Genomic DNA, 115,343 nt, shown 5'->3' with positions numbered 1-115,343 from the left:
GCTTCCTGCTTGATGTTGAGCATTTCTCTAAAACGTTTTACGTTTCTTCCCTGATGTATTTTCTGTTCCATAACGAATATCAATTTTTCTAAAGGCTCAAAGATAAAGCCATTTGGATAAAAATCCTGAATTTCAAAGATAAAAAAATATCCTGTTAAACATTCTTTTTTGTCAGATATTATATCTGCTTTTCGAATAGTTTATCCTTTTGCAAGAACAGAACTTCGCTTGACGATTTTAAATCTCCGCAGTATGAAAAAGAATAAAATATCTTTCGAAACCAGTTTTTGGGTAGGATGTGTAACAGGAAATCCATTTAAGGTAATTAATGCCTTTTTTGATTTTGCAGATCTGGACTATTATAAACAAAATTTAAGTGAAGCAGTAATGTACAGCTATAAAAAAGAGGTTTACGAAGCCAAGAATCCCTCTAATGCTTTTATTTTTTATACTGCTATAAATTCTTTTCTCAAAGTGTGTTACTGCCTGAAAGCGAAAAGCAAAAAATGGAGAGTGAAAGTGTCTTTGTGTTCTGAAACAATATTTCATTTTTCTTCTCTAACGAGAGATGAATTTGAGAATCCTTTTATTGTATTTCGAAAAGCATTTAATGAAAAAACGCTGGAAGAGTTTGAATCATTTCTATGTCTGATCCTGGAGCTTTCATTGTCTCCTCATGACGGAGATCCTTACTCTGACCTGACAACGCCTTATATTCATTTAATTAAAATGCTCGATGCAGCAGCGCTAATACGGGAAAGAGGCGTTGAGAAAGTGAGGAAAACAGATTCGTAGTTGTATGTGTATTGATGAAAAAGCAATTTGTTTAATCGTTTTTTTAACAATAAAGATTGTACATTTGAAATGTTAAATTTCATTCCAAAAACAAACAACAATATTAAGCCTATGAAAAAAATTCTACATTTATTACTACTTACTTTTACAATATCTGGTTTTGCCCAGGATGGATCTGTAGATCCTACTTTTAACTATCCAACAGGAGCCATCAATGGAGCTGTTAAGACAACATCAATACAATCAGACGGAAAAATAATCGTTGGTGGAGATTTTACAAATTTAAATAATGTGCCTTCTAATAAATTAGCACGGTTAAATATAAACGGAACCACTGATACAACATTTAATTTAGGTTCTGGGTTTAATAATACCGTTAATGGAATCACTACCCAATCTGACGGGAAAATATTGGTTGTTGGTAATTTTACTTCTTATAATGGAACTTTAAAAAATAGAATTGTCAGATTAAATATTGACGGAACTATTGATGCTACATTTAATATGGGTTCTGGATTTAATAATGCCGTTAATGGAATAAATATTCAATCTGACGGAAAAATATTAGTCTTTGGTAGTTTTACAACGTATAATGGTAATTCAAAAAACAGAATAATCAGATTAAATGCAGATGGAACTATTGATTCAACATTTAATTTGACAACAGGAGCAAATAATACTGTTAATTCATGTGCTATACAATCTGATGGTAAAATTTTGATTGGAGGAAATTTCGGGGCATTTAATGGAGTTGCAAGAAACAGACTCGCAAGGTTAAATACAGATGGATCATTGGATACTGCATTTATTTCTGGTATTACAACTTACACAACTAATGAAGTAAAAACAATTTGTTTACAGTCAGACGGAAAAATAATCATTGGTGGTAATTTTACTTCTTACAACGGGACAGCGGTTAATTTTATAGCAAGATTAAATTCAGACAGCACATTAGATACAACATTTAATATTGGTGATGGTTTTGACTCTATTGTTAATTGTGTTTTTATTCAACCTGACGGGAAGTTATTGATAGGGGGAAATTTTAATATGTTTAATGGTACCTATTCTTCTCGAATAATAAGATTAAATGTTGACGGGACAATAGATTCTCTTTTTGGCTCAGGTACTAATTCAGCACTTGACGCCATGGTTAATACTATTGCAATTCAATCTAATGGAAAAATACTACTTGGAGGTTCTTTTTCAAGTTTTAATAATTTCTCAAGAAACCGAATAGTAAGTTTAAATAGTAATGGGAGTATTGATACTGGTTTTTATCCGTTCTTCGAGAATGGTCTTTCTACTAATGGGGACATCAGGACGATTGCTGTGCAACCAGACGGAAAAATACTTATTGGAGGAACGTTTTCTACCTATCGTGGTATATCCTCTAAAGGCATTGCAAGGTTAAACTCTGACGGAACACTCGATGCAACTTTTAATGTGGGTACAGGAGCAGATGGTTTGGTAAGTAAGATTGCAGTGACGGCTAATAATAAAATTATTATTGCAGGAAATTTTAAATCCTACAATGGTACAACGGTTAATTGTGTAGCTCAGTTAAATGCTGACGGAACTTTAGATACTGCTTTTAATACAGGCGGTTCCGGTGCCAACAATATGGTAAATGCCCTTTCACTGCAAGCAGATGGTAAAATCATTATTGGAGGAAGTTTTAGTACGTTTAACGGAACTCAAAGAAAGCTATTGGCCAGATTAAATGCTAATGGTACAGTAGATACTTCTTTTACTCCTTTATTAACTCAGGGAACTGTCTGGACGACTTTAATACAAGCAGACGGTAAAATAATTATAGCGGGAATTTTGCTGCAATACAATTATGCAGATAATGGAGAAATCCTTAGATTAAATACCAATGGAAGTTTAGATAATACCTTTAATCTTGGTGGTTCGGGTACAGATTATTTTGTTTATTCGAGTGCAGTACAACCTGATGGTAAAATTATTTTAGGCGGTGGGTTTAATAAATTTAATAATATTGCTTCAAAAGGAGTGGTTCGTTTAAATGCTAACGGAAGTTTAGATACTTCGTTTAAAGTTCCTGTATTATATGGAAATGTGACTCTTAACAGTATTGTAATTCAAAATGATGGAAAAATTATTGTGGGCGGATCTTTCGATTCATTTACTGCTGCTGTTGGTAATAGTATAATGAGATTAAATACGGATGGAACTTTAGATCCTACTTTTGTAACAGGAACAGGATTTGCTTACATTTCGGCATTGACTTTACAAAAGGACAACAAGATACTGGTAGGAGGAAATTTTATTTCCTATAATAACAATGATGATATAAAATATATTGCGCGTTTGTATACTTCTAATACTTTAAGTAAAGATACCTTTAATCGTGACATTGAAATTAATGTATATCCGAACCCGGTAGCTGATTATCTTAAATTGAATATTCCGGATGGTATAAATGTCTCAGGTTTTGAGATCTTTGATTTAACTGGAAAAAAGATAGATTCTAATGTTCTGTATACAAATTTTATAGATGTTAATAATTATTCTGAAGGTATTTATTTCCTCCGTCTAAAAACAGATAAAGGTGTTTTGAACAGTAAGTTTATTAAAAAATAATTAAGTTAATATACTCAAAAATAAAAAGCTCGAAAATCTATATTTTCGAGCTTTTTTGATAGTAATTACTAACAATTTTAGACAATTCCCAATGGTCTGTTTTCTCTCTCAGATAGACTTTTAATATTTTAAAACTTCTGGATTGGTTGTCATGGTTATAAAAGTAATCTGTAAAAATCTAAAATATCTTCTTTTTACAGATCTAAAAATCATAAAAAAATCCCATTTCGTTAGAAATGGGATTTTAATTTTGTGGCATTTATTGAACAATTTGCAAATTATTTTATGCAATTCTTTGACTTCTGTTACTTATTTTTATCTAACATTTACAGAAAATCAGACATTAATACTAATATCCCATAAAAATTAAAACAGCCTGAAGGCTATTTTTTTTATTTTTTAATGACTTTTATTGTCTCAAGACCATGATCTGTTTTTATTCTAATCAAATATGAGGCTGGAGCAAGAGATGACAAATTAATTTCTGCTTCAACGTTTCTTATTTCTTGCTTCATAACAGTCTGCCCTAGAAAATTAATCACTTCAACATTTAAAATTGGTTGTTCGGATCTCAAGAACAAGTTGTTTGTTGCAGGATTAGGATAGAACTTAAAATTCGTTTTTTCTACTGAGGATACATTTAAATTAGAGCAAATAGTTCCGGTATTTACAATGCTATTATCAACCCAGTTAGAGGAGTTTCCGTTTAAAGTAAAGTCATTAAGAGTTCCATTGTAATTATTTCCGCTGCTGTCCTGCAAAGTTGTTATGGAAGCATTATTTGCGTTAGCAGTGCCCTGATTAAATTTATAATACGCAATTAGTCCTGTTGCCGGACCGGGTAACTCACAGTTCATATGGCTTACTATTTCAGTGACAGACAAAGCTCTATTCCAGACTCTTACTTCATCTATAGTTCCTTTGAAAAGATTATCAGCATCGTTAAAGGCACCTAATCTGACCATGTTTCCCCCATCAACTGGATCAACATCATTATTGGTATCTACTAATACTCCATCTTTGTATAATTTCAGCGTGGTAGTCGCAGCGTCATAAGTTACCGCAACATGATGCCAGATGTTAATAGAGAATGGAACACTGTCTTCTACAGCAAACCAATCACCATTATGCCCCGCAGAAAGCTTACCGGAATTACTTACTGGTACCCAGAAAGCATGCAGCCCATCTGAATCACCACCGGAGATAATGTTGTTGAGACTGTTTAAACTTTTCACATAGATCCACGCTTCTTTGGTGTAAGATACAGGCAAAATGTTTCCACAGCTTACATAATCGTCTACACCATCAAAATCTAGCGCTGATCCTTGCTGAGAAAATCCAGGTTGGAAAATCATTAAAAAAAATGCAAACCAGATTTTTTTTAAATTTAGTTTGAAAGGCATTAAAAGTATTTTTCTTTTCATAATAATAATTTTATTAATTACATCACAAAATTGGATCATTCTTCCGGAGATTCATACAAGGGCAAACCCCTGAATTAATGATTATATAATTTTCAATGTTAAAAAAATGATACATTTGTAGAAAAATACATTATATGCCTACGATTAAGAAAATCATATTCTTATTCATTGCTTTTTTTTTATTTTCATGTAGAGAAAAAAAGGACAATTTTTATTTTGAAAAAGTAACTCCGTCAAAAGAAGAGTCTACAAAAGTTTGGTTAAGAAAAAATAAAAATTATAGTGCAGATAAAGAACGTTACCTGAAAGTTTTTTTGAACTATTATCAAAGTAAAATTGCTAAAAGTGATTACTCGAATGCTTCTAAAATTCTGGATTTAGTTACCACAAAATTTGTTTATTTTTATGATTTTGACCCTCGCCTTACCAATGCTGTAAAAGAATTTAATGAAAAATATAGAGGTGAATTACCTCCACTAAAAACAATTTATATTGACAGTTATTATGGCAATTTAGAATTCGACAGAGACAATCTAAACAAGGCTAAGGATTACTTTTTAAAAATTATAGTTTTAGAGCCTGATGATTACAAAAGTTGTTACAAAATAGCCCGTGCTTATTATGATTTATCATATACTTATTTTGTTTTAGGGGATTTAAAAAACAGCATAGAAGCGAATGAAAAATCAAGAAATTACTCCATAAGAATTAGAGATCGGGAAAGTATAGCTTCTGTAGAGTCGAATTACATCAATATTTACAAAGCAAATGGCTCCTTTCAGAAGGCAGTCGCAAGCGCAGATGAGGTGATAAAAGTATTTAAAGAAACCGGGAACACCTATGATTATTTTATGGGTAAATACAACAAATGTTCTGTTTATGGTTTTTTTAATAAGCATCAGTTGAAAAATAAATACATCCACGAAACTTACAAAGAATATATAACCAGCAAATATGATAATGATGTACTTCTTCTTTGCATTTCTGATTACGAAATAGAAGCTTTAATTGAAGAAAATAAATTAAATAATGCTAAAATAGTTTTAGACAGAATAAAGCCCGTCGCAGAAAAAAACACCTCACAAAACTGGCAAAAGGATTATCAGGCGACATTAGCTTTATATCAGATCAAGAGAGATGTAAAATCGTGTAACACAAAATATATAGAAAATTCACTACCCAATTTGCTTGAACATGAAAACTACGAAAGAGCCAACCTATTTTTCAATGTTTTATTAGAAAAAGCAATGCAAAGCAGAGACCTGGACAAGGTTGTTTTTTATAACAATGAAGTTTACCGTACAAAAGACAGCTTATCTAGCGCAAAAAGCAAGCTGATCAATTTAGAACTCGCAGCAAAATATGAAACTAAAGAAAAAGAGCAGGAAATTAAAATCCAGCAAGAAACTATTATCAATAAAAATACTGTTATTGTGGCTTTAGTACTTATTTTTATTGCACTGTTATTAGCAATTGTTATTTATTATTTAAAACAAAAGCAAAAGAAATTGTCCTTAGAAAAAGAACGATCATTGCAATTTACTAAAAACCTTCTGGATAAAACCGAGGAAGAACGCAAAAGAATTGCATCTGATCTCCATGATAGTGTGAGTCATGAACTATTGTCGCTTAAGCACTCGTTTAATAAAAGTCAGCTTCAATTAAATGAAAAAGTCGATACGATTATTGATGATATCAGAGCAATCAGCAGAAATTTACATCCCGTTCTTTTTGAAAAAATAGGACTGGAAGCTACATTAGAACAATTCATAGAGCGTATCCAAAATACACATCGTTTTATGATCTCATCCGAAATCAACTATCAAGATTATCTCTCGACTGAAAAAGAATTACAAATCTACAGAATTGTGCAGGAAACGGTTTCAAATATTATAAAATACGCAGATGCCGTCGCAGCAAAAATAATTTTAACTGAAAATAAAGACACCGTTACTTTAGAAATTATTGATAATGGGAGAGGTTTTAATGTAAAAGAAACCCTGGAAAAAAAAGATGCTTTTGGTTTACATAATATTATAGAAAGAAGTAAAGCAATTGGTGGGCAAGCTCACATCACATCAACTGATAAAGGCACAAAAATAGTGGTACAAATAAAAAAATAATAACATGAAAATTCTAGTTGCAGACGATCATCCTTTAACCCTGAATGGAACTGTTTCTTATCTTACAAATTTGGGATATAATGTAGTGAGCGCTTGCTCTAATGGAACCGCAGCACTTAACTATATTCAGATTTATTTGCCAGATATAGCTGTTTTAGATTTAAATATGCCGGGCCTGGACGGATTGGAAGTGGCAAAAAAAGTAATGGAAAATAAATGGCGTACTAAAGTTGTAATCCTTACCATGCATAATGAAATTGGAGTTCTGAACAAAGCAAAGGAATTTGGAGTAGATGGTTATATCTTAAAAGAAAAAGCTGATCCTGATTTAGAAAAATGCCTGAAAGAAATTGCTTTAGGAAAAAAAAGTTATTCTGGAGCTTTACTTCAAAATTACACGATAGAATACACAGATATCCCTAACAAACTAAACCTATTAACGCTTTCTGAAAGAAAAATAACAGAATTAATAGCTGCTCAAAAAACTAGTAAGCAGATTGCTGAACTTCTTTTTTTATCCGAGAAAACAGTAGAAGGACACCGTACGAAAATTATAGAAAAACTGGGTATTCCAAAAGAAAAAAATGCTTTACTGATATGGGCAATACAAAATTATAAAAAATGAAAAATATCTTTCGAAAACTTATATTTAATTTGACTGGATATGCAAACAAAAACTGGAGAAAAACTTAAGCTACATTTTTATAATTAGTTTATTAAATTCTTCAATTGTTTTATAGTTCAAAGCCGAATGCCTTCTTTCTTTATTGTACCAAATTTCGATGTATTGCTTCGTCTGTTTGGTAATTAAGCTAATTTTTCTTTAAAAATTTATTTAATCCAATAGCATCTTTTCTAATCTCAGATTGTCAAGTTTTTTATATTTATATTTTACGTAATGCTTAGAAATAAAAAAGAGACTTTGTAAGTCTCTTTTTTATTGAATAATATATCTTTTATAATAATTATTTATTAATTCAGTTTTTCAAGCCTCGTCATCATTTCATTTTTCTCTTTCAACATACGCTTGTTACAAAGAGTAGGCTTGTAATGTCTTTCTTGCCCATTTTCCCCAATTTTTTAAAGCTTCCAAAAGTGTTTTGTTTAGCTCTTTATTGTCAGTAGGCTTACCTTTTGCAGGAGGAGCTAGATCTTTTTCGGATACTGGAATTTCAGTAACTTTTGTGGCAAACCATGTCATGTTTTCATGTGGCAGGGCCAATCCTAAAATTGTTCCTGGTAATCCTGTAAAAGATTCTGGGCCACCTGAAAATGGAATTTGAATAGTATAATAGGCAACAACATAAACAGAATCGAGAACTATAGCATTTGCTCTGCGACATTCATAACCTGCAATATCTCTTGTTTCATCGGTAATTTTCCAGTCAATTTTACGCAAGCTGTCTTTAACTAAGTATAAATCGTCATAAACATTTTTTTGGGTAATACTGGTTTGGGTATCCAGATCTGTGGCGATAACATTTTTTAAATTAGCCATTGCATCGTCAGCAATCCAACTGTTGCTTGCTGATTGATTTGTTTCTTCCCATTTGTATAAACTCTTGTTTTTTGAAAAACTGAGAATGCTTTTTGTAGTTTTAAATTGTGAATTGTTTTTTTTATAACTTTCAAAAGCAGCCTGATAATAACTATCAGTTTCTCCTTTTATTTTTTTTGCAATCAAAGCATACATATTCGATTTTTTCTCAAATTCGATTACGCCATTTTGTACAAAGTGATCATTTTGTGCAAAAGTATTGCAGCTTGTCTGTACAATTATTAAAATTAAGATGCGATTTAGTATTGTTTTCATGGTTTTAGTTTCGTTTAATTTCTCCTCCGCCCATTTTGCTAAAATCCCAGCTTACAGAGAACATAAAATATCTTTTGATAGTTGTATAGGTACTTTGGTTAATATTTCCATTGAATGCAGAACGATTAAATCCTACATTTTGGTTCAAAAGATCTCTTCCCGTTATAGAAACTCTTAAATTATCTCCTTTTAAAAATTTCTTGGTGACAGATGCATTCCAGATAAAACGTTCAAAAGATTCCTGAATCACCTGCGTTTTTCCATTATATTGATAATTACCATCGGTACTAATTTCTAGTTTGAAAGGTAATTCTACACTGCTCCAGAAATTTCCATTAAAACCCCAGCCATCGCTATCACTATTTTCGTTGATGCTTGCATTAGCAACGTTGTAAGTAGGTCCGAAGCTAGCATTAAAATTGTATTTTTTTTCTTTATACTTTGATAAGTTTAGATTAAAGGAATAACTTGAATTTTTAGTTTGATTCAGTTTTGTATTGATGTAATTATAGTTTACATTTTTGTTAGCACTTAAACCAATTCCTGCGTTCATGTCTATAGCTTTCATTGTTTTCCCAAAATTAGTATTCAAAAAATAACCTGTTGCAGCTTTGTCTTTTAGGTTTACAAATTGAGAAATACTTTCTCCTCTGTCATTTGTAACCACATTACTTATTATTGGATTTACCGTAAAATTGTACGTTGCATTAACCGAAAAATATTGATTGCTAAGTACTTTATACGAATAATAACTTCCTCTGAAATTATTTCTAAAAGAAGGATCTAAATCCGGATTACCCAAAATCGTATTCAATTGGTTTTGATTGTTTCGTATCGGTTGTATTTGTTCTAAAGTTGGCTGATCGGTGTTTCCGTTATATGACAAACGCAGCGCTTCTCTTTGTTTAAAATTGTATTGATAGTTTATCTGAGGCATGTAGTTGACAAATTTTCGCGTAAAATTTTCATCTGTATAAACATTGTACTGTTTAAAGTTGACGCCGCTAAATTTAGAACCAAAAGAAAAAACAGTTTTGTTTTTTTTATAATTAAAAATAGCTCCAAGTTGGTTTATTGTTTGGTCTAGTTCATAATTATTACTAAAGACTGAATCGAGAACATTATAATTCCCATCCGGAGATTGATTAAAAGATTTACGATCAGATTTTCCGTTACTTATATTGAATCCGTAATTAAGAATTAAAGATAAACTTTTAGACAACGGTTCTGTATAGATTAAATTTGATTTAAAAGCTGTATTGGTAATATTATTAACTTTATTTTGATCGACTACTTTAGTACTATCCGGACTAATTACGGATGGTGTAAAAAATTCAGCTCGAGAATTTAAATAACCATCACTTTTGCTATTTGAACTTGATTGGTTTAAATTAAGAGATAATGTTCGCCCCTTTTTTTTAAATCTTTTGGTTAATAAAGTATTTATATTAAACGTTTTATCATCAACATCGTTTGTATTTGTCTGTTTCAAATTATTCAATTGGTTACCTTGTTCGTCAGTACCTTTTCGCATTTCTGATTCACTTGAATTACTCTTTTTAAACAATCCGTCTATATTTAATTTTAACGTTAAAGTAGTATCAATTTTAATTTCATAAGCCAGATCAAGTTTATTTTTAGTCATGTTTTTTTCAAAACTCTTGTCTGAAGTATTATAAATGCTGCTGGAACTTAAATTTTGCTGGTTAATATCATTGCGATTTCCTGAAAGTTTGATATCGCCAATTTTGTAATTTGCATTGATAGATTCTTTATCGTTGTTCCATTTATTGTCAAAATGTATTCCTCCAGTTTGAACTACCGGAATTCCTTCACCATTAAATTGTCCATCCCAACTGTCAAATTCATCATTTCCATTGTTTGAAATATTAATACCGCCGTCATCATTTACCTGATAGCTGCTTGGGCCGTATCTATCTTTATCTCCCCATCCTAATCCTACTTGTCCTGTGTTGCCTAAAATGCCATAAGCTGCTAATTTTTTCTTATCCCAAAACTTATTAAACATAGCCTGACCTTTGTAAAAATTATCAGTTCCTCCTCCGAGTTCTACTTTCCCGAAATGACCATTTTTTTTGTCTTCTTTAAGTTTAACATTCAGCGTTTTGGTTTTCTGACCATCATCAATCCCTGTAAAAGCAGCCTGATCACTTTTTTTGTCGTACAATTGTACTTTATCAACCATGTCCGCACGTAGATTTTTTGTAACTAAAGTAGGATCATCACCAAAAAATTCTTCACCATCAACCAAAACTTTGGTTACAGTTTCGCCTTGAGCGGTTATTTTTCCATCCTTGTCAATTTGTATTCCAGGGAATTGTTTTATCAGATCTTCCACCTTTGCATTAGGTTCTATTTTAAATGCTTTTGGATCAAATTCTAACGTATCTCCTTTGATTTTCATGGCGGCTCTATTGCCTTTTATAATTATTTCGGATAGTATTTTCCCTTTATCTTCCAAATTAATTTTGCCATAATCTTTGATCAATTTTGTGGAATCAATAGCAAATTGATCTACAAAATCTGCATATTTAGGATAAGAAACCAGTAAAATAAATTTACCGGCTTTAATATTATTCAACTCAAAAGAACCATTTTCTTTAGCTCGTGTAAATTTTACTAAAACAGAATCTTTTGCTCTTAACAAAGAGACTGATGCTTTGGTTAAAGTAGATTTGTTTATGGTATCTGTTACATATCCTTTAACTGTACCTGATTTTTGTGCCTGTAAAATATTTGATAAAAAAAGAAAGCAACATAATAATAGAATTGTTTGTCTCATTAATTGGTTGTGTTTTTTTTTGAAAAAAAGGCATTATTATTCTATTCTATTTTTTGAAAAATAGAAATAAAATGCACTGGTTTTGTAATTTGTTTTTTAAGTAAGCAAGATTGTGGATTCTAAAATAGAAATTGAAATAGTACCTTTTGATACCGATTTGCTGAAGTATAGCGAATTGATTTTATGAAATTCATGATTTTTTTGTGAGGTTTTGGTAGTTAGTAGTGTGAATTTTAATAGTTTTAATTGGTAATTATTGCTGTAATAGTTAAATGTTGATACGATTCAAAAGTAAATAAAAATACTACAATATTAAAAATACTTTACTTTTATTGTCATGATTAATTATTTATAGTAACAATTATGGGTTCATAAATTTACACTTTCATTGAATCAGAGATGAAGAAGAGAAAGGTCAAAGTGGAGGTGGAGATTGGATGAGACCTCGATTGCTCAGATATGCGCAACGATAGTGCGAAAATTCTTTCCGTGCCCGTTCCTGTATTAATAAAAATTATATTTTTTTTTAATGGTTAAGATATACTTTGCGTGCACGGATTATAAATCCGAGCGGTCGGGGTTGATAACTAATTTAAGTAAATAGCTAAGTTTGTTTTTTTAAGATTTTGTCTTTATAATAGTAGATTCACAAAATAATAATTTTCTTTGCTTTTAGTATCAGGTTCTTAAAGAAAAGTAAATTATTTTTGTTATTGCTAAACTATATTTTTTTTATGCTAAATATTAAAGTTCCTGATTTCAATACTGATTTTTCTTTTATAGTAGATGGTGAGAGTGGTCATTTAGCTGTAGTAATATTAAGCTATATTACCAGAAAAAATACATATCTTCCAATGTTTGAATTCCCATTTACTACAATTGAAAATGAAGAATATAATGAAGAGAAAGTTGATGAACATTCAATTACCAGAAGGAGGTCGTATGTGTTTAATATCAAGGTTCATAATGCAATAAAAAGAGCAGGCGGCTGTAAATATTTAATTTTAGGAAATATAAATAGTGATCAAAAGTCTTATTTAACATTTTTGGATGACTATAATGTGATCGAAATCAATAATGTTTATGAAGCTGAGATATTTTTAAGTTCAATAGTTGATAAAAACAATTTTTTGAGTTGCAGAGAAGATGATTTATTGAAAGCGCTCCCTTATGCTGTATCAAATAACTTAATTCTTAAAATTGATAATACTTCACCAAGATTTGTAGAGATCAATCCTAAAAAAGATGGGCTTGTTATTGTTGAAACTATAGAAAGAGTTTCTACAGTTATTGCTGTAAATTACGCTTTATCAGTCAATTCGCAGGTAGAATTAATCCCTCCCTTGAAAGTTAATCATATAGATATTAAGAATTTAATTAAAAATTGGAAAGATGGGGATAATAATTCATTCAATGATTTAAGTGCAGAACTGTATAATAACATTCAAGACATAGATTTTAAAAATTATCAATATGCTACTTTTTTTACACAAGGCGGACCGTATTCCCTTATATTAAATAATGTTATTCCCATTACACATGTCCATTTAAATTTTAATCCAGATTTTTTTATTTTCAATAACATTTATTTTGAAACAAACTCTAATGCAAATTCTGCTATAGTTTTTTCCCCACAAGAGTTTAAGGATGAAGAAACTGGCCATGTTATCAAAATGCTGCAAAATGGAAATTTTTATGTCAAAGAATTAATTGGTAATGATGCGAGTCTTTACAATATAGATTACCATGTAAAACAATATCCATTTGACTTGCTTCATATATGCAGTCATGGAGGAGAAATCCATGGTCACTCAATTATTGAAGAATTTGTAGATCGAAATGGTGAGAAGCATGTAATTGAATATGAAGAAGTTATTGGTTTTGCTTTTAAGAAAGGTTTAAAAACTGTAGATGTTCATTCAAAAAATATTTGGAGAAAATTTGATGGTGTTATTTGGAAAAGTAAAGAGTTTGAGAAAAAAAAGATCCCACATTATATCATATCAGATATGATAAATGAGTTGGCTGAACGCACTACTAAAAATAGAACTTATAAGGAAGTAATACACGATTCATGTGCTATAAAATGTTCGGATTCTATTTATCAGGCTATGTTTAATGTAATGTCGATATCACATTGTCCTATTATTTTTAATAATACCTGTTGGTCATGGTCTGATTTTGCTGATTCCTTTTTATCAGTTGGCGTCCGATGTTATATTGGAACACTGTGGGACATTGATAATAATGTTGCTAAACAAACAGCAGAACTATTTTATAACAATTTATTGGGTGAAAATATATCAGTGGCGTTACAAAGTGCACTGTTAACTACTCTAGGGAAAAGAGATGAAAATATTTATATTGTATGGGGATTGCCTTTTAGTACTTTACAACCTGCAAGTTCTATAAATGAAAGTAAAAAAAGCGTTACTCTAGAGATGCTCGAATCATTAGGACATTGGCAAGATAAATTGTCAGAAGTGAAAAAGAGTTCTACAAAAAAAAGTATAGAAGCTCTTATTGAATGGGGTTCAAATGAGATTTCAACGAATTTTAGAGAAGAAACTATTGCGTTTATTAAGGAAAGCGAAGTAAAGTATAGAGGTGATTTAAAATTAGGATCATCGGGTAATACCGCCCACGAAATAAGTTAGTAAGATTTTTTTATAAAAAGTATGTGATTTTGAATATTAAAGACTGCCAACATAATCTATTACATTTCCATCTTCATTATAAGAAATGCTTTTTTCTCTTTCATTATTTAAGTAAGTGATTACGGTTTTTACCTTTCCTTTGAAGTCTGAAACGGATAAATCATTACTTTGTGAATAAAAAGTGTTTACAATTAAAAAGAATAGGAAAGAAATAAAATAAGTTTGGCGCATCTGATTACTTTTATTTTACAGCTAAAATAATATAGAAAAACTCTCAACAAAAAAGAGACTATAAAGTCTCTTTTTAAATTATTATATCTTTATAAATAACTATTTATTAATCAATTTCTCAAGTCTCACCATCATCTCATCTTTCTCTTTCAACATATGCTCATATAACGCAATTTTTTCTTCGTGAAGTTGGATCAATTTTTCGATCGGATTAACATTAAATGTTGCATTATGACCAGTGTTTAAAAAAGCTCCATTATCAAAAGTATTAGAAATAATATTTATCGCTTGCTCTTCATCAAAATTCTGAAAAGCTTCAACAGGAATTTTTAATACAGCCGAAATTTGTTTCAGCAGATTTTCTTCAATTACATCTTTCTGCTCCAGCATAGAAATTTTCTTCTGGTTCCAGTCTTCGCCCAGATCATAAGCTAATGCTTCCTGCTTTATGTTAAGCATTTCTCTAAAACGTTTTACGTTTCTTCCCTGATGTATTTTCTGTTCCATAACGAATATCAATTTTCTAAAGGCTTAAAGATAAAGCCATTTTTTGAATTAAAACCTGTGTTTTAAAATAAAAAAAATCCCATTTCGTTAGGAAATGGGATTTTAATTTTGTGACCCCAAGAGGACAAATTACTATAAAATTTTTGGAGGATTTAAAGAGATTGGCTTACTACTGGTAGTGGCTGTCTTTTGATGTCTTTAGTATTTTGGTTTGGATGTCCTGTTGGGGATTGATTGAAAAAGTTATTGAATAATTTATTTGAAGTAATACAAACTGCATTAACTTTTGTAGCATATTTAAAGGCAAATTCAAACATCTTCTGCCACGTTTTTACCACAAAACTTTAGAGTAAAATGTTGAAAAAGTTTGAATTACCTGCTGCTATTTTTATAGCGTTTCATATTTACTGAATTAAAAGAATAAGATATCATTAGATAACTCCACAGCGCCAACTTATTTTCATCTTGTATCTTTGGAAGATATTTCATTGAGCCTGTTGATTTGTAAAATGAAAAGGCGTAATTTATTTCTAACTCTTTGACAGGTATATATTTTAGCGAAACATCATTTTCAAATCCAAGGAATTTTGATTTTTCATTACCTAAATTATTCAGCAAGGGGTATTGGGTATAAAAAAGATGAAAATCAGATCGCAGTGATAGTTTAGTATTTATTGGTATCGTAGTAAATAAATAAGGATTTATTAAACCTTTTCCGCCAACATCAGTAGGGAAACGTGTAAAAACATTCATGTTTCCATTAAACTTCCAGGTTACGCCGTATAAGACATCAAAATCACCCGACTCGTTTTTAGATAATGAAGAACTGCTTCCACTAATTATTTCAGCGCCCAATCGCCAGATTAATTTTCGAAGAGTTAATCGAATTTCGGGCTGAAGATAATAGGCTAGTACTTTTTGACCTTTAAGATTATTTCCAAATTGCAAATAAGAGTTAAGTGTGTAATACCAATTCTTTTTTCTAAATTCAATCCTTCCACCTGCAGTGACGCGTGTATACATTTCGTCTGAGGTTGTATTTTTTAAAAAATCAATAACATTAATTGAATTAAAAGAAAATTCTTTAAAAGAATTATAGCTAAAATTATTTGCTAACATGTATTTGTATTTATTTGATGCCACCGGAGAATAGGCAGGATCAAATTCATTAGCATACTTTCGGGTAAATAAAAAGAAGAAGTCATTAGAAAAATATTTTGATGATTTCATTATTCGAACCCCTTCGTGAGCCCTTCCCTGCTGTGCCCACGGAGCATCAGAAAACAATCTGCCATTATCTAATAAAATACTTTGTCTCCCTAAACGGACATTTATTGATTTAAATTTAGTTTCCAGAAAAAGTTGATAAAAGTTGATACTTCCCACTTTAGAAGCTTTATTGTTTTGATCCCAAAGATGAATTTCCTGCAAATCAGATTTAACAAGCCATTTTTCTCTTGCATATAGCATAGAAATTCTATTTCTCTGTGTAATGTAAAAATAAGGATCGATTGAATCGTTGGGCGGAAGAATATAATTAGAAGTGTATTCTGCTCTTGGCCTAATTTCTATATTCATTGAGAACTGCTGAGACAGACTATCTGTTTGTTGGGCATTTATTTTGATTATAAATACAAGCAAAAAAAAGAATAAGTGATTTTTTTTTACTACTGTTGTTATCATCATACTTCTTATATCCTATAGATTTAGTATGTAAAAGTAATGATAGTTAGGTGATTTGCAATAGTAAAGTTTAGTTTGTTAATATATACTTGGATCTATATTTGTTAAAAAAAAACTATTTTAAAGCTAGCTTATCAATCCATCAAAAAAATTTCATTATCTATTTTTAAAACAAGTAGGATAATATAAACTTAATTTCTGCTGTATTCTTGGTTCAAATCCTATTAAGTTATCGCACCTGTAAATTTTAAATTTGTTTTATTTTTTTATATAATTACGTATTCTCGTGCAGTTTGCTTCGTTATTTTATTTTGAACTGAAAAAAGAAAATAAAAGCAAACGAGTCAAACAAACTTATTTTATAGGATATAAAAAAAAGGCGCCAATTGTCTTCAATTGGCGCCTTTTGGCTGTAGTGATCTCTACGGGACAAATTTCAACAAAATTTATGGAAGATTTGAAGAGATTGGCTTACTACTGGTAGGGCATGACTTTGAGTGGCTTTATGAATTTGGTTTAGACGTCCTGTTGGGGATTGATGTAAATTTATTTCTAACTTTATTTTTTTTTATGAGAGTATCCCTTCCAATTTCCTAATAGATCAAAATTACCACAGTTCTTTTTGAAAGTTTGTTCAATTCCTGAATAAAATGATTTCTAAACAAAAAAGCACTGATTATCTAAAATTATAAACCACCATCGTCAAAACGACTTTGGTGGTTTTTTAATCAATGTAATTTTGAATTAAGTTTTTAACTATTTGTATTTAATGTTGATACTTATAATATCAGATGTCATATTAGTAGTCCTTGTATAATGTCCATAACGTATCTCTAAGGTATTCCAGTGTTTAAGACCAAAAATTCCATTAAGGGGAGTAAATTTCATTCCCATTCCAAAGAAACTGCTGTCGAACTTAGACAAATCATAGTTGCTGGTGTAGTATTCATCGGCTGCCGTATGTTCTCCATACGGTTTAAAATACTTCGTGCCAGTTTGTGTATAATACCTGTAAAACGGGCTCACTGAAAATGCCTGCGTTAATTTTACAGGAATTTCAAGATCAGCGGTATGTGCTTTTAAACTCCAATCATCAGTATAATATCGGTAATAGGCGCGAATAATTACATTATCTCCGAAAAAATAACTGGCTCTGATTCCCAGTGGAATTTTGAGTCTTGTATCGGGCATTTTTTCCTGATGCACTGATCCGTCTGCAAAATAAACCCTGTGAAACGGAAGGCTTAAATAACCGTTTTGACTGATAACATCACCTACAAGCATTACCTGAAGATTTTTGTTTACAACCTGAGAATAGCTTAAGGTTCCTGCAAAAGTATTTCGGTTCGCACTTCCGTAACCTTCCTGACCCGGAGGACGAAGTTCAACGGGTTCAATTAATTTCAATTGATCGAGAAAGGTTTGGAATTTGGCCGTAAATTCTCCATTTCTGTCTTTTGTTTTTTGTGAAAAACTAATGTTTCCTCCAAAAGACTGGTAATCAAATTCGGTAGATGACGAAACGCCAATTCCGAGTGTTCTTCCTTTCGCTTCATTTTCTCTCAGATACGTCAAAGAAGGGTAGAAGCGATTGTCTGAAGAAGATGCAGATGAATTGGCACTCAAATCAATCATATCTGATGAGGCAGAGGTATAGTGGTCAATACCGGCTTCAATATCAAAAGTATGTTTAATTCCGGTTTCGCCATATTTTACCAGTTTAACATCTATGGTATTGGCTATATCGGTAAGATGTTCAGAACCAATTCCTCCTGTAACAGCAGAATTGTTTCCGTCTTGTTTATAATAACTGGAAACCAGATTTACCTCTTCCAATTTTAATTTTCTGCTTTTGTAAGCTGTGGAATCGGTAGGAACATTTTGTGCTCTTACCTGAAATAATGCCAGTAAGGCAAATCCTGTTATGAATATTCTTTTCATTTTTTAATGGTATGAAAATTAGTTACAACCACAGCCGCCGCCGCTTTTTCCTGAATTTGCTCCGGAAGCTCCTTCACGGTAGGATTGAAAACTAAGTTCTGTTTTTTCTATTTTCCTATTAGAAAGTACCATTTCAGAATCGTTGATTTTTCCTTTCTGGTATTCTTTTACCGATGTGCAGGAGGTGAGTAGAATGCCCGTAAAAGCAATGCTGCATAACAGTACGAGCGCTTTTTGTTTTGGCTTTTTCATTTCAGGTTAATGTTTTTAGAAGTGTAAATTTTATTGCTGTCGTCGATGATAATACAATATAGATCTGCTATCTGATCTATTAAAAACAAGCCTGCTTTAATACCCATAACCGCTATTGGTGTTGCCATTGCATCTGCAAATTCTGCGTTTGAAGCGATAATGGTGACACTTTTAATTCCGGTTATCGGAAGTCCTGTTTTTGGGTCAATGGTATGCGAATATTTTTTGCCGTTAATAGTTACGAACTTTTCATAATTTCCAGATGTTGCCACTGCTTTATTGGAAATTTCCATATAAGAGAATGCTGCATTTGGCGAATTAGGATCGGCTACGCCAATTGTCCATTTTCTACCGTCTGGCTGTAATCCCCAGGCCGAAAGATCGCCGCTTGCATTAATAATGCCGCTCTGCACATTATGATTTAAAAGTATTTGTTTTGCCATTTCAGCGGCATATCCTTTTCCAATGCCGCCAAAACCAATCCTCATTCCTTTTTCTTTTAAAAATACGGTTGTATGTTCCGGGTCTAAAATGATATTTCTGTAATCAATAAGATGTACCATTTTGAGCGCCGTTTCAGCATCTGGTAATTGGGTCATTGCCTTATCAAAATTCCATAGACTTTTGTCGATACTTCCATAAGAAATATCAAAAGCCCCTTGTGTAATTCTTGAAATCCCGATACATCTTTCGATAAGATTAAAAACTTCCAGATCTACTTTTACAGGTTTAATTCCTGCATTTTCATTAATCAGATTGGTTTGACTGTCGTCTTTATACGTAGTCAAAAGTCTTTCGATGCGTCTGATTTCTTCAATAGCAAGATTAATATTCTCCTTTCCTGTTTTCTCATTTTCGGCCACAACAGTTATAGTAAAGTTGTTTCCCATGAGTTTTAGGGACTCGGAATACTTCTGTTTTTTCAGTATGTTACTTTTTGCTATCACAGATTGCTTTTATTTCGGCAGTCCACTGCTCAGGAGTAGTTTCTGGTTTTCCGTGCCAGGCTTTAAGTACTTTACCATCAGCATCAAGAAGCAGGGTTAGGGGGAAACTTCCTTCTTTATTGTAAATTTCGGCTAAATCCTCGTTTCGCTTTACTTGCTGGGGAGTTCCAATGTTTTTCTTCTTTCGTGGAAAATCAGCATTAACGAGTACCAGATTTGCATTTGCCATATCTGTGAAAGCCTGATTTTCCAGATAGTCTCTGCGCGTCACGATACAAGGCCCGCACCAGTCTGAACCGGAGAAGTTGAGTAGAATTAATTCGTGCTTTTCCTTTGCCACTTTTTTGGCATTAGTAAAGTCAGGTTCCCAGTTGATGGGAAGCACTGTCATTAAAAGGAATAATGTAATTAGTTTCATTTTACGGATTTGTTTTTAGGTATATACGAAATAACGAATTGTTGGGTATCTTATTTTTTTTGCTTGCTTAAGATTCGATTAAATTTTAAATCAAAAAAACTATTTTCTAAGCAGTCTGGACACCAAAAATATAGCCCACCAATGCCGAGGCTGCCATGGCAAACGTGCCCCAGATACAGATACGCAATACTGCTTTAAAAGTATGTGAACCTCCTGCTTTAGCGGCAAGTATTCCCGATAATGCCAAAAAGAGTATGGAGAAGCCATATTGATAAAAAACCATTTCTTTGATAGGAGCAAAAATAGCCACCAAAAGCGGCAATAAACCTCCAATGATAAAGGATATGGCCGATGCAAAAGCTGCAGTTAAAGGATTGGCCTGTGTGATTTCATTAATTCCGAGTTCATCCCGCGCATGGGCTTCAAGGGCATCATGAGCCGTTAATTCGACAGCAACCTGCCTGGCCAGTTCTTTATTTAAACCTCTTTGAATGTAAATATCGGTGAGTTCTTCCAGTTCTTCTTCGGGCAAGGTATCGAGTGCATTTTTTTCTCTTTTTAAATCAGCTGTTTCTATGTCAGATTGAGAACTTACCGATACATATTCGCCTGCCGCCATGGAAAGAGCACCGGCCACTAAACCGGCTACTGCCGCAAGCAAAATAGGTTCTCTGGTTACACTCGCCGCCGCAACACCAATCGCTAAACTGGTGGTCGATAAAATTCCGTCGTTTGCACCCAGGACAGCTGCCCTGAGCCATCCGCTTCTGTTAATATAATGAACTTCAGTCTCCATAATTCTAATTTATTTTAGTTTAACCCAGTCCGGACTTTTAGAGATTTTTTCAGCACCTCCAAAATTAGTTTTTAGAAACTGTCTTATTTGTAATGCTGTTTTGTTTTGTGTAGCGCTTTTCCACTCATTGATATCATAAATATGAATTTGTTCTGCATTGGTATTTGTAAGGAATGTTATTCTGGATATTAAAGTTTTATAGGCTCTGATTTCCTGTAAAGTATTACGATCAGGCAATACAACAAGTATTGTTTGCCAATCAAGAAAATTCTTAGGGATATCCTCACGGTCTTTTAATCCTAAAAAATTGAAAAAGGCTATTATTTTTTGGTCGTTAAGTTTGTTAATACCTAAATCTATTTCTTCCAGTATAGTATGAAGTTTTGCCTCATTGAGAATTACACCCATATTAAAAATATTTGTTTTTTTATTATAAAATCAAATCAACCTTACTGTAAAACAATGGGTTAAAACCCGTAGAGTGATTCGGAATTTTATAATACTATTTTAGATTCGTAAATATTTTATGAAATAATCAGTTAGAAATTATCTAATTTCAGAATGTCTGATTTCCCCGCCTGTAGTGCCCGTTTGCTGACCAAAGTATAAAACTGTCAGGCAGTACACCAGTATAGCCAATGCAATATAATTAGCATACAATTTCTTTTTCCAATTGCTCCATAAAGCGGCTATAGAACCTATGCCCAATGCATAGGATAATAAAGCAAACACCTCTGCTTTTTCTTCATGTTCATGGATTAAACTTTTAGAGGTTCCCTCAATTTGTTTTACCACATGTTCGGCGCCTTCGCCTGTTGCTATTGCTGCAAATGCCGTAATTGCTCCCAGTATAAAAATACAGTAAGCTGTTCTTTTTACAATTTCAGATTTCACTATAAATCCGCCTATGAGTACCAATAAACCTACAATGGGTATAATAATAGGCAAGTGGTTTAATACTAAATGATAATGTGCTCCGTTCATAATTTTTTGTTTTAAAGTATTAATTTTCGATTCTTCTTTGTTCTCCATTTTCATCAAGAAAACGCATTAGCTAAGCCCGATTTTGTTCCTGTTGGCATTGCTGTTCATAGACCAATCGGGGGCAATTATAAAAAGCCCTGCGATGAGTTTATTGCTTAGACAAAACTCAATTATTTTAGTAAGCATAAGTTTGTTTTGTTAATCGTCGTTATAAAAAAATAAGGAATAGCAAAAACACGCCCCATTCGACGTGAAAGTTTTAAGCCGATAAAAAACGATTAACAGTCTCTGGGTGGCTGCCAGATAGAGGAAAGGGAAATAGATGAATAGGCAAAAGAATACGTATATAAATTTTGTTTTTTATACGTAAAATTCACTTTTTGTATTGTTTTGTATTCTTGTATCAACGGATAAAATACAACAGCACTGATATTGGTGTGCGATTTAAAAGGCAGTTTCATATCCTTAGCATAATCGGCATCAAATACATCTGGTCCCTGATAATGAATGCATAAAAACTCAAGAATTGTTAAGGCAGGATTTTGTTCTTTATGTTCCACATAATGTTCTACCATTACAGGCAGCTTTATAAGTTCTACCAACTGCGTTATAGAAAGCAGGTAGACCGATAAAAATAATATGGAAAGGTATTTTTTCACAATTCAAATATAGCTAATAATCTTGTAATATTTGAGGTAACTAGTTGTTTAGAAATGTTGTAAATAGTTAAGTCTTGCCAAAATACTTTTAAGTTTTACCTGCACAAAGATAAAAGGCTGTTTAAAAACAAAGAGCGATGAAGCTATTACTGGAAGTTTATTGCTACTCACTAGAATGGTTCTAAATGTTAAATTTGATTGTTTTTTTACTTCAATTCACACTAAATTAGCCATTGCATAAAAACAACTGTTAAAAAAACGCCTTATTTTTTATTTATCAGCTGTTAATAGGACTACATGTCCAATTGTATAGCATTACCAATAAACTTATCCTGTAGTAATTTAATTAGAAATATTATCCATGTATACTATAAATACGCAGCTGGCCTATTTTAAATACAACTTAGATTCTAAAAAGCTAATTGTAAATATTAAATGGTTTAAACTTGATAAGTTTAGCAATTTAAATTTACAAGCGCTTTCTTTTAACAAATCAGACCTTGAACTTTTTAAGCGTTTTATAGCTAAGAATCAACCTAACTTTCCTGGTTCTTATTTTGTTGAGCAAACCACAAAAGAAGGTTTTGCTATGCTGATCAATAATGAATTATCTCAAAGTGCATTGCCCTATTATCTTATTTTATCCAAAAATCCAAAGTTGAATTTGGGTAATTCGATTTATCAGGCTGAAATGATAATCTTGATTGATGAAAATTATGAATTCCCTATTAATTATACTTTGGATTTTGACGTAATAGGAAAAATTGAAGTTTATAAACAGGTGAAAGAATAGAAAATATATTAAATCAAAAAAAAAAAACAATTTACGGTTTAAATTATAGAATATTTTTTAAAGCATCAGCTTACTTAGAGCACATAAGATCCTACAGGGATTAAAAAGATGGAAATCAGAACGAATCGATAATTTTGTAAATAGACAATATTATATTAATTGTTTTTTTTAGGAGCTTTTCCCGCTATACGCTTGAATCTTTGCGGCGAACCCCGCCACAAAGGATTTCCGCTTCACCCGAGCGAAGCGAACTGGCGAAGCAATCTTTTGTGCCCAGCCTCGGGTCAATTGTATATAGTATTATTTTTTAGGAGCTTTTTCCCGCTATCCGTTCGAATCTTTTATGCCGAACCCCGGCATAAAAGGATTTCACTGCTATCGGGGCTAAGGGCTGCCAAAGAGCCCTGTTTTTTGTGTTGGAGAGATGTACGTTCAAACCCAATTGATGTCTTTCTATTCAACACAGGGACTTGTCTTTCAGCTTTGCTGTACACTGAGCTTTTATACTGATATAATAAAACAAAGTATATTTCAGCTCTTTAAACTAATAAAAATTAGAAAGGTTGTATAAAAAAGGCACCAATTGTCTTCAATTGGCGCCTTTTGGCTTGTTTGTGGCAGGAACAGGACAAATTTCTATAAAATTTATGGAAGATTTGAAGAGATTGTATTACTACTACAAGTAGGTGCTGTCTTTTATTGGCTTTATGAATTTGGTTTGGATGTCCTGTTGGGGATTGAAGCAAAAATGTATTTAGTTTTATATATGATTTTGTCATAAAATGTAATCTTATAGTTTTACTTTATTTACTTAAAGTAAAAAGATACAGCCTTAACTTTTGTGCCAAAAATAGTATCAACTGCAGGTTTTATTTTACTTGTATAATTGAATTAATGAAATACAATATTTAAAAATTTACTTTTCATTTTAAATCAATTTAGGTGGTCAGAATATTTTAATGCAGACGATCTGTATGTATTATTCGACACGTCAGAGCTAGATAAATTATATGTTATGTATCACATATTAAATGGATAAATATCATTTTCCTGAACTTCCTTTTATTCTACTTTTATTCCTGTAGTAATTTCTTGTACATCAATTGCAAATGCCTTTTTTGCGATTTATAATTCCAGCGTTCTAGTTAATTTTTGGAGGGAACTGAAATTCTTCAGAGAGAGCACTTCTAAATATTTAATAAAAGGAAAAATTTAATGAATAAACAGATGAAAACAAAGTTAAGTTTGCTGATTGTCATGCTCACACTGTTATATTGCTGCCAACAAAAGGATTGGACAGGTTCTAATGAGAGTGGTGTATCTGAAACTTCAGAAATCAGTAATAGGATGGTTAGAAAGTGGTTCTTATTGAATAGGGAATCAGATAGTATAATGGCTTCGGCAAAGCTCACTATAGAGCAGCAGCGAAAGGAAGTGGAATCTCATCCGCCAGATGAGCGCGAGTACATTAATTCATGTATTGGGGAAGCTCAACAGCATCTTGATCAATTGAAAAAAAAAGTAAAATATATTAGAGGGTTTGCAATTCATATTGAAAAATATGATCCAGCTCTACAGCATACAATTGACTCATTAAAAGAAGACTATCTTCAGGAGAAAAATAAGTTAGAAGATGCATTAAAAGATTTCTGATAATATATAAATAATCATGTAATGAAGTTACAAGCAACAGTTGATGATTACTGTTACAATATGCTGTATTTATTTAATAATAAAAGCCACAACTTTAAAGGATAATATTTTGCATTCTCCTAAATCACATGGATGGATAGTGATAAGGATCATTTTAAGCAGTGACAGCAGTCATTTCTAAATGAATATTTATCCCCGAGATTTGTATGATAATTTAAAACAATTACATATGAAAAAGATAGCTATGGCCATGTTACTGATAATTACAGTGGCAAGCAACACGCTGCAGGCACAAAAAGTTGAAGTGATGACAAGTACTAAAGAAGGCTGGCACAAGATTGGGGAGACTACAGTTAATTTCAAAAAGGACACTGATGAAATTTTAGTAATAGGGGAGAACAAATTTACAGAACTTAAATTCGTGGTAAAGGAAACGCCTATTGATATCATAAGCCTGAAACTACATTTTAGTGAGGGAAATGACCAAACTGTAAATGTGAACAGCCCAATTAAAGCCAATGGTGAAAGCCACAAGATCTCTTTAACAGGAGGTGAACGCAAACTTCAAAAAATTATTTTTGTTTATAAAACGCTGCCTAATCGCCAGGATGACAAAGCCCATGTTGAAATTTGGGGATATAAAATTAAAAAATAGAACAGTTTGAGTTGTCCTGACAAAAGAGATTTCTATACGGAGGCTTTTGTATCTAATCTATTATTTGTAAAATAAACACTATGATACACTACGAAAACTATTATTGGGGAATGAATTTTATATGGTGGATTATCTGGCTACTGCTTCTGTTTTGGATATTTGCTGTTCCTTATAACATACCGGGACAAAGAAACTTAAAAGAGACGCCACTTGATATTTTGAAAAAACGTTATGCCAGCGGAAAGATCGATATAAAAGAATTTAACGAAAAGAAACAGATACTGGATCAATCTTAAAGCAATACATTAAATCCTGTTGGAAAGTTATTTTCAACAGGATTTTTTACAGCCTTTAATACCTTAAGATTATTTTACATGGAAAAAAACCTTCAATATTTAGAATTTCTAGCCCTGAATTCTAAAGAAGTTATAGAAAAACAAGTAGACTCCTATCGCCAGCAACATTCTTATGCAGGTACCATTATTGGTTTTACTGTACTGTTTATACCTTTTTTCTTAAATAGTTTAGAGGGGGCTAATCAAAGTATCCAATTAATTACGATCATACCTATCGCATGTTTTATCAGTTCTATTCTTTTAATGCTTAGTATTTTTAGAAGTAAACCATTAGATCAGGCTTTATCTGTTACAAAGTATGAAGCCTTACTAAAGAAATCATATGAAGATATATTGCTTTATGAAATCGAAGCAAACAAGGTTTCTTACAATAAAAATAATAGAGCAACATTAAAAGCAAGCAAAAGGTACATGCAAGGCGTGGGGTTGACCACTTTTGCCATTCTTGTAGCTATAGTTCTTCTTTTATTAAATTCTTTTCTCTCAATAGAAAAAGTACCCACAAAAGTTCAGGTTGTAAATACAACCCAATAAGGGTATTTCTCTTGAATTTTCCTGGGGCTTAGATTATATTTTCTAATTTAAATTGAATGATTACAATACGCTAATCTGGCTGTCGCTTTACTATATTAAATGTTTCTTATCACTTTTTTGATTGATAGAAATCATTTTTTTTAGGATCAATATGTGTCAATTTTGCTTATCGATATAGGGATTATTATACTTATAAAAATAAGTATATCAATGCTTACTGTTGAAAATAATAATGAAAAATCTAATGAAAAAAAGTAACGATGTTTTACGTAAAGAAGTTATGGAAGCTATAAAATGGGAACCTGTTTTAGAATCTAATAAAATAGAGGTTAGTGTTCAGCAAGGGATTGTTACTCTGGCAGGAACTGTCGATAATTATAATCAAAAAAAGGAAGCCGAACACATTACTAAGGATCTCTCAGGGGTCAAGGCGATTATAGACGATATAAAAGTAGACCTTTCTTTCTCAGCTATAAGAAATGATAAAGATATTGCCAGTTCAGTTATTAAAGCACTGGAAGAAAAATGGGTTATACCTAATCACAAATTAAAAGTTACAGTCCAAGACGGATGGGTAACCCTTGAGGGAATTTTACATTGGAATTTCCAAAGGAAGACTGCAGATAATGCTATTCGTTACATGAAAGGTGTAAAAGGTGTTATTGATAAAATAGTGATTGAAGCTGAAATAAAAAATCAGATGGAGAAGGAGATTGTGGAGAAAGCGCTAAAACGCAGCTGGATTATGGATATTGATAATATTAAAGTTAGAGTTGACGGCAAAACGATATTCCTTAGTGGTATTGTAAGTTCTTTGTTTCATAAGGAAGAAGCTGAAAGGATAGCCTGGAATACAGCTGGAGTTTGGCAAGTCGAGAATGAAATTTTTGTAGAGTTTGATTAATAATATTTACGATAAGAGAGGGATAAGGCAAAATAATATTTGGCTCTTGCTTCTTATTGTGGCTTCGTTTTAATTTATTGTTTAACAGTAATAAAATAATTAACGTTTATTAAAGCGTACATTTGAAGTAAATGAGAGATAACTAATGAATAATAAGGAGAATATACGTATTTTGCTCACTGATGATGATCAGGATGACAGGGATTTTTTTGCTGACGCAGTTCAGGATATTCACCTTAATTTTCCTGTTGAATTTTGTCAAAATGGATTAGAACTTTTAAAACGTCTTTATGACAGCAGTCTTTTTATTCCTGATATCATTTTTTTAGATCTTAATATGCCGGTAATGTCAGGTTTTGAAACATTGAAGCAAATTAGGGAAGATATTTTATTTAAGCATATTCCGGTAATAGCCATTTATTCTACTTCGGCATCCGAAGAGGGGGTAAAAAACACTTTTAGATTGGGTGCCAATGCCTACGTAGTCAAGCCTACTGATTTTAATGATTTGAAGAAATTGGTAAAAAAGGTCATCCAAATGGATTGGAAAGAAAGGTTGAAACATTCGAAATTCGAATCCTTTATCATTGCGCTTTAGGTTTGAAAAGAATTTTTTACTCAGATTCCTATTCCTTGATGGCAAACTCTTTACAACACAATTAAATTACAAGTCATGTATCATAAAAAAAACATTCTGCCTAAGGCTACACGCCAGGATTTTCCTATTGTCGGTATTGGAGCTTCGGCAGGAGGGCTTGAAGCTTTTACACAGTTTATTGAAGCTATTCCTGATGACTCTCAGATGGCTTATGTAATTGTACAGCATTTACATCCTCTGCATGACAGTATACTTACAGAACTGCTTTCCCGTGTGTCCAGAATACCTATTATAGAAATTACTGATGATGTTCATTTGGCGCCTAATATCATTTATGTTATTCCGGAAAACAAAATACTGACTTCTTTTGATGGAGTACTCAAACTGAGTCCACGCATTAAGGACACTAAAAATCAGGCGATCGATATATTTTTTAATTCATTGGCCGAGGTCCACCTGAATCTGGCCTGCGGTGTATTGCTCTCGGGAAACGGATCTGACGGGACAATTGGCCTGGGATCGATCAAAGCACACGGAGGCATAACTTTTGCCCAGGATATGGATGCTTCTTATAATGAAATGCCGCAGAATGCGATTAATGCCGGAGTGGTCGATTACGTATTATCACCAGTAAAGATAGTAGCCAAATTAATTGAGATTTGTAAAGCAAAAGCGATTAGTGGGGAAGATTATGAACTTAACGATGAGGCCGCATTTCATGAAATTATTAAAATTCTGCACCATCACAGCGGGGTTGATTTTGCCTATTATAAACAAACTACCATACGCCGGCGTATTGCCAGAAGAATGGCATTAAATAAAATCATCAATCTTCGGGACTACCTTAAAGTTTTGAGAGGTGATAAAGTGGCTTCTGAAGATTTATTTAACGATCTGCTGATATCAGTAACGGAGTTTTTCAGGGATGTTAAAATTTTTCAGGTTATAAAAGAAAAAGTTTTCCCTTTATTAGTAGGCAGGGTGCCGGAAGGCAATGCAATACGGATCTGGATTGCAGGATGCTCTACAGGTGAAGAAGCTTACACTCTGGCTATTGCCCTTCATGAATTTTTGGGAGAAAATCTTCAGGGAAAAGAAATCCAGATTTTTGCATCGGATATTTCAGAAGTGGCTATTGCAAAGGCAAGGGCGGGATTTTACAGAAAATCTCAGATGCATAATGTTTCTGGGGCTACGATTTCCAAATATTTTACATCCAATACCAATGGTTATACTATTAAACGGCAAATTAGGGATTTATGCGTTTTTGCCGTTCATAATTTCCTGACAGATCCTCCATTTGCCAGAATGGATTTGATTACGTGCCGCAATGTTTTCATTTATATGGATGCATTTTTACAGAAAAAATCTCTGAGTACTTTTCATTATGCCTTAAAAGAAAACGGTTTTTTGCTTTTGGGAAAATCAGAAACTGCCATTCCCGCCGGTGAACTTTTTCAGCCTTTTGATAAAGCCGGAAAAATATATACCAGAAAAGAGGTTTCAGGAAGATCAGCACATTCTCGCTGGGGAGCAGGAACCACTGATAAACTTAAAAGTTTTAAATCAGAACTTCCCAAAAAAGAAATTATCAAAGAGGATTTTATAAAAAGTGCGGAATCAATTTTGCTTTCGAATTACAGACCGGCGAGTATCATAGTAAATGAACAGGTGGATATTTTACATATCATGGGAGATATTACTGATTTTATCAAATTTTCACAGGGCAAGCCCACTTTTAGTTTGCTTAAAATGGTTCGCGAAGGATTGGCTTTTGAACTTCGTAATGCCTTGCATAAATCTAAAGAAACGGGATCCCTTGTGATAAAAGAAGGAATACAGGTTAAAAAAAAAGAAGTTATAAGTGAAGTTACCATTGAAGTACAGCCACTGCCTGATACTTCGGAGCCCTACTTTTTAATCTTGTTTTATAAAACCAACACTATCCAGCCAGAAGTATCCTCAAACAATATGACGGCGGAAGAAATCCGCAATGATGCGAATTTAAAAAGGATTGCACAACTTGAAAAAGAGTTGGAAAAGATACACAATGACGTAAATGCTATTAGTGAAGAACAGGAAGCTTCTAACGAAGAGCTGCAGAGTGCCAATGAGGAATTATTAAGCGGAAGCGAGGAATTGCAAAGCCTGAATGAAGAATTGGAAACATCTAAGGAAGAATTACAATCCAGCAATGAAGAACTATCGCAGATTAATCAGGAACTTTTAAACAAACAGCTGGAAATTAATATTGCAAAAAACTATACAGATGCAATAGTAGCCACGCTTCGTGAACCGATAGTAGTTTTGGATAACAAGCTTAGAATAAAAAACATTAACAGGGCATTTTCTAAAAAATATAATATTACCAAAGAAGAAGCGGCAGATAAGCTCATATATGAAATCCAAAATTGTCTTTTTGGTGATATTCAAATGCGCGCAATGCTTGAAAAAATACTTCAGCAAAAAACGCAGCTTGACGATTATGAAATAATAGTAAAACTTTTGCCTTATGGCGAAAGTATCCTGCTTTTAAATGCCAGACAAGTTACTTACGAGAGCAGTAAAAAACAATTAATTTTACTGGCTATTGAAGATATTACCGAGCGCAGGAATATTGAAAAGAAATTACAGGCAATGTCTGATGGTTTAGAACTTGAAGTTCAACAGCGTACAATAGATTTGCTCACTTCCAACAAAGAATTAGAAAACTCTGTCAAAAATCTGCACACTGCCAATGATCAATTACAGGAATACGCTTATGTGGCCAGCCATGACTTGCAGGAACCACTGCGTAAAATCCTGATGTTTATCAGCAGGCTTTTGCAAATGGAGGAAAAAATTTCCGATCCGGCTCTTTTACTGCTTGAAAAAATCAGCCAATCGTCTATAAGAATGAATACGCTTATTCAAGATTTACTGGCCTATTCCTACCTTGATAATCCTGACAGGCAGTTTATAGCCACCGATTTGAATACCGTTATCGACAATATTTTAATTGATTTTGAGCTGCTGATTCAGGAACGCAATTTTAAAATAAAAGTGGGGCATTTACCCGTTATCAATGCAATTCCGCTGCAAATGAATCAGCTTTTTTATAACTTAATCAGTAACGCCATTAAATTTTATAAAAAAGACAATTCAATTTCTAAAATAGACATAAGGTACAAAAAACTGACTTTAAAACAAGTTAAAACACATCCGGATCTGGATGCGGGTTTAGCTTATTGTGAGATCATAGTTAAAGACAATGGAATAGGTTTTAACCAGGAATATGAAAATAAAATTTTCACTATTTTTCAAAGGCTTCATAACAATGAAATATACATAGGCACAGGTATTGGACTATCGATTGGAAAAAAAATTGTAGAGAACCACAGGGGGATTATTTTCTCTAAAGCCGAAGAAAATATTGGTGCGGAATTTCATATCATATTGCCAATGTAGAGATTGTGGCTGATAAGAGGAAGTAAGTATAATAGACCGTTGAACCAAATAGGATGATGAAAAAAGCAGCTCAAAAAACACATCGTGGACTTCTCTTATTTTTGGGACTTACCGCTATGATTGGTGGTGGCGCATTAATTATTTCGCCATCAGGTAAACTTCTTGGAGGATTGCCGTTATCTATTTTAGAAAATTCACCATTTCCTGATTTTCTGATTCCCGGCATTATTCTATTTTTCGTTTTGGGCTTTTTACCACTTCTGATTGTAGTGGCTTTAGTGAAGAGACCTCTTGTCCCGTTTGCAGAATATTTCAACCTTTTTAAAGACATGTATTGGGCTTGGACTTATAGTATTTATTTAGCATTAGCTCTCATTATTTGGATACAGGCAGAAACCTTTTTCATACAGCGTGTTGGTTGGTTGCAAATGTTTTATATGCTGTATGCCATTCCTATGATTATTGTTGCACTATTGCCAGAAATAAGAAATAGCTATGCAAAAAACTTGTCCTTGCAACTTAACAAAAACAGCAAAAAATGATACTCTTATTAATTATTATTGGAGTATCACTACTACTTGGGATACTTCTGGGAAAAATAACGATGTCTTTAAAATTCAAAAAACAGGTTAGCCTATTATATGCAAATACATTGAATGTATCTAATAACACCTACAGCATTAGCCAATTAAATGGATTGCCCAAACCGGTACAGCGCTATTTTAAATATGTCTTGAAAGACGGGATGCCGTATATAAGTTCAGTTAGATTAAAACATAAGGGTCTATTCAAAACCAATTTAAAAAGTGGATTTATCAATATTAAAGGTGAGCAATACTTTTCTGTCCAAAAACCACAATTTACATGGAAAGGCACAACGCTGTTCTTTACAGCAAGAGACAGCTTCATTGCCGACAAGGGAAATTTAAAAGTTTCATTATTCAATATTTTTACAGTTGTTGACGCCAAAGGCAGAGAAATTAACGAAGGCGAAATGCAGCGTTGGTTGGCCGAAAGCGTTTGGTTTCCAACAAATTTGCTGCCTTCAGAGAATATAACATGGATCGCTATGGATGAAAATTCGGCAAAATTATCATTTCTATACAAAGAAATCTCATTTGATTTTATCGTTACATTTAATACTGTGGGTGAAATTGTTACCCTGGAAACCCAACGCTTCATGACCAATAAAAGGGAACCATGGCTTTGCAAAATGGAAAATTATAAAGAAATTAATGGAGTGAAAATTCCTGTTTCAGCTGAAGTAATTTGGAAATTAAAAACGGGAGATTTCAGTTATGCAAAGTTTAAAGTCATAGCAATTAAATACAATCAAAATATTTCTAAAAGGATATTATAATTCAAGAATTATAAAATACCACAAAGCAATGTTCAAACATCAGGGAACCAGGAGAAATCAAAGACATAATCTTAAAATCGCCTCTTTATTATCGTTTGTGGCGGGACTGGTCAATGTCGCTGGTTTTCTGGCAGTTCAAAAACTCACTACCAATTTAACAGGACATTTTGCCTTTTTTGTAGATGAGATTTTTAAACTCAATTTCAGACAGGGATTTATATACTTTTTATATATTTTTTTCTTTTTCCTGGGTTCTTTTTTCTCCAGTCTGCTTGTCGAGTTTCTTTTGCGAAGAAATGAAAAATACAGTTATATAATTCCAACAGCAATTGAAAGTGCTATTTTATTTGGTATTGCAGTTTTTGGGGAGAATTTAATTGTAGATAATCCTGATTTTATAGCCTATACATTACTCTTTGCAATGGGACTGCAGAATTCTTTAGTAACAAAAATTTCCAATGCAACGGTGAGAACAACACACCTAACCGGGCTTTTTACAGATCTTGGAATCGAATTATCCCAACTGTTTTTTTATCAGGAGGAACTCTTTCGAAAAAAACTGTTTGTATCGATCAAGTTACGAATGACCATTATTAGCTTTTTCTTTTTTGGTGGCGTTATTGGCGGTATTTTTTATTCAAATATTGGATTGCATGTTTTATTCATTGGAGTGGTCGCTTTGCTATTAGGACTTTTATATGACAGGATTCGCTTTAATGCTGTTTTACTGGAAAGAAAGTACAGGCATCTGATACAATTCAAAGTCAAATAACTCAGGCTTTGAATTCCTTAAAATTTCGTTTCCATAATTTTACCAATTCATACCAGATAACGGACAGAAAACCTACTCCAATTGCCATACACAGCGAAAGGAGATCAAGACGTTCGAACGCAAAGAATACTGCAAAGGGTTTGATGTAAAGCAGCATTCCGCTAATGAAAATAGTGATACTTATAATTAATGGAACCAAATTATTTTTATAACGCAAAGTGGTAAAAATGGAATAATAAAAAGAGCGGTTCATTAATGTCAAAAAGATATTAGCAGTTACCAGTACAATAAAAACCATAGTTCGGGTATGCTGCTCGTCATAACTGTTATAGATAGCGTATTGATAAGTAAATAATGTACCGATAGTGATTACCAATCCCTGAATAATACTTGTGGAGAGTTCCTTCCAGTTGAAAAATGTCGAAGTGAAAGGTCTTGGCTGTTGCGCCATTGTATTTTTTTCCATTGGTTCATTTTCATATACAATAGAGCAGGTAGGCCCCATCACCAATTCTAAAAAGATGATATGAATAGGGGAGAATATATTTGGATATCGCCAGCCCAGTGCCAGAGGAATGAAAACGGTCAATATGATCGGTATATGGATTGAAATGATAAACTGAATTGATTTTTTGATATTAGCATAGATTTTTCTTCCCATAGCGATTGCATGCACCATTTTCGAGAGATCATCATTGACCAGAATTAAAGAGGCGGCCTGTTTGGCAATTTCTGTTCCTTTATTGCCCATAGCAATTCCTATATGAGCCGCTTTTAATGCAGGACCATCATTTACCCCGTCGCCGGTCATGGCTACAATTTCCTTATTTGATTTCAGGGCATTGATAATTTTGAGTTTGGCCTCTGGAAACATTCTGGTAAATAAATTGGTTTCCCGGACGCATTTTTTGAGTTCTTTTGGTTTAAGCTGCATGAGTTCATCTCCTGAGATGCTTTTTTCGTATCCCTTAAAACCGATCTGTTTTGCGATGGATGAAGTAGTCAGCGCATTATCCCCGGTGATGATCTTTACATTTATTCCGGCTTTATAAAAATGTTCTAAAACTAATTTAATATTTTTTTTAGGCGGGTCGTAGAAGGCCAAAAGACCAATAAATTCGAATTTAAATTCCTGCTGCGTTTCAGGGTAATTCTCAGATTTGAAATGGCTTTCGCCCACTGCCAGGATGCGGTAACCTTCCAGAGATAATTTCTGAATTGCTTTTAGAATTATTTTTTTCTGGTCTGCAGTAAGTGCAGCTACTTCCATTAAGGCTTCTGCGCCTCCTTTGGCGGCTATGATCCTAGTACCTGATTTGTTTTCAAAAACATGCGTCATCATAGGCGGCTTTCCTGACAAGGGATACTCGTGTACCAATTTAAAATCAGGTCTCTGATCTTTTTCAATTACTTTTGTATAGGTTTCATGCAGGGCAATTTCCATAGGGTCAAATGCAATAGGTTCGCTTGCCCACATCGATAGGGTAATGAGCCTTTTCTCATCTTCAGATAAGGGGCGGTCAGTCGCTGTAATTTTTGCTGATTTTAAAGAAAAAATTTTGGCAAGGCTCATTTTGTTTTCAGTAATGGTACCTGTTTTATCGATACAGATTACCGTTGCACTTCCTAATGTTTCGACCGTTTTCATTTGTTTGACAATAATGCCCTCTTTCATCATGCGCCATGCGCCGATAGCCATAAAAGTGATAAAAGCGATCGGGATTTCTTCGGGCAGAATACTCATCGCCAGGGTTAGGGCTTTGAGCAGACTGTCGAATATCTTAAAAGATTGAAAAAAGTTTATTCCCCATACGATTAAAAAAACCAATGCACCGGCTATGGCCATTTTTTTTACAAAATTGCCAATTTGCATCTCTAAAGGTGTTTTTTCCTCTTTTACAGTCTCAAGGCTTTTCCCTATTTTGCCCAATTTGGTTTCGCTTCCAATAGCGCTAACCGTTGCAATGGCGAGTCCGCCAACAACTGTTGTACCTTGATAAATTAGATTGTCTTTGGCTGATTTGTCTTTGCTCACAGCCATGGATTCTCCGGTGAGAATCGATTCATTAACAGAAAAGTCATTGGAATGTAAAATGATTCCATCGGCAGCAATTAAAACACCTTCTTCTATCAGAAGGCTGTCTCCAATAACTATCTCTTCTGTTTTAATTTCTACAGAATCGCCATTTCTTATGACCTTGCATTTGGGTTTGGTAAAATCTTTTAACTGCTCCAGGGCATTACGGCTTCGTGCATTCTGATAAGACGAAATAGCCGCAATCAAAACAATAGCTGAGGCTAAAAAGAAACCATCGGCCGTTTTTCCGCTGATAAAATAAATACTTGAGGCAACAAAGAGCAGAATCATCATGGGTTCCTTGATCATTCTAATCATCGCAGCGGTATAACGGTTTGTTTTTTTATACGATGATATGTTTTGGCCGTATTTTTTCCTGGCCTCAAGTACTTGTGCATTGGTTAAGCCAGCTGTATTGAATTTGTTTGTAGTCATAATTCAATTGTATTTTTTACTTTCTAAAAACAAGTATAGGAGTATGGGTGTCAAAACCAAATTCCTTGGTTTTACTGGAAAGAAAATGGCGTTCAAACCAGTCGCGGTTTTGTTTGGTAAACATGACAACAATTGAGGGTCTTATCTGTCGGATATCTACTTCTAAATGATTGAGCAGGGAATATTCGATATTTAATTTTTTAAAATTAAAAGAGACTTTATTCGATTGGTAGTTTTGGGCGATCTGATTAAAATCTTCCTTGAAATTACCCTGATCCAATAATTCGTCGTAATGATACACTGCAACATCCGCAGCAAACAGAGTTGCAAATTTTTTAACAAAAGGCAGTTCCACACCTAGTTTAGCAAGATCTGAGGCATACAATAAAAGCTGTATTGGCTTCCTGCGATAGTTGAAGGGAATAACCAAAAGGGGAATAGGGGAAGTAGTAATTAATTTTGAAGCGGTAGTGCCTATCATTTGATTAAATATCCCTGGTCCGGAGGTATTGATACAAATAAAATCGACATGGCATTTTTGTGCATATTCTATAATGGCCTTATCCACTTGAGTATGGTTCTCGGTTACAAATTCTACCTTGCCAGCCTCTTTTTTGGTTGTTTTGTAAATGGATAATATGAATTTTTTAAGTCTATAGTCCTGCGTGGTTTTTTTATAATAATTGTCGATATTATCCTCAAATTTTTTTGTATTTACGCTGTAAAATATGAGGTCACAGGGAGTCTGGGAAGCAAATTGGATGGCAAATCTTATTCCTGCCCTTGAGATACTTGAGAAGTCTGTGGTAACGAGTAATTTTTTCATGATATTTGCGTTTTAAACTGCATTAGATATTTTATATCTTATCTACATTGATTCGGCAGTTTTAAATTATTTTATAGTTCTTTCAGTTTCATTTCATTGACCTGCAGATTTAACTTCTCCCATTTTGTTTTATCCAGATAAAGTGTGTCTACATCTATTGTCCACTCCATAAAAGGCGCCAGGTGATAGATACCTACAATTCGTTTTTTGTACCCAAATGCAAAGCGGTCCCCACGCAATTGATAATTGATTGTTTTGCCTTTATTTTGAATATTTCTGTAAAGCACGGTTTGTGTTTTCCAGTCTCCTCCCCAGGTAAAAAATGCTTTGAGCCCGCATAGGATTCCAATGATTAGAAAAACAGAAATAATAGACCAATTACTTTTTAATTTTTTTAAAAACTGTCCAATAAGAATTACCATTGAGGATACCGCAAAGAAGAGAAAGAAAAAATGCACCCTGTAATCATTAATATGAAACTGGGTATATCGGTTCAGTAGAATGATACTTGCCGAGATTACAAAAATGATCGTAATAGATGGGTTCAGTTTTTTCATCTTTAGTGTAGAATTTATTATTTATGAATATCATTTACTTTGCGCATAAAATCTGCAGTTGCAGGATCAGCTGCAGTGCCATAACCATCCACAAGAGTTCCTTTTTCATCAGTATTGGTTTGGATTGCATACATAATCGAAGAGTCCTCAGGGTTTGATTCGCCTTCAAAACGATAGAAATGGGCGATTTTTATCTGATTGGGCATAAAGTGATGATCTGTCTTGAGTGAAACAAGATTTTTTCCGTTCACTTCAAATTGGGATGTAAATCCCAGGTTTTCAATTTCAGCCAGTACAGTAACCAGACTATCCATGTTTACTTTTTCCATAATTCATATTTTTTTTGCCAGGTAATGTTAGAGGGCTATTGCGCAAGTTCCACTTGTAAGTTGTTTTTGACCTCCAGTACACCAGGGGCTTTCCAGGCCAGACGGCTTGCTTCATTTTTCTGGAACCAGGATTCGACAGTTCCTTTTAAAGTAACGGCATTATCAAGAACCTCTACTGTAATAGCTGTATTTCCAATAATTTTGTTTCGCTCTATAGCATCTTCAATGTCTTTTTTATTTATCCTGTCTTTGGATAAAGAGATAATCATAATGTTATTGATGATCCCCTTGATACCAATGAGCACGCTTACTGCTTTTTTAACCTCTTCTTTCTGGTAGTTCCATTCCAAAGATCCGGTGAGGGTTACCCAGCCATTTTCTACTTTTACCTGCACCCTGTCATTTGGAATGTCCCAATGCCACTTGAAAGTGTTTATAATTTCCGAGGCAATTTCGTTATCTGATTTTTGAGTTTTGTCATTTAGTACAACTTCAATTTTTTCTACCACTACTTTTACGCCCAATACATTTTTAGCAGCTGTTTCGGCCTCTTCTTTTTTGGCATAACTATTTACGCAGCCCGTTAGGGTTACAATTCCATCGAAAGCCGCAACTCCAATTTCTGCTGCTGATAAAAGGGGCTCCCAATTGATTGCTTCAATTACTTTTCTCTGTAATTCTTCGTTCGTTTTCATTTGTTTAAAATTTATTGAAGCAAAGTTCCGCCATATGGTAGTATTTAGAAATGATCGTCGACATTCTAAAAACTGATTCTAGTTACATATCGGGATGAAATGTATTTTTTCTTAGCTCTGCTGGATGGTTCTTTTCATGTATATTTTCTCACGATGACTGATTCTTATTTCTGACATGATCAGGTATACCGATAAACTGATGACAGAAGCAAAAAAACACCATACTGATACCAGATAACTTTCGTAAAAAACAGTTGTAATGACATAGGATATCAAAACCATAACTCCTAACCACCACATTCGTCTGATGTGCGAGAAGAAAGGCGGGAGAATTGTAGCAATGATATAAAGCAGTCCACCCATTATCCGAAAGGGTTCTGGATATGTCTGAATATAGGCTATATGATAACAATCAATCTCGGATCTGATATTAAAATTGAACAAACAGTAAGTGAGGTATGCCGAAACAAGTATACCAATAGCCACTAAAACTCTTTGAATATGTTTTCTGGTTTTTTCTTTCTCCAAAAGCAGTATAGCCACTGGAACCCAGATTGGCCAAATTACCTGCGCTATTATTAGGTAAAAATAAGTGATACTAATCTGGAGATCGGAGCATTGTTCATAGGGAATGGACAACCATAAAAATCCTTCAGAGAACTGCTGTATGGCAAATATAAAGGGAATTACGGCAAACATAGTCTGTGAGGGATGCTGTACTTTTTTTATAGAGGCAACCCCAATAGCTGAAAGAACAATCCCGGCACTAAAACTTGCTGTAGCAGAAAAACACATAAAGAAAGTAGGTTAGGGTTTATGACTTGGTTTTAGTTGGTTTGACTCTTCTCCCTACAGTATCCAAAAGAATTGTAGCTGTTATAGCGGCCAGTGCGATAAGTGCGAATATTGTTTTCATGACTATAATTTTTAGAAATATTGAATTTTTGATGATTTAGTTTTTAAAACTATCCAGCAAATTTGACCTAAAACAACCAGTAGCGAAATGATTATCAACATTGCAATAAGTGATTTGCAACACTTTTTTAGGCTATTTTTTCCTTAGCTTTGATACTGGCTTTAAAGAAAAAAAATGGCACTATTAATTTTTGTCAGGCATGGACAATCTCTTTATAATTTAGAGAATCGTTTTACAGGAATACTCGATATTGCGCTCACTGACCTGGGGAAAGAACAGGCAAAGCTGGCAGGTCAAAAACTTATCGGTTATGTTTTTGATATCGCCTATACTTCCATGCTTATAAGGGCACAGGAAAGCCTTAGGATTATCCTGGACGAAATGAAGGTAACGATTCCTATTGTGAAAAATAAAGCGTTAAATGAGCGAATGTACGGCACTTTACAAGGAATCAACAAAGATGAAACAGCGCAAAAGTACGGCTTGGCCCAGGTTGATATCTGGAGAAGAAGTTACGACATATGTCCTCCCGGAGGAGAAAGCCTGCTTGATACCTACAACCGCGTTGTTCCTTATTATAAGACCGAAATAGAACCTAAATTAAAAATGGGACAGAATGTGTTGCTTGTAGCCCATGGTAACAGTTTAAGATCGCTGATGATGTACCTTGAAAACATCAATCCTCTTGACATTGTCAAAGTAAATATCGCAACTGGAATACCAAGGGTTTACACCTTTGAGACAGATCTGCATCTTTCCAGTGTACACGATTTATAGTTTTTAATCTCATTTTAGCTATCGTTATTTTATCAGCGATAACAAAGGGTTTTAAATAAAAAAGCAGAAGATATGATCCTCTGCTTCTTCTGTATTACAACATTGCATAATCATATTCGACCACAAGATCATTGTCAATAGACCATATGCCCGGAGTTTTCCAGACGATTTTCTCGGCCTGATCTTTTTGATAGATAGAATCAACAAAACCTGTTAATTTTACATTGGTTCCATTTACAGTTACCGTGATATCTTTAGCGTTCAGTGACCAGCTTCTTGCAAGTGCTTTTTCGACATCCTTTTTCTCGATTGCATTCTTGATATCGGATTTGATTTTGATCTCATTGGTCACCCCTTTTACTCCGGGCAGGAAGCTAATTGCAGTTTTGGCATCCTGTCTCTGAAAGTTCCAGGTCAGTTCGCCTTCAAGGGTGACCCATCCATCTTCTACTTTTACCTTAACATGATCTTCTGATACGGACCAATTGTCTTTTAAGGCTTTTAACACTTCATGGGCAATATCATTGTCTGTTTTGGTAAACGTATTAGAGTATTTAATTTCTATTTCCTCAACAACGGCTTTTACCCCGGATACATTTTTGGCTGCATTTTCAGCTTCCTTTTTCTTAAAATATCCGTCTACAATACCTGTCAGGGTCACTACGCCATCTTTTACGGTTACTCCAATTTCTGCAGCATGTAAAAGCGGTTCCCATTTGATGGCATTTTGAACGTCTTTTTGTAATTCTTCGTTGGTTTTCATAATGTATGTATTTAAAAATTTATAATTCATTTGTAGTTAATCCTTAGTGGGACAATTTCATTGAGAAAATCCCAAAACCTGCTTATCATACTGGAAATACAATACCCAGATAATACTGAATGCTCTGATAAAGCGCAATGGCTTTGATGCCAATTCCATTTTCTGCGGCGTAGCAGCTTATTTTAAAAAATATTTTTTCCATCTCAACTGTTTTTAAAGTCAAACTTTTTAAAATGGTTGCGAACAAAAAACTCTTGCTCCTTAAGGGACATTTTAACGGAATTTTCTGTTTCTACTTTTATTTTTCCAAAACTGTTGTCTTTTTGCAAAAAGTGCAATAATTCAGTTTTTGCCGTAGTGGGGCCGAATAAAACGAGTTCATCATAGCCAATAGCGAGAATCGCAATTTTCTTAAAATATGCTCTTTGCTTATCCTGCTCTTTATGGTGCATCTCACTTTCGCTTCTCTGCAGGGTTTCATGTTTGTCCTGAATGTCAAAGTCAGAGGCAATAGTCAGAGGCTCTTTATCATTTCCGGTAAAATCAATCAAATCCGCTACGGCATGGTCCAAATAGATGCCTAATTTATTTATAGTTTTCATTTTCTTAAAGGTTTTAGTTTTACTGTTTTTCTTTACTTACTGCATTGTCGCAGCTTCAATTTCCTCAGCAGAAATAGCTTCTTCGTCTTTCACACCATTTTCTTTAGGGATATGGATTCCAAGTACTTTTTGGGCTTTTTCAGTTTGGATTTTACTTCCATGTACCAAGAGCATAAATTTGCCTGCTCTGATCTCAGTTTCATATTTTAAAACGTCATGATTTGAAATGCCCAGACTGACTAATGCTGCTGCGATAACACTGCTGCCTCCCAGTAAAGCAGCACCTTCGAGCGCCCCAATAATGGCGGAAACAAGAGGTCCCGCAACCAGAAGGGGGCCGAGTCCCGGAATAAAAAAGAAAGCGGATCCAAACAGTAATCCCCAGAACCCGCCCCAGAAGGCGCCGAAACTTCCCCATTTTTTCATGCGGTCTCCAACATTGTAATAGCCTGTTACAGTTTCCGAACTATGGTAGTCGGTTCCAATGATGGATAACCGGGTCATGTCGTAACCGCTTTTTTCGAGTTTTTTAATAGCCTTTTCAGCTTTAAGATGGCTGTCATAAAAGGCAGCTATTGTATTTGTGTTTTTCATATTGATAGTTTTTAGTGAGTCATTTTATAAAAAACATCGAGTGTTTTATCTATGTGTTCAGCAATGACCTTGAGATTGTTTTTTATATTTCGCACCCCGGGAGTTTTCCATGTGATTTTTTCAGCCAGCTCTTTTTGATATCGGGAATCCACTGCGCCTTCAAGGGTTACCTCATTTCCAGAAACTTCTACTCTAATGCTTGCTGTATGAATTGCTACATGGTTTTTCAAAGCCCGTTTGATAATTTCTTTATTAATTGGATGACTAAGTCTTGAATCGATAATAATATTGTTGTTCACTGTTTTTACTCCAATTAAATTTGTTACAGCCCTTGCGGCAGCCTCTTTTTGATAATGCCATTCTAACTCTCCGCTAAGGGTTACATGACCATTTTCTACCTTAACCTCTATGCTGTCGTTTAATGTGTTCCAGTTCCATCTAAATGCATTTAGGACTGCCTGAGCGATATCACAATCATTTTTTTGTTCCCGGCTATTGATTTTTACCTGAATATTTTCAAAAACTTCCAAAACACCTGGAACCTGTTTTGCGGTATCTTTGGCCTTTATTTTTTTTGCAGGTAAATCAACAATGCCTTTTAAAGTAACTATGCCATTATTTGCAGTGACTTCTATTTGGGATGTATTTAATTGGGTTTCCCATTTTATGGCATCCAGAACATCTCTTTGTAAAATTTCATTCTTTTTCATTTTTGTTCCTTTAAATTAAAATTCACCTGAAAGCTTAAATTGTATTCTTTTTTAGTGGTACAAAGTTGGGTTAGAAGCAGGGAACTGGAAATGACAGGCATCAGCAATAAAAATGATGTACGGCACTTTTACAATAAAAAATAAACCGCAATTAAACTGATACGAAAAAGGTTTCCTTATTAAATTTACCTGACTCGCACTGCCAGTTCATATTGATTATCTTTTTGAGTACTTTTTTGAGCGTTGCAGCATCGCCTGATTTTCTAATATAGATATTGGCACCCGCTATGAATGTATCTTCATCACATAGTACTGCCTTAGGATCATATACCACAATGGAAAGATTCTTATTTTGTTTATCATTTCTGATAGACATTATTCCGTTTAGGCATTTATACCCGTCATCATTTAAATTAAAAAATACCATTGGAGTGGCCAGGCTCGATCCTTCTTTTAAATGTCCCATACATAACTTACTATCTTTAAATACTGTAAGAGAATGTTTGGATTCTAAATTGATCAAAGCGGTCTGAAATGCATCTGTTGTTTTAGATTCCTCTTTAATAAGTAGCATGCATAGCGGTCTTGGGTTGTATTGCATCAAATTTGTTTTTAGGTTTTCATGGTAAAGAAGCATTATAATGACTTAAGCCGAAATGAGTTAAAGCAGTACAAAGTATGATGTATATCATTTTGCTGCTGGGGGGAATTTAAATTCCTTAATAGTATATAAAGCAGTCAAAATCTTCTTAAATATCGCTAATTACTGTTAAGTGAATGATAATGTGTTAATTATAGTGTGAAATTCAGGCAGAATGTAACTTCCCATTTTTAAATAGCCGACCTTTATAAGGATCATCATAATTTGATCGATTTGATGATGGATAATGCTGCACTCTTATACGCTCTTGTACAAAATGCTTTGGATGGAATTATTACCATAGACGACATTGGTACTATTGAAACTATCAATCCTGCCGGCTGTGTACTTTTTGGTTATCAGCAAGAGGAAGTTATAGGTAAAAATATTTCAATGCTCATGCCTTCACCTGACAGGGAAAGGCACAATAACTATTTGAGCAAGTATAAAACAACAAGAAAAGCCAGTATAATTGGTATAGGCCGTGACTTGACAGGAATGCGTAAAGGCGGTGGTCTGTTTCCAATGAAACTTGGGGTTAGTGAGGTCAAATATTCAGGCAGGACTATTTATGCCGGTTTTATTCATGATCTGTCCCAACAGAAAATAGATGAGGAAAAGTATAAGGATTATGCATCTCATCTGGAAGAACTTGTCGAGGAGAGAACAAAATCACTCAACGATACAATTTTTGCTTTAGAAAAAGCAAAAGAAAAAGTGAGTATTTCCCTGGAAAAGGAAAAAGAGCTCAGCAAATTAAAAAACCGTTTTTTATCAATGGCTTCCCATGAATTTCGCACACCGCTAAGTACGGTGCAGCTATCGGCCTCACTAATTGAAAAATACGCTATACCTTTTGAAAGTGAACCTATCGGTAAACATATTGCCAAGATTAAAAATTCGGTAAAGAGTTTAACAGCGATACTCAATGATTTTCTCTATGTTGAAAAATTGGAAATAGGCAAGATGACTCCTGAGTTCACTTGTTTTGACCTGGTTAAATTTGGTGAAGAAATAACAGAAGAAATGCAGCTTCTGGCCAAACCCAGCCAAAATATTGTCTTCAAACATATTGGCGTCCCGACGATGATATACCTCGATGCGAATTTGTTAAAGAATTGTGCCATTAATTTAATCGGTAATGCCATAAAGTATTCAGGTGACAGCTGCTGTATTGATTTCATAACAGAAATTAATGATGCGGATTATATTATTTCAGTTCACGATGATGGAATCGGTATTCCTTTGGAAGAACAAAAACATTTGTTTCAGGCTTTTTTCAGGGCACATAACACTGGCAGTATCCCAGGAACCGGGCTTGGCCTGAATATAGTGAGCCGTTACGTTTCACTTATGAAGGGAACAGCAGATTTTAAAAGTAATGAACAAGAAGGAACATTATTCACCCTAACATTTCCCATATCATGAGCAAAGTACTAATTATTGAAGACCATAATGACATTAGGGAAAACATTGCTGAAATCCTTACTTTGGCCGGTTATACTGTTTATCAGGCAAATAATGGCAAAGTGGGGATTGAATCCGCTGTTGTGAACCTGCCTGATATCATTTTGTGTGATATTATGATGCCTGAACTTGACGGTTACGGTGTATTGTATATGTTGAATAAAAACCCGAAAACAAGTACTATTCCTTTTATTTTTATAACTGCAAAATCAGAAAGAATTGATTTGCGAAAAGCCATGGAAATGGGAGCGGATGATTACCTGACCAAACCTTTTGATGATATGGAACTTTTACACGCCATTGAAAGCAGGCTCAACAAAAAGAATTCAGAAAGGGATTTTTACAGTCAGTCTTTGGGACAGTTGGGGAGTTTAGTTGGGGACAGGGAAGGTCTTTCTGAGTTGAAAAAGATTATAGACGAGCATATTTACAGGCCCTTTAAAAAAAACCAGATTATTCACTATGAAGGGGATCGCGCTATTGGTCTTTATTTGGTCATCTCAGGTAAGATCAAAACGGTCAAGATGTCTGAAGACGGGCGTGAGCTGATGACCGGTATGTACCATGCCAATGATTTTTTAGGGGTCAATACAATTCTTTCTGATGAAACCTATACCGATACTGCAACGGCGCTCGAAGATAGTCAATTGTGTTTTTTTCCAAAAGAACAGCTTGAAGAATTACTAAAATTATATCCTGATGTAGCGGAGAAATTCATTAAAATTTTGTCGAATGAGATCAGGAGCAAGGATACGCATTTGCTTCAACTGGCCTATCAGTCGGTCAGAAAGCGCATTGCAGAGTCCCTGCTGAGACTCTTTCGTCAGGAAGAAGCTGCAAAAGGAGATAGTATCAATGTAACAAGGGATGATCTGGCGGCAATGTCAGGAACTGCTTCCGAAACAGTAAGCAGGACCTTAACCGAGTTTAGAAATGAAGGACTAATAGAGAAAAAAGGCAGCCAGCTGAAAATCTTGGATTACATGAAAATAAGCAAGATGAAAAATTAATGTAGAACAAAAATTCCATTAGGCTCTCCATTGGGATTTGTTAAATTGCCAGGTCATAAAACTTAATTCTCAAAAAGTACTTTGGCCAGGGCATCGTCCCGATTATAAAGGTCATCGTAAAAGGCAACATTTCCAGTGCCGTCTGCCCAGGCGGTAAAGTAGGCAATGTAGACCGGGATTTTATCCTTAAGCACATAGGTGTTTTCTTTTCCCAAATGCATGGCTTCATCTACTTTTTTACTGCTCCAATTGGCCTCTTTTTCCATAATAGCGATTGCAAGTTCACGGGCTTTTTCAACCCTTACGCATCCATGGCTAAAAGCTCTTTTGTCTTTATTGAAAAAGGATTTTGATGGTGAATCATGAAGGTAAATGTTATGGGAATTCGGAAACATAAATTTCACATATCCCAGTGCGTTACTGCCTCCGGGTTTCTGTCTTAACTGCCCGTCATGCCATTCCATATTCTGATTTTCAAGGTAATTAGGGTTCTTTTGTATACTGGGCAGTATTTCTTTTTTAAGGATACTTGTGGGTACATTCCAATAGGGGCTAAAGGCCAGATAACTCATATGACCGCTAAACACTATGGTTTTATGGAATTCCTTTCCCACTACCACTTTGGAAACTAGAAATGGTTTTCCATCACGATAATACAGCAATTTGAAAGAAGGTATATTCACGGCGATATATTCCTGTGCAGTATTTATTTTAGGACTGATCCAACGGCATCTTTCCATATTAACCGAAATGGTTTTAATGCGGCTCTCTACAGGAACGTTAAGCATTTCAATAAGTCTTGGTGTGATCTTGCTTTGAAAATCATGATTTTGACTGGTTCCATAAGCCGCAATGCCGTCAGTTATGGTTTGATCAAAATGCAAAGATGCGTTATCCTGACTGATAAAACCCTCCACAAAAAGCCTGTTTCTGACCTCTTGTACCGTAGTGGAAGAATCGCCCTGATGGAAGAGCTTAATTTCTTTTTCAAGTTTAACTACTTTCCAGCCGCCCTTTTTTTCAATTTCAAGATATTTTTTTAAAGCCTCTTTAAGGGGATAGTATTGATTGAAATAGTCGTGTTTTAATTCTTTTCTAGATGCAATTCCCTGTGCAAGGGTGTCAAGGTATCCTGCATTGGAAGCATTTTCTCTGGGAAGGTACCAGCCTGTTCCTTCGCTTTTTCCTATGGTAAATCCGCTGAAAACTTTGGTAGTATAGAAAAAATACATGCAGCTGATCAGTAGTTCAGATTCTAAATTTGGAATTGTACTGGCATTTTGTTCAAATATTTTTTCCCATTGGGTTTGGTAGGGTACCGCTACAGGAAGCCCTTCTTCTTTCATTTGCCCTACCTGTTTGTGCAGTACATAGGCAAATTCAATAAGTCCTTTGGCGTCGTACCAGATATAATCACCATGTTTTTTGTAAAGCAGTTTGACCTGGGCCTGATACGGTCTGAATTTAGGATAGGACTCAAAAAAAGCGGTAATTTTTGCGGTGTCGATTTGCCTTGCAGAATTTTCCTGAAACTGTTTTTGGATATAGTTCATAGAATCTGCCCCAGACACTATCCAGGTACCGCACATTAAGAAAATCAATATATATTTATATTTCATTGGGGAAGTATGAGGTATTAGCCTGGAATTCTTTGATACTATAATTTGTAAGGATAAGTCTTTAGTTGAAATGAACATAACAATAAGTACTGTTATGTTCAGGTTTACTTGAATTGCAGGATATTTTAATTGGCTTTAATTTCGTCAGCCGCCATCTCTGTGAGCAATTTGTTTTTTTTTACTTCAGGCAGCATTCCATTATCGCCTTTTTTTATTTTTGAAGCTTTTTTTATTTTCTTTCCTTTAACACCTGCAGTAGTTTTCAGGATTCTCTTATTGATTTTTTTAGCTATCTTTTTGGCTGTATTGTCAATTGTTTTGAGAATCTTTTTTGTGTTTGATTTTGCTGTTAGTGCAGTGGTAATTGCAGTTGTTATTTCAGCTGCCATTTTTTTTGAATTTGCTTTCATGATTTTAATTTTTATAGATTTTATCTTTGATATCTGATTTATTGAAATAAACCAGACGCGTTATGTGGATACAAAATTGAGCAGAACTTTTGCCGCACAAAATGACACTGCTCATTTTTATTATTGATGTTGGACACTTTCTGCGAAGTATGTTTTGGGCTATTATTTAAAAAACCACCGCTGCCTCTAACATAAAGCCGTCGAATTGTCCGCCATGTCTGATATCGATAGGCTGAAAATTTTTATATTTCTGATTTACGTATTCGGCTTTCATCAGGATATTTTTTGTCAGGAACCATCCTGCAGAACCTGCCACACGATTAATGGTCTGGTCATTTTGGTTTAGCGGAGAATCAGTTAGGGTATTGTATCTTCCTGCAATCCAGAAATTTTCTTTTCCGGCTGGAAACCTATAAATCAGATCAATAGCAGACTGCACAACCTGATGGGTATCTGCCTGGGTAATTTTTCTTCCTTTGGCCACTTCATAGGTTCCAAAGAGTTCAAAACCTTTAAACTTCACAAAAGGATTGATCATAAAAGCTGTTACCTGCTGGCTGAATTCAGGATTGTAACGCCCTGAGCGGAAATTATCAACGGCTGTTGCCTGTGTATTTTCCATGACATAAAAATAATGCGAACCGGTTCGGTCACCCGCAAAAAGGGTATTATTCAAAGCTCGTTTTACGTGGTAAAAGGAACCGGTAATCCTTAATCGTAAATCTTTGTCGAATTGTTTGTCATAACCTATTTTACCATGTAATGCCGGTGTGGGTTTGTTTAATTCTCCTGTTGCCGCATCAATTTTAGTGGAAACCACCACAGTTGGGTTCAGGGCGCCATTTGTGAGTCCGAGCATGACCATCATACCTGAAGGGTCATGGAAATAGACTTCCCCTCCAATCTCAGTGGCAAATTCATCCATAATGTAATTTTCAATAAAAGGGTTGTAGATTGCATTGCCTCCGTCGGTCCTCCTAAAGTGCTGATCCCCATAGTCCACGTCGTAGGCGCCTACTTTCAGGGTTACATATTTCATTGCCTGATCTATAAAACTGCTTTTTAGAAAAGAAAGTTTATCAAACTGTATATAACCACCCTTGACCCAGGTTTCCTCATGATGTCTAGATGATAAATAAATAGTAAGGTTCATTCGGATTCCATCATCGAGTTGCGTATCGAGATTCAGGTTGGCCATAGCCAGATTGAACCCATTGGTAATATCAATAAGTTCATTGCTGTTTATGCCGTCAACAACCACAGGGTTTGCTGTATTTTGATGGTTTAGTCCTTGAAAATCCAATGTTAAGTTACCACCCATCTTTACTGTGAATCCTTCAAAAGAGGAGCTGTCCTTCTTGGTGGTTTCAAAAACATTCAGGCCTCTTTGATCGTTGTACCTAAAATACTGTATAGGTTTCTTTTGTGCCTGTGCCAATGTTATCCAAAGGCACAGTAATAGCAATATTATATTTTTCATGTGAATTAAGATTTTTCAAAAAGAAAAGAGAATTCAAGTTTAATGGCATCACCGGTTTTCATGACTCCGCCCATAAAAATAGGCGCAGTAACCTTGTAGTTGCTCATGTTTATTGGGTAATTGCCCTCACAGCTAATGCTTCCGTCTTTATTTGCAAAGCAGTACAAATCAATAACAACATCTTTGGTAGCCCCGGCAATGGTCAGTTTTCCGGCTGTTTTGATATGGAATTTGGAGTTGTTTGAGCTCATTACTTCAGCAGAAACCTGTTTGTATGTGATTTCTTTAAACTGATCTGTTTTCAGGGCTTTGTACGCATTTTTGTCTAATTTTTTTTGACCGCTTTTAAGGGTGAGTACCGGAAGGTTAAACTCAATGGCGCTGAGTTTTGTAATTTGATTTTCAGGATCGATATTAAATGCTGCTTTTCCTGAAAAAACAGCCGTTTTCATCGTCCAGTCATGGAAGGTGGAGGTTCCCGATATCTTCATTTCATTAACTGTGGATTTCCCTATTGCGAAATGGGATTGTGCCATAACCTTCTGGTTTAGCCCTGAGAAGATTATAGTCAGGATAAGTAGTGCGAATTTTATTTTAATTTTCATGATTGTTCTTAATTTGTTAAATCATTATTGTAAGTAGGAGCGAAGGAACCAGGCCATTTTCTCATGGCTTTCGGTTAGTGTGGTAACAAAATCATCTGTTTGACTATCTTTAGAAGACGTTTCAAGCAGGGATGTATTTTTTTTTAAGTATGGTAATAAGGTTTTCATGGTCGCCTAGTAATTCACTTATATAACCTGAGCGGTCATTTATTTTTTTCCTTTTTTTATTGAACCGCGTTACCTTTAAAAAAGCTTTGAGCATAGCATCAGCATAATGGCCAGTGGTATGAACACGTTTTTCAACGCGCTCAATTATACTATCAATTTCGCTGGACTGGGCAGTAAAAAAAAGATATTTATCCTGAAAATTAATCAACTGTAAGCTGTCATCTATTCTTTTAGTTTTAGTTAAAAGGATATACTCATCACAAAGAATACTCGAGAGTTTACTCGAAAGGTTTCTTATATGGGCTCTTTTTGAAGTAGTGGTTTTCATTTTCGTTTTTTTTGTAGTTGTTTATTTTCAGAGCAAAGTTGAAATTATTAGAGCCAAACCAAAATGACATAAAGCGCAGCAATAAGTGATGGTTGTTACTTATTGGGAAGGGTAATATCATAACTCTTGTTAAAGTCATAATAACCCGAATTTTTAAGCCAGTACGCCGCCATCTAAAATAATCTGGGTACCATTGCAATAACTGGAATCATCACAGGCCAGAAAAATAAATGTTTTGGCTACTTCCTCAGGTGTACATAATCTTTTGGCCGGAGTGCCATCGATCCAGGCCTGATGGACTGTTTCTGGCGCTGCGTCCAGTAAAGGTGTTTCTACATAATAGGGACATATAGCGTTGCCACGTATGTTTTGGGCGCCATATTGAACGGCAATATTTTTTGTTAATCCCAATAAGCCATGTTTGGCAACCGTATAAGGGACTAAACCATGTTCGGCTTTTAATCCGCCCAGAGAAGACATGTTGACAATAACACCACCGCCTTGTTTAAGAAATTGCTGCAGTTCGTATTTGACGCAATAGAACTGACCGGTAAGATTCACGGCGATCAGGGTATCCCATAAAACTTCAGACATATCATGAATTCCCGAATATACCCCGCCGATTCCTGCATTATTGAACGCCACATCAAGCCTGCCGTATTTCTCAACAGTGGCTGTAATGGCCTTTTTAACGCTTTGGACATCACTGACGTCAATTGGGACGAACATGCACGGAGCGCCCAGCGCTTCAATATCCAGAATAGTCTGCTGATGGTCTTTCCCGGGAAGATCGGCAACAACAACTGTTGCGCCTTCTCGCGCTGCTTCCAGAGCGGAGGCTTTTCCTATTCCTGAATTGCCTCCTGTAATAAATACTACTTTGTTTTGAAGTCTTTTCATTTTTCTTTTGGATTGATTGTTAGTTAGTACTGACTGCTTTTTGTAGTTCTATTTCTTTTTTTACCTCTTGTTTTTTCTTTTTTTTGAAATAACCCCTAAGCAGGAAATTCTGCTTGGCTGCCTGTTCGATTTCAATTAGATTTTTAGAAGCTGTTTGTAAATTTGTTAAGGTTGAATCTAAGGAATTGGACAATTTCTCATCACTGATCAGTTTTGGCAGGATGCCTTTTCCTGTATTTAGTTTTGAGGTAAAAACATTTAAATCAGTGACACTTTTCTCAAAACCGGAGAGTGTTTTTTTTACACTGTTGGCATAATAAGGATCGGTCATCAGTTTTGACAATGTGCCGTCCTTGTCGTTTATTTTTTTTGTAAAAACAGCAAATTCATTGGAACTCTCCTTTAGGTTTTTCATGGTAAGATCGATACTGTTTGCAAAATTCTCATCGGTTAGTACTTTAGAGAGTGCGCCTTTTCCGTTATTGATTTTATAGCTGAATTCAGAAAGTTGTTTGGTAATAATCTGGGCATTGTCGACACTTTTTTTGAGTCCGGCAATCAGGTCTTCCATCCCGACTGCTTCATTAGACGCAATCATATCGCCGTCTTTTACCACTTGTGCCAGACTGTTTTTAGGGGAGATCGTCAGTACTTTATCGCCCATTAACCCATCAGAGCCAATACTGGCCCAGGCATCGGTTTTAATATATTGATGCACTTCTTCTCTGATGATTATGTCGACCACTACGGTAGAATCCGAAATAAAGGAAATGTCTTTTATGGTACCAATAGTTATTCCGGACAATAGTACATTATTGCCGTTTTTTAGTCCGCTGACATTTTTGAATTTTGCTTTTAAGTGAAATGTGTCACCAAAAAGGTTTTGGCTTTTGCCAATGAAATAAACCGCAACGAGAAAAATCGTGAGCGCGGCAATGACAAACAATCCCAATTTCCAGATATAGTCTGATTTTTTCTTCATGATGGTATTATTTAAATAGACAAGCCAGTGCCTGTCGGGGGTATTAATTGGCTGCAAAAAAGAATGATCTTACCCACTTATCTGTACTGTTTTCGAGTTCCTCATAGCTGCCCTTTGCATGGATCAGACCATCTTTGATAATAATGATGCGGTTTCCGGTCATTTTTGCACAGATCATATCATGGGTAATGATAATCGATGTTGTTTTGTATTTTTTCTGTACCGATAAGATAAGTTCGCTTATTTCCTGTGCTGTAATGGTATCGAGTCCGGCAGTAGGTTCATCATAAAATATAATTTCGGGCTTGATGATTATCGTTCGTGCCAGACTGATGCGTTTGACCATACCGCCAGATAATTCAGAAGGCATTTTGTCAATAGCCTCTTTTAGTCCAACGCTATCAAGGGCTTCAAGGATTTGCTGCTGGATGTCTTCTTCTGTCAAATGGCGGGTATGGTGTTTGAGGGTAAAAGTCAGGTTTTCACGAACCGACATGGAATCGTACAAGGCTCCATCCTGAAACATAAAACCTATTTTGAGCCTGATTTCGTTAAGCTGCTTATAAGTAAGTTTTGTCATTTCTGTACCCAGGATTTCCATTTTGCCTTTATCTGGATCCAGAAGGCCTACAAGGCATTTTATCGCAACTGATTTCCCTGAGCCGGAACGTCCCAGGATCACAAGATCCTCGCCTTTGTTTACCTCAAAACTAATCCCTTTGAGGACTTTGTTTTTCCCAAAGGCTTTGTAGAGGTTTTTGATTTTTATGATGGGTTCTTCTTTCATGGTTTAAAAAAATAAATCGGTGATTTGAACTGCAAGCATATCGACAATAAAAATAGAAAGTGACGCTGTTACGACTGCTGAATTTGCCGCAAGTCCAACGCTTGCCGTACCACTTGAAGCATTAAAACCTTTGTAGCAACCGATCACTCCGATAAAAAATCCAAAGAAGAATGTTTTTATCGTAGCGGGCATAAGATCCAGATAATCCAGATGTTCAATGACTTCTGAGAAATACCTGCTCATTGTAATGCTATTGTGTATGTTATAGCCAATATAACCTCCAAAAATACCCACCAGATCAGCAAAAATAACCAGCAGCGGCACCATTAGCGTTGTGGCTAATATTCGGGTAACTACCAGATATTTATAAGGATTTACGGCAGAGACTTCCATGGCATCAATTTGTGAGGATACTTTCATTGAGCCCAGTTCAGCGCCAATGCCCGAGGCAATTTTTCCGGCGCAGATAAGTGCTGTAACTACAGGTGCTATTTCCCTGATCAGGGAAAGTGAAACCATGCTTGGCAACCAGGATTCTGCGCCAAATTTTGTCATGGTCGGCCGGGACTGAATGGTCAGTACCAGACCCATGATAAAGCCCGTTATGCTTACAAGAGGAAGTGATTTACATCCGATGGTGTAACATTGGCGCAGGAACTCATTGATTTGAAAAGGAGGGACGAAAATTTCTCTAAAAAAACGTCCGATGAACAATGAAAAATTTCCTGCCTGTGTAAGCTGCTCTTTTACGATGGCTATCATTATACTGAGATTTGATTTAGATTATAGTTTAAAAAACAATTTTATTGGGTTAGGACCTGATTTCCGTACAGGTGAATTTTCTTCTCTTGACCGCTATAAAATTGAATTTATGATGCTTTTACTGCATATCATTCTGCACTTTTCTGGCAGTACTTTTACCTGGCAGATAGATTTGAAAACCAAACGATGCATTTATATTTCCCTGATAGGGTGTACTTCCAAACCCCACCAATGAGTTGTATTTTAAAAGGAATTCAAGTCCGATGTTTGGGGTTACGAAATAGGCAAATCAAGGACCTGCACTGATGTTAAGTCCGTTGGTATTGTCACCATCACTTACATTAACTCCTCCAAGACCTACAGTGGCTTCCCCAAAAAAGCGGCTGTGTTTTATAATTTCCTTTTCTTTACCAAGGTAGTAACGACCCAATGCACCAATACCGTAGTTGGTTGTGGTAGCAGAATGTTTGGCTGTTTCAAGCCCTAAGTCAACATAACCTCCAAGGGCCAGATTATCTTTTATGAACAAGGCAACTTTTGGGGTGATTTCTGCGCTGAATATCTTTGGTCCGTTAAGCCCAAGATTTACATTTGCCAGATCCCCGCCAATTAGAATGTTTCCTTTTTGAATCTGTGCATTGGAACTTAACGCAGATGCTAATAGGGCAATGGCGAATAAAATTTTATAATTTTTCATTTGTTTTAGTTTTAAATATTTACATTATTTCTAATACAAAGGTGCAGTATCATTAGGCCTTTAGAAATGATGGATATCATTGCGCGAAGTGACCCTCATTACATTTATTGAAGTTGTTGTAAAAAAAATCCCTGAATGCCATAGCATATTCAGGGAAGATATTTTGTAATTCAGTACTTATGTTTAGATAAATAGTTTTTATTTTTTACTCTGTAAAGGCATAGTCGTAATCGACTGCCAATTCATTTTTCACAAAAGCAACTCCGGGGGTATTCCAGGTAATTCTGGCTGCTTCTTCTTTTTGGTATAACGAGGTAACATCGCCTGTAAGGGTTACTGTTGTTCCGGATACCGAGACGGTAATATCCTTGGCATTTATGGCCCAATGGCGCGCTAAGGCATTCTCCACGTGTTTTTTCTCAATGGCACTGTTGGATTCAGACTGAACGCTGATATTGTTTATAACACCTTTAACGCCCCTGAGTTCAGTGGCCGATTTTCTGGCCAGCTCTTTTTGATAATTCCATCCCAGCTGGCCCTCCAGCGTAACCCAGCCGTCCTCAACTTTAACTGTCAGGTTATTATGAGGAAGCAGTAGGTTTTCTGAAAAGGATTTTACCAGGTCTGAAGCAATATCAGTATCATTTTTTATAAAGTGGCGCGCGTCCTGTATCTCAATTTTTTCCACTACTGCCTTGACACCGCCTACTTTTTTGGCGGCATTTTCGGCTTCTGTCTTTTTATAATAATTGTCTACAATTCCCGTAAGGGTCACAATGCCGTCTTTAACAATTACGCCAATTTCCGCGGCATGCAAAAGCGGTTCCCATTTAATGGCATCCTGTACGTCTTTTTGTAATTCTTCATTCGTTTTCATAGGGTATATTTTAAAATTCGCAATTTATTTTTCTTATAAGGAGTGTTAAATTCAAAAAGGATCAGAGAGCGCGCTCACCCGGATGAGTTTCTTATTCACAAATTCATTAATTCCAAGTTCAGATAATTCCCTTCCGTAGCCTGATCTCTTGGTTCCTCCAAAAGGCAGATCTGCCTGTGTCCAGGTAGGGTGGTTGATAAATACCATTCCGGTATCAATCTGGTCTGCCACGCGTTTGCCGCGTTCTATGTCACTTGTGAAAATAGATCCTCCAAGTCCGAAAGGGCTGTCATTGGCAAGGTCAATGGCGGCCTGCTCATCTTTTACCCTGTAAAAAGAGGCCACAGGTCCAAAGAGTTCTTCATCATAAGCGGCCATTCCGGGTTTCAGGTCTGTTAGTATAGTGGGCTGCATAAAAGCTCCCTCGCGTTTCAGGCGACTGCCTCCCAGTACAACTTTGGCCCCTGCATCTACAGATCTCATCACCTGATCGGCTAGTAGTACAGCTGCTTCTTCATTGCACAATGGGCCTAAGTCTGTTGTTCTGTCCATAGGGTCTCCTACTTTCAGGCTGGCCATCCTTTGGGTGAATTTGGCAAGGAATTCATCGGCTACGGCCTCAAGGACTATAAATCTTTTTGAGGCAACACAGCATTGTCCGTTATTATTGATTCTCCCTACCATGGCCCAATCTACTGTTTTTTCAATATCGGCATCCTCCAGTACAATAAAGGCATCGTTTCCTCCAAGTTCGAGAACCGATTTTTTAAGGTTTCGGCCTGCCTCTGCAGCCAGACTTGCCCCGGCAGCCTCGCTTCCCGTTAAGGAAACTCCTTTGATCCTCTGATCAGAAACAAGCAGTGAAGCCCTTTTTCCGGAGATCAGAAGGTTGGTGTACAATCCTTTTGGAGCTCCGGCCTCACTGAATAGTTCTTCTATGGCGATGGCACACTGGGGAACAATCGAGGCATGTTTGATAAGTACGGTATTGCCCGCGATGATATTGGGGCCAGCAAAACGGGCTACCTGATAAAACGGGAAGTTCCATGGCTCAACGGCAAACACAACACCCAGTGGCATATAACGTATAAAGGCTTTGCCATATTCAGGATCAAGGTGTTTGTCAGAGAGGAATTGTTCTCCATTATCGGCATAATAATCGATGATATTGGCGCTAAGGTCTATCTCGGCTTCTGCCTGAGAGATCAATTTTCCCATTTCAAGGGTAATGATACTGGCGAGCTGCTGCTTTTTTTTACGCATGAGAGAGGCCACTTTATGCATTAAGTCAATTCGCTGGATAAAGGATGTTTTTCTCCATTGCTGGAAAGTTTCAGCTGCTTGGGCAACGGATGTTTCAAGGGCTGCATCGGTCATTTCTTCAAAACTTTTGATAAGGGTATTGGTATTGGGATCAATGGTTTGTATGGACATGATATTTGTTGTTTTTTAGATTATTGCACATTATTTTTAAAAAGGTTTTTGGTCGCTTTGTCAAGTTCATCCATATCGTAGTTGAATTCCCTTTGGAAAGATTCATTTTTGGATACAATGGAATCATTAAATTTGAGCATGCCGTTTTCGAATTCCGCGTTACGCGCGCGCAGCTTTTCCCTTATTTCTTTAAGCTTTTCGTGGATCTGGTTCAGTTCATTTTTTAACCTCAAATTTTCTTTTTGATCCGCCTTGGTTATTTTTTTTTGAAACTGCCTGATCTTCTCATTTAAGGCCTTAACATCTTTTTCGGATTTATCATTAAAATTTTTCCACTCGCTTATCGTTTTTTCCTTCGCTGCGTCCGTAGAATCTTTTGCAGCCTGCTGCAGCTCTCGATTGGCTTTATTGATATTGTCTTTTGCATCGCTCAGGTCTTTTTTTGATGCCGTATTACAGCTGCAAAACATCAGGGAGATGTTTATTACAAGGATTGTAATGGTTGTTTTCATGAGTATCGGGATTAATTTTTTTAAGAAATTTTCTTATGGCAAAGATGTGTTTAGGTAGGCACTCAGCAAATGATGCGCAGCACATTTGAAAGTGATCTGAAACACTTTATTGACCATCCACCTGCTCTGTCTTAAAAATGATATTTTTTAAGGCTAAAAATCACACCACAAAATAAGGGGTCGTATTGGTCTCTACGCAGGCCACTGCATAGATGTAGAGGGAAGCCGACCAGCTCTGCCAGTCCTGACCCATAGGCTCGCCATCCTGGGCTTTGTACCATTCATTAAAACCATAATCGAGGTCTTTGTTTCTTGATTTTTTAATTAGGTCCGTTAGCAGGAATAATTTTTCTCTTGCCAGTTCAGGTTTTCCTGCCCGAACCAGAGCCGCTATGTGAAGGGCTGAAATGAAAGGCCATATACCTCCATTGTGGTAATCCCCGGGAAGGTTGTACTGCTCATATCTGGGGATCCAGTCGGGGTCTTCCGGCAGAATATAAGGAAAGAAATTTGGGGCCAGTTTTAAGGCCAGATCATTACTCTGTATCATAATCTCACATTGGTTTTCGATCCATTTCACAATATGATCTGCCCTCTGCTCAGAAGCAAGTCCTGAGAGAACAGCCAGACTGTTGCCCAGCAGGTCAAATCGTTCGCTGTTGTATATTTTATAAGACCACAGGGCGTAATAGGGCTTTTGTTTTATCAGCATCCCTTCGTGCAGATGCGTGGGATTTGTAGGGGTGGTAATGGTAAAATGCTCCATTGCGTTTTGCAGCCCGATTGCTCTTTGGGTGTGTCCAAGTATCTTGAGGTAGCTGTAGGTTAAGGTATTAACATACAGGCCAAAGCCCAATACCCACTGCTCATCCCGCCAGTCACTGGTGGGCTGCTGTGCCACAAGGTAATCGTCGGAAGGGCTCTGGTATTCCATCCAGGTTAATGCCTTTTGGACTGCCTCTTTCAGAAAATCCTTTTCAGCTGTTAATTGCCTGAAAATACCCACTGCCATTAAAAATAATGGGGTGGTATCACTTGCTCCGCGATTATCAGGGTCATGGACCAAAGAGGGGATATGGCCTCTTAGGGACTGATTTTTGGAAAGTGTCTCCAGGGTTTTGCGCATCACACTTATTAAGGTTTCGTTTTTGGATACGGCAACCCCAAGGATACAAATCATCAGATCACGGGTGTAAGGCTCGGGATATCCCCATGCGGCAGTTCTGGGAAGCCCGTCAAAAGGGCCTTTTGCATTATGGAGCAATACTTCTAAGGCAGCACTCTTTGCTTGTTCTATTTCTATCCAGTTTCTTTGGTCCATGAGCTGAGGGATTTAATATATTTGGAGTCTTTCATTGATGATTTTTATAAATTTCGCTGCCACAATCCTGTAGTCGAAGTTTTCAACCGCGCGTTCGCGGCCTGCAGTTCCCATTTGCTCACGGAGATCCCTATTATTCATTAATTTGACAAGGGCATCTTTGATATCCGCTACATTGGCACGGTAGTCCACCGTTCTTGGCTCCTCAAATACAAAACGCCTGTTTTGCTCAAAGCCTGATTCGCAGCCCAGGGTTACTTCATTGACTACTATTTTTTGTCCTATACCCGCCAGGCAGGCAGTCTTGTTGTCTATAAGGGTATCGAGCATTCCCATTGCCTTAATACCGATTACGGGCTTACCGCAGGCGCCTGCTTCCACCTGGGGCATACCAAATCCTTCGAGCCTTGATGGGGCGGCATAGATATCACAGGCATTTAACATGTAGGGGATGAAATTTCTGGATATAATACTGGTTTGGAATATCACGTTATTGCTGATCCCGAGCTGTTCGGCGAGCTTTTGGTCCAGGTTGCTCTGAAGGGCAGTTCTGGGCTGGGGCCAGACCTTACATACATATTTCCAAGGCGGCAGTTCTTTCCCGGCAATAGCCAGGGCTTCCATGACCTCGCGCGCACCTTTGGAGGCTGCATCCCCGCCAATGGTCAGCAGGAGCTGTTCCCCGGGTGCTATTGAAAGGGCTTTGCGCGCTGCAAGTACTTTTGGATCATTTTGGGCATAAGGCCTGAAGGCATCGGTATCACAGCCCACGGGAAGAACTTCAATATTATCCCCGCTGATGCCATCCCTTACATACATTTCCTTTACCCAGTTAGAGGTGACCAGTATCAGCGGCAACCCGTTCAGGACATTTTGGTAATTGGCAATATAGCCGTCGGCCACCAGCCAGGGCACCGCAGTGATACCGAATTTCTTGGGGTGTAGCACCAGCTGAGGCGTATGCCCCCAGTAGCCGGTGCCGACCACAACATCAGGTTTGAACCAGTCGTAGTACCATTGTTTTTCAAGTGCTGATTCTACATGGACCGCATGGGCTTCCACACCATTGGCCAGAAGGCCTTTATAGAGCAGGTCCCCCTGAGTGGCAAGACCGCCGGGAGTGGGCGGATAATCGTATAATACAAGTACTTTCATAATTTTGTTTCTTTAAGCCAGTTACGGTTGTCTTTTTTGTTGGAAACTCTCCAGAATGCTTCTGTTTTTGGAGTTGTTTCGACTTCCCAGCTATCGGGGGCAAAGCCATATATACGTGTCATAATTTCATATTTCCTCTGCCAGATATCAGATGGAAGTGGTAACTGGATATCAGCCATCATCATAGCCTGGGGATAATGCTGCTTATTGTGGTCCTGGTAGGCAAATACCAAAAGCTCACCACATGAAATTTTTCCTTCATCCCACAGGCCTATTACAGAGCAGCCTGTTTCTTCATGCCTGATATGCCTTGTATATTCGCCCATCGGATTGTGGGTAAGGATGAGATCATAGTGATCTGCAGGTAATAATTGCAGTATTAGACGGTCGATTTCTGATTTATCACTTGGTAACTGGTCAGGTCCGTCGTCCAGGTTTCCCATGATACCAGTGCATTGCAGCGCTTGGAGCGCTTTATAAAATTTAGGGGCCCTGTCAGGGTCGTATTTTCTGCAAAGGCAGACAATAAAACATTCCCAATAGGGATTACTGAGCAGCATTCCTGCAGCCCATAGGGTTTCATCATCAGGATGGGCCACGATAAGAGCTACTTTTTTTTTCTGTTCTTGCATCTCCATGTATAAGGTGTTAGGTATCACATAGCAAGTTAAGGGGAAGTAAAAAAAACAAAAATGACGAAGATTACCTTCTCAGGTGATCTTCGTCATTTTTTAAAACAGGCGGCCGGTCTATTTTTATGCAGTTAAAAATCAGTTTATTTTTAACTGCAGGAGCTGCTCGAGCTGTAGACTGTCTTTTATATAAATATTTCTTTTGTCAGTTCCGATTGTTTTTTATCAATATTATAGTATTTATTTTTTGGGAGCTCTTCCCTCTATAAGATTCAATCTTTGCGGCGAAGCCCGCCACAAAGGATTTAAACTTCTCACGAGCAAAGCGAACTGGCGAAGCAATCGGGGCTAGGGCTGCTTAGGAGCCCTTTTTTTGTCTTGCAGAGATGCATATTCCAGTACAATTACTGTATCAAATGCATTTTAAAATTTATAGTAAAGGTGCACTTCTTATCATTGAATTTTTTATAAATCACTTAATTTTCTTGAAAATTAAAATGATAAACCCGCCCCATACAATTAAGCAAGGGGCGGGCTGTCCATAAACATAATCTTCCATTTTATGCCTACTTAAAACTTTTGATTGTATACTGAAATGTTTGCCAAATTGAACTTCACAATTTGCAGTAACACATTTGCGATAAGAATCTTTTGAGTTTATTTATTTGTTTGCAAAGTGCTAAAGATAAGGATCGGACTGTTTTAAAGGAAGGGTCACTGTAAATTCAGCGCCGTTATCTTTCTCACCCGCCGCTGTAATAGCACCATTATGCCTTTTGGCTATTTTTCTGCACAGCGCAAGGCCGAGCCCGTTTCCTTCGAACTGGTCTTTGGAGTTCAGCCTTTCAAAGGCATCAAATATCTTCTCGGCAAAAACAGGGTCCAGTCCAATGCCGTTGTCCTTTATTTTTATTTCCAGCACCTCAATGCCTTCTTGATTCTTTATAATAGTAGAAGTGATGATCACCCGCGGCGGCTCATCGGCCTTTGAGAACTTCAGCGCGTTATGTATCAGGTTGTAAAAAAGCTGGTGGATAAGGATAGGCGCCCCTTCAATATGGGGAAGCTCACTTATCACAAGGATTGCTCCTTTTTCATTTATGATCAGTTCCAGATCGGTTTTGATATTTTCAATGACCAGGTCAAGGTTTATTTTCTCAACAGGCTGCGACCTTTTATCCAGTGTCGAGTAGGCAAGGATGCCTTCAATGATCGTCTGCATTCTCTGAGCGGACTGGTCTATTTTGCTCAGGTACTTTTGTGCATTTTCATTAAAAAGGGTCTGCGGTTCATTTCTCAGAAGACTGTTGAAGGTTTTTATTTTTCGCACAGGCTCTTTAAGGTCATGGCTCACCACACCCGCGAAATGCATAAGGTCATCATTGGAGCGCTGGAGTTCCTGCGTGTTTTGGGCCACTTGTTTTTTAAGCTCCTGCTCAAATTCTTTCTGCTCGTGGATATCCTGTATGATCCCGATAAGGGTGCCGGGGGTTCCATTTTCGTCGGTGATAATTCTGCCGTTGATCTTCACCCATTTGAGTGATCCGTCATCGTTTATGATTCGGGCCTCGTAGCACATTTTACCTGTGCTTTGCGCCTTTTGGTGTGCTTTCTCGCGTAGGGCCTGATCCTCCGGGTGCAGTTTGGCTATGAGCTCTTCGTTGGCTATTTCCCCTTCGATAGACCAGATGGAATTGAAATTTCCAGAGGTTTTTATTTTTTTGGTGGCAAGGTCTATCTCATAGGTTCCCATCCCTGAGGATTCAATAGCCATTCTGAGCCTCTGCTCGGCGCTCTGGGTCTGCAGTTTTGAAAGGTGCAGCTCGGTCACATCCGAGCCTGTATTCATCACCGCATAGACCGCGCCTTGCTTATCAAAAAGAGGGATAAAGCTGTAATTGAAATAATAGGTTCTCATAGCGCCGTCCACCATTAAATCAACCTGTTTGTCCTTGGCGTGGAAGGGCGTTCCGGTTTTGAGCACGGCCAAGGCTTGGCCCGCAAAAGCCTGGTTTTGAATTTCGGGAAGTACTTCAAGATATTTTTTTCCAATTACATCATCTCCTTTACCCCAGGCCTGCATCATAGCGGGGTTGGCGAGTTGTATTTTTAATTCTTCCCCTGTATAAACAGCGGTGGGCAAGGGGGTATTATCCACAATGTCCTTCAAAAGCAATAGATTGTCATACATCGTTGGGTGGTTTAGATTCTAACGAAAGTAGATGTAATTAATTTTAGTGTGTTATGTAAATATAAAAGAATGTTTCATAATTCCAATAGAATTTTTTAAATGCTCTTTGGGGATAAGCACAGTTTAGCAGCAATGATTTATTTAAATAATTAGTACTGCCTGGAAAATAATACTGTTTTTTTTGGAGCTCTTTTGTGCCAAGTCTGGGTCAATTGTATTTCGTTTTATTTTTTAGGTTTAATATTGTTTTCAGGAGCTTTTTCCTGCTATATGTTGCACCCGAGCCTAGCGAACTAGCGAAGCAATCTTTTGTGGCCAGTCTGGGTCAATTGTATTTCGTGTTATTTTTTAGGTTTAATATTATTTTTCAGGAGCTTTATCCCGCTATCCGTTGCAATCTTTTGTGCCGAACACCGGCACAAAAGGATTTTCACTTCTATCGGGGCTAGGGCTGCTGCTCAGACAGCAGAAGTATCAGGGAAAATCTGTAGCTTTTTTGTTTTGGAATACCTGAATTTATATTAAATAAAATAAAAAACTCAAATCCAGTCAGTTCTGGTTTAATAAAGCTACCTTTACGCCCTTAAATACATTAAAATGCAAGAAGGTACAGTAAAATTTTTCAATGAAGAAAAAGGGTTCGGATTTATAACTCCAAGTAACGGAGGGGCCGAAGTTTTTGTTCATGCTTCAGGTCTATCAGAAAACATCGCTCAAAACGATGCAGTAAGATACGACGTAGAAGAAGGCCGTAAAGGTCCAAACGCAGTAAACGTAGTTGTAGCATAATATACTATCACAGTGAGCTTTTAAAGGCACCTCTAACGAGGTGCCTTTTTTGTTTGTACCGGGGATCAGTTTCCCGCTATAAAACTGCTTAAACTTTGTAAACAAAGGCATTAATATTCATCCCTGCACCAACAGACGCAAATAAAATGATATCTCCGGTTTTTATTTCATGTCCGGGCAGTTCCCCTTTTGAAATTAAATCATACAGCGTAGGGATTGTTGCCACGCTGCTGTTTCCCAGAAATTTAATAATCATGGGCATAACATCTTTCGGAGGTGTTTTTCCATACAGCTTATAAAACCTGCTGACGATGGCCTCATCCATCTTTTCATTGGCCTGATGTATTAATATCTTTTTGATCTGATCGATCTGAATTCCTGCCTTGTCAATGCATCTTTTCATTGCCTGGGGCACTTGGTTTAGTGCGAATTCATATATTTTTCTTCCATGCATCTTGATGTATCTTACATCCTGATCTTGGGCGGGATCAAACGAGCTGCCAAAGTAGAGATAACCTGCCTGTTCAAGGGTAAAACTCGCACTGTGATGAGAGAGTAAACCTTTATGGGTGTCTGATAATTCAACAATTGCCGCCCCGGCGCCATCTGCGTATATCATGGAATCCCTGTCGTGTTTGTCTACAACACGCGAAAGGCATTCGGCGCCGATAACCAGGCATCTTTTGGCTATCCCCGCCTGCATATAGGCGTTGGCATGAATCATGCCCTGAATCCAGCCCGGGCATCCAAAAATGATATCCAGAGCAATACATGAGGAATTTTGAATATTTAACTTGTTTTTGACCCGGGAGGCCAAGCTGGGCAGCATATCGGACTGTATGGTATTATAACGCACATCCCCAAAATTATGTGCCACTATAATGTAGTTGATACTCTCGGGGTCAATTCCGGCGCTATCAATAGCCTTTTGGGCGGCTATAAAAGCCAGGTCTGATGCAGCATAATGCCCGGGCGCATAACGGCGCTCCTCAATTCCTGTAATGGCAGTAAATTTCTCGATAATGCGTTCTCTGGAATAATTCAAAGACCTGCCATTTTCATCTAAAAAAAGGTGGTTCTCAAAATATTTATTAGAGACTTTGATTTCGGGAATACAACTGCCGGAACCTATAATTCTCATATTCATATTTCCAAAATTTAGTCTGCGAATTTATTAAATCGAACTATTTTTCAAAAATGTTTTTTCTTTTTTTTGAATTGGAATGCAGAAGGGAGCAGGCGCTTGAATAACAGATTAAGACCATCATCACTCAAGGCAATAAATAACTATTAATGTGCCAAGCCTCTTATGGAACCCCAATAACGGGCTTGTCATTATCAAAAGGCTGTCATTACTATTCCCAGCCGTTGTGGTATCTCCTGTCGAGTCAATGATCTTTCCCACAGGAATAAAAAAAATCCCCAGTCCTTTTGTTTGTTGGCAAAATTGCCGCCCATTTATTATTTGCCACTGCGCTTTATATCTAAATTTGTTACTGATTTTAAGATTATTGATTTGCAGCAGATTTTATTATAAAATATATAGTATTTTTGACAATTCTAACCGCCCTTCAAGATGATAAGTTCTGAAAATCCAGCCCTAACCACTAATGACTCAGAAGAAAAAGAGCCGGTAAAAATTCTGCTGGCCGAGGATGATAAAGAAGACCAGGAATTATTTATCGATGCCCTGGATGAAGCGCAGATTGCCTCTGAGGTAACTACCGTAGAGAACGGGCAGGAGCTCCTCGATAACCTCAGGGATGAGTCCCAGAGCGATCCGGATATTATTTTTATCGATGTCAATATGCCCGTTAAAGGGGGCAAAAAGGCGCTGGAAGAAATAAAGAACGATAAAGACCTTCGTGATATTCCCACCGTTATGCTCTCCACCTGGGATCATCCCGCAGATATTGAAGATACCTTTGATAAGGGGGCGGACCTCTATGTGCAGAAGCCCAGTTCTTTTGCCGGCTTTGTGCTGGTGCTCAAAAAAGTGTTCCTTCTGCACTGGGCAAAAGCTTTACTAAGACCGGTTATAAGTTTATTTTTTGTTTCGGAAAAGAATATATCTCACAAGGATTAAATAATCCGCTTTTCTCCCTGCATATTTTAATTCGGACTTTATCCTTGCAATAGCTATAATTGATTGTGTAATTGGAATGGGTATGCAATACTATAAATCCAGTATGGAGTAATTATAAAAAAGTATTTACAGAATTTAATACCGCTGTTTGATTTTCCGGTATCATCCGTTTATTTTTTCCTTATGATACTGTTTTAGCCATTTTTCCATTCTCTGCAATAGCTGCACTTCTTTAGGATCGCCTGTGGGATTGCAAAGCCCCGTGATGGTCCTTTCATAGTTAAACCTTTTATCCTCAAAGCAGCAGGTGAATTTCGGCACCTCGTTGTGGGATACCAGCCATTGGTTAGCTTCTGCATTTTTTATTTCAAACTTCTTCATTTCGTGTAATCTCCTTTACAGCGGCAGGTACTGATATGCTCTTGCGTTTATGCGCTGTTTTTGCTGCTGGATTGTAACGGGTAAAAGTAGGGGATTATTGCCTTTATGGTGTTATATAATTTACAGGCGGGGATTTTTTTTGATGCCTTTAGCTATTATGTAATTTCATTGGCATTATCTACTCTCGCTGGCTTATTTAATCCTATTACATTACCTTGATCTCAGTACATTAGAATTTTCGCCCAGAAGGTTTAGTATTGCGCGGTGCACCATGAGTTGATTCATCCCTGGCGCGTTCATCTTCTTTTAGCTCCTCGCGGCCAAGCTGCCCAATTTCAAATTCCCTCCTGACCGGATTATCGTTTTCGGGGTCTATGGTCTCAAAGGAATCATTTTCAGCCTCATCGCTCTTTTGAATATCCATATCCCCCTTTGAAGGGTCATTATCCATAAGGTCCTTTTCTATGTCCTTGCAGGTTATGTCTTTGGGGCCGTTTTGGGGTTTCTTATAAGGGTTCGGCGGGTCATAGGGGCTGGGTGTTTTTGGCTGCGGCTTTTAGGTCTTTGATTTGGTTTTGGGAATTACGGTCTTCATGATCGTAATTTTTGGTTGTATGGAAATTTTTTATTTTATTTTTTTATCAGGTAATCAGGTATTTAGATAGGGTATTGTGAATTGTTGGTGAATCTAATTGGGATGATTAGCATCGACGATTGTATTTAATATTTTTTTAGTTTTAATGTTATTTTTTTGGAGCTTTTTCCCGCTATCCGTTCCAATCTTTTGTGCCGAACCCCGGCACAAAAGGATTTCCACTGCTATCGGGGCTAGGGCTGTCCATACAGCCTGTTTTGTATGGATAACTGATTTGTGAAACCAGTTATCCATTTTTTTTTGATCAAATGCTAAATTTTCAACTTTTTACATGAGAGAAGATTAGCCACTAAAATTCAATGTACTAAGAAAATAAATATATCAAGCAGATCATTTTCCATAGAATTTGAATCATTTAAGTGAGTTTGATCGTTTCATTATAGAGAAATGCGTTTCATATTATAATATGAAACGCATTTTTTGCCTGTAGCCATTATAGTAATTATTATATACAATAATTTTATATAGAAAATTTCTTATAGTTTATATCATCTCAATACAAACCCAAAATCATCTATTATGGAATTTAGAAGACAATTTATCAAGGATGAAATATTTTTAAAATTTTTCTTCACAGTTTTACTTTCTTCAACAGTTTTGTCAAATTGCCTTGCGCAAGGCAGTAAATCAAAACCAAATATTTTAATTATTTTCGGAGATGACGTAGGCCAGACCAACATCAGCGCTTATTCTTTTGGTCTGGTAGGCTATAAAACGCCTAATTTGGATAAACTCGCCAGCCAGGGAATGATGTTTACCGACTATTATGCCGAGAACAGCTGTACTGCCGGTAGGTCTTCCCTTATCACAGGCCAGACCCCGAAGCGTACAGGATTGTCCAAAGTAGGTATCCCGGGTGTTGCCGTAGGTCTGCAGGACCGCGATGTAACCATAGCACAGGCCTTGAAGCCGCTGGGTTATGCAACGGGGCAATTTGGCAAGAACCATTTGGGTGACCGCGACGAATACCTGCCGACCAACCATGGTTTTGATGAATTCTTTGGAAACCTCTACCATTTAAATGCAGAGGAAGAGCCCGAAAGACCGTACTGGCCAACGGAGAAAGACCCTGGGTTTGTGAAAGCCAATAGTCCGCGCGGGGTATTGCACACTTTTGCTAATGGGAAAATAGAAGATACGGGGCCGCTTACCAGAAAAAGAATGGAAACCATTGATGATGAGACAACTTCTGCGTGTATAGAGTTTATCAAAAAACAAAAACAGGATGGAAAACCCTTTTTCACCTGGATGAATTTTACAAGAATGCATGTTTTTACCCATGTTCGCGAATCGATGAAAGGACAGAGCGGAATGGCAGGCAATGAATATGCCGATGGTATGATTGAAATGGATATGAATGTTGGCAAATTAATGCAGGCGCTGGATGATCTGGGCATAGCAGAGAATACAATCGTAATTTTTACAACAGATAACGGGCCCAATCAATTTTCTTGGCCCGATGCCGCGACAACTCCTTTCAGGAGTGAGAAAGATACCAATTGGGAAGGTGCCTTCCGTGTGCCGGCATTTATCCGCTGGCCGGGAAATATTCAGGAGAGATCCGTATCAAACGAAATATTCTCAGCTCTGGACTGGTTTCCAACCCTGCTGGCAGCAGCTGGTGACACCACTATAAAAGACCGCTTACTCAAAGGGACTGCTGTTGGAGGCAAACAATTTAAGGTTCATCTTGATGGATATAACCAATTGGATTATCTGACTGGAAAACAGCCAAAGGGGAACAGGACTGAATTTGCGTATTTTAACGATGATGCCGAGATTGTGGCCTACAGGGTAGGGAACTGGAAGGCCGTTTATCGCGAACAGAAGCAGCCCGGAGGATTTCAGGTCTGGTACGAGCCATTTACGACCTATCGCGTACCCAAGATTTTTAATCTGAGAATGGATCCCTACGAGAGGGCCGATATTTCCTCTGACCAGTACGATGATTTTAGGGTTAAAAATTCCTATATAATGGCCGATATGACAATTCATGCTGCAAAATTCCTGGAAACTTTCGTTGAGTACCCGCCAAGCCAGCCGCCTGCAAGTTTTAGCCTTGATCAGGTTGAAAGAGATGTAGCGAGGAAAATTGAGGAAAATAAGAATAAAGCGAAAAGCAAAAAATAGCGTTAGTTGACTCGTGATTTTTTATAGGTAAAGCTGACTTAAAAGAAGAAATATTACATTTATTATCTACTGCTTCTAGCTGAATCAATCAAATTTATTTGTAACTTAGGGACTGTTTCATGGAAGAGCCGATTGTACTTATTATTTTAAGTACCCGGCTCTTTTTTTTATGTTTTATATTTATTTGATCATGTTAAATGCTTAATCCGTTTTTTATGTCTGGAATTTTTTTTTTAGGTCTAATAAAACGGAAACGAAAACAAAAAAAATAATTAATGTATTGATTAATAGTTTTCTAAGTAAAATAAGGTTCCAATTGTCTTCAATTGGCACCTGCTGGCTTTTTTGTGACCTTAACGGGCAGATTTCTATAAATTTCATCGAAGATCTGAAGAGATTGGCGTTCTATTGGTAATGGCTGTCTTTCAACGGCATAAATAAATTGGTTTGGATGTCCTGTTGGGGATTGCTGTAAAATTTATCTATTTTTTTTGCTATGAGTTATAAATATTCGAACCTAAATCCTGCAGGTCTTATTTTCTGAATTTTTAGTTGTTCAAAATACTTAGTGACACGATTCTGCTACAAAACTTTGACTTGTTAAATATTTCTAAAATACCGTCTTAACTTTTAGTGGAAAAAAAAGGTATCCACTGTTAATTTAGTATTTATTTTATATAATGTAAGATTTTTTAGCTATTTTTATCGTATGTTTTTTAATGTTAAAATTTTATAAATAATTGATTGTTAAGTTTTTAATAAAATAAGTGTTTAACGTAAAATCAAATCACTATGAACAAGGGAATGCATGAAGAAAAGAATGAGAATCAAGGCTTTTTTTTTAGTAGTAATTTTGAAAAACTTTCAAAAAATGTAGTAAGGAAGCTTGAACAGACAGCTAAAAAATGCCCCGAAAAGCTGGCTTTGATTTATGAACAAGAAAGTATTACTTACAAAGAACTCCATGAACAGTCTAATCAGCTGGCTCATTATTTAAAAAGCCAGGGGGTTGAGCCAGGCGGAATTGTTGGAGTCTGCATTGGGCAGTCTACCATCAGAATTATTGCTTTTTTAGCTGTTTTAAAAACCGGCGCAGCATATTTGCCAATTGATGGCGAACTACCGCAGGCACGTATACAGATGATGATCCAAGATGCCAATATTGATTTAATGTTAACTGTCGAGCTGTATTTAGCCAAAGTGTACAACGACAGTAGCCAGAGTATTGCATTAGATTTTTTATTTAAAAATGAAGATTATAAAAAGATAAGCATACAAGGTACCGATGTCGATATTTTACCTGAAAACCCAGCCTACATTATTTATACTTCGGGCAGTACAGGATTGCCAAAAGGGGTCGCTGTTGGGCATCAGTCATTTTATAATTTTATAAAAGCACAATCAAAAGTTTTGGGTCTGTCGTCAGAAAATAAAACATTACAATTTTCTTCTCCGAGTTTTGATGCTGCGATAATCGATATCTGGACCCCTTTAATTAAAGGCGCGAGCGTCTATTTATACCCTAACAATAAAATTGTGGGTGAGCCTCTTTTAGATTATATTGTTAAAAATGAAATCGATACAATTCCGTTATTGCCTCCTATGGTTTTGTCTTCCCTTCCTTTAAATAAACCATTTGGAGATTTAAAAACCATAGCCATTGGAGGTGAAGCCTGTAGTGAAAACACAGTTAAAAAATGGTACAAAAGAATTAATCTGATCAATAGTTACGGGCCAACAGAAGCCACTGTCGCTGTAACAAATTACAAATTTAAAGCAGAAACCAATCCAAGAATTATCGGCACTGCAATGCCGCTTGCACATTTATTTGTTTTGGATGAAAATTTAAAACCTGTTGAAAACGGAATCATAGGAGAACTTTATATCGGCGGTTCTCAGCTGGCTTTGGGATATCTTAACAGGCCCGAAGATACTCAGAAGGCTTTTATAAAAGCTCCTCAGTGGCTGCTGGAAGATTTAAATGGATATGAAATTCTCTATAAAACAGGAGATTTGGTTTTAAAAAGACCCGATGGAAATCTGGAATTTTACGGCCGAAAAGACGATCAGGTAAAAATAAGAGGTTACAGAATTGAACTTGCAGAAATTGAACACAATATGGCAAAGCTGCCTCAGATTTCTAAAGCAGCAATTAAGGTTCAGAAAAAAGAAAACGGGCTTCCGGTCTTGGTGGCCTTTGTTCAATTACTATCTGCCAATGAAGAAGATGGGCAATCGCTGCAAAATATCAGGGCAAAACTGCAGCAGGTAATGCCGGCATATATGCTGCCGGATAAAATTGTTGTGGTCGATAAAATGCCGTTGACGCATGCCGGAAAAATTGATAAATTACTGCTGGAAATTCCAGAAAGTAAAAATAAGAATAATGCAGTTCCCAAATGGAAAGATGACAATCTTTCAGAGATTGTAAAACATATATGGAAAGAATTGCTATCTGTAGAAGAAATTAAAGATCAAGATGATTTTTTTGATCTTGGCGGACATTCGTTACTGCTGGCACAGCTTCACGTCCTGCTTCCTGAACCTGTGAGAAACCTAATCAGTCTTCCTGAACTTTATATTTTCACGACCATTTCATCATTGGTAAAAGAAGTCGAAAAAAGGATGCAGGACACTGAAATTTCTCAGAAAAACAAAGCACAATTGATGATCGATGAATTGGTTCGGGATTCAGAACTGCATATTGATTTTGATATAAAAGAACTTCCAGATGCGGAGGCTTTAACAAATCCGGAGCGTATTTTTTTAACCGGAGTTACGGGTTTTGTGGGTTCACATCTACTGGAAGAGCTGTTGCAGCATACAAGAGCGAGGATATACTGTCTGGTACGTGCGGTTTCACCCGAAAGGGGATTGGAGCGCATTAAGCAAACTTTTGAGAAATTTAAATTATCATGGCTGTCAGATTATGATAGTAAAGTCATAGCTCTTACCGGTGATTTATCCCTGCCGAATTTTGGAATGAATGCTGTTGATTATCAGTTTCTTACCGAGCAGATTCAGGTTATATATCATTCAGGAAGTTCTGTGAGTTATGTACAGCCATATGAGTTAATTAAAAAATCAAATATTGATGGTCTGCATAATGTGATTGATCTTGCAGTTACAAATAAAATCAAATATTTGATTTTATTATCCTCCATGGGAGTTTTTAGCTGGGGAAGGCCTTTTACAAAAAAAACATGGATGTATGAAGATGATGGCATTGATCAAAACATGGAGGCTGTGTCGCGCGATTTGGGATATATCAAAAGTAAATGGGTAATGGAAAGCATTGCTGAAAAAGCCCGGGCAAAAGGACTGCCTATTATCAATTTCAGGTTAGGATTTGCAGTTTGTCACAGCACCTCAGGAGCTACGGTTATGAACCAGTGGTGGGGAGCTTTGATACGGAGCTGTGTCCAGTTAAAATCATTTCCCCTGGTAATGGGATTAAAAGATGAGCTTACTACGGTAGATTATATGTGTAAAGCAATTACGCATATCAGTAAAAACAAAGATGCTGTAGGACTCAATTTTCATCTTTCACCGTTGGCTGAAAATGATGTTTCATTGACTGATTTTTGTTCTAAAATGAATGAGTATTATAATACTGATTTACAAGGAATGGAGTATCACCAATGGCTGAACCAATGGAAACACGACAAGAATCTGCCAATTTATCCCCTGCTGAGTTTGTTTACCCAAGATGTTCATGAAGGCAAATCATTGGTAGAGGCGTATGAAAACACCTATTATTACGACAGAAGCAACACCAGGCAGTTCCTGGCAGATGCAGATTTGACACCACCGGTTTTTGATAAAAAATTAATGACTCCGTATTTGGAATTTATGGGTGTATTTTAAATGATAAAAGTGATCGGAAAGGAACAATACATTTTTGTTGTTCCTTTTTTCTTTTTTTGTCCCACGTTCAAATGATCGATTAATTCTTTAAAATTCAATTTTGATTTATATATATTACTGCTATTTGTCTGGAGAAAATCACGAAAAGTTATTAAAAAAGGAACTGCCCAAACTGCCTTTTGCTTTTAGGGAAAGATTAAAAAAACGTGCAAAATGGCAGGATGTACAGTTATCAGTCTTAGGAATGTCTTTGCTGTTTACTGCTGTTAAAAAGCAGTATCACTTAAATTTGGATGCTCATGATATATTATACAATCAATATAATAAACCTTATTTTAAAGGAAATCCAGTCTACTTTAATATTTCCCATTCCGCTGAAATTGCTGTTTGTGCCATTACAGATAAAACGCAACTGGGAATTGATATAGAAAAGATATACCAAATTGAGTTGGGCAATTTCAAAGGTAACATGAGTGATTGCCAATGGAATGATATTGTTTTTTCAAATAATGCACAAGAGGCTTTTTTTGATTATTGGACCCAAAAAGAAGCTGTCATAAAAGCCGCTGAGAAAGGGTTAAATATTAATCTACAGTCATTCGAAATTCTGGAAAAATCTGCCAGTGTAGAAAAAGAGATATATTTTTTGGAAGAGATAAAGATTGATAAAAGCTATAAATGTTATCTAGCACATAAAATAAAAGGAAAGACCTGTCTAAAAAGTATAGAAATTAAATTAATTTAAATAATCGAACATTTGGGTATCTTTCTTTTGATGCCGCAAAAATATTGCTGTCTTCTTAGGAGGCCTTCACGCTATATGTTCCAATCTATGTGCCGAACCCCGGCACAAAAGGATTTCACTGCACACGAGCGAAGCGGACTGGCGAAGCAATCGGGGCTAATAAGGCTTGACCATCACTATTGTTTTGCTGTAATCCACAGCATAAAAGCGTATCGCTTTGATTAAATAAAAGCCAGAGTTGATTTAAAACCTTAAATCCGTAAGGATATTGTTTTTCTTAAACTAAACACTTTTGAACCCCTGCAATACCTTTTTATTTTTGTAATTTAGTAACTGTTTCATTCAAGAGCCAATTGACTTATTTTAAGTCATTGGCTCTTTTTTAAAATACCCCTTTAAAGGGTCATTCTCTATAAGGTCCTTTTCTATGTCCTTCCCCCTTATGTCTTTGGGTCCGCTTTGGGGTTCCTTTTAAGGGTGCTGCGGGTCATAGGGGCCTGCTGTTTTTGGCTGTGGTTTTTGGGGCTTTGATCGGGTTTTGAGAATTACGGTGGTGCTTGTGGTAATTTTTTGTTGTATCTGATGCTGATCACTGGGTTTTTAGGTTTGATATTATTTTTTTGGAGCTTTTTCCCGCTATACGTTCCAATCTTTTGTGCCGAACCCCGGCACAAAAGGATTTTCACTGCTATCGGGGCTAGGGCTGCAGGCCCTATTTTGCGTTGGAGAAATGTAAAATTGAATTCAATTGTTGTATTTCTAATTTACAGGCGATGCAAAAAATAAAGTATTTCCGGTTGTTATGTCTTATAAAAAAAGGAAACGAAAACAAAAAAATCACCAATCTATTGATTAAAATTTTTTTATGCAAAATAAGGCGTCAATTGTCTTCAATTGGCGCCTTTTGGCTGTGTGGTGACCTCGACTGGATTCAAACCAGTAACCTTCTGAGCCGTAATCAGATGCGCTATTCAGTTGCGCCACGAGGCCTTTTTGTTATCAATTCAGCTATTTTTTGTAGCTTTGTTGATTGCTTATTGCGGGTGCAAAGATAGGCATAAATGTGAGATATACAAGCATAAAATAACATAAAATTAAAAAAAAATGAAGATTGAAAATTATATACGTGATATTCAGGACTTTCCTAAAGAAGGAATTTTGTTTAAAGATATCACGCCGCTCTTAAATGACCCACTTGCGAGAACAGAATGCCTTAAAATTTTAGCAGAATCTTTAAAAGGACAAAAAATTGACAAAGTAGTAGGAGCAGAAAGTCGTGGTTTTTTCTTCGGAATGTTGTTGGCTCAGGAATTAAACGCAGGCTTTATTCCGGTGAGAAAGCCTAAAAAGCTGCCTTATGACATCATCTCAGCATCATACGCGCTTGAATACGGAACAGATAGACTGGAAATGCATACAGATGCGATTAAAAAAGGAGATCGCGTTTTGATTCATGATGATGTTCTGGCAACAGGCGGAACAGCAAAAGCAGTTTGCGAGCTGGTAGAAAAATTAGGTGGTGAGATTGTGCAATGCAATTTTTTGATGGAACTGACTTTTCTAAACGGAAGAGAAAAAATTAAGGAGTATCCCATTTTTGCCGCCATCACATATTAGATTTCAAATCAATATTACAGAAATAAAATTGTCCTGGCTTTTATTAAACCAGGACAATTTTATTTTTAATAGCATAAAGTACTAAACCAATACGGGTTTTTATTTCGAGTTTATCAAACAAACATTCCCGGTAACCGTCAATTGTTTTGGGGCTCAAACACATTTCTGAGGCAATTTCTTTATATGTTTTCTCTGTGCAGGCATGTTTTATAAAAACGATTTCTTTTTCCTTTAAACTTATTTTTTTAGAATCATTATTGGCTTTTTTGACCAGCATTCCGGAAACCAGTTCAGTAAAATAGAAACCTTTTTCGATAACAGATACAATAGCATCTTTAAAAATTTCGGGAGAAGTATCTTTCAGCAGATAGCCTTTTGCTCCGTTAGCCAGCATTTTTATAATAATTTCTTCATCGTCATTTACAGATAATGCAATGACTTTTAAAGAAGGTCGGTTTTCTTTAATCCATTTCATGGTACTAACACCATCTAAAACAGGCATATTCACATCTAATAAAATTAAATCTGCGTCTGTATCAATATTTTCCTGTAAATAAGAGATAAAAGTTTTACCGTTTTCAAAATGATGGATCACCTCAAAATCCTTAAAACTGTTAATAAGGAGCTCTAATGACTGAGAAAAAAGCTGGTGATCATCTACAATAATAATTCGATTTTTTTCTTTAGGTTTCATCGTATGGGGTTAAGGGGTATTCTAAAGTTACAGTTGTTCCTGATGAATCTGATTTCATAATCAATAAAGCGCCAATTAACTTGGCTCTTAACTTCATATTATTTAATCCGGATCCTGAATTTGTTTTGGAGACATCATAGCCAATTCCAAAATCTTTCATTTCTAAATAAAAAACAGCATTTGTGGTGGTAATATTTACTTCGAACAAATCGCTGTGAGAATACTTTAAACTGTTGTGTAATGCTTCCTGAAAAATGCGGTAAATAAACAAATCATGCTCTTCGCTAATGTTGGGTATTTCTCCTGTAAAGGTATAATTATATTGTATATTTTTTAGTTTTTTTATACGTTCAAGATCTTGTTTTATCGCTTCTATGAAATTGGTTTGAAGTAAGTTATCTTTGTTAATGATTCGGGATAAAATCCTGATTTCGTCCAGTGATTTGGCGAGTATTTGTTTAAGATCTGTGAGTTCGGTTTTATAAACAGGATTTCCGCTATTGATATACATATTGAGCTGCATAATACCTACAGACACAATCTGGCCAATATTATCATGAAGCTCTTTACTAATTTCGCTTAAAGTCTGATCTTTAATTTCGATTCTTGTTTTTATTAATTCCGATTGGAAATACAATTCAGATTCCATCTTTTCAACCAGATACGTGTTTTTTTTCTTTAAAAAATAAAAGAAGATCACAAGTAAGATGATCAGTAAAGTAAAAAAAACAATACCTAATGAAATGACTAATAATTGTATTTCTTTTCGCTCCATAAAAACCCAATAATAAAACAGCTATGCGTTAGAAAATTCAATAAAAACAATACCAGACTAAATACTGATTCGTCTTGTTTGATTAAAAACCATTTTATGGCAAGCATAAAAGGTAAAAACGGTACATGAAATATTAAAATACCTAAGATGTACCAAAAAAACACTGATTTTTTAAAATTTAAAATTTGGTCTGAATTAAAAATTTCTATCAAATATAAACAAGATAATACCATAACCGTCAGAACGCCAATGGCAAAACTATAAATGAACGAATGATTTACATCTTGCCTGTAATAAAAAATATTCAGGACAAATGACGAAATAAACAATACCAAACATAATACTGCTGTTGCCCTGTAATTGATTTTTACCAGTAAACTCCGCAAAAGGAGGATATAAGAACAAAAGCTAACGAACATATAAAAATTGAATATATAATAATTTAATACGCCTGTCCACTCTGTAAAATGATAGCCAACTACTTCTGTCAAAGCAGAAAACCAAATTAAAGCAACTAAAAATTTAGCTCTTTTACTCGGGAGCTTATGTAGTGAAATCAATCCTATAATTCCTGAGAACAGAGCTAAATAAACAATATAAAATCTTAAAAATTCAAACATAATTTTTTAGTATAATAATGCAGGCGGTCTTCCAATGCTGCCATAATTCATAGGTTCGATAGTCGAAATATCTGCATTATCATCTTCACGAACCAATGCAAAGGTTTGTATCCCAACTGTATTTGTGGTATTGGTTTTTATTTTTTTACCTGTTGCTGTCAAAAATAACGTCATTAAACCGGCTTTTTCAGCATATTTTCTCTCTTCAGGATATACGCCAAAGTAAAAACGGATTCCGGTAACGTCGTATCCTGTTTTATCGCCTTTGGTTTTGATATAATGGATATAGTTTTCGAGTTCTTCTACAGAAAACCAAACAGCGTTTGCATCTTCTTTTTTAATGTACTTCGCAATAATGCCGGCTCTGTATTTCATAAAGTTCAGATGCAAATCCTTAGCGAACTTTTTTGTAATCAATTGAGTCGGTCTACCTGGTTCTTTTTTCATAATCTTAAGAATTAAATCATTTTATAATTAATTAGTAATGGTTTGTTAACTAGATTTTTAATGAAATCTTCAGAGCAAAATTATTTTAAACCTACAAAGCTGACAAGGGGAAATACCCCTTTTTTTGTAGGGTAAATTTATTGAAAAAATAGGGTTAAAGTGCTGTTTTGTAATAAATTATAAAAAATCAATTTTACATCGTTCATTTTTGTGCACAAAATGGATAGGCGAAATCTGAAAAGCCTGTTAAAAGAGTAAGAGTCAATTGTAATACTAAAAATTATGAGTTTATATCATGAAGTTTTTCAAGGAGAATCATTCAGCGAAGACAATTATTTTGAAGCTGTACGATATGTTTTAGGTCCTGAATATTCAAATCTTAATGAAAATGAATTAGAGGATGTACTATTGTCAAGAGTAGACCAAATGTCTGAAAGTGAGGCCGAAGGATTTTGGTCCAGTTTAGGAAATGTTGCCAGTAGTATAGGTTCCGGAGTTTTAAGAGGAGTTTCGGCAGTTGCTCCCATTGCAGGAACAGCCATTGGTACTTATTTTGGAGCACCACAAATAGGAGGAGCCGTAGGGGGCTTAGTAAGTAATCTTGCCGGATCTGCCAGTGCAGCATTAGACAACAATCGCCAGCAGCAACAGCAAAGACCAGTACAACCGCAACGACGTCCGGTTTATAACAACAGACCAAGACAAAATCCTTCTCCAATTGGACAGGCGTGGGGTAATACAACCCGATATCTGGCAGATGCGGGTAGAGCCGCAATTCCGGCAATTCAGCAATACGTGCAAAACAATCCGGTTCAGTTACGTCCTCAGGCAGCACAGGATATTGGCAGAGTACAGGGGTTGTACAATCAATTGGGAGGTGTAATCAACAATCCGCAATTTCAGGCCGGACAAGCTCAGCAGAGTTTAGGAACAGCAAGTCCAAATGCACCAATCGAAAGCCATTCTTTTGCAGAATTAATCGAAAGTGTCAATTATCTCACAGAAAATATTCTATATGAATATTACAATGGAGGATTAATTCCAACCGAAGATTACTACATCGATCAATACGGCCAGTTTGTTGGCACCAACACCCCAAACAGAATAAATAGACTTGAAAATTCTATTGCCAGTTTATAAAACCTAAAAAGTTATACCAATGGATGCTTATATAGAATATTTGAAAGAACATAATCCTGAAATGGCCAAATACTTTGAGCTAATGCAGCCTATGATGGATAAAAAAGAACCGGAAGAGGAAAAAGAAACTCCCAAAATTGATTTAGAACTTGAAGAAAGAATCAAGAAGCTAAAGAAAATTAACCATAAGCTTTTTACGATTATCGAAGGATTAAAATTTCAATTGGAATTTGAATTAAATCAAAACGATGATCTGGCAAAAGCAATTGGTGCCTGTACTGAATGTTTTGGGGATAATATAGATTGTCCGGAATGTTTTGGAACAGGAAAACCAGGAAACAGTATTCCGGATTTCATTCTTTTTAATAAATATATACAACCTGCAATCCAGAAATATAACAAACATTATTTCAACAAAAATTAACCATTAAATTTAAAAATTATGAATTATTTCGAAAGTTATTTAGATGAAGATTTATTGAATGAAGACTACTATGGTGAAGATTTGCTAAGCGAAGATTTATTAGAAAGTTACGACGAAAGTTATGATGAAGCTGCAAAGCGCAGACGACCATCAACAAGAGGCATCAGACCCAATGTGAGTTCTGCGGTAAAACAAAGATCAAACTTTGGTAAAGCATTAAGCGGAAGAGCTAATGATTATGCCACCAAAAGCGAACTGAAAAAATCGCTTGATGCCATTTCTAATCAGGTAAATGAGCTTAAAAAGACTTCATTGGCAACCAATAAAGCTTTGGTAGCGTTAGATCAAAAACATACAGAATTTGCAAAAATTGATGCCAGAAAAGGGGATAACCAAACCAAGGTTTTAAAGAATATGCAAATGATGAGCATGATGGGATCTCTTCTGAATCAGCCAAAACTGAAACCTGAAAATCTGGAGATTGTAGCTGATACAAAAGATAAAGACGGAAATGTATTGTCTACAAAAATCGTCGAAAAAGCAAACACAAGTGCTATTTATGTAGATCAAACCATGTCATTGTTATTACCTATGATGACAACAATGGGAGATTCAGGTTCAGGAAAATCAGACAACAATATGATGTTGCCGTTAGTCTTAATTATGTCTCAACAAAATAAAGACAATACAAACAATAACAACATATTACCGCTTGCAATGGTGATGATGATGATGAACAAGTAATATTAAAACAGGGCAGTTGAACCCAATTGCCCTTTTGTTTTTATTAACCTTAAAATTATAAAAGATGAATCCATTTAATTTACTAATCAATTATTTTATAGCAAACAGCAGAGCGAGCTATTATAATATTCCGGGAAATAAGGAAGTGACCAATACGGGAATTTTAGCGGGAATGATTTCAGAAAATCCATTGTTGAGCTATTTAATTATTGATAATAAGGCAAAAATAGAAGGAGAGAACTCTCATGCTGCAACAACAGAAGCCGTAATAATTCCTGTTACGCACAGTACTCCGTCATTACCACCAACAGGAACGGGAACTTTGCCAAATCCTCCTAAAGAACAGCCTGTAAACGTGATAACCTTAGAAGCTGTAAGGAATGAAATAACAGCTAGCAATAAAAACCTGGAAGAGACTATTCTAAAAGAATTGTCCGGACTAAAGGCAAAAATAGAATCGTTTGACAAAGATAAAATCGCCATAAACGAATCTATTGCAAAAATCGAGAAAAGGCTGGACGAAGTAGCAAAAGCAAATCAGGCAGGAAATACAAAACCTGTTGAGCCTGATGTAAAAACACAATCTAAAACTAATCCCAAATGAAAACGTTAGGGATTAGAACGGAAATAAGTTTAGAGAAATTATCAGCCTTAAAATCTTTTTAAAAAACTAAATGCAAAATCATGGATCCTAGACTTAAAGTTATATTATATGGTAATCCGGATGAAGAATTATCCTTACTGATGCGTTTAGAAAAAGAAAAGGATTATCCGGATCATTGCAAAATCATTTCAGAATTTGGCAAAATTGTAAGCATACGCACCAAGAGGCGTTTTTTATTGACGATTTACAATAGTAAAAAAGTAAAAAGTCTAAAAGCACCCAGCGTAGTTCCTGCAAATCAGGCAATAGAACAAGATTTTGAAAATCAGGTTTTAGAAAAGAAAAACGACGTTACAGACAACGGAGTTTCAAATGTAGTATTTGGAATTATCGATTTTGGTTTCGACTTTACTCATCCTGATTTTATCGTTGATGGCAAAACACGTTTCGAGAATATTTGGGTACAATCAGACCGATATGATGGAAATCAATATGGTTACGGAAGAATTATTACCAAGGCACAGATTAATGAAGCTCTATTGGATGAATTTCCTTTTAAGAAACTGGGTTATCATCCCGGTAAATCAGATTTATTTGGAAGCGGAACTCATGGAACGCATGTTTTGGGAATTGCCTGCGGTAACGGAGCTGTTGCAGCAAGAAGTTTTGCGCCCAATGTTCCAATTGTTGCAGTTGATCTGGGTTTAAATAATATTAACGGATCAAATTTGTCGTTGGGAGATTCTGTAAAAACCTGTGAGGGACTTCATTTTTGTATTTCGAAGGCATATGAGCGACCACTTGTAACCAATATGAGTCTGGGAGGTCATGGTGACGCACATACAGGACAAACATTGTTAGAACAAGTAATTGATTATATTCTGACTTCCAGAAAAGGAACAGCCATTGTACAAAGCACAGGAAATTACCATCAGGCAAACGTGCATTGCTATGGCGATATTAAACCAAATCAGAAAATCAAGATTCCGTGGATGTTCAAGAAAAATGACCGCACACCCAACGAAATGGAAATCTGGTATCATGGAGACGATGTTTTAAGTGTCAATATTTATGATGATAATCAGAAGCTCCTGCTTTCGTCAACGCCTTTTAAAGACGAAATGATTGTAAAAGATGATGATGAAGTAGGTATTTGTCTGCACAGATGTAACGAACCTAATACCGGTAAAAATCAAATTAATATTTTGATCAACGGAAAGTTAAACTCAAAATTCTGGACTATTGAATTAGTGGGAAGAACTGTTAAAAACGGCCGTTATCATTGTTATATTGAGCGTGATGACGGCGGTCAGTCCATTTTTTTGCCTGCCGTTGCCAATAAAACACATACAACCAATTCTATCTGTAATTCAAAATACAGTATTGTGGTAGGAGCTTATAATCAGGATGATGAAACCAAACCTATTTTATCTTTTAGCAGTTCAGGACCTACCGTTGACGGGAGAATGAAACCCGAGCTTGTGGCACCCGGTTTTAAGATAAAATCATCCTGTTCGTCTTCAAGCAGAGAAAACAGAGCTTCAAATAAACTCACGGCTAAAAGCGGCAGTAGTATGGCAGCGCCTTATGTAGCTTCTTTAGTCATGAAAATTCTCGAAAAAGAACCTGACCTTGACATTAAAGCAATCAGAAAAAAACTCTTTGATGCCTGTGATACTGCTTTTTTTAAAGACAATAATTTTGAAGTTTTCAGAGCAGGACATGGTTATATCAACCCTAACAAAATAACATAACACCGGAATACAATGGAAAATATAGTTTCGAATACCTCGCTCATAAATCAAAATCCTTCCAGTCAGAATCTGTCAGGAATAGTAAGCAATAGTGTTGGCCTGAATGCTGTTAATAATCCTGCTGATGTTCTGCAGATTCAAAATTATTTAAAAGCATTAGGATATCCAGTACAAACAAATGGAGTTATTGTAAACAATCAAACAGATAATACAATTATTTCTGTTCTAAATTTTCAGGCTAATAACAGGATTCTGGTTACGGGAATAATTTATCCAAATGATCAGACTTATAATGCTTTAAAACAGCTAAACAGTGTTAGTGTTTCTTTGACAGAAGGAGAAGATGAGTCGGTGCACCAGCCTTTTATTACCAATTCGTTTATTTTTAGACGAAATGCCGGAAATGCCAATACACTAAATGTTATTTTCGAAGGTGATTCCTGGTTAGATTATCCGGTGCCAAGAGTTCTGGATTTGTATGATACAATTACAGATCAAAATCAAAGGCTTAATCTAAACTGTCTGCATTTGGCCAAATTTGGAGAAACTACTTCAGATATGTATACTGACAGGGCTAATTTTGTACAGTATATAAGTGGTTATCGTATTGACCGAATTTATTTTAGCGGAGGAGGAAATGATGTATTTCCTCAATTGGGCAGAATATTAAACTCAGGAGTTACATTGTTTGATGCTGCTTTTTTTACAGATTCAGCCAAATTAAATGAATTAAAAAATATGTCTGCAGGAGATGCTTTATATCAAAAATGCATTCAGTATAAAAGATATCTTAATACAACAACTTTTGATGCTGCTCTTTTTAATTCAGCAAACCTTAATAGCATTTTCAACACAATTATGCGCAATTATCTGGGTTTTGCAAGCATCATAAATTCTCATTCTACGCCCAATACCATTTTTTATATGCATACTTATGATTATCCGTTATTTAAACTTGGTGTCAGACCTTCGATAGTAGGGATTAATTTACCGCTTGGGCCCTGGATAAAACCTGTTTTCGATCGATTGGGTATTGCAGATGAAATTTTACGATGCTATATCATTATACGTTTACTGGATAAATTTTATGCCCTTTTATGGCAGATCAAAAATCATTTTGGCTACTACGGATATCGTTTTCAAAGCAGGATAATAGATTACCGAGGACTTTTAAATTCGTCCGATTACTGGCGTGACGAGATTCATCCCAATTCAGTTGGAGCAAGACGATTGTCAACGCGCGTTAATTTTTAAAACAGAAAACCCGACTTAACAAAGCCGGGTTTTGTATTTAAAAAGGAATAATTTTTATCTTAAACTTGCTCCAAGTTCAGTCTCAAAAGTTTGTTGCAGTTTCGACATGATCTTATCAATTTGAGCATCTGTAAGCGTTTTGGTATTGTCCTGAATGGTAAAACTCAAAGCATATGATTTTTTACCTTCCGGAAGTTTTTCGCCTTCGTAAACGTCAAATAAATTAACATCTTTCAAAAGTGATTTTTCTGTTTGTTTAGCCAGATTAAATATACTTTCGTAAGTAGTACTCTTATCAATTAGCAAAGCTAAATCTCTGCGTACTTCAGGATATTTAGGAATTTCACTATACTTAATTTTTCCAGTGATGATTTTCAGAACTAAATCCCAGTTAAAATCAGCAAAATAAACATCTTGTTTGATTCCGAAATGTTTCAGTATTGACTTTTTCACTACACCCATTTCAACCAGCGTATCATTGTTGTAGCAAATTGCAGTTCCTTCAGAAAACACATCAGACTGAACTGGTGCATTCGTAATTTTATCAATTCCTAAACGGGTTAAAACACCTTTAACATATCCTTTTAGTAAAAAGAAATCAGTAGCTTTTTGCGGGTTTGTCCAGCTTTCTTTGTTTCTGTTTCCTGAAATTAATAAAGTTAAATGTTTGTGCTCTTCATATCCGTTAAGATATTTGTGGTACGATTTTCCAAATTCGAATAATTTTAAATCAGCATTTTTTCTGTTGATATTATACGAAATAGCTTCTAAACCAGAAAACAATAAAGACTGACGCATAGTAGCCAAATCACTGCTTAACGGGTTTAACATCGTAACATTATGTTCTTCTTTTAAAACAGTAGATAATTTAGCATAAGCTGCTGTTGTCAGAGAATTTGCCATCATTTCATGAAAACCCTGTGAGTTTAACTGAGAAGCGATCACATTCTGCACTTTGTAATCTTCTGTTCTTGGCGAATTAGAAACGGTTGCGTTAAACTTTTTAGAGAAGTTAATGTTGTTGTATCCATAAACCCTCAAGATCTCTTCGATAACATCAATTTCGCGTTGCACATCTACGCGATAAGCCGGAATAGTTAAACCTAATCCCGAATCAGAAACGCTGTTTACTTTAATGTCTAAAGAAACCAGGATTTTTTTGATGGTATCTTTTGGAATTTCCTGTCCGATAATTTTCGAAACATGACTGAAATTCAATAAAACTGAAAAATCTTCTACTTTTTTAGGATATACTTCTACAACATCAGATGTTATTTTTCCGCCTGCAACCTCCTGAATTAAAAGGGCTGCACGTTTCAAGGCATATTCTGTAATTGTTGGATCAATTCCTCTTTCAAATCTAAAAGAAGCATCTGTATTCAATTGATGTCTTTTAGCTGTTTTACGAACGCTTACCGCATCAAAATAAGCACTTTCTAAGAATATAGTTGTAGTACCTTCAGTAACACCTGATTTTTTTCCTCCAAAAACTCCCGCAATACAAAGCGGACCTTTTTCGTCGCAAATCATTAAGTCTTCTTTGTGTAAAGTTCTTTCAACATCATCCAGCGTAACAAATTTTGTACCTTCAGGAAGTGTTTTTACAATCACTTTTCCGTTGATTTTTGCTGCATCAAATGCATGAAGAGGCTGACCTAATTCGTGTAAAACATAATTAGTAACATCGACAATATTATTTTTTGGAGTTAATCCAATAGCTTTCAAACGATCTTGTAACCATGCCGGAGATTCCTGAACAGAAATACCAGAAATAGTAACACCACAATATCTGGGTGCCAAAAGAGGCTCCTCAACATTCACGTCGATTTTTAAAGTACGCATGTCTACTCTGAAATTACTTACAGATGGTGTAATCAATTCAACATTGACACCACGTTGCAGCATTCCGGCTCTTAGATCACGTGCCGTACCTAAGTGGCTCATGGCATCAGCACGGTTTGGAGTTAATCCAATTTCGAATACTTCATCATTAGCAATCTTAAATACTTCAGATGCTTTGGTTCCCGGTACCAGTTTTTCGTCCAGAATCATGATTCCGTCGTGACTTGTTCCCAAACCTAATTCATCCTCGGCACAAATCATTCCATGACTTTCCTGTCCGCGTATCTTACCTTTTTTAATAGAAAATTCAGCACCCTCTTTATCATATAGAACGGTTCCTATGGTTGCAACAGGCACTTTTTGTCCGGCAGCCACATTAGCAGCACCACAAACAATCTGAATAGGGGCTTCTAAACCAATATTTACAGTTGTAACCTTTAATCTGTCTGCATCAGGATGCTTTTCACAAGTAAGTACGTGTCCTACAACAACACCTTCCAAACCGCCTTTAACAGACTGGTATTTTTCGACAACTTCTACTTCAAGACCCAAATCGGTTAATAATTCTGAAGTTTGTTCAGATGTCCAGTCAGTTTTAATAAATTGTTTTAACCAGTTGTAAGATATTTTCATGTTAACTTTTTTATTCTTGTATGAGGATACAAATATAAGGATTGCGCGTTGTAGTAAGAAACAATTTATTTGGTTTTTTCGGACTGATTTTTATTCTTATAAAAATCCCTGAACCTGAGTATTTTATATTTTTAAAGCCAATTTTTTAATAAATAAATATTAAAAGTTAGTTATAAAAACGAATGTGTAATTTTTGTGCTATTAGATGAATGAAAAGTGCTATTCTGAATCAATTTATGAAAGTAAATTTGAAATGAATCAAAAAAACATATTATGAGCACAACCGCACAAAGACCTGAATTTAAGGCAAAATATGACAATTACATAAACGGAAAATTTACAGCACCGATTAAAGGGGAATATTTTGATGTACTTTCTCCTATAGACGGAAAAGTATTTACAAAAGCAGCGCATTCCGGAAAAGAAGACTTAGAACTTGCTGTTGATGCAGCTTATGAAGCATTTAAAACATGGGGAAAAACATCAGCTACAGAACGAAGCATTTTATTGAATAAGATTGCACAAAAAATAGAGGATAACCTTGAATATATTGCAACTGTAGAAACTATTGATAACGGAAAACCAATTCGCGAAACCCTCGCAGCTGATATTCCGCTGGCAATTGATCACTTTAGATATTTTGCAGGAGTAATTCGTGCCGAAGAAAGTTCGATTGCAGAACTGGATTCTCAAACCGTTACAATCGCTTTAAGTGAACCGCTGGGAGTTGTGGCGCAGATTATTCCGTGGAATTTTCCAATTTTAATGGCAGTATGGAAAATTGCTCCGGCACTGGCAGCAGGAAATACAATTGTTTTAAAACCAGCTGAAAGTACCCCGATTTCTATTTTGGTTTTAATGGAATTAATTGGAGATATTCTTCCTGCCGGAGTTTTAAATATTGTAAGCGGGTTTGGTGCCGAATTAGGCCGACCACTGGTAACCAACAAAAAAGTTTCAAAAGCAGCTTTTACAGGTTCAACCACTACAGGGCGTTTGGTTATGCAATATGCTACTGAAAATATTATTCCGGTAACATTGGAACTAGGAGGGAAATCGCCTAATATTTTCTTCCCGTCTGTAGCAGATCACGATGATGACTTTTTTGACAAAGCGATAGAAGGTGCTGTTTTATTTGCGCTGAATCAGGGTGAGATTTGTACCTGTCCGTCGAGATTGTTAATTCACGAAGATATTTACGATAAGTTTATTGCAAAAGTAATCGAAAGAACAGAAGCGATTGTTAAAGGAAATCCGCTGGATAAATCTACTATGATTGGAGCGCAAACTTCATTGGTTCAGAAAGAAAAGATTATGTCTTATATTAAATTAGGAAAAGAAGAAGGTGCAGAATTACTGACAGGTGGTGATGAGAATCATTTAGGCGGAGATCTCGAAGGTGGTTATTACATTAAACCAACGTTGTTTAAAGGGCATAACAAAATGAGAATTTTTCAGGAAGAGATTTTCGGACCTGTTTTAGCTGTAACTACTTTTAAAACTACCGAAGAAGCGATTGAAATCGCCAATGATACCATGTACGGTTTAGGTGCAGGAGTCTGGACACGAGATGCACACGAAATTTATCAGGTTCCCAGAGCAATTCAGTCCGGTCGTGTCTGGATCAATCAATATCACTCTTATCCGGCCGGAGCTCCATTTGGAGGTTACAAACAATCCGGAATTGGTCGTGAGAATCACAAAATGATGTTAGGACAATACCGCCAGACAAAAAATATGCTGATATCTTACGATAAAAAGAAATTAGGTTTCTTCTAAAAGAACCTTTAATTGTTTGGGTAAACACATAGAAACATAGAATTTATAGTCTGAAAAAGACGTTTCACTTGTTTTTAAAATACATAGTTTTTGCTATGTGAGGAAAATATATTCCTCTTTAGCATTCTTTGTAATACACAAAAAATCTATGCTTCTATGTGTTGAATATTATTTCTGTAAAATCAAACCCAGCAAGTATTATCCCTATTTAATATAAACCTGAGTAATAATAAACGATTTTGTTTACTATACTCACTAAATCAATCTTTGTTATGTTACCAAAAACGATGAAAGCAGCTGTTATTAGAGAATTTGGATCTCTTTTAAAAATTGAAGAAGTTGAAGTAAAACGACCGGGAAGAAATGAAATTCTTGTAAAAGTGATTGCAAGTGGTGTTTGTCATACAGATTTGCATGCTGTTGAAGGCGATTGGCCAGTAAAGCCCAAAATGCCTTTAATTCCGGGACATGAAGCCGTAGGTTATGTTGCGGCAGTAGGTCAGGATGTAAAAAATGTAAAAGAAGGTGATGCTGTTGGAGTACCATGGCTTTATAGTGCCTGTGGCGGATGTGACCAATGTATTACAGGCTGGGAAACCTTATGCGAAAGCCAGCAAAATGGTGGTTACAGCGTTGATGGCGGATTTGCTGAATTTGTAATTGCTGATGCACGTTATGTTGGAATTTTACCTTCAAATGTCAATTTTATGGAGATGGCTCCCATACTTTGTGCCGGAGTTACAGTTTACAAAGGCTTAAAAGAAACCGAAGTAAAACCGGGAGAATGGGTTGCAATTTCTGGAATTGGAGGTTTAGGACACGTTGCTGTTCAATATGCAAAAGCAATGGGAATGCATGTTGCTGCCATTGATGTTGCAGATGATAAATTGAATTTGGCTAAAAAACTTGGGGCTGATTTAGTAGTAAATGCAAAAAATCAAAATCCTGGAGAATACTTAAAAAAAGAAGTTGGCGGAATGCATGGGGCATTAGTTACCGCAGTTTCTCCTGTTGCATTCAAGCAAGGTCTTGAAACATTGAGAAGAAAAGGTACTATGGCATTAAACGGACTTCCTCCAGGTAATTTTGATTTATCGATTTTTGATACTGTTTTGAACAGAATTACAATTCGTGGTTCTATTGTTGGAACACGTAAAGACATGAAAGAAGCAATAGAATTTGCTGCCGAAGGAAAAGTGAAAGCCACAGTGAATCCGGCAAAATTAGAAGATGTAAATGAAGTTTTTGATAAAATGAAAAAAGGGCAAATCGAAGGACGAGTCGTTCTTGATATTGCAAATTCATAATAACAATTAAAAAAAGCAGTAAATTTATATTAATAGGTTTGCTGCTTTTTTAAAATACAGAAATCATGATTAAAAGAATTGATGCCACAGAAAAAGCGATAGAATTAATTAAAATTCTAAAAGAAAAACATGGAGATTTAATGTTTTATCAGGCCGGAGGATGCTGTGAAGGAACGCAGCCACAATGTTTTGAAAAAGGCGGATATTATCAACGAATGGGAGATGTGTGTATTGGAACTGTTGAAGATACTGAGTTTTGGGTCGATAAAGATTTATTTGAATACTGGAAACATGCCCATTTTACGTTAACCGTAATTGATGCTTTTGGAGTTGGCGGTTTCTCTCTGGAAACACCTCTAAAGAAAACTTTTCAAATCGAATATCGAATTTTTACAGAAGAAGAGGAGAAGGATTTAGAACCGGTTACGAGGATAGAATAATTTTTAAGTAGCAAAGATTCAAAGTTGCAAAGTTGCAAAGGTTTTATCTTGATGTGGAAAATTATTACTGTATTTACATATTTTGATATGTTGACAAAGAAAGAGACTCCTCAAATTAAACTTTGCCTCTATGTACCTTTGTGACTTTGAACCTAATTAATATAAAGTAACTGATACTGTTTCGGTGTGATTCCTTCGTATTTTTTAAATAATCTGATAAAGTAATTAGCATCTTCAAATCCGGCGAGATAGCAAACCTCATTGATTTGTAATGTTGGGTTCTTCAATAAATTTTTGGCACATTTTATTTTTTCATTCAAAATATATTCAATCGGACTCATTCCGAGTTCGCGCTTAAAGAAACGATAGAAAGAAGCTGTGCTCATACAGGCTTTTTCGCTTAGAATTTTTAAATTCATGTTTTCCTTCAAATTTTCTTTGATATATTCCGTAACCTCTTTTATCGGATTGCTGTCTTCTATAAACTTACCTTCATCCAAAGACTTTACCGTTTGGGTTTGAATAATCCGAATCAATAATTCTTTTAAAGTTAAATCAGCCAGAATATCTTTGGTAATAGATGTGCTCATGCATTCTTTAATCAGTTTATTGATCGTCGTTGCCATTTCGACATTATTGTAAAAGAAATAATTCTGATAGTTCAATTGCCAGAACATATTGTTTCCTTCTTTGGGATATTGCTCGTTTAAGAAGTTTAAAATTTCGGCGATTTTAGTCTGGTCAATAGCCAGAGCCAGACATTGAGTAGGATTGTTTTTGGAGGCTTCCGGAAAATCAATTTTCATTTCTACATTAGAAGGCACAATCACGGTTTCACCCGGCAGATATTCAAATTCCGGATCATCGAAAAGATGCATGACTTTTTTGCCACGAAGCATACTGGTCACAACCAAATCATTAAATTTTAACGGAACCATTTTAGTCGATTCGTAGGTTTCAAACAAATTCAATTCACAATGACTAAGATTGTAAATGGTTCTGTTCTCGACAAGAGTCTTTAACGATTTTTCTTGTGATAGCTGAAGCGGATTGACTAAAAAACGTTGGTTATTCATTAAACTTAAGTTTTTGGTGAAGACTTTAAATTTAAGGAAAATAAGGATATAAAAAGCAGATTTAACGTTTTATTAAATCAGTTCTTCGATATGTTTTTTGATGTTTTCTGCTATTTTTTTGGTTGGCAAATCATTTTCATCATCACCAAACGGATCTTCGATTTCTTCGGCAATTAATTCTAAACTCGCCAGGACATAAAAGATAAAAACCACTACAGGAGCGACCAGATAGCCTAAACTAACTGAATATCCAAAAGGCAGGGTCATAATATAAAAGAAAATGAATTTTTTTATGAATGCACTGTAAGAGTAGGGAATAGGAGTGTTTTTAATTCGTTCACAGGCACCGCAGATATCTGTAAAAGCAACCAATTCGTCATTTAAAGTAATAAGCTGGTCACCAGTAATTTTTTGCGCATCATACAAATCATTGATTTTATGATACATGATTCTTTTTAACTGATTTGGTTTGTGTTTATGCTGATCAATTTCTAAATCTACATCTTCAAAAAGCTGTTTGCTGGTATCTTCATCTTTTAAATGTTTATGCAAAATATCAGCATACATTGGAATGTATTTTCTAAAAAACTTTCTGTCGTTTTCATCTTTTAAAATGGCCGAAAGTTTTATAGCCAGATTGCGACTGTTATTTACAAGTCCGCCCCAAAGTTTACGACCTTCCCACCAGCGGTCATAAGCCGTATTTGTTCTAAAAACAAGTAAAAGTGAAATTACAAAACCAAGCATTCCATGCATGATTGGAATGCTGTGGATGTAATCGTTTTTTGTTACTTTAAAATAATGAACTTCAAGATATCCTACTGTTGCCGAGTATATTCCGATGGCAATCATAATCGGAAACAGTTTACGAACCGTATCAGATTTATGAAAATGAAAGATAAAAGCAAACCAGTCTTTGGTATTGTATGAGATCATTTAAGCTTGTTTTGAAACAAATTTAGTTTAAAAATTAATATTTCCAGCTAATTCTTTTAATGCAATTTCAGATAATTTAGCCTCATATTGAGCATTGCTGTAACGCACTTTTGCATTGACATAATTAAGCTGAGCTGTTCTGAAATCCAAAGTTGTGATTGTTCCAATTCTGAATTTATCCAAAGTAATATCTAAATTCTGTTTGGCGATCGTCACGTTATCTTCTTCTAAACCAATTAATTCTAAATTGGTCAAATACGTTTGAAAAGCAGTGCTTAATTGGGTATTCAAAATCATATTTTGCTGCTCGATAGCGATTTGAGAATTCTCGATTTGCAGTTTCGCTACTTTTTCATTTCGATGCTGATTAAAACCGTCAAAGATGTTCAATGTAGCATTAAATCCGTAGTTTAAACCTCTTGACGATGCAGAACTTGTAAAACCTAAACTCGACTGACTTTCTGCAAAATTATAACCCGAAGTTAAATTTACAACAGGATAACGATCTGCTTTTACCTGCTTAAGCTGTAACTCGGCAATACGTTTGTTGATAATTTGAGACTCTAAAGCCGGGTTTTGTTTTTGTGCTAAATCCATTAAGTCAACCAAAACAAGCTTATTGTCTACTGAAACGGAATTGGTTACAGTAAAATCAATTTTTGGATCACGGGCTAAATACTGGTTTAATAAAATCTTAGCATTAGCATAAGATTCTTTTTGTCTCAATAAGGCTACCTGATCAGAGTTTAAGTCAACTTGTGCATTTAAAACCTCTAATTTTGAAGCTTTTCCAATACTGAAACGATTTTGAGCCAATGTTAATCGTTGTTTCGAAATAACAATAGTAGTGTCCAGAGCAGAAAGCTGTTGCTGTTGCTGAACCAGATCATAATAAGCAGAGTTTACCTGACCAATTTTTACCAGAATGGTTCTTTTTAATTCAGAATCGCCCAGTTTTTGTAATTCTTTCAACTGATCTAATTTGGCAAACATTTTCATACCATCAAAAACAGTCCATCCTAAACTTACACCATAATTCAAACTGTTGTTTTTGGCATTGTTTAAAGATGTAGAAGTCCCGTCCTGACGTGTTTGCGATGAGTTTGTAACGCTGTTATTGTCTGTAATCGAAGCTGTAGCAGAAGGCAGCATTCCGGCGTTTCCAACGGTTACATTGGTTTCGCTGATTTTTGAATTATTCTTGGCAATTTTAATTTCAAAATTATTTTCCAATGCAATTTTCATAGCATCTTCAATAGTCAGAAGTTCCTGCGCATTTACCTCCGTAATGCATAAGAATAATAATAAACTGCTAAATAAAATTTTAATGTTCATATTGTTTTTTTTTACCGCATGTTCACAAACTTTAAATGAATTTATGAATATGCGGCTAATAAATTATTTTACTTACTTTCTCTTTCGTATTCGTCGATATGGTCAAATTCAGGATAATGTTTTCTGGCTTTGGACCACATTACATAAATTGCCGGAATTACAAAAAGAGTTAATGCCAGAGAGAATATTGTTCCTCCAACGATTACAACTCCCATACCAATTCTACTGGTAGAAGCTGCACCTAAAGACATTGCAATTGGTAATGCTCCTAAAGCAATAGCTAAACTGGTCATTAAAATTGGGCGTAAACGTGCTTCTGAAGCTTCTAAGATTGCTTCTAGTTTTGGTTTTCCCTGTTCTCGTAACTGATTCGCGAATTCTACGATCAAAATACCATTTTTAGTTACCAAACCAATAAGCATTACAGTACCAATCTGGCTAAAGATGTTCCAGGTCTGATTGAACAACCAAAGCGAAAATAAAGCTCCTGCAACCGCCATTGGAACCGTCAGAATAATAATAAACGGATCTATAAAACTTTCGAACTGTGCCGCAAGAATTAAGAAAATTAATAATAATGCCAATCCAAAAGCGAAAGATGTATTCGAGCTACTTTCAACAAAATCTCTCGATTCACCACTTAAATCAGTTGTAAAACTTTCGTCAAGAACTTTAGCTTTAATGCGGTCCATTTCTTTGATACCGTCACTGATACTTTTACCCGGAGCTAAACCGGCAGAAACAGTTGCAGACATGTATCGGTTGTTGTGGTACAATTGTGGCGGATTACTTTGTTCTTCTACATTTACCACGTTATCCATCTGAATCAATTCGCCTTTGTTGTTTTTGACAAACATCGAAGTCAAATCCAGTGGTTTTGCTCTGTCTTTCTGATCAAACTGGCCAATAACCTGATATTGTTTTCCATTTCTGATAAAATAACCAAAACGTTGTCCGCTTAAAGAAAGTTGTAAAGTCTGGGCAATATCAATAATCGAAATCCCTAAACTTTCTGCCTTTTCACGATTAATACTTACGTTTATTTCAGGCTTATTAAATTTTAAATTTACATCTGTTGTAGAGAAAACGTCGCTTTTACCCACTTCATCCATAAATACAGGAATTTTTTCTCTTAATTTCTCAAAATTAGGAGCCTGAATTACATATTGAATTGGCAAGCCACCACGTCTGTTAACGGCAATTGTAGGCTGCTGAATTACTGATGTTTTGGCATCCGGATATCTCTTGGTCATTTTAGTCAGCTGATCGGCAATATCTTTTTGAGATCTCTTTCTTTCATCAGGTTCTTTCAATGAAAGTCTGATAAAACCGGTATTGGTTGCCGAAGCTCCAAAACCAGGTGCCGTAATTACTAAACTTACTTTTTTCTCCGGAATAGAATCGTCTACCAGTTTTGAAATTTCCTGCATAAAACGATCTGTATATTCGTATGAAGAACCTTCAGGTGTAGTCATACGCATAGTTACAGAGCTACGATCATCATAAGGAGCAGTTTCTTTAGGAAGAATGGTAAAGAATAAATAGATCAATCCAAAACAAGCAATCAGAATAGGAAAACTAATCCATTTTTTTTCCATAAAACGCGCTAAAGCCTCTGCATATCCGCTATTTAATTTTTCGAAAAACGGTTCCGTTCTAACGTAGAATTTTGATTTTTTTTGTTCGCCACCTTTCATCAAATAAGCATTTAACATTGGAGTTAAAGTCAATGATACAAAGGCTGATATTAATACTGCCGCACCAATTACGACACCAAATTCCCTAAAGAGTCGGCCTACGAAACCTTCTAAGAAAATTACAGGTAAAAATACTGCTGCAAGTGTTACGGAAATCGAAATTACCGCATAAAAAATTTCATTAGAACCTTTAATCGCAGCTTCAATTGGTGACATTCCTTCTTCTACCTTTTTAAAGATATTTTCGGTAACCACAATTCCGTCATCCACCACAAGTCCTGTTGCCAGAACGATTGCAAGTAAAGTCAATACATTGATCGAAAATCCAAAAAGCCACATGATAAAAAACGTAGCAATTAATGAAACCGGAATATCAATTAAAGGCCTGAACGCAATTGCCCAGTCTCTAAAGAACAAGTAAATAATGATAATTACCAGTATAATTGAAATTCCTAAAGTCTCAGCAACTTCATGCACTGATTTCTTTACGAAAATAGTATTGTCAAGGGCGATATTTAGTTTAATATCCTTTGGAAGATCCTTTTTTAAAGCTTCGTATTTTTTATAAAATTCAGCCGAAATATCCAGATAATTAGCCCCTGGCATTGGTACAATCGCAAGACCAATCATTGGAAGTCCGGATTGGCTCAGTTTTGTTTCGATATTTTCAGGACCCAGTTCAGCTCCTCCAATATCACTTAAACGAACAATTTTATTTCCGTCTGTACGAATGATAATATTATTAAACTCCTCCGGTTTAGAAAGGTTACCAACTGTTTTTACAGTTAATTCAGTATTGTTTCCTGTTAACTTTCCAGATGGTAATTCGACATTTTGAGCATTTAATGCGGTACGAACATCGGCAACCGTACATTTGTAAGCGGTTAATTTTACAGGATCAATCCACAAACGCATCGCGTAACGTTTTTGTCCCCAAATCTGGACACCACTTACTCCCGGAATAGTTTCTAAACGCTGTGAAATTACATTCTCAGCATAATCACTCAATTCAAGAGAACTTCTTGTATCGCTTTGTACCGTCATCGAAATGATAGCATCACTATCTGCATCTGCTTTTGATACTACAGGCGGTGCATCAATATCCTGAGGCAAACTTCTAATAGCTTGCGAAACTTTGTCACGAACATCATTGGCAGCTTCTTCCAGATCTTTATCCAGATTAAACTCAATGGTAATATTGCTGCTACCCTGATTACTTGATGATGTTATATTTCGAATTCCGTCAATAGCATTTACTGCTTTTTCAAGAGGTTCTGTAATTTGAGATTCGATAATATCCGAATTGGCTCCGGTATAATTGGTTCTGATAGAAACCTGCGCAGGGTCAATAGAAGGAAATTCCCTTACACCCAAAAAAGTATAACCAATGAAACCGAATAGAATAATTAAAAGATTCAGTACAATCGTTAAAACAGGTCTTTTTATACTTGTTGTAGATAAACTCATAATGAGATTTTAGATTTCAGATTTTTGATTTTAGAATAAAGAGGGTAGAGACAGGCATTATAAAATGCATAACTCAGAACTCAGGATTCAAAGATTATTTTTTTACTATAACTTTTATTGGAGCTTCATTTTTTAGCGACATAACACCGCTTGTAATTAAAGTGTCTCCGGCTTTTAATCCTGATAAAATCAAAATAGAAGAATCTGTTCTCGTTGTAGCATCAACCATCACTTCTTTGGCTTTACCCATATCTGAGATGTATACTTTTTTACCGTTTTGTACCGGAATAATAGCTTCTGTAGGAACAACGATAGCATCTTTTATGATGTTTAAAGGTAGTTTTACGTCTGCAAAGGTTCCAGGGAAAAGTTTTCCATCGGTATTATCAGCAATGGCGCGAACTTGTAAAGTACGTGTAGCAACTTCTACTTCAGGTTCGATGGCGTATATTTTTGCAGTGTAAACTTTGTCTGAACCGGAAACAGTAAATTCTATTACTGAACCTGATTTTACCTGCGAAGCATATTTTTCTGGAATCGAAAATGTGATTTTTAATTTTGTTGTGTTAACCAATTTAGCTACTAAAACAGTTGGAGTAATATAAGTTCCCGGAGAAATGGTACGCAAACCAATTTTTCCTGAAAAAGGAGCCTTTACAGCTGTTTTTGCTATTTGTGCTTTGATTAATTGAGTTTGAGCTTTCATCGAAGCATAATCAGCATTTGCAACATCAAATTCTTCCTGGCTGATAGCTTCTTTTTGAAGCAGTAATTTTGCTCTTCTTTCATTTTCGGCAGCTAAACCTTCTTTAGTAAGAGCTTGTCTTAACTGTGCTTTTAATTCAATATCATTTACTTTAAAAAGTACCTGACCTTTGTTTACATAAGTGCCTTCAGTAAAATAAATTCCTTCAACAATTCCCGAAACTTCACTGTGAATTTCAATTTGTTCATTTGCTTCAATGGATCCGGATAGTGATAAATTATTATCAAAAGTGGTTGTTTTAACTACAATTCCTGTAACTGTTGTTGGAGAGTTCTTGTCTCCTGATTTTTTTGAATCATCGTTTTTACTTTTGTTGGAAACGACTCTGTAGGCAATAAATCCTCCTAATCCGATGATTAGTAGGGCATAAACTAGGTTTTTTACTTTCATAAAATTGAGGTAAATGTATTTTTTTGGTATATGTTTTAGTAAGCTCACAAATTTAACTTTTTGTTGCGAAAACTAAAGAGCTTAGCTTTTATTTAACACTTGTACGTACAAATTTTAAATAAGGGCAGTGTTTAGACCAATAAAGTTTACAATGGTTTAACGTAGTCGTAAAAAGTTTTAGATTATTTTTTTAAGGCAAAAAATAACATTTATACTCATAAAAACTAGTTTATTTGTAGGTTTTGATTTATAAATACAGTAAAAATACGTGTTTTTAAAATGAGAAAAAGATGATGAAATATTATTTTAAAGTTTTTTGTCTGATTTTTTTTGCACTTTATCGATTTTATTCGTAACATTGATAAGCTTAAACAAAATGATATTTTTTTGTGAGAATAGTAATGTTTTTGGAGGTTAAGCGTAAAAATGTGTAGGTTTTTTATTTGTTTTTAAGTTAAAATTGTATTGTAATATAATAAAGTAATTAACAATTGTTTATACATTATTCGTTTTTAGTAACCCCAAAACTACTGATTTATGCTAAAAAAATTACTTGCTGCATTATGGTTTACGTTATTACTGGCTGCAATTTCAGTATTGTTCTGGCAAAATGAATATAAATACAGTTTGCCAACTCCGGTTCCTCAAAACTATCATAAAATAGCGCTGGGAAGCAAAGTAGATTTAAAATGCTGTATTGCTGACAGCAGACCTATTTTTATTCATTTTTTTAATCCGGATTGTCCTTGTTCCCGATTTAACATTCCACATGTTACCGGTTTGATTAAAAAATATGGTGACCGAATCAACTTTAAAATTGTTGTACTTAACAAAAAAAGAAACTTTACAATAGAAGAAATTCAGCAAAAATTTGACGCCAAAATTCCGGTTTATTTTGATTCCGGTATTGCAAAAAGCTGCGGTGTATTCTCAACGCCCCAGGCGGTTCTGTTAGACGATTCTCAAAATTTATATTATCGCGGAAATTACAATAAAACCAGATATTGTACCAATGCAGACAGTAACTATGCCCAAATGGCCATTGATTCATTATTAAAAGAAAACAGCTCTCCTTCATTTGATGCCTTAGCATTGAGAGCTTATGGATGTTCGCTACCAAATTGCACTAAATAAATCTATTTTCTTAACCTAATCTATTTAATTTATGAAAACAAAAGCCAGTTTGAATGAACAAGATTATCTGCACAGTTTTATGTCGACAATGACACAAAAATCAGATACTATTATTAATTATGTCCTTGCCGCTTATTTCCTCTTGGGAATTGCCTTAGCTTTTAAGTATGACACCTTTGAAATTGGCGTGGGAGTAGGGACCCTGAATTTATTATTGTACTATTCTGCAAAATTTTTCTTTAAGAATTCTAATTTCTATCAATATGTATTGTCGGTTGTACTGGCTATATTTATGGCACAATACATTTATCAGATGCATGGATTATTTGAAATGCATTTCACGGTATTTATTGCCAGTACGATTTTAATTATTTACCAAAACTGGAAGCTTCAGATTCCGTTAACTTTTCTGGTAGTTTTACATCACGCTGCTTTAGCGTATATGCAAAATTTTATTTACACTGATCCAAAAGGATTGCAATTGTATTTCTCGCAGGTGAATTTTGATTTTGAAACACTTATTATTCACGTTGTTCTGGCAGCTGTAGTTTTCTTTATGAACGGATATTGGGCTTATTACTTTAAAGAACACAGCCAAAAGCATATTTCTAAAATTTCTGATGAATATGAACTGGAAAATATCAAGTTAGCATCGGCAAAATACAGTTCGATGACCGCAACAAAAGATTATAATGATTTTATTCACAAAACTACAATTGATTTAAAGTTACCTGTAACCTCAGTACTTAAGCTTATTGATGTTTCAAAAGGACATACAGATAATGATCAGTTATTGAGTTATCTGGAAATGATGAGAGAAAGTGCTAAAAAAATTGATGATTTGGTAAACGATATTCACGTTAAATCAACCAACAACAGAGGTCAAAGTTAATTTAGATAAAAAGCTTAATTCAAACAAATACTTTAAAGACTTCGATTTATACGCAAAAAAGCAATTGTATAGTAATTTAAAATACAAAATTTATGGACATTAGAACTAACCGCCCGACTCCGTCAGATAGAGAAGTTGATTGGAATAAAACTAAAGTATTATTAAGTAAAACAGACACAAAAGGAACCATATTATATGCTAATGAAGCTTTTATAGATGTGTCAGGATATGATGAGCATGAACTAATTGGTCAGCCCCATAATGTGGTGCGACATCCTGATATGCCAAAAGTGATTTTCAAATTTTTATGGGACAGTATTAAGTCCAGTCAGAACATTCATGTCGTTATAAAGAATATGTCTAAAACCGGAAGGTATTATTGGGTAGTTACTGATTTTAAAATCATAGCCGATGAAGAAGGTGAAATAGCCGGCTTTTTTGGTACCAGAAAATCCGTTCCGGAAGATATTATCGTCAAGTTTATTGAGCCTTTATACAAAAAACTGCTTCATATTGAAGAGGTGAGTGGTCTTGGCGCTTCTGAAGATTATTTAATTGGTTTTCTGGAAGAACGTAAAAAAACGTATATGGAATATATTGATCATCTGATCGCTACAGGAAAAGATGATAAAAATAAAATAAGTAAAGGATTATTCAGTGGTTTATTCGAAAAGAAAACACCACCTAAAAAATAATAGTACAGAGTAAAATATATGCTTCATTGTATAAGCTTAAACTTCAAACTTAAAGATTGTCCCCCAACAAATCTAAATCACCTGTAAAACAGTAATTGAATGTTTGGTTTATTGCAGTGAAGTATATTTTTTTTAAGTTTCTGAGGTTCTAAGGGGCTAAGGTTCTAAGTTTTTTTATTCATAAGCCTTCGACTTCGCTCAGGATGACAATAGTGTTTCAGGTTTCGTTTTTATAAGCCTTCGACTTCGCTCAGGATGACAATAGTGTTTCGAGTTTCGTTTTTATAAGCTTTCGACTTCGCTCAGGATGACAATAGTGTTTCGAGTTTCGTTTTTATAAGCTTTCGACTTCGCTCAGGATGACAATAGTGTTTCAGGTTTAGTTTTTATAAGTCTTCGACTTCGCTCAGAATGACAATAATGTATTAAGTTAAACCTTTGCCACTCTGCAACTCTGCCACTTTGAACCTCTAAAAAAAATCTTAGTCCCATAGCATCTTGAAATCAACTAATATAATTCCAGATATTCTTCTTTTTTGTCAATTCGATAAAAACCGCTTTCAGGACAGCATGTTCCGGTTTTTGTAAAGGTCCGTCTTCTTTTAAGATTTTCATGGCATAGTTTCGGGCTAAACCTAGAATATCACGGTCACGGACAATATCGGCAATTTGAAGATTTAAAACACCACTTTGCTGTGTTCCCATTAAGTCTCCGGGACCTCGAAGTTTCAGATCGACTTCGGCAATTTCGAAGCCATCATTGGTCTGAACCATAGTTTCCATACGTATTTTACTGTCAGAACTTAATTTATGGCTTGTCATCAGGATGCAATAACTTTGTTCAGCTCCACGGCCAACACGACCACGTAACTGGTGTAGTTGTGATAAACCAAAACGTTCAGCACTTTCAATAATCATTACACTGGCATTAGGAACATTTACACCTACTTCAATTACGGTTGTAGCAACCATAATATTAGTTTTTCCTTCAGAGAATCGTTTCATTTCGGCATCTTTATCTGCCGGTTTCATTTTTCCATGCAAAATAGAAATGGAATATTGGGGCAATGGAAAATCACGCGAAATACTTTCGTAACCATCCATTAAATCCTTGTAATCCATTTTTTCGGATTCCTGTATTAAAGGATAAACGATATAAATTTGCCTGCCTTTAGCAATTTCATCACGCAGAAACTTCCAGACTTTTAAGCGATTGGAGTCAAAACGATGAGCAGTTTCAATAGGCTTTCTTCCCGGCGGTAATTCATCAATTACAGAAATATCCAAATCACCATACAAACTCATTGCTAAAGTTCTCGGAATTGGCGTTGCAGTCATAACCAAAACATGTGGCGGAATTTCGTTTTTCTTCCATAATTTTGATCTTTGCTCTACACCAAAACGATGTTGTTCATCAATTACGGCTAAACCAAGATTTTGAAACTTTACCTTATCTTCTAATAAAGCGTGTGTACCAATCAGGATTTGTAAACTTCCGTTTTCAAGTTCTTCATGAATAATTCTTCTTTCTGAAGTTTTTGTAGAACCTGTTAGTATTTTTATATTGATATTAAGCGTTACAGCCAGTTCAGATAAACCAATAAAATGCTGATTGGCAAGAATTTCTGTTGGTGCCATCAAACATGCCTGAAAACCATTATCAATAGCCAGAAGCATACTTAAAAAGGCTACAATTGTTTTTCCGGATCCAACATCTCCCTGTAATAAGCGGTTCATTTGAGCATTGCTTCCCATATCTGAACGAATTTCTTTAACCACTCTTTTTTGAGCATTGGTTAACTGAAAAGGAAGATGGTTTTTATAAAATTCATTAAAAAACTCGCCTACTTTTGTAAACGGATGTCCTTTTATTTTATGTTTCCGAATAAGATTTTTGGTGATTAACTGAAGCTGAATAAAGAACAATTCTTCAAATTTTAATCTAAATTGGGCTTTTGCCAAAGCATCAGTACTTTTAGGAAAATGAATGTTGAATAAAGCAGCTCTTTTTGAAATTAATCTTAATTCTTCAATCAAATAAGGCGGAAAAGTTTCAGTAAATAAAGCTTGGGTTTCAAGAAACAATTGTTCCATTAGCTTATTGATCGTCCGGTTTGAGATTCCTCTGTTGGTCAGGGTTTCTGTCGAAGGATAAACAGGCTGCATGGCAGAACGAAGACTTTTTTCATGTTCTTTTAAAAGTTCAATTTCCGGATGCGCCATACTAAACTGACTTCCGTAAAGAGAACATTTTCCAAAAATAACAAGTGGCTCATTCAGTTTTAAGGTTTCACGAATCCATTTATGGCCCTGAAACCAGTTTAAGTCAATTTGCCCTGTATCATCCACAAATGTAGCGACCAGACGTTTCTTGTTTTTAGCAAATTCAACCGTTTTGATATTGATGATTTTTCCAATAATCTGAACTTCTGTACCTGTATTCTGAAGTTCATTGATTCTGTAATATCGTGTTCTGTCAATATATCTGTTGGGAAAAAAATTAACCAAATCTCCATATTTATGAATCCCCAATTCCTTACGAAGCAACTGACCACGACTAGGGCCAACACCTTTTAAGTATTCAATTGGAGTTTCAAGGAGATTATTAGACATCTTTTTTTAGATAGTTAGATCTTTAGACTTTTCAGATTCTCAATATAAAGTGTAGAATGCAGAGAAAAGATTTAAGTCTTTATTCTGTTTTTCTATACTCTTTAAAAAAGCGAATATAGATTTTAATTAGGAAATTTGAAAGTGTTATCTGTATTCAAAATCAATTCGATCTAACGATATGTTTCATTTTTGAGGAATTTTATTATTTTTCGGAAGGCTGATTTCATGGGCTAACAGAAGTAAAATATTAGTTTTTCTGTTATTTTTTTATAAATCGAAGCAACCATTTAACAGAATTTCAATCTATTAGGTATAACCAATTCATAAAACTAAAATAAAATGAAAAAACTTGGAATTATCTTTATTCTGATGCTTAGTCTTATTTCCTGTTCAAAGGATGATACCAAAACACCTGCTGCAACTGATTATTACGGAAAATGGACTTTAGTTAAGATGACAACCTTTAGAACTGCAAATACAATTTTTGATAAGCTGGAATGGCAGGAATCGTATGTTTTTAATACAAATGGAACATTTGTAAAAACAAGAATTGCAGATAATAAAACCACAACTGCCAGCGGAACGTTTAAAACTACAAAGTCAGATAAAGGAACCTCATTTGAGTTAACTTACAAAGAAAACAGTCCAATTATAGGAACTTGTTTTGGCAATCTGACAGAAAGTCTTTCTATAAACCAGGAAGGTTTGTTAGTGAGTTTCTGGCAGGCATGCGACGGCCCCGGATTAGTATATCAAAAAGCAAGATAGATACATCATATCTTACAACACATAAATTCAAATAACAATAAAAAAAACTCTATCAGCTTTCTGGTAGAGTTTTTTGTTAATATTTAGCTATTTCTATTATTTTAATAAATAGAGATAATTATTACATTTGTTTAAAAAGTTATAAGCCCCAATTGTAATGAAAGAAGAAAAAGTTCCTTTTGAAACCATAGTATTTGCCGGTGTTACATTCAAAGTTATTAACCGACATGAAGCGCATACTATTATTGGAAATCTTACCAATTTTAACAACGAAAAAATATACAACGTTTTTGAAGATACCTGGCGTTTTCCTGATTATGAAGAAAATCCAATTTTCTTACTGGCAGAAGATGATGTCGAAATGGAATCTTTTGAAATGGATTTTAGCACAGAAGAACATCAGGATATTTTTATACTGGGATTTATTTTTAAAGGAAATCTGAATGTAAAGAAGCTGATAAGTTCTTTTGATACAGACAATTCTCCGGCTTTGATTGTATTGGGAGAAACCACAACGGTAAATATCACTTTATTTGGAAGTGTACATTATTTAGGCGGCGGCTTAAAATGTGATGCACTTTTAGGAGAATACAATCATGGAGAACTTTTTGCAAAAGGCGACGTTACAGCCTGGTTAATTTATAGTGATGATATGCTCATGCATTTTGAACGTTTTACAAATGTTCAGACTATTGTGAATATAAACAGACCAGATGTATTGATTTGCAGTAACCTTTCTGATGCTGACGGATCTATTATAACAGTCGAAAACTACTTTCCGTCAACTCATAAATTATCTGATATTGTTGCTGATACTTTTATTGAATACACGGATTACGGTACCGAAATATTAGGCAATAATTACTATGAAGATGTATTTAGAAAAGGATTGTCGATTATTGATTACGATAAAACAGAAAAGTATGCCTATACCAATTTTCGCAGTCAGTTTATAAATATGATTGAAGTTTTGTCTGAAAAGCAAGAGTTTAAAAATGATGGCAGTCTTTACGAAGAAAATACAAGTGCCAAATATGTGTTTGTTTCTTTTGATTATGAAGACATGAAATACAGTCAGATTTCAGAAGAAATCACAAATGGCTTTGATATTAAAATGCGTGCTTTATGGTGTCATGAAACTCAGGAAATCACATTGGTTCTGGAGTATCTTTATGAAGACGGAAATCCGAAATACCAATGGATCAATAATGAAACGGCTCCGGGAATAGAATTTTACTGTATCAAACATGCAGTAATAAAAGCTTTTGAAGTGCTTACCGCAGAACGTTCTGATGAAGAAGAAAATGATGAAACAGAATACACATCATATGACAACGGTTTCTCACTAGAAGAATTTTCGGCTCAGTTTGGCAGTTATAAAGTGCCGGAAGATTTATTAAAACTCTATGAATTTGAACAGGAATACGGATCAGAAACCTATTCTGAATGTTTTGGTTTAAGAATAATAGAGGATAAAACGGGTATAAAAACATGGTCAGAAAAAGAAGAATTCTATACTAGTTTTATTGAATTTGCCGGTGCAAACGGTTCAGGAAGTACTTATGCGTACTGGCTTATTGACAGTGATATAAATAATTGCCCAATTGTTGTTTTTGGTGATGAAGGCGGTATTCATGTCGTGGCAGAAAATGCCCGAAAACTAATTCATCTTTTGACTTTTGATACAGAAATTTCAGTTGATTTTGATAATGCGTACTTCTATCAGGATGAAGAATATTATGAAGAAAATGAAAACAAACAAGAGTTTCAGGAATGGGCTAAAAAAGAATTTAATCTGGATTCTATAACATCCAACGAAGAAACCGAAGAAATCGTAAACGAAGCCAAAGTAAAATACAAAAATAGACTAAACGATTTTTTAATAAAGTTTGATATTGAAATAGGAGAAGAGGAAGAATAGCTTTTATAGCGATAAAAGTATCAGAAAAAGACAGGAAAGAATCTGAATTTTTATCTTTACACAAAAAATAAAAAATGACAACACATTTAGCACTTTTGCGCGGTATCAACGTTTCTGGTCACAATATGATGAAAATGGAGGCATTGAAAACAATGCTGGAAAATATTGGTTTTCAAAACGTTCGTACGTATTTGCAATCCGGAAATGTTTTTGTTGATAGTGAAGAAGATGCTTCAAAAGTGGGTTTTATGATTAAACAGGAAATCTTTAAGGTTTTTGGACATGAAGTTCCTGTTGTTGTAATTGCAAAAGAAGACCTGGAGTTATGTTTTGCCAACAATCCGTATTTGAAAGAAAAAGATATTGATACAAAAAAACTGTATGTTGCATTTGTTTCAACGTCCCTGAAAAAAGAAAATATAAACGATCTTAAAATTAGTCAGTTTAAACCCGACGAAGCCAGTATAGACGGAAACAGAATTTTTATTAAATATGCTGTTGGAGCCGGAAAAACAAGATTCGATCAAAAATACATCGAGAAAAAACTAAGTGTAACAGCGACTATTAGAAACTGGAACACCGTAACCAATTTGCTGAGTATGTATGCTTAGAATTAAATCAGAAAATGAGATAATGAATACTTTTTTAAATCATTATCTCATTTACTGATTAATCCCTTATCCATTTGAGCATTGTGGGAAATGCAGGTTTTCCTTCTTTGTCAGCGCGATCTTCGCCTACACAAAGCCCCATCCATTCGAGAAGTGGTAAACCAATATAAGATTGATTGCTAAAACTTGAAATGTACCAATTAGATGCATTTCTATAACCGTCCGCATGAAACACAAAATCAAGTGGTAGTTTTAAATGATTTAATGCCGCAAAAGACCATAAAATTGCGGCTATTTCTTCGCCCTGAGTTGGCCATTCTGGTGAAATTTCGGTTGTACCTACTATCTTTCTTTCCTCAGAAGTGGTAACGGCCAAATGCCCTGCTTCATGCAGAATATCTCCGGGATACAATAATTTATCATAATCGATATATAGACAATTTGGGCCTAAACTTAGACCAGGTAAAAAGGTTGAGTCTAATTCTTTTTCGATTACATCTATTCCTATTTCATCAAGAAAAGACAGAACCTTTTGTACTTCAGGATTTTCTTTTACAGTCATACAAACTTAGTTTTAAATAAAAATAATATTTTTAATTAAATTATAAACTATTTGTAATCAGTTGTTATGACGTTTCTTTTTAAAAAGATCGTATCGGCATCATGCAGACTGCCTTTTCTAATTCCGCTACCAAATTTATTAAACAATTTAATGGATTTCTTTTCGTAATTTTCTTTATAAACAGGCTCATCAACCATTAATGGCGGAGCTTCAGAACCAACAAAAGCAAATTCAGAATAGCGTAATTCTTTTAATCGAAAATAACCTTTTATATCCGTCAGACTTTCTCCAACTTTACAATTTTCAATTGGTTTTCTGGTGATAGAATCATAAACGTAACCAACAATTTGAGGTCTTTTGCATCGGCTTACCAAACAGCTTTGAAAAGTAAAAGACATAATAATGAGCAAAATAAGTATTGCTGTTTTTTTTAAATATGATGTTTTCATTTTATGAAATTAAATCACAATACCAAAATCCATAATCAAAGACTTCATTTGAATTTGTATCGCAAGCGGTGTTAGAAGTAGTTTCTGTTTTAGGCTTTTCGTATTTTCGATAAACAATTTCTCCAATTTCAAATTTCACTGGTTCTGAAAAAATAGGCCCGTCAAAAGTAAAAGTATGAAATTCGCCGTTTTCGCCACAAACATCAACGTTTTCAGGTAAATCGTTTATAAAATCCTGATCGATAATTCGGCCAACAAAACTTTTATCCAAATAACGCTCGTTAACACAAACTACAATTGTTTTAAAACCAAGTGATATAAATTCCTGAATCAAATCCTGAGTAGGAATCTTCCAAAGCGGAAAAATAGCCTGAAAGTTAAGTCTTGCCAATTGATCTTCCCGGTATTTACGTAAATCTTCAAGAAAAATATCACCAAAAACAGCATGTGTGATCCCTTCTTTTTTTATTTCGGACAAGGTTTCAAACATTACATTTTCGTAAACTTCCATAGTTGGCATTTCAGGAATCTGCATGATCTTTAATGGTAAACCAATACTCTTTGCCTGTGCTGTCAACAACTCAACACGAACACCATGCATCGAAATACGTTGAAATTGCTGATTCACACTGGTTACTAAATATTCGATTTTAAAATCAGAATTTTGTAACATTTTATATAATGCCAGAGCCGAATCTTTTCCGCTGCTCCAGTTAAATAGCGCTTTTTGAGGTATTGTCAATTTGTTGTAATTTTATATTGTAAACTTACAAATTTCATTCGATTTGTTGATGAAACCTTTGTAACTTTGGATTTTCGCCTTCAAATTTATTTTAATGAAATACCTCTTTCTATTTATTACCGGTTTCGCTTTTGCGCAACAAACCCAATTTGTAGATTTTAAATCGGTTAATGGGCAATTGAAGTTAAATGCTATCGAAAAATCGGTTTCAGGAAACGTAGACTATCAATTTGAGGTCTTAAAGCCTGTTGATACTATTAAAATCGATGCCAGAAACATGGAATTTTCTAAAGTTCAGATCGATAATAAAGAGGTTGTTTTTATTAATACAGGTAAAGAATTAAAAATTATTGGCAATTTTCAAAAAGGAGAAAACCATCTCACATTTGAATATTCAGCCAAACCGAAACAAGCCTTGTATTTTGTAAATATTAAAAATGCTGAAGTTCAGATCTGGACACAAGGTCAGGGACGATATACCAGTAACTGGTTTCCTAGTTTTGATGATGTAAATGAAAAAGTAGTTTTTAGCCTGGGAATAACGTATGATAAAGATTATCAGGTGGTTTCTAACGGAGTTTTAGAAAATAAAACCGAAAAGGAGAATCAGTTTTATTGGCAATATCAAATGGAAAAACCAATGAGTTCTTATTTGTTAATGCTTGCCATTGGAAAGTATGATAAAAAAGAGTTTAAAGCCAAATCCAGAATTCCATTAGAGTATTATTTAGAAAATAAAGATGCGAATCGTTTTGAACCAACCTATCGTTATTCAAAACGTATTTTTGATTTTTTGGAGAAAGAAATAGGAGTAAAGTACCCTTGGGAAATTTATAGAGAAATTCCTGTTCGTGATTTCCTGTATGCGGGAATGGAAAACACTACGACAACCCTTTTTGCAACCCGTTATGTGGTTGATTCTATAGGTTTTGAAGATCGAAATTATACGAATGTTGATGCTCATGAACTGGCACATCACTGGTTTGGTGATTTAATTACAGCCGAAAGCAGTACACATCACTGGCTTCAGGAAGGATTTGCTACTTATTATGCCGCACTGGCTGAAAGAGAGATTTACGGAGATGATTATTTTTATTCTAAACTTTATGAAACGGCACAACAGATAAAATTCGCATCCAGAACCGATTCTATTCCGGTTTTAAATGCCAAAGCAAGTTCCTTAACATTTTACGAAAAAGGAGCCTGGGCTTTATTTGTCCTGCATGAATCAATAGGTGATAAAGCTTTTAAAAAAGCGATAAAAAATTATCTGAAGAAATACGCATATCAAACCGTAAATACACAAAACTTCTTTGATGAAATAAAAAAAGTATCTGATTTTGATTTGGTTCAGTTTCAAAAAACCTGGTTAGAATCGACTGCTTTTGATACTCCTGCAGCCAACGCATTATTGAGTAAGAACAAAGCGATTCAGGTTCGTTTAGAAGTCGATAAATTAAAGAAAACCCCTTTGGCAGAGAAAGAGGAATTTCTAAAGAAAACATTAGAATCGAATGTTTATGAAACAGTAAAAGAAGCAATTGTAAATCAGTTAGAAACTGAAAAATATGATGCTAAAAAAACTCTTTTGCAGCTGGCTCTAAAAACAAATAACGTACAGGTTAGACAAGCTGTTGCAGCTTCATTGAATAAAATACCGGAAGATTTTAGAATAGAATACGAAAGTTTATTAAATGACAATTCGTATCAGACACAAGAAATAGCTTTATATTATTTATGGAAAAACTTTCCTGATCATCGTACGGATTATTTAAACAGATCTAAAAACTGGATTGGCTTTAACGATTATAACCTTCGAACTTTATGGTTGTCACTAGCATTGTCAACACCAAATTATAGTGATAATCCGGAGGATCTGGCTTCAGAGCTGATTGCTTTTTCTTCGACTAAATATGAAGCTACAACGAGACAAAATGCACTTGAAAAGTTGCTTTCGTTTAAAATTATAAACGATCAGGTTTTAGCTAATTTGGTAAATGCGACAACACATCATATGTGGCAGTTTTCAAAGTTTGGAAGAGATTCTATTCGGGCTTTATTAAAAAATTCTGAATTGCGTGCTTCGTTTGAAAGAATTTTGCCTAATTTGACCCCCGATGAACAATTTCAACTGAATCGTTTGCTGGAGGAAAAAGTAAAAAATTAGAAGTTATGAGTTTCAAACTTTAGATTAAACAGCATAAAGCATAATATCAAATATAAAATCATATAAAGTGGTGAGGATAGTCGAGACAAAGAAAGTCGAAACTAATAGCTTATAACTCAAAAACACATAACTTTAAAAACATGAGAGCATTGGTTATTTCTGGTGGTGGAAGTAAAGGCGCATTTGCCGGTGGTGTGGCGCAATATTTAATAGAAGAAAAAAATCACGAATACGATTTATTTATAGGAACTTCGACAGGAAGTTTACTAATTCCGCATTTAGCGCTGGGTCACATCAAAAAAATCCACTCTGTTTATACCAATGTTACGATGAACAGCATTTTTAATATTTGCCCTTTTGTAGTCAAAAATAAGAACGGAGTAGATATTGTAACCATCAACCACTTCAATGTATTGCGTCAGTTTTTTAAAGGAAAAAGAACCTTTGGCGAAAGCAAAGGATTAAAGAGATATATCAGAAATAATTTCTCCCTCTCAGATTTTAATAAGCTAAAAAAACTGAATAACGATGTTGTTATAACAGTGACTAATTTTACTAAAAATGAATCAGAATATAAGTCCGTTAAAGATTGTACTTATGAAGAATTTTGCGATTGGTCCTGGATTTCCAGTAATTATGTTCCGTTTATGAGTTTAGTAGAGAAAAATAATTACGAATATGGCGATGGCGGGTTTTCGAGTCTGGTTCCTATTCGTGAAGCGATTAATCGTGGTGCCACAGAAATTGATGTTATTATTTTGGAAACCGAAGTTAATATGACCAAAACTGTTATTGGTAAAAACCCGTTTTCACTCATGATTGACTTATTCCGAATTGCTTTGGATCAGGTTGAAAAACACGACATTGCAATAGGAAAACTTATGGCAAACAACAAAAATGTTAAACTTAACTTATATTACACACCAACAAAACTTACTGATAATGCACTTATTTTTAATAAAGAAGTCATGAAAGAATGGTGGGAACAAGGGTATGAATATGCTCAGAATAAATCTGAAGTAATGAGTGATAACAGATAGTTTTATTAGAAAGCTAAGATTATAAACAGATGTTTGAAGCAGAAAATTATAAAGGATAAAATATGAGCCAATTTAGATATAGCATTTGTGAACCAACAAACCCAAAAATTATTGAAAAGGGAAAGATTGATTCTTCACAAATATTGGAAATAGTTGAAAATTTTCCGTGGAAGTTACATTTAGAAGAAATAGAGAAAGTAAAAGATGTTTATTATTCTCCTTCGGTTGAATTTGAAAATTTAAGTAATGCAAATGGTTTGTCAATTTCTGCCGTTGGAACACCTGACAAATATGAATTTTATGTTTTTTATAAAAGACCCAAAATACAAAAAACGTGGTTTGGTTTAAGTGAAAAATTAAACAACAATTTTACATCCGACTTGCTTGATCAGAGTAAAGAAAAAACAATTGAGCTGCTAAAAGCTTTTATTGATAATAACCTAAGTTTTTTGGAGAGTAAATTTCAGTAATATTATTTTAGATTTTAGATTATTGCTGAAACTTAATTATTGATTCAGTATAAAAATCTAAAATCTAAAATTGGTACTCTAAAATGGCAATTTACCACAACTCAGCTACTTCATTTTTAATATATCCTAAAGCTGCATTACTTGGTGACTGTTTTTCTAGTAAATCATTTAGAATCACTTCACGTAATTTATCAGCACTATCAACACGATCGCTCATAGCTGCTTTACGAATAATTTGTATAGTTGAGTTTTTAGCCGTTGTAATAATAGTCCAACATTCGTCAGACATGTAAATTTGCTGTGTTAAGTTATGCTCGAATTCTTGCTCGATCTGATCGATAACAAAGTTTTCGTAATCGTGTTTTTCGTTAGAAATTGGCGCAATTCTAATCAGTAATTTAGTCAGGTTAATACGCTCTAAAAATAACGTCATACGTTCGTAAGCCTGTAAACGTATTGGTAAAGACTGTTTTTGATATTCTCTATTTAATAAAAAAGCACGTTTTTTATCATTGTTTTTGATATGCAGTTCAAAAAAACTGTAGGCAACAAATCCGGTAACAATTGCCGGTAAAGTATAACTGGCTAATTCTATAATTCTTGTAAAATCCATTTGGGTTAAATTTTTTAGCAAAAATATACTTTTTGAGGAGAAATCCATTTTAAATTTTTGGTAATAAACAAAACGGAAAACTTACTTTTGCAACTGTTTCAAAATTTATACAATACTACTTTTTAATGGATTCATACATTATTATTTTACTTTGTTTAGCGGCTTTTGCTGCCGGATTTATTGATGCGATTGTGGGTGGTGGCGGATTGATTCAAACCCCAATGGGATTAGTTTTATTACCTAACCTGCCTGTTTCGACAGTTATAGGAACTTTAAAATTACCTGCTTTTACCGGAACCGCTTTTGCGGCATTTCAATACCTCAAAAAAGTTGTTATTCAATGGAAATTGTTATTGATTATGATGTGTTTAGCAGTTCCTTCGGCATTCTTGGGGTCTACTTTATTAACGATGGTAAGTAATGATTTCATGAAACCGCTTTTACTTGTGGTTTTGTCTTTATTGTTTGTATATACTTATGCGAAGAAAAATTTTGGGCAGCATGAAGCCAAAGATCATTCTCCTGCAACACAAATATTTTATGCTGTAGTCATTAGCACAATCGTTGGTTTTTACGATGGTTTTATTGGTCCCGGAACCGGAAGTTTTTTTGTAGTTGCTTTTATTGCTCTTTTGGGTTTTGACTTTTTACATGCATCTGCAAATGCTAAAATGGTCAATCTGGCAACTAATTTTGGTTCGATTTGTTTGTTTATGATAAAAGGAAAAATCATCTGGACAATTGCCATTCCTATGGCAATAAGCAACGGACTTGGCGGATGGCTGGGTGCAAAGCTGGCAATTAATAAAGGAAATGGTTTTATTAGAGTTTTCTTTTTGATTGTGGTGGTGGGAACCTTGATTCGGTTTGCTTACGACGTTTTCTACAAGTAGTTTTTTGAACCATATAAGTTATTTAAGAAATTATAAGTTATACCTTCAATAAGATTTTTTTTTAAATCATATAAAATTATTGGTGTTCGTTAAGAAGAATTAAATGAATTTATATTCCTTGATGTGGTTCAAAATGTTTCTAAAAAAGCCAATTGTGCTAATTTAGCCCCGATAGAGGCGGTATCCTCGTAGTGAAACGGAGAGATATAGCCGAAAGCGGGAACTATATTTTTTAAAATGGCTATTTTTCTGCTTCAAAAAATAAAAAAAATTAGCCTCTTAGAACCTCAGAATCTTAGTAGCTTTTTCAATCATTAATTCTTATTTTTGCATTAATTATGGAGAAAAATTTCATGCAAAAGTACATTGATCAACTCAATGAAGCGCAACGACAACCCGTTCTGAAAAAAGACGGGCCAATGATTATTATTGCTGGTGCAGGTTCGGGAAAAACCCGTGTTTTGACTATTAGAATTGCTTATTTAATGGCTCAGGGAATTGATGCCTTTAATATTTTATCGCTGACTTTTACCAATAAAGCAGCGCGAGAAATGAAGCACAGGATCTCTGATATTGTGGGAGCATCTGAAGCAAAGAATCTTTGGATGGGAACTTTTCACTCGATTTTTGCGCGTATTCTGCGTTCAGAATCCGATCATTTGGGCTATCCTTCAAATTTTACTATTTATGATTCTCAGGATTCGGCCAGATTGATTTCTTCAATTATTAAAGAAATGCAGCTGGATCGTGATGTCTATAAGCCAAAACAGATTTTAGGACGTATATCTAATTATAAAAACAGTTTGATTACGGTAAAAGCGTATTTCAATAATCCGGAATTGGTTGAAGCCGATGCTATGGCAAAACGACCAAGAATGGGTGAGATTTATCAGCAGTATGTAGATCGCTGTTTTAAAGCCGGTGCAATGGATTTTGATGATTTATTGTTGAAAACCAATGAATTATTGACTCGTTTTCCGGAAGTTTTAGCTAAGTATCAGGATCGTTTTCGTTATATTTTGGTTGATGAGTACCAGGATACGAATCACTCTCAGTATTTGATTGTTAGGGCTTTATCAGACAGATTTCAGAATATTTGTGTAGTTGGTGATGATGCACAGAGTATTTATGCATTTCGTGGTGCGAATATCAACAATATTTTGAACTTCCAAAAAGATTATGAAGGTGTAATTATGTTCCGTTTGGAGCAAAACTACCGCTCAACCCGAAATATTGTAGAAGCTGCCAATACGGTAATGGAGCATAATAAAACCAAACTTGATAAAGTAGTTTGGACAGCCAATGATTTTGGACCAAGAATTAAGGTGCACCGAAGTTTAACTGATGCTGAAGAAGGGCGTTTTGTTGCGAGTACAATTTTTGAGCAAAAAATGCAAAATCAGCTTCATAACGGATCTTTTGCAATTTTGTATCGTACAAATGCTCAGTCGCGTGCGATGGAAGATGCCTTGAGAAAAAGAGATATTCCGTATAGAATTTATGGAGGATTATCATTTTATCAACGTAAGGAAATTAAAGATGTCTTGTGTTATTTGCGTTTGGTGATTAATCCAAAGGACGAAGAAGCACTGGTTCGTGTTATTAATTATCCGGCACGTGGAATTGGAGATACAACTGTTGAGAAGTTGACAATTGCCGCTAATCATTACAAACGTTCCATTTGGGAAGTAATGGTTAATATCGATAAAATCGACTTAAAATTAAACTCAGGAACAAAAAATAAAATCAATGATTTTGTAACGATGATTCAGAGTTTTCAGGTTATAGATCAAAATCAGGACGCTTTTTATATAACAGATCACGTTGCCAAGAAAACCGGTTTGGTTCAGGAACTAAAGAAAGATGCAACTCCTGAGGGAATGGCAAAAATTCAAAATATCGAAGAACTTTTAAACGGTATTAAAGATTTTACGGAAGGACAGAAAGAAATTGACGGTGCAAGAGGGGCTTTGTCTGAATTTATGGAAGATGTAGCACTTGCAACAGATTTGGATAAAGACACATCTGATGAAGATCGTGTAGCACTGATGACTATTCACCTTGCGAAAGGACTTGAATTCCCGCATGTTTTTGTTGTGGGTATGGAGGAAGATTTGTTTCCGAGTGCGATGAGTATGAGTACCAGAAGTGAATTAGAAGAAGAACGTCGTTTATTTTATGTAGCTTTAACCCGTGCAGAACATCAGGCTTATTTAACTTATGCGCAGTCTCGTTACCGCTGGGGAAAATTGACTGATAGTGAACCATCTCGTTTTATTGAAGAAATTGACGGACAGTTTTTGGAATATCTAACTCCGGCTGAAACGAATTATCGTTATAAATCGCCAATTGACGGAGATATCTTTGGTGATGTTGATAAATCGAAATTAAGATTGGCAAAACCAGTAG

106 protein-coding genes and 1 tRNA gene (2 of these 107 cut by a window edge) are annotated in these 115,343 nt (G+C 35.3%); 45 read left to right on the top strand and 62 right to left on the bottom strand.

Annotated elements, in window-relative coordinates; translation table 11 throughout:
* Nucleotides 1–71: the 5' end (the start) of a helix-turn-helix domain-containing protein gene (locus A4F88_RS02930; protein WP_068841025.1), read on the bottom strand. Its footprint begins 334 nt before the window's first position; only the first 71 of its 405 coding nucleotides appear in the window; the start codon lies at nt 69–71; the stop codon falls past the left edge of the window.
* Between the two features lie 181 nt (nt 72–252).
* On the opposite strand from A4F88_RS02930, the gene A4F88_RS02925 reads away from it, so the two are divergent.
* Together A4F88_RS02925 and A4F88_RS02920 are read left to right on the top strand one after the other, a co-directional pair.
* Nucleotides 253–795, top strand: coding sequence for a hypothetical protein (locus A4F88_RS02925; protein ID WP_068841024.1), 543 nt, complete (start codon nt 253–255; stop codon nt 793–795).
* Nucleotides 796–906: 111 nt separating this feature from the next.
* Nucleotides 907–3,402, top strand: a complete 2,496-nt coding sequence (locus A4F88_RS02920) for a T9SS type A sorting domain-containing protein (RefSeq protein ID WP_162268778.1) — start codon at nt 907–909, stop codon at nt 3,400–3,402.
* Nucleotides 3,403–3,794: 392 nt separating this feature from the next.
* Here A4F88_RS02920 and A4F88_RS02915 read toward each other — a convergent pair whose 3' ends face one another.
* Complete coding sequence (locus A4F88_RS02915; protein ID WP_162268777.1) at nt 3,795–4,757, bottom strand: LamG-like jellyroll fold domain-containing protein; 963 nt, start codon at nt 4,755–4,757, stop codon at nt 3,795–3,797.
* A gap of 203 nt (nt 4,758–4,960) precedes the next feature.
* Here A4F88_RS02915 and A4F88_RS02910 point away from each other — a divergent pair, with 203 nt between their 5' ends.
* Nucleotides 4,961–6,949 (top strand): sensor histidine kinase, encoded by a 1,989-nt coding sequence (locus A4F88_RS02910; RefSeq protein WP_068841021.1) that lies wholly within the window; start codon nt 4,961–4,963, stop codon nt 6,947–6,949.
* A gap of 4 nt (nt 6,950–6,953) precedes the next feature.
* Nucleotides 6,954–7,574, top strand: a complete 621-nt coding sequence (locus tag A4F88_RS02905) for a response regulator transcription factor (protein ID WP_068841020.1) — start codon at nt 6,954–6,956, stop codon at nt 7,572–7,574.
* A 405-nt stretch (nt 7,575–7,979) separates the two neighbouring features.
* Here the strand turns inward: A4F88_RS02905 and A4F88_RS02900 are convergent, their stop codons facing one another.
* Both A4F88_RS02900 and A4F88_RS02895 read right to left on the bottom strand, forming a co-directional pair.
* A complete protein-coding gene (locus tag A4F88_RS02900; protein ID WP_068841019.1) occupies nt 7,980–8,762 on the bottom strand; it encodes a GLPGLI family protein in 783 nt (260 codons plus the stop codon).
* Nucleotides 8,763–8,766: 4 nt separating this feature from the next.
* Complete coding sequence (locus A4F88_RS02895) at nt 8,767–11,565, bottom strand: outer membrane beta-barrel family protein (RefSeq protein WP_068841018.1); 2,799 nt, start codon at nt 11,563–11,565, stop codon at nt 8,767–8,769.
* Between the two features lie 734 nt (nt 11,566–12,299).
* On the opposite strand from A4F88_RS02895, the gene A4F88_RS02890 reads away from it, so the two are divergent.
* Nucleotides 12,300–14,222, top strand: a complete 1,923-nt coding sequence (locus A4F88_RS02890) for a CHAT domain-containing protein (RefSeq protein WP_068841017.1) — start codon at nt 12,300–12,302, stop codon at nt 14,220–14,222.
* A 36-nt stretch (nt 14,223–14,258) separates the two neighbouring features.
* Here the strand turns inward: A4F88_RS02890 and A4F88_RS02885 are convergent, their stop codons facing one another.
* From A4F88_RS02885 to A4F88_RS02830, 12 genes are all read right to left on the bottom strand, one after another.
* On the bottom strand, nt 14,259–14,453 hold the full coding sequence (locus tag A4F88_RS02885; protein ID WP_068841016.1) for a hypothetical protein: 195 nt from the start codon (nt 14,451–14,453) through the stop codon (nt 14,259–14,261).
* 99 nt (nt 14,454–14,552) lie between these two features.
* A complete protein-coding gene (locus A4F88_RS02880; RefSeq protein WP_068841015.1) occupies nt 14,553–14,960 on the bottom strand; it encodes a helix-turn-helix domain-containing protein in 408 nt (135 codons plus the stop codon).
* 152 nt (nt 14,961–15,112) lie between these two features.
* Nucleotides 15,113–15,277 carry a hypothetical protein gene (locus A4F88_RS25325; protein WP_156062650.1) on the bottom strand — a complete coding sequence of 55 codons (165 nt, stop codon included), beginning with the start codon at nt 15,275–15,277 and terminating at the stop codon, nt 15,113–15,115.
* Nucleotides 15,278–15,332: 55 nt separating this feature from the next.
* Nucleotides 15,333–16,538 (bottom strand): hypothetical protein, encoded by a 1,206-nt coding sequence (locus tag A4F88_RS02875; protein ID WP_068841447.1) that lies wholly within the window; start codon nt 16,536–16,538, stop codon nt 15,333–15,335.
* An 861-nt stretch (nt 16,539–17,399) separates the two neighbouring features.
* On the bottom strand, nt 17,400–18,584 hold the full coding sequence (locus A4F88_RS02865) for a DUF3570 domain-containing protein (protein ID WP_068841013.1): 1,185 nt from the start codon (nt 18,582–18,584) through the stop codon (nt 17,400–17,402).
* A gap of 18 nt (nt 18,585–18,602) precedes the next feature.
* On the bottom strand, nt 18,603–18,836 hold the full coding sequence (locus A4F88_RS02860) for a DUF4266 domain-containing protein (protein WP_056191669.1): 234 nt from the start codon (nt 18,834–18,836) through the stop codon (nt 18,603–18,605).
* Entirely contained in the window at nt 18,833–19,726 is an 894-nt protein-coding gene (locus A4F88_RS02855; protein WP_068841012.1) for an FAD:protein FMN transferase, read from the bottom strand. Before A4F88_RS02855 ends, A4F88_RS02860 begins: the two co-directional genes overlap by 4 nt.
* Before the next feature lie 40 nt (nt 19,727–19,766).
* Nucleotides 19,767–20,201: a thioredoxin family protein gene (locus A4F88_RS02850; protein ID WP_068841011.1), complete on the bottom strand. Its 435-nt coding sequence runs from the start codon at nt 20,199–20,201 to the stop codon at nt 19,767–19,769.
* A 106-nt stretch (nt 20,202–20,307) separates the two neighbouring features.
* Nucleotides 20,308–20,997 carry a VIT1/CCC1 transporter family protein gene (locus A4F88_RS02845; protein ID WP_068841010.1) on the bottom strand — a complete coding sequence of 230 codons (690 nt, stop codon included), beginning with the start codon at nt 20,995–20,997 and terminating at the stop codon, nt 20,308–20,310.
* A gap of 9 nt (nt 20,998–21,006) precedes the next feature.
* Entirely contained in the window at nt 21,007–21,405 is a 399-nt protein-coding gene (locus A4F88_RS02840; protein WP_068841009.1) for a hypothetical protein, read from the bottom strand.
* 138 nt (nt 21,406–21,543) lie between these two features.
* Nucleotides 21,544–21,981: a hypothetical protein gene (locus A4F88_RS02835; protein ID WP_068841446.1), complete on the bottom strand. Its 438-nt coding sequence runs from the start codon at nt 21,979–21,981 to the stop codon at nt 21,544–21,546.
* Between the two features lie 278 nt (nt 21,982–22,259).
* Nucleotides 22,260–22,640 carry a hypothetical protein gene (locus A4F88_RS02830; RefSeq protein ID WP_068841008.1) on the bottom strand — a complete coding sequence of 127 codons (381 nt, stop codon included), beginning with the start codon at nt 22,638–22,640 and terminating at the stop codon, nt 22,260–22,262.
* 361 nt (nt 22,641–23,001) lie between these two features.
* Between A4F88_RS02830 and A4F88_RS02825 the strand changes: the two genes are divergently transcribed.
* From A4F88_RS02825 to A4F88_RS02775, 11 genes are all read left to right on the top strand, one after another.
* Nucleotides 23,002–23,433 (top strand): hypothetical protein, encoded by a 432-nt coding sequence (locus A4F88_RS02825; RefSeq protein ID WP_068841007.1) that lies wholly within the window; start codon nt 23,002–23,004, stop codon nt 23,431–23,433.
* A gap of 1,227 nt (nt 23,434–24,660) precedes the next feature.
* Entirely contained in the window at nt 24,661–25,086 is a 426-nt protein-coding gene (locus A4F88_RS02820) for a hypothetical protein (RefSeq protein ID WP_143154985.1), read from the top strand.
* A gap of 229 nt (nt 25,087–25,315) precedes the next feature.
* Nucleotides 25,316–25,741 carry a hypothetical protein gene (locus tag A4F88_RS02815; protein WP_068841005.1) on the top strand — a complete coding sequence of 142 codons (426 nt, stop codon included), beginning with the start codon at nt 25,316–25,318 and terminating at the stop codon, nt 25,739–25,741.
* An 80-nt stretch (nt 25,742–25,821) separates the two neighbouring features.
* Entirely contained in the window at nt 25,822–26,037 is a 216-nt protein-coding gene (locus A4F88_RS02810; RefSeq protein ID WP_068841004.1) for an SHOCT domain-containing protein, read from the top strand.
* Between the two features lie 78 nt (nt 26,038–26,115).
* Nucleotides 26,116–26,631 carry a hypothetical protein gene (locus A4F88_RS02805; RefSeq protein ID WP_068841003.1) on the top strand — a complete coding sequence of 172 codons (516 nt, stop codon included), beginning with the start codon at nt 26,116–26,118 and terminating at the stop codon, nt 26,629–26,631.
* 244 nt (nt 26,632–26,875) lie between these two features.
* Nucleotides 26,876–27,535 carry a BON domain-containing protein gene (locus A4F88_RS02800; RefSeq protein ID WP_068841445.1) on the top strand — a complete coding sequence of 220 codons (660 nt, stop codon included), beginning with the start codon at nt 26,876–26,878 and terminating at the stop codon, nt 27,533–27,535.
* A 145-nt stretch (nt 27,536–27,680) separates the two neighbouring features.
* A complete protein-coding gene (locus A4F88_RS02795) occupies nt 27,681–28,133 on the top strand; it encodes a response regulator (protein ID WP_068841002.1) in 453 nt (150 codons plus the stop codon).
* A 75-nt stretch (nt 28,134–28,208) separates the two neighbouring features.
* On the top strand, nt 28,209–31,580 hold the full coding sequence (locus A4F88_RS02790) for a CheR family methyltransferase (RefSeq protein ID WP_068841001.1): 3,372 nt from the start codon (nt 28,209–28,211) through the stop codon (nt 31,578–31,580).
* A 53-nt stretch (nt 31,581–31,633) separates the two neighbouring features.
* Nucleotides 31,634–32,122 (top strand): hypothetical protein, encoded by a 489-nt coding sequence (locus A4F88_RS02785; RefSeq protein WP_068841000.1) that lies wholly within the window; start codon nt 31,634–31,636, stop codon nt 32,120–32,122.
* Nucleotides 32,119–32,940, top strand: a complete 822-nt coding sequence (locus tag A4F88_RS02780; RefSeq protein WP_068840999.1) for a DUF6544 family protein — start codon at nt 32,119–32,121, stop codon at nt 32,938–32,940. The genes A4F88_RS02785 and A4F88_RS02780 overlap by 4 nt, the downstream gene beginning before the upstream one ends.
* A gap of 28 nt (nt 32,941–32,968) precedes the next feature.
* On the top strand, nt 32,969–33,712 hold the full coding sequence (locus tag A4F88_RS02775) for a YoaK family protein (RefSeq protein ID WP_068840998.1): 744 nt from the start codon (nt 32,969–32,971) through the stop codon (nt 33,710–33,712).
* 1 nt (nt 33,713) lies between these two features.
* Here the strand turns inward: A4F88_RS02775 and A4F88_RS02770 are convergent, their stop codons facing one another.
* The 6 genes from A4F88_RS02770 to A4F88_RS25875 all read right to left on the bottom strand — a co-directional run bounded on the left by A4F88_RS02770 (nt 33,714) and on the right by A4F88_RS25875 (nt 39,426).
* Complete coding sequence (locus A4F88_RS02770) at nt 33,714–36,224, bottom strand: cation-translocating P-type ATPase (RefSeq protein WP_068840997.1); 2,511 nt, start codon at nt 36,222–36,224, stop codon at nt 33,714–33,716.
* Between the two features lie 16 nt (nt 36,225–36,240).
* Nucleotides 36,241–37,050: a universal stress protein gene (locus A4F88_RS02765; protein ID WP_068840996.1), complete on the bottom strand. Its 810-nt coding sequence runs from the start codon at nt 37,048–37,050 to the stop codon at nt 36,241–36,243.
* Between the two features lie 71 nt (nt 37,051–37,121).
* Nucleotides 37,122–37,607 carry a hypothetical protein gene (locus A4F88_RS02760; RefSeq protein WP_143154986.1) on the bottom strand — a complete coding sequence of 162 codons (486 nt, stop codon included), beginning with the start codon at nt 37,605–37,607 and terminating at the stop codon, nt 37,122–37,124.
* Between the two features lie 17 nt (nt 37,608–37,624).
* A complete protein-coding gene (locus tag A4F88_RS02755) occupies nt 37,625–37,936 on the bottom strand; it encodes a hypothetical protein (RefSeq protein ID WP_082815676.1) in 312 nt (103 codons plus the stop codon).
* Between the two features lie 35 nt (nt 37,937–37,971).
* Nucleotides 37,972–38,631: a BON domain-containing protein gene (locus tag A4F88_RS02750; protein WP_068840993.1), complete on the bottom strand. Its 660-nt coding sequence runs from the start codon at nt 38,629–38,631 to the stop codon at nt 37,972–37,974.
* A gap of 111 nt (nt 38,632–38,742) precedes the next feature.
* The gene (locus tag A4F88_RS25875; RefSeq protein ID WP_068840992.1) at nt 38,743–39,426 is read right to left on the bottom strand and encodes a DUF6629 family protein; all 684 of its coding nucleotides are present in this window, start codon (nt 39,424–39,426) and stop codon (nt 38,743–38,745) included.
* Between the two features lie 295 nt (nt 39,427–39,721).
* Here A4F88_RS25875 and A4F88_RS02740 point away from each other — a divergent pair, with 295 nt between their 5' ends.
* The gene (locus tag A4F88_RS02740) at nt 39,722–40,324 is read left to right on the top strand and encodes a 2,3-bisphosphoglycerate-dependent phosphoglycerate mutase (protein ID WP_068840991.1); all 603 of its coding nucleotides are present in this window, start codon (nt 39,722–39,724) and stop codon (nt 40,322–40,324) included.
* Between the two features lie 94 nt (nt 40,325–40,418).
* Here A4F88_RS02740 and A4F88_RS02735 read toward each other — a convergent pair whose 3' ends face one another.
* From A4F88_RS02735 to A4F88_RS02715, 5 genes are all read right to left on the bottom strand, one after another.
* The gene (locus tag A4F88_RS02735) at nt 40,419–41,087 is read right to left on the bottom strand and encodes a BON domain-containing protein (protein WP_068841444.1); all 669 of its coding nucleotides are present in this window, start codon (nt 41,085–41,087) and stop codon (nt 40,419–40,421) included.
* 203 nt (nt 41,088–41,290) lie between these two features.
* On the bottom strand, nt 41,291–41,689 hold the full coding sequence (locus tag A4F88_RS02730; RefSeq protein ID WP_068840990.1) for a hypothetical protein: 399 nt from the start codon (nt 41,687–41,689) through the stop codon (nt 41,291–41,293).
* Between the two features lie 36 nt (nt 41,690–41,725).
* Complete coding sequence (locus A4F88_RS02725; RefSeq protein ID WP_068840989.1) at nt 41,726–42,283, bottom strand: general stress protein; 558 nt, start codon at nt 42,281–42,283, stop codon at nt 41,726–41,728.
* A gap of 11 nt (nt 42,284–42,294) precedes the next feature.
* Complete coding sequence (locus A4F88_RS02720) at nt 42,295–42,993, bottom strand: BON domain-containing protein (protein ID WP_068840988.1); 699 nt, start codon at nt 42,991–42,993, stop codon at nt 42,295–42,297.
* A 151-nt stretch (nt 42,994–43,144) separates the two neighbouring features.
* Complete coding sequence (locus A4F88_RS02715; protein WP_068841443.1) at nt 43,145–43,567, bottom strand: hypothetical protein; 423 nt, start codon at nt 43,565–43,567, stop codon at nt 43,145–43,147.
* A 303-nt stretch (nt 43,568–43,870) separates the two neighbouring features.
* Here A4F88_RS02715 and A4F88_RS02710 point away from each other — a divergent pair, with 303 nt between their 5' ends.
* Both A4F88_RS02710 and A4F88_RS02705 read left to right on the top strand, forming a co-directional pair.
* Nucleotides 43,871–45,061 (top strand): PAS domain-containing sensor histidine kinase, encoded by a 1,191-nt coding sequence (locus A4F88_RS02710; RefSeq protein WP_245179008.1) that lies wholly within the window; start codon nt 43,871–43,873, stop codon nt 45,059–45,061.
* Complete coding sequence (locus tag A4F88_RS02705; RefSeq protein WP_068840986.1) at nt 45,058–46,110, top strand: response regulator; 1,053 nt, start codon at nt 45,058–45,060, stop codon at nt 46,108–46,110. The genes A4F88_RS02710 and A4F88_RS02705 overlap by 4 nt, the downstream gene beginning before the upstream one ends.
* Nucleotides 46,111–46,172: 62 nt before the next feature.
* Here A4F88_RS02705 and A4F88_RS02700 read toward each other — a convergent pair whose 3' ends face one another.
* The 17 genes from A4F88_RS02700 to A4F88_RS02620 all read right to left on the bottom strand — a co-directional run bounded on the left by A4F88_RS02700 (nt 46,173) and on the right by A4F88_RS02620 (nt 62,970).
* Nucleotides 46,173–47,729, bottom strand: a complete 1,557-nt coding sequence (locus A4F88_RS02700) for a L,D-transpeptidase family protein (RefSeq protein ID WP_068840985.1) — start codon at nt 47,727–47,729, stop codon at nt 46,173–46,175.
* A gap of 125 nt (nt 47,730–47,854) precedes the next feature.
* Entirely contained in the window at nt 47,855–48,139 is a 285-nt protein-coding gene (locus tag A4F88_RS02695) for a hypothetical protein (protein WP_068840984.1), read from the bottom strand.
* Between the two features lie 166 nt (nt 48,140–48,305).
* Nucleotides 48,306–49,619 carry a hypothetical protein gene (locus A4F88_RS02690; protein ID WP_068840983.1) on the bottom strand — a complete coding sequence of 438 codons (1,314 nt, stop codon included), beginning with the start codon at nt 49,617–49,619 and terminating at the stop codon, nt 48,306–48,308.
* 5 nt (nt 49,620–49,624) lie between these two features.
* Nucleotides 49,625–50,224 (bottom strand): YceI family protein, encoded by a 600-nt coding sequence (locus A4F88_RS02685; protein ID WP_082815673.1) that lies wholly within the window; start codon nt 50,222–50,224, stop codon nt 49,625–49,627.
* A gap of 121 nt (nt 50,225–50,345) precedes the next feature.
* Nucleotides 50,346–50,720 (bottom strand): ferritin family protein, encoded by a 375-nt coding sequence (locus A4F88_RS02680; RefSeq protein ID WP_068840981.1) that lies wholly within the window; start codon nt 50,718–50,720, stop codon nt 50,346–50,348.
* 153 nt (nt 50,721–50,873) lie between these two features.
* Nucleotides 50,874–51,620: an SDR family NAD(P)-dependent oxidoreductase gene (locus A4F88_RS02675; RefSeq protein ID WP_068840980.1), complete on the bottom strand. Its 747-nt coding sequence runs from the start codon at nt 51,618–51,620 to the stop codon at nt 50,874–50,876.
* Nucleotides 51,621–51,639: 19 nt separating this feature from the next.
* Nucleotides 51,640–52,602, bottom strand: coding sequence for an MlaD family protein (locus A4F88_RS02670; protein WP_068840979.1), 963 nt, complete (start codon nt 52,600–52,602; stop codon nt 51,640–51,642).
* A 43-nt stretch (nt 52,603–52,645) separates the two neighbouring features.
* On the bottom strand, nt 52,646–53,389 hold the full coding sequence (locus tag A4F88_RS02665) for an ABC transporter ATP-binding protein (RefSeq protein WP_068840978.1): 744 nt from the start codon (nt 53,387–53,389) through the stop codon (nt 52,646–52,648).
* Nucleotides 53,390–53,392: 3 nt separating this feature from the next.
* Nucleotides 53,393–54,151, bottom strand: a complete 759-nt coding sequence (locus A4F88_RS02660) for an MlaE family ABC transporter permease (protein ID WP_068840977.1) — start codon at nt 54,149–54,151, stop codon at nt 53,393–53,395.
* A 289-nt stretch (nt 54,152–54,440) separates the two neighbouring features.
* The gene (locus A4F88_RS02655; RefSeq protein WP_209442816.1) at nt 54,441–54,848 is read right to left on the bottom strand and encodes a hypothetical protein; all 408 of its coding nucleotides are present in this window, start codon (nt 54,846–54,848) and stop codon (nt 54,441–54,443) included.
* Between the two features lie 205 nt (nt 54,849–55,053).
* Complete coding sequence (locus tag A4F88_RS02650) at nt 55,054–55,725, bottom strand: BON domain-containing protein (RefSeq protein ID WP_068840976.1); 672 nt, start codon at nt 55,723–55,725, stop codon at nt 55,054–55,056.
* Nucleotides 55,726–55,776: 51 nt separating this feature from the next.
* Entirely contained in the window at nt 55,777–57,159 is a 1,383-nt protein-coding gene (locus A4F88_RS02645; RefSeq protein WP_068840975.1) for an NAD-dependent succinate-semialdehyde dehydrogenase, read from the bottom strand.
* A 20-nt stretch (nt 57,160–57,179) separates the two neighbouring features.
* Nucleotides 57,180–57,671, bottom strand: a complete 492-nt coding sequence (locus A4F88_RS02640; protein ID WP_143154987.1) for a hypothetical protein — start codon at nt 57,669–57,671, stop codon at nt 57,180–57,182.
* A 160-nt stretch (nt 57,672–57,831) separates the two neighbouring features.
* Nucleotides 57,832–58,992 (bottom strand): glycoside hydrolase 100 family protein, encoded by a 1,161-nt coding sequence (locus tag A4F88_RS02635; RefSeq protein WP_068840973.1) that lies wholly within the window; start codon nt 58,990–58,992, stop codon nt 57,832–57,834.
* Nucleotides 58,993–59,004: 12 nt separating this feature from the next.
* Entirely contained in the window at nt 59,005–60,147 is a 1,143-nt protein-coding gene (locus A4F88_RS02630; RefSeq protein ID WP_068840972.1) for a glycosyltransferase family 4 protein, read from the bottom strand.
* On the bottom strand, nt 60,144–60,785 hold the full coding sequence (locus tag A4F88_RS02625; protein WP_068840971.1) for a PIG-L family deacetylase: 642 nt from the start codon (nt 60,783–60,785) through the stop codon (nt 60,144–60,146). The genes A4F88_RS02630 and A4F88_RS02625 overlap by 4 nt, the downstream gene beginning before the upstream one ends.
* A gap of 673 nt (nt 60,786–61,458) precedes the next feature.
* Nucleotides 61,459–62,970, bottom strand: coding sequence for an ATP-binding protein (locus tag A4F88_RS02620; protein WP_068840970.1), 1,512 nt, complete (start codon nt 62,968–62,970; stop codon nt 61,459–61,461).
* A gap of 597 nt (nt 62,971–63,567) precedes the next feature.
* Between A4F88_RS02620 and A4F88_RS02615 the strand changes: the two genes are divergently transcribed.
* Nucleotides 63,568–63,759, top strand: a complete 192-nt coding sequence (locus tag A4F88_RS02615; protein WP_068840969.1) for a cold-shock protein — start codon at nt 63,568–63,570, stop codon at nt 63,757–63,759.
* Between the two features lie 88 nt (nt 63,760–63,847).
* Here the strand turns inward: A4F88_RS02615 and A4F88_RS02610 are convergent, their stop codons facing one another.
* Entirely contained in the window at nt 63,848–64,906 is a 1,059-nt protein-coding gene (locus A4F88_RS02610; protein ID WP_068840968.1) for a 3-oxoacyl-ACP synthase III family protein, read from the bottom strand.
* A gap of 429 nt (nt 64,907–65,335) precedes the next feature.
* On the opposite strand from A4F88_RS02610, the gene A4F88_RS02605 reads away from it, so the two are divergent.
* Nucleotides 65,336–65,845 carry a response regulator gene (locus A4F88_RS02605; protein ID WP_068840967.1) on the top strand — a complete coding sequence of 170 codons (510 nt, stop codon included), beginning with the start codon at nt 65,336–65,338 and terminating at the stop codon, nt 65,843–65,845.
* A gap of 162 nt (nt 65,846–66,007) precedes the next feature.
* Here A4F88_RS02605 and A4F88_RS02600 read toward each other — a convergent pair whose 3' ends face one another.
* Nucleotides 66,008–66,226: a hypothetical protein gene (locus A4F88_RS02600; protein WP_068840966.1), complete on the bottom strand. Its 219-nt coding sequence runs from the start codon at nt 66,224–66,226 to the stop codon at nt 66,008–66,010.
* A 229-nt stretch (nt 66,227–66,455) separates the two neighbouring features.
* Nucleotides 66,456–66,677, bottom strand: coding sequence for a hypothetical protein (locus A4F88_RS02595; protein WP_068840965.1), 222 nt, complete (start codon nt 66,675–66,677; stop codon nt 66,456–66,458).
* Nucleotides 66,678–67,400: 723 nt separating this feature from the next.
* On the opposite strand from A4F88_RS02595, the gene A4F88_RS02585 reads away from it, so the two are divergent.
* The 3 genes from A4F88_RS02585 (at nt 67,401) to A4F88_RS02575 (ending at nt 73,623) form a co-directional block, all read left to right on the top strand.
* A complete protein-coding gene (locus A4F88_RS02585) occupies nt 67,401–69,011 on the top strand; it encodes an arylsulfatase (protein WP_068840963.1) in 1,611 nt (536 codons plus the stop codon).
* A 792-nt stretch (nt 69,012–69,803) separates the two neighbouring features.
* Nucleotides 69,804–72,878, top strand: coding sequence for a non-ribosomal peptide synthetase (locus tag A4F88_RS02580; RefSeq protein ID WP_209442815.1), 3,075 nt, complete (start codon nt 69,804–69,806; stop codon nt 72,876–72,878).
* Nucleotides 72,879–73,002: 124 nt separating this feature from the next.
* Nucleotides 73,003–73,623, top strand: a complete 621-nt coding sequence (locus tag A4F88_RS02575; protein ID WP_245179005.1) for a 4'-phosphopantetheinyl transferase family protein — start codon at nt 73,003–73,005, stop codon at nt 73,621–73,623.
* Nucleotides 73,624–74,536: 913 nt separating this feature from the next.
* On the opposite strand, the gene A4F88_RS02570 is transcribed toward A4F88_RS02575, so the two are convergent.
* Nucleotides 74,537–74,613: transfer RNA gene (locus tag A4F88_RS02570), tRNA-Arg, on the bottom strand.
* Nucleotides 74,614–74,727: 114 nt separating this feature from the next.
* On the opposite strand from A4F88_RS02570, the gene A4F88_RS02565 reads away from it, so the two are divergent.
* Nucleotides 74,728–75,240 (top strand): adenine phosphoribosyltransferase, encoded by a 513-nt coding sequence (locus A4F88_RS02565; RefSeq protein WP_068840961.1) that lies wholly within the window; start codon nt 74,728–74,730, stop codon nt 75,238–75,240.
* Between the two features lie 43 nt (nt 75,241–75,283).
* On the opposite strand, the gene A4F88_RS02560 is transcribed toward A4F88_RS02565, so the two are convergent.
* The 3 genes from A4F88_RS02560 to A4F88_RS02545 all read right to left on the bottom strand — a co-directional run bounded on the left by A4F88_RS02560 (nt 75,284) and on the right by A4F88_RS02545 (nt 77,776).
* Nucleotides 75,284–75,934, bottom strand: coding sequence for a response regulator transcription factor (locus A4F88_RS02560; protein WP_068840960.1), 651 nt, complete (start codon nt 75,932–75,934; stop codon nt 75,284–75,286).
* Entirely contained in the window at nt 75,924–76,583 is a 660-nt protein-coding gene (locus tag A4F88_RS02555) for a sensor histidine kinase (RefSeq protein WP_245179003.1), read from the bottom strand. Before A4F88_RS02555 ends, A4F88_RS02560 begins: the two co-directional genes overlap by 11 nt.
* 752 nt (nt 76,584–77,335) lie before the next feature.
* The gene (locus A4F88_RS02545) at nt 77,336–77,776 is read right to left on the bottom strand and encodes a hypothetical protein (RefSeq protein ID WP_068840957.1); all 441 of its coding nucleotides are present in this window, start codon (nt 77,774–77,776) and stop codon (nt 77,336–77,338) included.
* A gap of 282 nt (nt 77,777–78,058) precedes the next feature.
* Between A4F88_RS02545 and A4F88_RS02540 the strand changes: the two genes are divergently transcribed.
* The 6 genes from A4F88_RS02540 to A4F88_RS02515 all read left to right on the top strand — a co-directional run bounded on the left by A4F88_RS02540 (nt 78,059) and on the right by A4F88_RS02515 (nt 83,696).
* Entirely contained in the window at nt 78,059–78,916 is an 858-nt protein-coding gene (locus A4F88_RS02540) for a hypothetical protein (protein ID WP_068840956.1), read from the top strand.
* A gap of 19 nt (nt 78,917–78,935) precedes the next feature.
* Nucleotides 78,936–79,340 carry a hypothetical protein gene (locus tag A4F88_RS02535; protein ID WP_068840955.1) on the top strand — a complete coding sequence of 135 codons (405 nt, stop codon included), beginning with the start codon at nt 78,936–78,938 and terminating at the stop codon, nt 79,338–79,340.
* Nucleotides 79,341–79,358: 18 nt separating this feature from the next.
* Nucleotides 79,359–80,084 (top strand): hypothetical protein, encoded by a 726-nt coding sequence (locus tag A4F88_RS02530; protein ID WP_068840954.1) that lies wholly within the window; start codon nt 79,359–79,361, stop codon nt 80,082–80,084.
* Between the two features lie 64 nt (nt 80,085–80,148).
* Nucleotides 80,149–80,688 (top strand): hypothetical protein, encoded by a 540-nt coding sequence (locus A4F88_RS02525; protein ID WP_068840953.1) that lies wholly within the window; start codon nt 80,149–80,151, stop codon nt 80,686–80,688.
* Between the two features lie 80 nt (nt 80,689–80,768).
* On the top strand, nt 80,769–82,442 hold the full coding sequence (locus A4F88_RS02520) for a S8 family serine peptidase (protein ID WP_068840952.1): 1,674 nt from the start codon (nt 80,769–80,771) through the stop codon (nt 82,440–82,442).
* Between the two features lie 12 nt (nt 82,443–82,454).
* On the top strand, nt 82,455–83,696 hold the full coding sequence (locus tag A4F88_RS02515; RefSeq protein ID WP_068840951.1) for a peptidoglycan-binding domain-containing protein: 1,242 nt from the start codon (nt 82,455–82,457) through the stop codon (nt 83,694–83,696).
* A gap of 54 nt (nt 83,697–83,750) precedes the next feature.
* Here the strand turns inward: A4F88_RS02515 and pheT are convergent, their stop codons facing one another.
* Nucleotides 83,751–86,171: a phenylalanine--tRNA ligase subunit beta gene (pheT, locus tag A4F88_RS02510; protein WP_068840950.1), complete on the bottom strand. Its 2,421-nt coding sequence runs from the start codon at nt 86,169–86,171 to the stop codon at nt 83,751–83,753.
* Nucleotides 86,172–86,444: 273 nt separating this feature from the next.
* Here pheT and A4F88_RS02505 point away from each other — a divergent pair, with 273 nt between their 5' ends.
* From A4F88_RS02505 to A4F88_RS02495, 3 genes are all read left to right on the top strand, one after another.
* Complete coding sequence (locus A4F88_RS02505; RefSeq protein ID WP_068840949.1) at nt 86,445–87,950, top strand: aldehyde dehydrogenase family protein; 1,506 nt, start codon at nt 86,445–86,447, stop codon at nt 87,948–87,950.
* Between the two features lie 272 nt (nt 87,951–88,222).
* Complete coding sequence (gene adhP / locus A4F88_RS02500) at nt 88,223–89,257, top strand: alcohol dehydrogenase AdhP (protein ID WP_068840948.1); 1,035 nt, start codon at nt 88,223–88,225, stop codon at nt 89,255–89,257.
* 65 nt (nt 89,258–89,322) lie between these two features.
* Nucleotides 89,323–89,697 (top strand): DUF779 domain-containing protein, encoded by a 375-nt coding sequence (locus tag A4F88_RS02495; protein WP_068840947.1) that lies wholly within the window; start codon nt 89,323–89,325, stop codon nt 89,695–89,697.
* Nucleotides 89,698–89,849: 152 nt separating this feature from the next.
* Here the strand turns inward: A4F88_RS02495 and A4F88_RS02490 are convergent, their stop codons facing one another.
* The 5 genes from A4F88_RS02490 to A4F88_RS02470 form a co-directional block, all read right to left on the bottom strand.
* On the bottom strand, nt 89,850–90,773 hold the full coding sequence (locus A4F88_RS02490) for an AraC family transcriptional regulator (protein WP_068840946.1): 924 nt from the start codon (nt 90,771–90,773) through the stop codon (nt 89,850–89,852).
* Between the two features lie 72 nt (nt 90,774–90,845).
* Complete coding sequence (locus A4F88_RS02485; protein WP_068840945.1) at nt 90,846–91,709, bottom strand: bestrophin family protein; 864 nt, start codon at nt 91,707–91,709, stop codon at nt 90,846–90,848.
* A 27-nt stretch (nt 91,710–91,736) separates the two neighbouring features.
* The gene (locus tag A4F88_RS02480; RefSeq protein WP_068840944.1) at nt 91,737–93,044 is read right to left on the bottom strand and encodes a TolC family protein; all 1,308 of its coding nucleotides are present in this window, start codon (nt 93,042–93,044) and stop codon (nt 91,737–91,739) included.
* 68 nt (nt 93,045–93,112) lie between these two features.
* Entirely contained in the window at nt 93,113–96,208 is a 3,096-nt protein-coding gene (locus A4F88_RS02475) for an efflux RND transporter permease subunit (protein WP_068840943.1), read from the bottom strand.
* A gap of 94 nt (nt 96,209–96,302) precedes the next feature.
* Entirely contained in the window at nt 96,303–97,364 is a 1,062-nt protein-coding gene (locus tag A4F88_RS02470) for an efflux RND transporter periplasmic adaptor subunit (RefSeq protein ID WP_068840942.1), read from the bottom strand.
* Nucleotides 97,365–97,901: 537 nt separating this feature from the next.
* On the opposite strand from A4F88_RS02470, the gene A4F88_RS02465 reads away from it, so the two are divergent.
* From A4F88_RS02465 to A4F88_RS02455, 3 genes are all read left to right on the top strand, one after another.
* A complete protein-coding gene (locus A4F88_RS02465) occupies nt 97,902–98,498 on the top strand; it encodes a DUF6436 domain-containing protein (RefSeq protein WP_068840941.1) in 597 nt (198 codons plus the stop codon).
* 31 nt (nt 98,499–98,529) lie between these two features.
* Nucleotides 98,530–99,390 carry a hypothetical protein gene (locus A4F88_RS02460; protein ID WP_068840940.1) on the top strand — a complete coding sequence of 287 codons (861 nt, stop codon included), beginning with the start codon at nt 98,530–98,532 and terminating at the stop codon, nt 99,388–99,390.
* A 92-nt stretch (nt 99,391–99,482) separates the two neighbouring features.
* A complete protein-coding gene (locus A4F88_RS02455) occupies nt 99,483–100,085 on the top strand; it encodes a PAS domain-containing protein (RefSeq protein WP_068840939.1) in 603 nt (200 codons plus the stop codon).
* Between the two features lie 504 nt (nt 100,086–100,589).
* Here A4F88_RS02455 and recG read toward each other — a convergent pair.
* Nucleotides 100,590–102,698, bottom strand: coding sequence for an ATP-dependent DNA helicase RecG (gene recG, locus A4F88_RS02450; RefSeq protein WP_068840938.1), 2,109 nt, complete (start codon nt 102,696–102,698; stop codon nt 100,590–100,592).
* A gap of 339 nt (nt 102,699–103,037) precedes the next feature.
* On the opposite strand from recG, the gene A4F88_RS02445 reads away from it, so the two are divergent.
* The 3 genes from A4F88_RS02445 to A4F88_RS02435 all read left to right on the top strand — a co-directional run bounded on the left by A4F88_RS02445 (nt 103,038) and on the right by A4F88_RS02435 (nt 105,998).
* Nucleotides 103,038–103,466 carry a hypothetical protein gene (locus tag A4F88_RS02445; RefSeq protein ID WP_068840937.1) on the top strand — a complete coding sequence of 143 codons (429 nt, stop codon included), beginning with the start codon at nt 103,038–103,040 and terminating at the stop codon, nt 103,464–103,466.
* A gap of 157 nt (nt 103,467–103,623) precedes the next feature.
* A complete protein-coding gene (locus tag A4F88_RS02440) occupies nt 103,624–105,387 on the top strand; it encodes a hypothetical protein (protein WP_068840936.1) in 1,764 nt (587 codons plus the stop codon).
* 74 nt (nt 105,388–105,461) lie between these two features.
* Nucleotides 105,462–105,998, top strand: a complete 537-nt coding sequence (locus A4F88_RS02435; RefSeq protein ID WP_068840935.1) for a DUF1697 domain-containing protein — start codon at nt 105,462–105,464, stop codon at nt 105,996–105,998.
* Between the two features lie 58 nt (nt 105,999–106,056).
* On the opposite strand, the gene A4F88_RS02430 is transcribed toward A4F88_RS02435, so the two are convergent.
* The 3 genes from A4F88_RS02430 to A4F88_RS02420 are packed head-to-tail and all read right to left on the bottom strand — an operon-like array spanning nt 106,057 to nt 107,745.
* Nucleotides 106,057–106,560: a hypothetical protein gene (locus A4F88_RS02430; RefSeq protein WP_068840934.1), complete on the bottom strand. Its 504-nt coding sequence runs from the start codon at nt 106,558–106,560 to the stop codon at nt 106,057–106,059.
* Nucleotides 106,561–106,607: 47 nt separating this feature from the next.
* Nucleotides 106,608–107,009 carry a hypothetical protein gene (locus A4F88_RS02425; RefSeq protein ID WP_068840933.1) on the bottom strand — a complete coding sequence of 134 codons (402 nt, stop codon included), beginning with the start codon at nt 107,007–107,009 and terminating at the stop codon, nt 106,608–106,610.
* A 1-nt stretch (nt 107,010) separates the two neighbouring features.
* The gene (locus A4F88_RS02420; RefSeq protein WP_068841442.1) at nt 107,011–107,745 is read right to left on the bottom strand and encodes a Dph6-related ATP pyrophosphatase; all 735 of its coding nucleotides are present in this window, start codon (nt 107,743–107,745) and stop codon (nt 107,011–107,013) included.
* A gap of 100 nt (nt 107,746–107,845) precedes the next feature.
* On the opposite strand from A4F88_RS02420, the gene A4F88_RS02415 reads away from it, so the two are divergent.
* The 3 genes from A4F88_RS02415 (at nt 107,846) to A4F88_RS02405 (ending at nt 111,428) form a co-directional block, all read left to right on the top strand.
* Nucleotides 107,846–109,918, top strand: a complete 2,073-nt coding sequence (locus tag A4F88_RS02415) for a M1 family metallopeptidase (RefSeq protein WP_068840932.1) — start codon at nt 107,846–107,848, stop codon at nt 109,916–109,918.
* A gap of 140 nt (nt 109,919–110,058) precedes the next feature.
* The gene (locus tag A4F88_RS02410; protein ID WP_068840931.1) at nt 110,059–110,958 is read left to right on the top strand and encodes a patatin-like phospholipase family protein; all 900 of its coding nucleotides are present in this window, start codon (nt 110,059–110,061) and stop codon (nt 110,956–110,958) included.
* A gap of 62 nt (nt 110,959–111,020) precedes the next feature.
* Nucleotides 111,021–111,428 carry a hypothetical protein gene (locus A4F88_RS02405; RefSeq protein WP_068840930.1) on the top strand — a complete coding sequence of 136 codons (408 nt, stop codon included), beginning with the start codon at nt 111,021–111,023 and terminating at the stop codon, nt 111,426–111,428.
* A 91-nt stretch (nt 111,429–111,519) separates the two neighbouring features.
* Here A4F88_RS02405 and A4F88_RS02400 read toward each other — a convergent pair whose 3' ends face one another.
* Nucleotides 111,520–112,041: a DUF7935 family protein gene (locus tag A4F88_RS02400; protein WP_068841441.1), complete on the bottom strand. Its 522-nt coding sequence runs from the start codon at nt 112,039–112,041 to the stop codon at nt 111,520–111,522.
* A 125-nt stretch (nt 112,042–112,166) separates the two neighbouring features.
* Here A4F88_RS02400 and A4F88_RS02395 point away from each other — a divergent pair, with 125 nt between their 5' ends.
* Both A4F88_RS02395 and A4F88_RS02390 read left to right on the top strand, forming a co-directional pair.
* Entirely contained in the window at nt 112,167–112,934 is a 768-nt protein-coding gene (locus tag A4F88_RS02395; protein WP_068840929.1) for a sulfite exporter TauE/SafE family protein, read from the top strand.
* 353 nt (nt 112,935–113,287) lie between these two features.
* On the top strand, nt 113,288–115,343 hold the 5' portion of the coding sequence (locus A4F88_RS02390) for an ATP-dependent helicase (RefSeq protein WP_068841440.1). The gene runs 281 nt beyond the window's last position; only the first 2,056 of its 2,337 coding nucleotides appear in the window; the start codon lies at nt 113,288–113,290; its stop codon lies beyond the right edge, outside the window.

The sequence above is a fragment of the Flavobacterium chilense genome, assembly GCF_001602525.1.
In the GTDB taxonomy this organism is placed as follows: domain Bacteria; phylum Bacteroidota; class Bacteroidia; order Flavobacteriales; family Flavobacteriaceae; genus Flavobacterium; species Flavobacterium chilense.
Note: the sequence above shows the minus strand (reverse complement) of the source record. Positions and strands in the feature narration are given on the sequence as shown.

Excerpts from the sequence above, each read along its gene's own strand:
- A4F88_RS02555 (WP_245179003.1), bottom strand. The coding sequence starts at position 76,583 with ATGGAATCTGAATTGTATTTCCAATCGGAATTAATAAAAACAAGAATC.
- A4F88_RS02735 (WP_068841444.1), bottom strand. The coding sequence starts at position 41,087 with ATGAAAACCAACGAAGAATTACAAAAAGACGTTCAAAATGCCATCAAA.
- A4F88_RS02640 (WP_143154987.1), bottom strand. The coding sequence starts at position 57,671 with ATGAAAACAACCATTACAATCCTTGTAATAAACATCTCCCTGATGTTT.
- A4F88_RS02615 (WP_068840969.1), top strand. The coding sequence starts at position 63,568 with ATGCAAGAAGGTACAGTAAAATTTTTCAATGAAGAAAAAGGGTTCGGA.
- A4F88_RS02720 (WP_068840988.1), bottom strand. The coding sequence starts at position 42,993 with ATGAAAAAGAATGAAATTTTACAAAGAGATGTTCTGGATGCCATAAAA.
- A4F88_RS02605 (WP_068840967.1), top strand. The coding sequence starts at position 65,336 with ATGATAAGTTCTGAAAATCCAGCCCTAACCACTAATGACTCAGAAGAA.
- A4F88_RS02410 (WP_068840931.1), top strand. The coding sequence starts at position 110,059 with ATGAGAGCATTGGTTATTTCTGGTGGTGGAAGTAAAGGCGCATTTGCC.
- A4F88_RS02730 (WP_068840990.1), bottom strand. The coding sequence starts at position 41,689 with ATGAAAACTATAAATAAATTAGGCATCTATTTGGACCATGCCGTAGCG.
- A4F88_RS02700 (WP_068840985.1), bottom strand. The coding sequence starts at position 47,729 with ATGAAATATAAATATATATTGATTTTCTTAATGTGCGGTACCTGGATA.
- A4F88_RS02815 (WP_068841005.1), top strand. The coding sequence starts at position 25,316 with ATGAAAAAGATAGCTATGGCCATGTTACTGATAATTACAGTGGCAAGC.
- A4F88_RS02915 (WP_162268777.1), bottom strand. The coding sequence starts at position 4,757 with ATGATTTTCCAACCTGGATTTTCTCAGCAAGGATCAGCGCTAGATTTT.
- A4F88_RS02525 (WP_068840953.1), top strand. The coding sequence starts at position 80,149 with ATGAATCCATTTAATTTACTAATCAATTATTTTATAGCAAACAGCAGA.
- A4F88_RS02760 (WP_143154986.1), bottom strand. The coding sequence starts at position 37,607 with ATGAAAAAACTGAACCCATCTATTACGATCATTTTTGTAATCTCGGCA.
- A4F88_RS02490 (WP_068840946.1), bottom strand. The coding sequence starts at position 90,773 with ATGAATAACCAACGTTTTTTAGTCAATCCGCTTCAGCTATCACAAGAA.
- A4F88_RS02530 (WP_068840954.1), top strand. The coding sequence starts at position 79,359 with ATGAATTATTTCGAAAGTTATTTAGATGAAGATTTATTGAATGAAGAC.
- A4F88_RS02400 (WP_068841441.1), bottom strand. The coding sequence starts at position 112,041 with ATGGATTTTACAAGAATTATAGAATTAGCCAGTTATACTTTACCGGCA.
- A4F88_RS02405 (WP_068840930.1), top strand. The coding sequence starts at position 111,021 with ATGAGCCAATTTAGATATAGCATTTGTGAACCAACAAACCCAAAAATT.
- A4F88_RS02520 (WP_068840952.1), top strand. The coding sequence starts at position 80,769 with ATGGATCCTAGACTTAAAGTTATATTATATGGTAATCCGGATGAAGAA.
- A4F88_RS02845 (WP_068841010.1), bottom strand. The coding sequence starts at position 20,997 with ATGGAGACTGAAGTTCATTATATTAACAGAAGCGGATGGCTCAGGGCA.
- A4F88_RS02425 (WP_068840933.1), bottom strand. The coding sequence starts at position 107,009 with ATGAAAACATCATATTTAAAAAAAACAGCAATACTTATTTTGCTCATT.
- A4F88_RS02910 (WP_068841021.1), top strand. The coding sequence starts at position 4,961 with ATGCCTACGATTAAGAAAATCATATTCTTATTCATTGCTTTTTTTTTA.
- A4F88_RS25875 (WP_068840992.1), bottom strand. The coding sequence starts at position 39,426 with ATGTGTTTTTCTGCTACAGCAAGTTTTAGTGCCGGGATTGTTCTTTCA.
- A4F88_RS02560 (WP_068840960.1), bottom strand. The coding sequence starts at position 75,934 with ATGAAACCTAAAGAAAAAAATCGAATTATTATTGTAGATGATCACCAG.
- A4F88_RS02620 (WP_068840970.1), bottom strand. The coding sequence starts at position 62,970 with ATGTATGACAATCTATTGCTTTTGAAGGACATTGTGGATAATACCCCC.
- A4F88_RS02440 (WP_068840936.1), top strand. The coding sequence starts at position 103,624 with ATGAAAGAAGAAAAAGTTCCTTTTGAAACCATAGTATTTGCCGGTGTT.
- A4F88_RS02840 (WP_068841009.1), bottom strand. The coding sequence starts at position 21,405 with ATGGGTGTAATTCTCAATGAGGCAAAACTTCATACTATACTGGAAGAA.
- A4F88_RS02505 (WP_068840949.1), top strand. The coding sequence starts at position 86,445 with ATGAGCACAACCGCACAAAGACCTGAATTTAAGGCAAAATATGACAAT.
- A4F88_RS02600 (WP_068840966.1), bottom strand. The coding sequence starts at position 66,226 with ATGAAGAAGTTTGAAATAAAAAATGCAGAAGCTAACCAATGGCTGGTA.
- A4F88_RS02790 (WP_068841001.1), top strand. The coding sequence starts at position 28,209 with ATGTATCATAAAAAAAACATTCTGCCTAAGGCTACACGCCAGGATTTT.
- A4F88_RS02465 (WP_068840941.1), top strand. The coding sequence starts at position 97,902 with ATGCTAAAAAAATTACTTGCTGCATTATGGTTTACGTTATTACTGGCT.
- A4F88_RS25325 (WP_156062650.1), bottom strand. The coding sequence starts at position 15,277 with ATGTTTGAATTTGCCTTTAAATATGCTACAAAAGTTAATGCAGTTTGT.
- A4F88_RS02825 (WP_068841007.1), top strand. The coding sequence starts at position 23,002 with ATGTATACTATAAATACGCAGCTGGCCTATTTTAAATACAACTTAGAT.
- A4F88_RS02445 (WP_068840937.1), top strand. The coding sequence starts at position 103,038 with ATGAAAAAACTTGGAATTATCTTTATTCTGATGCTTAGTCTTATTTCC.
- A4F88_RS02695 (WP_068840984.1), bottom strand. The coding sequence starts at position 48,139 with ATGAAAGCAAATTCAAAAAAAATGGCAGCTGAAATAACAACTGCAATT.
- A4F88_RS02900 (WP_068841019.1), bottom strand. The coding sequence starts at position 8,762 with ATGAAAACAATACTAAATCGCATCTTAATTTTAATAATTGTACAGACA.
- A4F88_RS02875 (WP_068841447.1), bottom strand. The coding sequence starts at position 16,538 with ATGAATATAGAAATTAGGCCAAGAGCAGAATACACTTCTAATTATATT.
- recG (WP_068840938.1), bottom strand. The coding sequence starts at position 102,698 with ATGTCTAATAATCTCCTTGAAACTCCAATTGAATACTTAAAAGGTGTT.
- A4F88_RS02515 (WP_068840951.1), top strand. The coding sequence starts at position 82,455 with ATGGAAAATATAGTTTCGAATACCTCGCTCATAAATCAAAATCCTTCC.
- A4F88_RS02925 (WP_068841024.1), top strand. The coding sequence starts at position 253 with ATGAAAAAGAATAAAATATCTTTCGAAACCAGTTTTTGGGTAGGATGT.
- A4F88_RS02765 (WP_068840996.1), bottom strand. The coding sequence starts at position 37,050 with ATGAAAAAATTACTCGTTACCACAGACTTCTCAAGTATCTCAAGGGCA.
- A4F88_RS02780 (WP_068840999.1), top strand. The coding sequence starts at position 32,119 with ATGATACTCTTATTAATTATTATTGGAGTATCACTACTACTTGGGATA.
- A4F88_RS02785 (WP_068841000.1), top strand. The coding sequence starts at position 31,634 with ATGATGAAAAAAGCAGCTCAAAAAACACATCGTGGACTTCTCTTATTT.
- A4F88_RS02625 (WP_068840971.1), bottom strand. The coding sequence starts at position 60,785 with ATGGAGATGCAAGAACAGAAAAAAAAAGTAGCTCTTATCGTGGCCCAT.
- A4F88_RS02885 (WP_068841016.1), bottom strand. The coding sequence starts at position 14,453 with ATGCGCCAAACTTATTTTATTTCTTTCCTATTCTTTTTAATTGTAAAC.
- A4F88_RS02710 (WP_245179008.1), top strand. The coding sequence starts at position 43,871 with ATGATGGATAATGCTGCACTCTTATACGCTCTTGTACAAAATGCTTTG.
- A4F88_RS02855 (WP_068841012.1), bottom strand. The coding sequence starts at position 19,726 with ATGGGAAACAACTTTACTATAACTGTTGTGGCCGAAAATGAGAAAACA.
- A4F88_RS02565 (WP_068840961.1), top strand. The coding sequence starts at position 74,728 with ATGAAGATTGAAAATTATATACGTGATATTCAGGACTTTCCTAAAGAA.
- A4F88_RS02770 (WP_068840997.1), bottom strand. The coding sequence starts at position 36,224 with ATGACTACAAACAAATTCAATACAGCTGGCTTAACCAATGCACAAGTA.
- A4F88_RS02395 (WP_068840929.1), top strand. The coding sequence starts at position 112,167 with ATGGATTCATACATTATTATTTTACTTTGTTTAGCGGCTTTTGCTGCC.
- A4F88_RS02905 (WP_068841020.1), top strand. The coding sequence starts at position 6,954 with ATGAAAATTCTAGTTGCAGACGATCATCCTTTAACCCTGAATGGAACT.
- A4F88_RS02715 (WP_068841443.1), bottom strand. The coding sequence starts at position 43,567 with ATGCTACTTATTAAAGAGGAATCTAAAACAACAGATGCATTTCAGACC.
- A4F88_RS02820 (WP_143154985.1), top strand. The coding sequence starts at position 24,661 with ATGAAAACAAAGTTAAGTTTGCTGATTGTCATGCTCACACTGTTATAT.
- A4F88_RS02415 (WP_068840932.1), top strand. The coding sequence starts at position 107,846 with ATGAAATACCTCTTTCTATTTATTACCGGTTTCGCTTTTGCGCAACAA.
- A4F88_RS02540 (WP_068840956.1), top strand. The coding sequence starts at position 78,059 with ATGAGTTTATATCATGAAGTTTTTCAAGGAGAATCATTCAGCGAAGAC.
- adhP (WP_068840948.1), top strand. The coding sequence starts at position 88,223 with ATGTTACCAAAAACGATGAAAGCAGCTGTTATTAGAGAATTTGGATCT.
- A4F88_RS02455 (WP_068840939.1), top strand. The coding sequence starts at position 99,483 with ATGGACATTAGAACTAACCGCCCGACTCCGTCAGATAGAGAAGTTGAT.
- A4F88_RS02675 (WP_068840980.1), bottom strand. The coding sequence starts at position 51,620 with ATGAAAAGACTTCAAAACAAAGTAGTATTTATTACAGGAGGCAATTCA.
- A4F88_RS02835 (WP_068841446.1), bottom strand. The coding sequence starts at position 21,981 with ATGAACGGAGCACATTATCATTTAGTATTAAACCACTTGCCTATTATT.
- A4F88_RS02650 (WP_068840976.1), bottom strand. The coding sequence starts at position 55,725 with ATGAAAACGAATGAAGAATTACAAAAAGACGTACAGGATGCCATTAAA.
- A4F88_RS02880 (WP_068841015.1), bottom strand. The coding sequence starts at position 14,960 with ATGGAACAGAAAATACATCAGGGAAGAAACGTAAAACGTTTTAGAGAA.
- A4F88_RS02660 (WP_068840977.1), bottom strand. The coding sequence starts at position 54,151 with ATGATAGCCATCGTAAAAGAGCAGCTTACACAGGCAGGAAATTTTTCA.
- A4F88_RS02690 (WP_068840983.1), bottom strand. The coding sequence starts at position 49,619 with ATGAAAAATATAATATTGCTATTACTGTGCCTTTGGATAACATTGGCA.
- A4F88_RS02595 (WP_068840965.1), bottom strand. The coding sequence starts at position 66,677 with ATGGATAATGACCCTTCAAAGGGGGATATGGATATTCAAAAGAGCGAT.
- A4F88_RS02645 (WP_068840975.1), bottom strand. The coding sequence starts at position 57,159 with ATGTCCATACAAACCATTGATCCCAATACCAATACCCTTATCAAAAGT.
- A4F88_RS02635 (WP_068840973.1), bottom strand. The coding sequence starts at position 58,992 with ATGGACCAAAGAAACTGGATAGAAATAGAACAAGCAAAGAGTGCTGCC.
- A4F88_RS02795 (WP_068841002.1), top strand. The coding sequence starts at position 27,681 with ATGAATAATAAGGAGAATATACGTATTTTGCTCACTGATGATGATCAG.
- A4F88_RS02775 (WP_068840998.1), top strand. The coding sequence starts at position 32,969 with ATGTTCAAACATCAGGGAACCAGGAGAAATCAAAGACATAATCTTAAA.
- A4F88_RS02495 (WP_068840947.1), top strand. The coding sequence starts at position 89,323 with ATGATTAAAAGAATTGATGCCACAGAAAAAGCGATAGAATTAATTAAA.
- A4F88_RS02485 (WP_068840945.1), bottom strand. The coding sequence starts at position 91,709 with ATGATCTCATACAATACCAAAGACTGGTTTGCTTTTATCTTTCATTTT.
- A4F88_RS02430 (WP_068840934.1), bottom strand. The coding sequence starts at position 106,560 with ATGACTGTAAAAGAAAATCCTGAAGTACAAAAGGTTCTGTCTTTTCTT.
- A4F88_RS02670 (WP_068840979.1), bottom strand. The coding sequence starts at position 52,602 with ATGAAGAAAAAATCAGACTATATCTGGAAATTGGGATTGTTTGTCATT.
- A4F88_RS02475 (WP_068840943.1), bottom strand. The coding sequence starts at position 96,208 with ATGAGTTTATCTACAACAAGTATAAAAAGACCTGTTTTAACGATTGTA.
- A4F88_RS02895 (WP_068841018.1), bottom strand. The coding sequence starts at position 11,565 with ATGAGACAAACAATTCTATTATTATGTTGCTTTCTTTTTTTATCAAAT.
- A4F88_RS02805 (WP_068841003.1), top strand. The coding sequence starts at position 26,116 with ATGGAAAAAAACCTTCAATATTTAGAATTTCTAGCCCTGAATTCTAAA.
- A4F88_RS02850 (WP_068841011.1), bottom strand. The coding sequence starts at position 20,201 with ATGAAACTAATTACATTATTCCTTTTAATGACAGTGCTTCCCATCAAC.
- A4F88_RS02705 (WP_068840986.1), top strand. The coding sequence starts at position 45,058 with ATGAGCAAAGTACTAATTATTGAAGACCATAATGACATTAGGGAAAAC.
- A4F88_RS02800 (WP_068841445.1), top strand. The coding sequence starts at position 26,876 with ATGAAAAAAAGTAACGATGTTTTACGTAAAGAAGTTATGGAAGCTATA.
- A4F88_RS02860 (WP_056191669.1), bottom strand. The coding sequence starts at position 18,836 with ATGAAAAAGCCAAAACAAAAAGCGCTCGTACTGTTATGCAGCATTGCT.
- A4F88_RS02685 (WP_082815673.1), bottom strand. The coding sequence starts at position 50,224 with ATGAAAATTAAAATAAAATTCGCACTACTTATCCTGACTATAATCTTC.
- A4F88_RS02865 (WP_068841013.1), bottom strand. The coding sequence starts at position 18,584 with ATGAAAAGAATATTCATAACAGGATTTGCCTTACTGGCATTATTTCAG.
- A4F88_RS02665 (WP_068840978.1), bottom strand. The coding sequence starts at position 53,389 with ATGAAAGAAGAACCCATCATAAAAATCAAAAACCTCTACAAAGCCTTT.
- A4F88_RS02610 (WP_068840968.1), bottom strand. The coding sequence starts at position 64,906 with ATGAATATGAGAATTATAGGTTCCGGCAGTTGTATTCCCGAAATCAAA.
- A4F88_RS02680 (WP_068840981.1), bottom strand. The coding sequence starts at position 50,720 with ATGAAAACCACTACTTCAAAAAGAGCCCATATAAGAAACCTTTCGAGT.
- A4F88_RS02480 (WP_068840944.1), bottom strand. The coding sequence starts at position 93,044 with ATGAACATTAAAATTTTATTTAGCAGTTTATTATTATTCTTATGCATT.
- A4F88_RS02535 (WP_068840955.1), top strand. The coding sequence starts at position 78,936 with ATGGATGCTTATATAGAATATTTGAAAGAACATAATCCTGAAATGGCC.
- A4F88_RS02740 (WP_068840991.1), top strand. The coding sequence starts at position 39,722 with ATGGCACTATTAATTTTTGTCAGGCATGGACAATCTCTTTATAATTTA.
- A4F88_RS02750 (WP_068840993.1), bottom strand. The coding sequence starts at position 38,631 with ATGAAAACGAACGAAGAATTACAGAGAAAAGTAATTGAAGCAATCAAT.
- A4F88_RS02545 (WP_068840957.1), bottom strand. The coding sequence starts at position 77,776 with ATGAAAAAAGAACCAGGTAGACCGACTCAATTGATTACAAAAAAGTTC.
- A4F88_RS02460 (WP_068840940.1), top strand. The coding sequence starts at position 98,530 with ATGAAAACAAAAGCCAGTTTGAATGAACAAGATTATCTGCACAGTTTT.
- A4F88_RS02435 (WP_068840935.1), top strand. The coding sequence starts at position 105,462 with ATGACAACACATTTAGCACTTTTGCGCGGTATCAACGTTTCTGGTCAC.
- A4F88_RS02920 (WP_162268778.1), top strand. The coding sequence starts at position 907 with ATGAAAAAAATTCTACATTTATTACTACTTACTTTTACAATATCTGGT.
- A4F88_RS02585 (WP_068840963.1), top strand. The coding sequence starts at position 67,401 with ATGGAATTTAGAAGACAATTTATCAAGGATGAAATATTTTTAAAATTT.
- A4F88_RS02630 (WP_068840972.1), bottom strand. The coding sequence starts at position 60,147 with ATGAAAGTACTTGTATTATACGATTATCCGCCCACTCCCGGCGGTCTT.
- pheT (WP_068840950.1), bottom strand. The coding sequence starts at position 86,171 with ATGAAAATATCTTACAACTGGTTAAAACAATTTATTAAAACTGACTGG.
- A4F88_RS02655 (WP_209442816.1), bottom strand. The coding sequence starts at position 54,848 with ATGAAAAATTATAAAATTTTATTCGCCATTGCCCTATTAGCATCTGCG.
- A4F88_RS02470 (WP_068840942.1), bottom strand. The coding sequence starts at position 97,364 with ATGAAAGTAAAAAACCTAGTTTATGCCCTACTAATCATCGGATTAGGA.
- A4F88_RS02890 (WP_068841017.1), top strand. The coding sequence starts at position 12,300 with ATGCTAAATATTAAAGTTCCTGATTTCAATACTGATTTTTCTTTTATA.
- A4F88_RS02810 (WP_068841004.1), top strand. The coding sequence starts at position 25,822 with ATGATACACTACGAAAACTATTATTGGGGAATGAATTTTATATGGTGG.
- A4F88_RS02580 (WP_209442815.1), top strand. The coding sequence starts at position 69,804 with ATGAACAAGGGAATGCATGAAGAAAAGAATGAGAATCAAGGCTTTTTT.
- A4F88_RS02755 (WP_082815676.1), bottom strand. The coding sequence starts at position 37,936 with ATGGAAAAAGTAAACATGGATAGTCTGGTTACTGTACTGGCTGAAATT.
- A4F88_RS02725 (WP_068840989.1), bottom strand. The coding sequence starts at position 42,283 with ATGAAAAACACAAATACAATAGCTGCCTTTTATGACAGCCATCTTAAA.